Origin of the sequence: Kitasatospora sp. NPDC052868 (assembly GCF_044547105.1) — a bacterium.
Taxonomy (GTDB): Bacteria; Actinomycetota; Actinomycetes; order Streptomycetales; family Streptomycetaceae; genus Kitasatospora.
The window spans coordinates 1484-116826 of record NZ_JBITZW010000019.1 but is presented as its reverse complement, the minus strand read 5'-3'; the positions used below and the strand labels follow the sequence as shown (position 1 = coordinate 116826).

Below are 115343 nucleotides of genomic sequence, written 5' to 3'. Positions count from 1 at the left end.
TGTTGGCACCGCTCAGGGGCCGCCGGTGCCAACAGCAGGCATGCGGTCGCGGGAGGGGGAAGTAGCGCGCCCTGCCGTACGACGAAGGGCCGAGGGCGGTGGCGAGGTTGTTGTCGCTGTCCCAGCCCCCGGGTGCCTCCGGTCCGTCGGTGGCATCAGACAGGGACTGGGTGATGAGCTGCGAATGGCCCTGGCGGTTGCCGGGTCGGATCAGCCTCGGCTCCCCGCCCGGGGAGAGGAGCTCCGCGATGACTCTGCCGTGGCCGCGGTGTCGTCGTCGAAGGTCATCTCCGGTGCGGGCCGGCGGAAGCCCTTGGTCAGGACGGCCAGGTAGACGATGCCGATCGCCAGCCACACGCCGCCGATCTGGAGTGCGACGTGACCGAGCTTCGTGAGCAGGTAGAGGGAGACGACGGCGCCGATGGCCGGCATCACCAGGTACGAGAAGAGGCTGTGGGTGCGGCCGTGTCGGCGCTCTCGGACCAGGTGGGCGATCACGCAGACGTTCACCAGGGCGAAGCCGAGGAAGGCGCCGAAGTTGATGAACGAGGTGGCGGTGGTCAGGTCGAGGTTGATGGCGATGACACCGGCGGCCGCGGTCAGCAGCAGGTTCAGGACGGGCGTGCCGGTCTTCCCTGACAGTTTGCCGAAGACGGCCTTGGGCAGTGCGCCGTCGCGTCCCATGACGTACATGAGACGGGCGGCGGAGGCTTGCAGGGCGATACAGGAGGCGATGGATCCGGCGATGGTAACGAAGTTGATGGTCTTGGCGTAGGCCTGGCCGCCGACCTGGATCTTCAGGTGGTAGGCGGCCGCGTCGACGTCGGCGAACTTCGCGCCGGGGTGGACCAGTTGCATCACGAAGGACAGCACGATGAAGATCGCTCCGGCCGCGATGACGCAGCCGATGATGCCGCGGCCGATCGTCCTCGCCCCGCCCCTGGCCTCCTCGCCGAGCGTGGAGACGGCGTCGAAGCCGAGGAAGGAGTATGCGGCGATGGCGGCGGCCGCGGTGACCGCGCCGACCGAGGTGCCGGAGTTCCACAGGGCGTCCGTGGCGGGGGCGGAGGAGCCGTGCTTGCCGAGGAAGACGACGCACAGGGTGGCGAAGAGGACCAGCGACCCGAGGGCGATGAACATCAGGACCTTGTTGACGCGGTCCGCGAGCTTCATGCCGAAGACGTTGATGGCGGTGGTGATGCCCACCGAGACGATCAGCCAGGCCCACTTGGGGATCTCGGGGAACTGGGCGTGGAAGTAGATCGCCGTGATCAGCCAGCCGACCATCGGGATGAAGAAGTAGTCGAGCAGCATCGCCCAGCCGGAGAGGAAACCGATGCGGCTGTCGAGCATCTTGCGGGCGTAGGTGTAGACCGACCCCGCGCCGGGCACGGCTCGCGCCATCTTCGCGTAGCTCAGCCCGGTGAGCAGCATCGCGAGGGTTGCGACGGCGAACGCGGTCGGGGCCACGCCGCCGCTGGTGGCGGCGACCACGCCGAAGACCGTGACGACGATGCCCGGGGAGATGTAGGCCAGGCCGAAGAGGACGACTGAGAGCAGGCTCAGGTCGCCCTTCAGTCTCATGGTGTTCGCAGTCGTGTCGCTGTTCATCGTGGGGGCTCCTGGGTGGGGCAGGCGGGGTGCCAGGTGGCGGGGTCGATGCGGCCCCCGTAGAGCGGGAGTTCGAGGGCTGGGTCGCCGGGGCGGAATTGGTCCCAGATCCGGTTGAGGCCGGCGGTGCCGTAGCGGCGGACGTTGCTGACCTCGTCGAGGTCGATCACGTCGGTGAGGGTGGAGTCGCCGGCGTCGACGGTTTCGGCGCGCACCGTGCCCTGGGGGTCGATGACGAGGCTGCGGCCGGTACCGGAGGGGGCGGCGGAGTTGACGCTGGCGACGAAGACCTGGTTGGCGATGGCGTTGGCGCGGTTGAGGACGACTTCCTGCGCGCGGTCGCTCGTCGCCGTGCGGACCACGTTGACGATCAGCTCTGCGCCCATCCAGGCCAGGTGGCGGGAGATCTCCGGGAACCAGGTGTCGTAGCAGATGGAAAGCCCGATGCGGCCGACGCCGGCGAGGTCGACGACCTCGAACCGGGTGCCGGGCGTGGTCGTCTCGTACGGGCGCCACGGACAGATCTTGCGGTAAGCGGCCACGCGCTCGCCCTGCGGCGAGTAGACCGGTGTCGTGTTGTGGATGCGGTCGTCGGCGCCCTGTTCGTAGACGCTGCCGGGTATCAGCCAGATGCCCAGATCACCCGCGAGCTCGGCGAAGACCGCATCGCGTTTGCCGTCGAGCGGCTCGGCTCCCTCCTCGGGGGCGGCCGGGACGCCGGGGGCGTTCTCGCCGAGGTGAAGTTCGGGGTAGACGACGAGGGCGCCGGGTGCGTGGAGTTTCACGCGCCGCTCCACGTCGGTGGCAAAGCCCGCGAGGTCGTCGGCCGGGCGACCGGGCGCCTGGGCGAGGATCAGGGGCAGGGGGCGGGCCATGGGGGGGAACCAGCCAATCGAAAGGATTTGTACGACGAGAAGTCGACGGAGATTCGAGTGTCGATAACCGGATATTCCGGTGGGACCAGAATGCATCCAGCCAGCCATAGCCTCAAATACTTGGTAGGGTTTACTATCATGCCTTTGAGGCATGAAGGTGTCTGCCTCCTCCGTCTCCCGAGGGACCACCGCCATGGAAATCCGAGTGCTGCGCTACTTCCTGACCATCGTGGAGACCGGTTCCGTCACCAAGGCCGCCGAGGTGGTCCGCGTCGCCCAGCCCTCGCTCTCGCGCCAACTACGCTCCTTGGAAGGGTCGTTGGGGATGACGCTCTTCGACCGGGGCGGCAAGCAGATGGTCCTGACCGCGGCCGGCCGGCGCTTTCTTCCCCTGGCCCGCGACCTGGTCGCCCGCGCGGACACCGCCGAGGCCGCAGTCGGTGCGCTGGCCGCCGGGCGTGCCATGCGGATCACTGTGGCGGCGCCGCCCACCACCATCACCGACGTGATCGCACCGTTCCTCGCCACCTGGGGGCCGGAGGATCCGCTGGTCACCGTGCAGGCGGAGAGTCCGGCCCATGCGTACCAGGCCCTGGCGAGGGGTGCCGACGTCGCCATCTCCTCGGCACCTCCGCGGCGCCGTTTCGCCGGGCTCCCGGTGGCCCGCCTGCCGCTGTGGGCCTACGTCCGTGCCGACCACGTCTGGGCGGACCGGGACCGCGTCACCATCGGGGACCTTGCCGCGCAGCCTCTCATCGTCCTCACCTCGGCACACGGCACCCGCCGCATCCTGGACCATGCCGTGCAGGACGCGGAGGCCTCGTACGACATCGTGCTCGAATGCGACACCCCGCACGTCGCCCAGGCCATGGCGGCTTCGGGCCACGGTGTCGCGGTGGTCTCCGACGATCCCCGCTTCGACCTGCACCCCCTGCTGATCCTCGACAGCACGGGCGAACCGCTGCAGATCCACCTGCACGCGGCGTGGGACCCAGGTCACTACGCGTTGCGCAGCATCGAGGCATTCGCGGCCGGGTTGGCACGTTTCTGCGTCGAGCAGTACGGACCGCAGGTCGCCGCCCGCCATTGAACTGCAGCGACGACTACGGGCCCCCGACCTCACCAGGGCGCGAGGCGGCATGACCGCACGCCGGCCCGACGGCCGACAGACGGCGGAGAGGCGGATGCATGCCCGGCAGGCAGCAGTCCGGGCAGGCAGCGGACGGTGGCCCCGGTGCTCCCAACGCGGCAACCTCCCGCACGGCTGCCGGCTCCCGAAGACTGGACACCACGCCGCGGGCCGCGCGCAGGACGACCGCCAGCGGACGCGACGAGGTCCACCGGCGCGTCACCCGCCTCCTCTCGCCGGCCACAGCTGTATTGCGGAGGTAATCGATAACGATCCCGGCGCACACCTTGCGTCACGGCTCGCCTCCTCTAGCCTCCGTGCATGGCATTTCTCTCAAGCCGCCGCAGACGGGCACGTCTCGTCCTGGAGGTCGACGACCCTGCCCTCGGCCGGCTACTGAAGTCCCTCCAAGCGACGACAAGTACAGGAACGATCGGAGCGACGGACCTGTTCATGGGCCAGATATCCCGTCTTCTGGACCAGAGCAAGGCCGACTGGGACCGCCGCACACACCAGCTCTCCGTGCTGGCATGCTGCCTGTCCGAGTCGCACGGGCCCCGTGGCTGGGCCGCTCGTGAGCCTCGCAACGCGAGCGCGCTCGTCCTCTCCGCATGGGTGCAGCTCGAACGCGGACGCGCCCGGGGGCGTCTGGAGGACGCGGCCGGCATCGCCGACAGCTGTCTGCGCGCCGCCGAACTGGCGCCGGAGGACCCGACTCCCTGGGTGGTCCTCTTGGGACTGTCCCGGCTGGAGCGCCGCAGCCAGCGGGAGGCGTTCGGCGTCTGGAACGAGGTACTGGCCCGCGACCGCTGGAACCGCGAGGCGCACCTGAGCATGCTGCGCTACCTGGGGCCCGAGGAAATGGGATCGCGCGTCCAGGTACTGGACTTCCTCGATGCGGTCCGCGCCAGCACACCCGCGAACGCGCCCTGCGCGGCCACCGAGCTCACCGCCCACGTTCTGCAGTACCACTCCGTCCTCACCCGGGGCGGCGTCGAGGCGCTGCTGGCACGCCACCGCTGGTCCCACGCATCTGCCGCCCAGACCCTCGACCGTACGGCACACACCTGGGCCCGGCCCGGGTTCCTCCACCACGCGGCGGCCCTCGCCGACCTGAACCTGCTGGCCTACGCGCTGACAGCCGCCGACCGGCGCAGCGAGGCCCGTCCGGTCTTCGACGCGATCAACGGTACGGTCACGGCCTGGCCCTGGAGCGTCGGCGGCGACCCAGTGTCCGAGTTCGAGAAGGCGCGGGTCAGGAGCGGGACCGGCGAGTGAGTTACGGGGGCCCTGATCCCTGGGGCAAGGCGGGCGGACAGCTCGTCACATCATGAACGGGTGGCGCCGGCAGGTCGCCGTCCTCACCTGCTAGGCGGCCCCGGAGACGGTGGCCGCGTCGACCAACAAGCTCAACTCGCCGTTGTGGAAGCGATTCTGGTGACGACCAGCGCCGACGCCAGGGCGGCACGGGGCAAGGCGTCCACGGCGCCGGTGTCGCCGTTCCACGACCGGCAACCGCGGGTCCGGCGATGGGGTCGCGGGTCGAACCGCACTGCGTGTCAGCTCTGACGACCAGTCCAGGGACGGCGGGAATCAGGTGGCGGCCGATCTGGACCGGGTCGATGCTCGCCGGCGGCAGGAGCTTGCCGCACCCCGATCATCTCTGACGCTCTTGAGGCCGTGGCGGCGCCGGGCGTGACGAGTTGAAGCGCCACTCGAAGGCGGACTGCGGCGACGCGGCCGCCGCGCGCAACGCGAATGCCGCGTCATCGACGGGGTACGCCGGAATTCGCCCCGAACGTCAGCTGGCTGTAGGGAGAAGGGTGGGCTCAGGACACCACGAACGGGCCCCGGCCGGGCGGCGTGAGGTCGCGCGGCCGGACCGGCCAGGGCGCAGCGCACAGCCAACCTGCTTGTCTCCGTTCGCGCCGGCTGGTCCGGGTGGCCCCGTGTCGGAGGTCGCGGGGCCACCCCCGCTCTTGGGCAAGCCGAGGGCCCGGCGCTGCGGCCGGGTGCTCCAGGGCCCTTGAGTCGATGGTCGGCGGCGATGTCGTCGGGTCAGGTATCCGGTCAGGGCAGTGCGGGCAGGGAGTCGAGCACGGCGGTCGGTGGCGCCAGGGCCAGGTGGTGGAGATTCGCAGGCGGATTCAGCGGGTTCCGCGGCTGATTCCTGAGGCGGAGGTGCCGGGAGGGCAGACCGGGCGGTGCATGCCTTCGTCCTGGTCGAACAGAGCAGATGGGCACCCCGACGGGACCGTTCACGGCGGACGATGGTGCGGGGTGTCAGCCCTGCTCGGGAAGGACGAAGACGGTCCTGCGGCCATGGCCAATGACGGAGCGTCAGCCTGAGAGACCGGGTCCGGATCCCGCCTCGCCACACGCCGCGCACGCGGGCGACGAAGCGGGTGGGGTACGCGAAAGTGCCTTCCGGCTGGAACGATTGGGGCCTTGGACAAGCCTCATCGTTACAGCTCAGAAGGCACTTTCGCTTTCCGGTCGCGACCTAGGATGGAACGCGCAGGCGGGTCGCTGCTGCGGTCAGTGGGTTTCGACAGCCTCGATCGGGGTGTGGAGGGGGCCGAGGCCCCGCATGACGGCGCCGGCGTCGTAGCCGAGCAGGGCCGGGGGGAAGGGCGGGGCGGCGTCGCGCAGTTGCTTCCACAGGGCGTTGAGTCCTGCGGTGCCGTGCTCGCGGACGGTGGAGACCAGATCGAGGTCGAGGAAGAGCGTGAGGAACTCCTCTCCGCTGCCGCCCTCGGCCAACAGGCGGCCCTCGGGATCGGTGACGACGGATCGGCCGGTCCCGAACAGCGCGCCGATGTTGGGGTTGACGACGTAGACCTGGTTGGTGATCGCGTTGGCGCGGGCCAGGACGATTTCCTGCGCGCGGTCCGAGGTGCGGGTGTACGTGGGCTGGAGGATGACCTCCGCGCCCATCCAGGCCAGCGTCCTCATGATCTCCGGAACCCATCCGTCGTAGCAGACGGCCAGGCCGAACCGGCCGATGCCGGGAATGTCGAAGACCACGTGCTCGTCGCCGGGCACCGACCGCTCGTACGGCATCCAGGGGAAGAGCTTGCGGTAGCGCGCGGCGATCTCGCCCTCCGGCGAGATGGCCAGCGCGGTGTTGTGCAGTTGGTCGCCGTTGCGCTCGGGGATCGTGCCGGGGACGATCCACTTGCCGGTCTCGGCGGCCAGTGCGCACAGCCGGTCGGTGAGCGGCCCTGGAATCTCCTCGGCGACGCGCTCGATGTAGCCGGGCGGCGGCGGCGCGTCGAAGCTGCCCATCCCCGTCAGGTAGTACTCGGGGAAGACCAGCAGGTCCAGGGCCAGCATCGAGGAGGCCAGCGTGCGGACCTCGCGCTCGAACTTGGCGAAGGTGGCTTCGGGGTCGTTGGGCACGGGCGCCACCTGCGCGGCGGCGATCCCGACGATGCGGCTCACTGGCTGCTCCCTGTGCTATTCGGTGCGCTGGGTTCGGATGCGGGTGCGGCCGCCGCGCCGGATGCGGATACGAGTGCGGGCGTTGCTCCCGCCGGCAGGTCGGCAGAAGCGTCACTGGCCGACGCGCCGCCGCCGGGGCCCCCGGCAGCACCGCCCCCCGCCTCGTCGCCCGTCTCCGCGCCGCCCACCAGGGCGGCCCGCCCCCGGCCGGGAACGGCGGCGATCAGCGCCCGGGTGTAGTCCGCCGCAGGCGCGTTAAGCACCTCCTGCGCCGGCCCCTCCTCGACCAGCTGGCCTGCGTTCATGACGCCGATCCGATCGGCCAGGTGCCGGACGACGCCGAGGTCGTGGCTGATCAGCAGGTAGGCCAGACCCCGGCGTTGCCGCAGGTCGGCGAGCAGGTTGAGCACCTGCGCCTGGACGGACACGTCCAGCGCCGACGTCGGCTCGTCCAGCACCAGCAGCACGGGGTCCATCGCGAGCGCCCGGGCGATCGCGACGCGCTGGCACTGGCCGCCGGACAGCTCGTGCGGCCGCCGCGCGAGGAATCGGTCGGCCAGACCGACCGACGCCAGCAGCGCCGAGACGGCCTCGGCGCGGTCGGCGGCGGTCAGGCCGGGCTGCGCGAGCCGCAACGGCTCGTCGACCAGCCGGGCCACGGTCATCCGCGGGTTGAGCGCGGCGAACGGGTTCTGGAAGACGATCTGCACCCGCCGTCGCAGCGCCCGCAGGTCGCGGCCCCTGGCCCGGTCGAGCCTGACCCCTTCCAGCGCGACCTCGCCGGCCTCGGGCCTGAGCAGGCCGAGCACGGTCCTGGCGAGCGTCGTCTTCCCGCAGCCGGACTCGCCGACGACGGCGTACGACTCGCCGGGTGCGATGCGGAAGCCGACCCCGTCCACCGCGCGGTGCCGGCCGTACGTGACGACCAGGTCCTGCACGCGCAGGACGGCGGGGACGCCGGAGACGTCAGGGGTGTCGGTGGTGCGGGGGGTATCGGGGATCACGCCGCGACCTCCGGATCGGCGAAGTGACAAAGGGCCCTGCGGTCGCCGGGCAGCGATCGTGCCGGGGGCGGCGTGCTGCGGCACAGGTTGGCGGCCTGCGGGCAGCGGTTGGCGAAGACGCAGCCGGTGACGGCCAGCACGTCGGCCGGGACCTCGCCGGGCAGCGAGGCGAGCGGCGCGCCGTCGCCGTCCACGGTGGGCACCGCGCCCAGCAGCGCCTTGGTGTACGGGTGCGCGGGGGCGGTGAACACGTCCTCGACCGGCCCGGTCTCGACCACCTCGCCCGCATACAGCACGGCGACGCGGTCGCACAGGTCGCGGGCTTCGCCGAGGTTGTGGGTGATGAACAGCACCCCGAAGCCGTGCGCGTGCTGGAGCCGCAGTAGCAGCCGTCTGACCTGCTGGGCGACGGTCACGTCGAGCGCGCTGGTGGACTCGTCCGCGATGATCAGCCGCGGCTCGCAGGACAGCGCCAGGGCGATCATCGCGCGTTGCAGCATGCCGCCGGACAGCTGGTGCGGGTAGCTGCTAAGCACACGGTCGGTGTCGTGCAGTTCGACCTCGGCGAGCAGTTTCGCGGCGCGGGCCCTGGCCTGCTCGCGCGAGCCGCCGCGGTGGCGCCGGATGACGCGCTCGAACTGGGTGCGCAGGGGGCGGACCGGGTCGAAGGCGGTCGCCGGGTTCTGGAAGACCATGGCGATCGCGCTGCCGCGCACTGCGCGCAGCTGTGACGGCGGCGCGCCGAGCAGTTCGAGGCCGTCCAGCCGGATACTGCCGCGGGGCCGTGCGGCGGGCGGCAGCAGGCCGAGCACGGCGAGGCCCGTGAGGGTCTTGCCGCAGCCGGTCTCGCCGACGACGCCGAGGGTCTGCCCGGGTTCGACGGTCAGGGTGACGCCGCGCACCGGCCGGATCGCGCCGCCGGACCGGCCACCGGGCCGTGGGAATTCGATCGTCAGGTCTTCGACGGTCAGCAGTGTCATCGAGTCACCGCCCTGGGGTCGAGGATGTCGCGCAGCGCGTCGCCGAGGACGTTGAAGGCGAGCACGGCCAGGAAGATCGCCGCGCCGGGCAGCGCGGACAGCCACCACTGCGACAGCACGTAGCTGCGCCCGTCGGAGACCATCAGGCCCCAGTCCGGCGTGGGCGCCTGCGCGGCGAGGCCGAGGAAGGCCAGCGACCCGGAGGCGAGGATCACCGTGCCGATGTCGATGCTGGCCTGCACGACAATCGGCGCGGCGGCGTTCGGCAGCAGGTGGCGGGCCAGGATGACGGTGTCGGACAGGCCCAGTGCCCTCGCGCCGTCGACGAACGGACGGTCCCGCAGCCCGGCGGCGAGGCCGCGGGCGAGCCGGGTGTACCAGGGCCACCAGGCGATGGCGAGGGCGATGCCGGCGTGCATCAGGCTGGGCCCGAGCATCGCCGCGATCACCATGGCGAGCAGCAGCGGCGGGAACGCCAGGAACATGTCGGCGATCCGCATGACGGCCTCGTCCAGCCGCCCGCCGCGGTAGCCGGCGAGCAGGCCGAGCGGGACGCCGACGGCGACCGCGAGGGCCACTGTCAGCAGCGGCGTCAGCAGCGCGGGCCGGGCGCCGATGATGATCCGCGACAGCACGTCGCGGCCGAGCGGGTCGGTGCCGAGCAGGTGGCCGCCGGTGCCGGGCGCGAGGTTGCGGTGCGCCACGTCGGCGACGCCGCGGCCCTGGTCGGGGAAGGGCGCGAGCCAGGGGCCGAAGACGGCGACGACGAGCAGCGCGCCGACCAGGACCACGCCGACCAGCGCGAGCCGGTCGCGCAGCAGGGCGGTGACGATCCGGCGCAGGCGGGTGGGCGTGGGGGTGTCCGCGGTGCGGACGGCGTCGACCGGGCCGGTGGTTGCGGCGAGGAGCGTCATGCGAGCCTCACCCTCGGGTCGAGCCGGGCCTGCACGATGTCCACGGCCAGGTTGACCAGGATGTAGGCGGCGGCCCCGAGGACCGTGACGCCCATGATCGCCGGGTAGTCGGCGTTGAGCAGCGCGGTCGCCGCGAACTGCCCGAGGCCGGGCCAGTTGAAGACCACTTCCACGAAGAACGCTCCGGTCAGCGAGTAGGCCAGGGTCAGGCCCGCGACGGTGACGACCGGCGGCAGCGCGCCGCGCAGGGCGATCCGGCCGACCGTCATCCGCTCACGCAGCCCGTAGGCGCGGGCGGCGCGGATGTGGTCGGCGGCCAGCACCTCGATCATCGAAGCGCGGGTCATCCGGGCGATGACGCCGATGGGGTACGCGGCGAGCGTCAGCGCGGGCAGGACCAGGTGGGTGAGGGTGTCGGTGAACCCGGGGGCGTTGCCGGTGAGCAGCGCGTCGACCAGGTGGAAGCCGGTGATCTTCCGGATCGGGTCGGTGAATTCCAGGTCCGGGTCGTTGCGCCCGGTCAGCGCGAACAGGCCGAGCTGCCCGAACACGGTGACCTGGAGCAGCAGTCCGAGCCAGAAGGCCGGCATCGACACGCCGCCGATGGCCAGCATGCGGATGACGTGGTCGGCCAGCCGCTGCTGCCGCACCGCGGCGATCACGCCGAGCACGATGCCGAGCAGGAGCGCGACGGTCATGGCGGCGGTCAGCAGTTCGAGGGTGGCCGGGAGCCGTCCGAAGATCTCGGAGGTGATGGGCTGCTTGGTGCCGATCGAGATGCCCCAGTCGCCGCGGACCAGTCCACCGAGGTAACGGGCGTACTGCACCGGCAGTGACCGGTCCAGGCCCAGCTGGTGGTGGATCTCGGCGATCTGCTCGGGCCGGGCCTTCGGGCCGAGGTAGGCGAGGGCCGGGTCGGCGGGCACGACGCGGGCCAGCACGAAGGTGACGACGGTGGTCCCGAGCAGGACGGCGGCCGCCGCCGCAGCCCTGCGCAACAGGAAGCGCCCCATGCTCAGGCCCCCGCGCGGGTCAGGTCGTGGAAGAAGTAGTTGGAGGAGTAGTCCTGGTTACAGGCCACGCCCTTCACGTTCTTCGGCACGACCAGCGGGTTCGCCACGTCGTAGAGGAAGAAGCCGGGCGCCTGGTCGTACAGACGGTTCAGGGCCTGGCCGTACTCGCTCATGGCCTTGGCGTTGTCGGTCGCGGTGTCGGCCCCGGCGTCGTCGAGCAGCTTGTCGTACGTGCTGTCCTTCCAGTAGCTGAGGTTGAAGGACGGCTTGTCGCTGGAGTGGAACAGCGAGTACAGGTTGTCCGAGCCGGCGTCGGAGTAGGTCGGCCAGTACAGCAGCAGGAAGATGTCCTGCGCGGACTTCGGGTCGGCCTTCGCGCGGTCCCACTGCTGGTTGAACAGCAGCGCCTGGACGTTCGCGGTGACCCCGATCTTGGCGAAGGCGTCCTTGATCAGCGGTGTGAAGCGGGCCTGGGCCTGGTTCTCCGCGGCGTAGGTCACGTTCAGGGTCAGGCCCCCGCCGTCGGGGTAGCCGGCCGCCGCGAGCAGTTCCTTGGCCTTGGCGAGGTCCTGGTGGTACTGCGGGGTGCTGTCCGAGTAGGGGAAGACGCCCTGCGGGACCGGGCCGCGCGACTGCGTGCCGAAGCCGTGCGCGCCGACGGTGATGATGTCCTGGTACGGGATGGCGTACGACAGTGCCTGCCGGACCCGGACGTCGTCCAGCGGCTTGCGGGTGGTGTTGAAGAAGCCGACGTAGTCCGAGGCGGTCTGACAGGTGGTGACGGTGAAGCGCCCGTCGTTCTTGAACTGGTCGATGTTCTCCAGCGGCAGGCTGCTGGCCAGGTCCGTCTGGCCGCTGGTGAGCATCTGCTGCTGCACCACGGACTCCGGGGTGATGGTGTTGACGACGGTGGTGTAGGAGTCCTTCTTCCAGCCGTCCCAGTAGCTCGCGTAGTTCTTGAGCACGACGCGCTGGCCCGAGGTGTACTCCCCGATCGTGTAAGGTCCGGTGCCGCCGTCCTTGCCGGAGTCGAAGTACTTCGGGTCGGCCTTGGCAGCGGCCAGCGCCTTCGGGCTGACGATCCACGCCCCGTACATGCTGGAGGCGATCAGGTCCATCGGCGCGGCGTGGCTGAGCTTCATCACGACGGTCTGCTCGTCGGGCGTCTCGACGCTCTTCAGCGGCGCCCAGATGAAGCTGGCGCCGCCGTGGTCCGCGGCGGCCTCGACGGACGCCTTGACCGCGGCAGCGGTCAGCAGTTCGCCGTCGTGGAAGGTGACGCCGGCGCGCAGGTGGAAGGTCCAGGTCAGCTTGTCGGGGCTTGCCTCCCACGAGGTGGCGAGCGCCGGCCGGTAGGGCTGGGCGGAGCCGGCGGGGTTCTTCCACAGCAGCGGCTCGTAGACGTTGGCCAGGTAGAAGACCTCGGTGGAGAACGACTTCACCGGGTCCCAGGTGGTGACGTCGGCGGTGGTCGCAACCTTCAGGACGGCCGACGAGGCGGACTTCGATCCTGCGGAGCTGCTGCAGGCCGAGGCGGACACCAGGGCCAGGCTCAGGGTCAGGGTCAGCGCGCAGGTCGAGGCTCTGGCACGGCGCAGGGACATATCGGGCTCCTCGAAATCCAGCCGCTTGCGGCCGGTGCCGCCGCGCTGCTGTGGGGGTTGCGCTGAATCCTGCTGGCCTCTCACCATGTCGTCCAATGCCTGTTCGTGCTGCGTTGCATGCCTCGGAGGCATTGCGGAGATCAGGCACCGTGCACGGCACCGGACGCTGTTCGTTGCCCGGCCACCGCGCGAGATCCGCAGGCGGAGGGCCAGCTGGGGCTGCGAGCCGCCCGACCACACCGGGGGCCGGCCGCGGCTGACGGCGGCCGGGCGGCCGTTTCCTGCCGATCGCGCGGGACCGCGCGCCGCGACACCGCGCGGTAGAGCGGCGGGGAGGGGAGATCGAGCCGGCCACACCGGTGACCATGCCACCGACCTGAGCGCCCCGCTTGTCGCGCAGATGTGAGCGGACGTGGGGAAGCTCAGCGTCGAGGAGGTGCCGCCCTCCGGCGCCTACGCGGTGCCATGCAGCGAGGCTTGGCGAGCTCCACGGCACCGCTGCCGGAACAGCCGCGGGGTGACGAGGGAATCGCCAGGCTGTCGCTGAAATCGCCGCACAGCGATACCTGGCTGCACGGGGCCGACCAGTTGAACTGGTCGTTGTCGCTGAGGGCTTGGTACGTGGCGCCGTTGGGCAGCATCGCCGTGGTGATGCCGCCGCCAACGGGCCGCACCGGTACTGCCAGGTCTTGCCGGTCGTGTCGGCGGTCGCGGTGATGCCTCGGTTCGCCGGGTTCTACTGCATCGCGTCGGCGAGCATCGTCAGGTCGACCAGCTGGCACTCCGGCCGCCTGATCTGTCGTGAAAGCAACAGCTCGCCCACGAAGAGCGCCTCGGCTGCCTTCTTCGTGGAGCCACGGTCGTAGACCGCGATGACGTAGCGCCGCTGCCTGACCTGCAACTATGCCTCCAAGGCAGGCGCGGGTGCACACTTTTGGCATTGGACGGCACGGTGAGCGGCCAGCAAAATACCCGCAACCCCCACAGCAGCGCCGCGGCCCCCGCCGACGAGCGGCCTGCACATCCTCCTGGAGCCCTCCATGTCCCTGCGCTCCGCCCCGGCCCGACCTGCGACGTTTCCCAGCCGCTCGGATTGACCCCGTTGTCTGCTGCCTCGGTCTGCCGTGGGAGCGAAAAGGAACGGGATGCTGCGTCGGCCAGCCAGAAGGCGATGGTCACAGCAGACCTAACCCACCCACTGCCCTGAGCGATGCCGGCCGGCTGAGGAAGGGCAAGGCGAGCAGCTCGTCACCTTCCCCCTCGACGCTCGACCTTGCCCGGTTGGTGCCTACGACACCGTCAGCCTCAGCGCCGGGCGAAAGCGCCTGCGCGACGTAGCACTCCCGTTCCCGCCCGCCCTTCCAGGCCATGCGGCGGCAACATCGTGCGCCGCCTCGGCCCGCTCGGCGGCCCGACGGAACGACCACGGCGCACAAGAGCGACGACGACGCCACCCCGCCATCGCTACTCCGTACCCAACTGCCCCTGTTCGCACCCGACTCCTCAGCCCCCACCCAAGGAGGAACCATGAACCGAAGATCAGCCGACCGCAGCCGCTGGCGTCGCTCGCTCCTGCTGCTCAGCGCAGGAGCGCTGGCGGCCACCGGCCTGATCGCCCCGCTGCCCGCGGCAGCGGCCACCGCCAACCCGGTACCCGGTGACCCGCTGACCGGTAACGGCGCCGTCTCGCGCACCCTGCTGCCCTACAGTCAGCTGACGACCTCCCAGAACCCCAGCGCCCCGGTCGACGATGCCGCCTTCGCCCCGCCTGCCGCTGCCGCGCCGCCGCAGTTCACCTTCGAGGGCACCCTCACCCTCACCAACCCCGCCGGCAGCGGAGGGTTCAAGAGCATCAAGAGCTGCACCGGCTGCGGCAAGCACCTGCCGCCGATCAGCCTCGACCTCGTCCAGAACGGCAGCTACCTGATCCCAGCGGTCCAGGGTCTGACGATCACCGGCGACACGCAGTCGGGCTCGACGTACAACCTCATCGTGGGGCCGGGGCGCGCGTGGTCGGAGAACGGTGACACGGGCACAGCCGGGACGTTCTCCCGGGCGTCCCTGCCGTTCGCGCTCGTCGACCGCAACCAGAACTGCGCCCACAACGGCGAGCTCAGCTTCCTGTACAACGCGACCTCGGTCTCGAACGTCGCCTACCAGGTGACGGCCGAGACGTGCGCGCTGCACCAGTTCGACATGTGGGGCCAGCTCGCCGCGACCTACAACGCGCACACCGTGCCAAACGACATCGCACTGGAGAACGCCGAGGCGGCAGAGGTCGGAAACCGCATGCCGACCAAGCCGCTGTCCGCCCTCGCCACCGACTATCCGGCGGCTGGGCTCAATCTCGCCACCTTCGGCAGCGGCATCACACCCTCGGCGATGACCGCCTACGGAGTGGTCTACAACGGCGTGAACTACGTGGCGGACGGCGCGTCCGCGAACAAGGGCTGCCAGACCCGCTACGGCACCTACGCCTTCTGCAAGGACATGCGCCTGCCCTCCTACTCCACGGCCAAGTCGGCGTTCGCCGGACTGTCGATGGCCAGACTGGTGAAGGACTTCGGATCCGGTGTCCCGAACCTCAACCTCAAGGACTACATCCCCGAGATGGCGTCCAGCGGCAACTGGAACTCCGCGTCGGTCACGTTCAACAACGCCGCCGACATGGCCACCGGGAACTTCAACTCGGAGCTCTACGAGAGCGACGAGAACGGCGCCAACACGACCAACTTCCTCAATGCCGAGCCCTACGGGACCGCGACGACCGGGAAGATGGGCTACGCACTGGGTTACGCCCACCACCCGGGCGAACAGGGCTACACCTGGGCCTACCACAGCGTCGACCACTTCCTGCTGGCACAGGCCGAGACCGGATACCTGCAGTCGCAGCGCGGACCGAGCGCCGACCTGTTCAACCTCATGCGCGACGAGGTCTACACGCCTCTCCACCTCACCGCCGGCACCCTGACCACGGAGCGCACCGACAACGCCTCCGCAGCCGGAACCTCCCCGACGACCGGCCGCCCGTTCGGCTCTCACGGACTCTTCTGGACGGCCGACGACATCGCCAAGCTCGCGACCTTGTTCCAGAACAACGGTGCTGCCGGCGGGACACAGCTCGCGGACCGCGGACAGATGCTCGCCGCCATGCAGCGCAGCAGCACCGACACCGGCGTCGCCGCCGTCAGCACGGACCTGTCCGGTCACGGTGACGGGACGGCCGCGTCCGGCGGCTACCGCTACAGCAACGGTCTGTGGGCCTACCCCACGACCGGCCAGGTCCCCGGCTGCGGACTGCGCGTGCCGTTCATGTCGGGGTACGGAGGCATCACGATCGCGATGATGCCCAACGGCGCGACCTACTACTACGTCAGCGACAACAACGAGTTCGGCTGGGCCTCGACCATCGCGGAGCTCAACAAGCTCTCCCCGATGTGCGCGCCGACCACCACCACCGTCACCGCCTCACCCGCCACCGTCACCACGGGACAGCCGGTGACGCTGACCGCGACCGTCGGCGCGGCCACCCGCTCGTGGGCCGCGACGGGAACCGTCCAGTTCCGGGACAACGGCGTCAACCTGGGGACCCCGGTGGCGCTCGGCTCCACCGGCACCGCCTCCTACACGACCACCTCCCTGGGCTCGGGCCCGCATTCCATCGCTGCCGTCTACACCCCGGACCTGTCCAACGACACCGGCACCGCCTCGTCCCCGTTCCAGACCACACTGACCAGCTCCTGCTCCAGCACGGCCACCACCTGCAAGGTGGTCAGCACCGCCGGTCTCAAGGTCGGCGACGCGATCGGGATGGGCAGCGCCACGGCCACCGACGACACCCACGTGATCACCGCTCTCACCCCGACGTCGATCACCTGGGTCGGCGCCTACCAGCGGGCCAGCCACAGCAGCGGCCAGCCTGTCTGGCTGCAGAACACCGCCGGCGGCGGCTTCGCGGGCAGCACCAGTCCCGGCGTGGGGGTGACCGTGTCCTGACCCGGAAAGCGCACCTCCAACAAGGCTGCTGAGAAGTGGTCCCCGGTCTCCGCGACCGGGGACCGCTCCGGCGTAGGCCGACGCTGTCCCGGTGCGGCCTCGGACGGCCTGCGCGAACTGCCGGTCGCCCGTGACCATGCGGGCGTGCTCCAGGAGTCCGGCCTCGATTTCCACCGCCGTCGCCGTACCGACGACCAGGTCCATCGCGTAGCCGTCCTCCGGCGCGACGAGGCGGCCCACGCGCGCGCATCGCTGCCGGAGCGAACGTGCCGCTCTCCCGGCAAGTCCGAGCACGCACCCGTCGAGCTCGGTCTGCTGGCCGAAGAAGAGAGACGCCGCTGGAGGCGACCTCGACGACCCCGAGAACTGGGACGACGCATAGGCCGAAGAACACCAGAACCGCAGCCGCGAACGCTTCGCACAGCTCGTCCGCGAAACCGCCGCCCACCACCGCGACCGCCTCGTCTGACCCACCTCGCCCTCGGACGAGGGGCCGGCCCGACCAACCGACGCCAGTTACTCCGTGTAGCCGTACCGGTGTCGTGTCCTTACCCTCCCTTTGGTCACAGAAATGACCAAAGGGGCTGGAGGATGGGACCGCCGACGGCCAGCCGACGACCTGCGCCAGTCATTCTGCGGCTCACCCGGCGGCCCGCACGGGGCGCCGCCGGCCGACCCGGCTGCGACCACCGCGCGATCACCACCGGCAAATCATGCCTCTGACCTGCGGCCATCCCCTGGATCGGCGACAAGGCCCCCCCGACGAGCCGAACGAGACTGGAAGCAGCTCCCCGCCCGAGCCTTCGAGGTGATCATCATGCGACGCTCCGACGATCGCGGCCGGAGATACCGGCACTGCGGCTGCCGTGACCACAGCCGCCGACAGCTCGGCGCCCGCTGCCCGCGCCTGGCCGCCGACCCCGACCACGGCACCTGGACCTACGCCGTCGACGTTCCCTGGCCCGACGACCGGCGCCACACCGTACGCCGCGGCGGCTACGACAACGAGCACTCCGCCCGCGCCGACCTGCGCCGCTTCCTCGACGGCAAGGCCTTCGGCTACAACCCGGACCCGCGGCAGAGCACGGGCGAATACCTGCTCGCCTGGCTCGCCGTCCAGGAGCAGTGGCTCAAGCCCACGACACTGGCCCGCTACCGCGCCTATGTCCTCCAGGACCTCGTGCCCGCGCTCGGCCGCATCCCCTTCGACGACCTCGCCTACGAGCACATCGACCACTACGCGCGCACCCAGCTCAAGGCCGGCCGCGGTCGCGTCACCGTCCACCGGATCCTCGCCACGCTCTCCAGTGCACTCGGCGCGGCCGTCGTCCGCCACCGGCTCGGCCACAACCCCGCCAAGCCCGCCGTCATCCCCCGACCGCCCACGCCCGAACGCCGAATCTGGACCCCCGACGAGGCCGTCCGCTTCCTCGACTACGCAAGGGAGCACGACCCGCTGTTCGCCCACCTCGTCGAGCTCATCATCAACACCGGCATGCGCAAAGGCGAAGCCCTCGGACTCCACTGGGACGACGTCCACCTCGACGAGGGCGTCCTGTTCGTCCGCTACACCCTCTCCGCCGTCGACAACTCCTACACCGTCCTCACCCCGCCCAAGACATCGAGCAGCCTCAGCTGGATCGCCATCAACGACCGCGCACGCCGCGTCCTCGAGGGCCTCGCCGACCACCATTTCCTCGGTGTCGCGATCCCCGCCCACGGCTACGTCTTCCAGCGCCACGGCCGGCCGCTCAACCCCACGTCGGTCCTCAAGCGGTTCCAGAAGCTGTGCGACAAGGCCGGCGTCCCCCGCATCGCCGTCCACGACCTGCGCCACCTCGCCACCACGCTCGCGCTCAACGGCGGCGTCCCGTTCGTGATCGTCTCCAAGACCCTGCGCCATCGGACCCTGTCGACCACCGCGAACATCTACAGCCACCTCACCCGGCAGGCGGCCCGCGAGGCGGTCGACGCCATCGCCCGGCTCCTCGACTCCGCCGAACTCGCCCGGCATGCGACCGAAAACCCGGATCGGCCACGGAATCTGATCGACCAGTTCCGCGACCGCCTCGCGGAGCGTCAACGCCGAGCCCGCCACGAACGCCCAGCTCACGCACCCGTCCCACTGTGACCGGCGCGACCACCATGCGACCACCACGTGACAAAACGTCAGAAAGGCCGCTCCCGCCAGAAGCGGAAACGGCCTACGACCTGCTAATTCGCAAGTCGGGACGACAGGATTTGAACCTGCGACCCCTTGACCCCCAGTCAAGGGGTTCAACTATTGTCGGCAGCCGAGGCCTCAAGGCCTCGGCTTCTTTGTTGCTGAACTACCCTGGGGTACAAGTGGGTTGGGACTTCCCGATGGAAACGGCGACGCAGAGAGCTGACAGTTGCTCAGTGTTTACTTCGTGCAGAAGTATCCGTTTCGGACCATGGGCGCCCATAGGCGCTCATCGGGTGTGGTCCCAAAGTGGTCCCCAGGCCGAGCGCCCCGCCACAGTTACTGCCCGTGATCGAGACCTGTCGGCCCTTCAGCAAGCGGCGTCGCACCTGCCCGACTGCCCCTGCGTCGATGCCGTCGGCCGGCCCGCGGGGCCCGGTCCTGCGGGCGGATCATGGTCGCTTACCCACCGGTTGCGCATAGTGATCTTCCGGGCGGTGTGTCGTCTTGAGCGTGTCGTCGCCGTGTGGTTGTGACTACGTCGCGCACCGCCCTTCACGCTCTGCCGCCACGCCCGACCGGGCAGCGACTCTTGGTCCCGGATCACCCGATCGACAGAAGGGGAAGCTCATGGGACAGCGTGCGCGGCGGGGACGGGTCTACCGGCGGTGCGGGTGTACGGACGGGCACGGCAACCAGCTGGGTCCGTGGTGCGTGCGGCTGCTGGGGGAGGCGGGTCACGGGTCGTGGACGTACTGCGTCGACCTCGCCCCGGAAGACGGGAAGCGAAGGACCCGTCGACGGGGCGGGTTCACCAGCCGGGCCGAGGCGGCCCGCGAGATGGCCGCGGTGCTCGACGGTGAGCTGCGCGGGGTCTACGAGAACCGCCGTACCACCGTCGCGAGCTACCTGCGCGAATGGCTGATCACGAGGAAGCCGCACCTCGCGCCGAACACGTACGCCGGCTACGCCGCGTGCGTCGAGCGCGACCTCGTCCCCGCCTTCGGCCACCTCCGGCTCCTCGACCTGTGCCCGGAACACATCGACGACTGGGTCACCGCCCAGCTGGAGGCCCAGCGCGGGCGCGTCACCGTCTACCGGGCCGTGTCCACCCTGCGCAACGCGCTGAACGCCGCCGTGCGCTCGTGGCGGCTGCGCTACAACCCGGCCAAGCACTCCGCTCCGCCCAAGCCCCGCGCAGCCGAGCGAACCTGCTGGACCCCGGAGCAGGCCGCGACCTTCCTGCAGCACGGGGCGGAGCAGTACGCGGACCAGCTGACCGACCTGTTCGAGGTCATGCTCGGCACCGGCATGCGCCGCGGTGAGGTCCTCGCCCTGCACTGGTCCGACGTCCACCTCATGGACCGCAAGCTGTTCGTCCGCTGGACCCTCGCCGCCATCGACAACGGGAAGATCCACCTCCGAGAGCCGAAGACCGAGGCCAGCCGGGCCTGGATCAGCCTCTCCCCCAGGGTCATGGCCGCCCTCCACCGCCAGGCCGCCATCCAGATGACCGCCCACCCCGACGGCCGGCTCGAAGGCCTGGTCTTCGGCCGCCCGGGCGGAACGCCGCTGCGGCCCCAGTGGGTCCTCGACCAGCTCCGCAAACGCACCGCCGAGCTCGACCTGCCCAGGATCGGCCTGCACGACCTTCGCCACACCGCGGCCAGCATCATGATCGCCGAGAACATCCCCGTCGCCGTCATCTCCAAGACAACAACCAGCTCCTCGATGGTCAGCGGCTCGTCCTCGAAGAAGGCCTTGAGCTTGCCAAGCCGGTCGAAGCCGGGCGCTTCCTCACGCGTCAGCCGATCGACGATGCCACCGAGATCCACCTCCGGTCCCTCCTCGGCCCAGGTCTCCGTGAAACCCCCTTGCGGGAAGTCCTCGGCGGTGCAGCCGCTCGGATGATCCCGCACCACGCGCAGGACGAACTCCTCCACCGTCCGCGCGGCTTCCCTGTTCGGCACCACTCTCCGTTCTACCGGAACGCCGCCCTGCGCCGCGTGGGAGGCGAGCCGGTCGTGCCGCACCCCGGTACCGGTGATGCCCACCTTGTAGGCGCCAAGCCTTGGGAAGTGCACGACGTAGACGAGGTGCGAGGCATCCGGGTCGGTAGTCGCAGCGTCGCAGGTGAGGCAGGGCGAAACCCCGCTCGCCAGCTCGGAGACGGAGGTCCTGCGCGCCGCCCCGCAGTCGGTGCAGTGCGCCTCGACCCGCTCACTTAGCCGGGCATAGCCCACGTGATCGCGCACGAGCCCGTACGCGGCGAAGAACTCGACCTGCCAAGCGGTCAGGGGCATGGCAGAGCAGCTGGAGCACCGGCTGCGCCCGGGCATGACCCGGCTGCCGAGGCTCATCGACGCGCTCCACCTCTTGGCTGTCCCACAGACCGCGCACTCCACTTCCACGAGCGACCACACGTGCTCCATCCACTGGGCGAGTCCAGACTCATCTACCACGGCACCGGCAGTGTCACGTGCCAGGAACTCCTCCCCTAGCACGATCCGCGCGGCCTCCTCGTTCGTGATGTCCCATTTCGCCGGCTCGCGCACGAGGCCCTGTTCGTACATCTTCCGGGAGGCACACGAGTTGCAGTATCGGACCTGCTTGTTACGAATCTCGCTGTACGGGATCGCAGCGGGTTGGTCACAAGTGGTGCACAGGCAACGACGCTCGTGTTCCGTGCAGACATGGGGCTCGCAGGGGTTCCAGCCGAGCTTCAGGTAGTGCCCGTCGATGCAAGGCACACACCTGCCGGGCTTTCCCTTGCGGTTGGCACTCGCCCCCTTCCCGCACTCCCTGCACTTACGTTCCGCAGCCATACCGATCTCTCCCGCCCGAACCTCACCTCCGATCGGACGGTACCCGAGACCTCTAACACCGGCCGCCTCTGCCATGAGCTTGCCCGCATCCGGTACGCGACGTCCCGGAGCCCACCGGTGTGCTACGAGAGAGCAACGACGGCCTCGGTACTGGTGGGCTCGCGTATTCAACCGTCGCGAGTTGGCTCACCGGACTCCGGCAGCGGCTCCGGAACGATTCGATCTAGGTAGTGGGCACTGCCGCCTCGACAGCATCGTCCGATCCGAGTTGGCGCGGTACGGCGTGGAAGGACGGCGGCGTGCTGGCCTTTAGCAGTTCCTCGACGTTGGCGAGGAGTTGGACGAGCAGGGAGGGCGGACTGCCTTCCGCGCTGCTGGCGGCTTCCCGGTAGGTGGGGGCGTTCTTGCCAGGGAATCCCTCGCCGGAGTCGATCAGCTGCTTGAGTCTCCTGGACCACGCGGGCCAGGCACCCTTGAGGTACTCCTCCAGGTTGTCGTCGAAGATGGTGTAGGTCGAGGTGGACACCGACTCCGGCCAGGGGACCCTCCTCTGCGCGCCCAGATATCCGAGCAGGTCCGCGTTCATCCGGGCCGCGTCGTCGGAGGCTGCGGTGATCTTCTTCTTGGCTTGGAGGTAGTCGTCGCCCTCCCGTCCTTGGATCGAAGCCAGTTTCCGATCCTCCATGCCGCAGTCTCCGTCGAAGACGACGTAGCAGGGCACTCCGAGGGCAGTGAGGATGGCGTGGCATAGAATCAGGTTGTTCTTGCCGTTGACGTGAATCACGCTGACACCCTGGGCAGCGAGGCCCAGGTTCATGTTCTGGGCGCAGCCGGTGATCAGGCCGCCGTCGGTGTCTCCCTCCACGAGTACGGCGGCCAGGGCGAAGAAGCCTTCGGCGAGGGTGTCGGTGCAGCGGAGGCCGGCGTGGCGGCGCACGCTGCCCGGTTTCAGGTACCCGTCGAGTGCCTCGCAGAGGTCGTTCACGGTGACCTGGCTGGTATGGGTCGTGGGGTGGTTGTCGACGAAGTCCCGGCGAAGCCGGCGTACTTGGTGGAATGCGCGGTGGTCCACGAAGACGGTGCTGTGGGTGGCGTACGTGACCTGTACCCGGCTTCCCTCGGCGGTGGCGAGGTCGCGCAGGACGTCGGCGAAGATCCGTGCCTGCGCCGGGTGTTGGAAGAGTTCGGGCTCCTCGATGGCCAGACACAGGGTGCGGGTCTCCTGGCTGGGCCGCCGGGTCTCGGCGAGGAGCTTGAGGGCCGCGATGATCAGCGCACGCTGGAATCCGTGGCCCTGGCGGCTGACGGAGGTCTCGGCCGCGCCGTCCCGGATGCTGACCTTGAAGCTGGTCCTGGCCGGCTTCGGCGCGTGGACGACTGGTGCGAGCGCGATCCCGCGTCCCGTCGTGAACTGTGCGAGCTCCCGGGAGAGCGCACCCGAGATCCTCTCGAGGACCGGCTTGTACGCCTCGTTCTGGATCTTCAGGCGCTCCTCGTGGGCAGATTTCTCAAGTTCGCCGAGTGCTGCGATCTCCTGCGTCCGGTTCACCGCGTGGTCGAGGATGCGGCCCAGCGCGGAGGCCTTCTGGTCGTCGGCCTCCTCTGCGGCGCGCAGGTCGGCGGAGACAAAGACGAAGTCGATCAGCTCGGCGAGTTTGCTCTGACCGGCGAAGCCGAAGAAGTGGGTGCCGTTGCGCTCGGTGGGGACGAGCCGGTCGCGGTGCTCGCGCTCCCAGGTCAAGAGCGCCTCCAGGACGGCGGCCTCGGAGCCCGCGGACGGCAGCTCCAGGTCCGGCTGCTGGTCGCGCAGCTCGCCGTACGCCTTCCGTTTGGCCATCGCGGTCGGCACGGCCCTGACGGCTTCGAACGGCAGGAAGGCAAGCGCCCTTCCGCTGATCTTGTCCTCGCCGTCCTCCCAAGTGCGCCACACGATCACCGTGTCGCTCTCGGGCGGGGCGTAGCTGCCCAGCACGCCCCGGTCGTACTCGGTGAGGTCGTTGAACTCGACCTCGACGGTGATCCGGCGGCCGTCGGCCGCGGAGTGGAGATCGTGCTCGTCCAGGGAGAGCGTCTTCTCCCCGTTGAAGAACCAGTCGAGCGCACGCAGGACAGTGGACTTCCCCGCACCGGTCGGCCCGATGAAGCACGTCGTCGCATCGAATTCGATGTCCACATCCCGCAAGCTGCGGAAGTTCTGAATGCGTACTCGCTTGATCTTCATCGTTACCTTGTGGCGTGCGAGGGCGGTGGGACGGCCGGCGGTCTGCGACGTATGGGAATGGTAGTGGCCGACGTGACTCGAGGTCAGCGAAATAGCAGTTGGTGCGGTGACACTGGCGCGCCTGGGCTTGGGCTGGCCACGAGCCGGTGGTTTCAAGAGAGCTGTGGGACACGAGCGTCGCGTCGCCGATCGGTCGCTCCTGTCCACAGGTTCACAGCCGTCCGGCACCGCCGGTTCGGTGCGGGCGCTGGTGGTGGGTAGGGCGCGCGGAGGTCGGGTGGGTGCCGTCGTCGGACGGCCAAGTCGGGGAGGGTCGTTGGCGCGGCGCAAGACGGTGCCGGAACTGCTCGCGGAAGCGCTCCTGGCCAAGCAGCAGGCCAAGCTCGCACAGGCTGGCGCAGGGCAGGCGGCCGCATCGAGGCCCGCTCCGGCGAGACGGCCGCGCACGCCCGGCTGCTCGCCGCCGGGGAGAAGCTCCTCGCCAGGGAGGACGCCGCGAAGGCCAAGGAGGCCGCCCGGATCGAGGGCGACCTCGCCAATCGCCAGAACGCACGCGAACGCGAAGCTCCACAGCGGCAGCGGGAGCAAGAACGTGCGGTCCGGGAGCGGGACCGTACCGAACGCGAGCTGGCGAAGCAGCAGTTGAAGGAGGAGGCCGAGCAGCGCAGCAGTGAGGTAGCGGTCGTACTCGACGAGCTGGAGGCGGTGTTGCGCCACCGACCGGACGGGTTGGAGGAGTGGCACCCTCGCTTACACGCCCGGCCAGGCGGCGTGAGCTAGCCGGAGCTCACCGCCGTGCACCTGGCAGCATCGATGTGGGTCGCGGTGGTGGGCTCGAGGCGCGTTTCACCGGCTCCCGTCGCCTAACAGGTCAGAGGCAGTTGCACGGGGTTTTCGGCGGATGTCTCCGCTCGCGCGGCCAAGTCGGCCGAGATCGGTATATAGAGCCGGGTCTGCCGGATAAACGGTGTGGCTCGGGTTTGTGCGCAGGGTCGGTCAGCCGACGGGCAAGGCCGGCGTGTGCGGGTCCGGTCGTGCGCTCCTCGTGGTCACGCCGGAGCGGCACCGGGAAGCGCGAGGGGGTCATGCATGCGCGCGGGCAGTTCGCTCCAGTCGTGGAGTGCGCCGTAGAGCAGGTTCTCGAACTGGGCTCTGCCCTCGTTGACGAGAAGGTCGTTCAGGCAGGCGCAGTCCTGCATCGGGCCGCCGTTGGTGAAGCAGATGAGGATGCCGGCTGCCTGGAGGCCGCGTGCTGCGGCGGCGACCTCTTGCCCGAACGGCAGGGGTATGCGGGCGGCCAGTTCCCGCGCGAAGACCTGCTCGATCCGGGGTCGGCCCAGGGCTGCCCACAGTCGGCCGATGACGGCGCCGACCATGCCGTGCAACGACTTCTTGCCGTCGAGCAGCGCCCGGGCAAACGCGGCGAGGGCCTCGCAACCTCTCCCCCGCTGCTGTTCGAGGAGGGCGTTCCAGGTGGACTCAGTCGCATACCGCAGCGCCTGGGAAGCGATCGCGTCGCTGCCGCCACCGGAAACGATCTGGACGCAGACCTGGGCCGCACCGTCCGACTCCGCCCGGCTCACCACCCGCGATGCGGGCCGCTCGGGCCCCTGCGGGCGGCGTTGGGTCGGGATCACAAGGGTTCTCGGTACTGGGGCGGGAGCGGGTCGCGCGCTGCGGGAGGGACGGTTCACCATGGGGGCGGGACGGCGGGCCCTCGCGCCGGTGGGGCGCGGTTGGGAGGAGTTCGCGGCCCGTCGGGGCGACGGGTCGAGAGGGCGCCTGCCGCCCGGGAGTCCCTGGTGCTGGTGGCAGCGCAGGCCTTGCTGCCGCACGCGGTTCCTGCAGAGCTTCCCGTCCTTCTTCATGGCGCGACACCTGTTGACCATTCACAGAGAGTGGCTGGTCGAACACCTTCGGGCAAGACGTCGAAGGCCCCACCAGATCGATTGAGTCATCCCCGACGACCCTGCGGCCAGTGGATCAGGACGTGGTCGCACGAAGCCGCAGCGCACAGCCCTACGGTTGCCGGCATAGGCCGCCCTGAACTGATCGCTCGCCCGTTCGCAAGGGCGCTGCTGTGCGGGAAACCGACAAGGCAGGAGGCCGGTCGGACCCGGGAGCCGTCTCGGGCGCGGCCTGTGCGCCGCAAACAATGCGGCTGTCACTCCCGCCGTTCTCAGTGCCTCACGGCCCCGCTGGATGGCAACGGCCGGCCTTCCGGCCAGGACCCACAGCGCCATTGGTTCGGGGAGGAACGCTCGCTTCAGTAGGTGGCCGCACTGGTGGCGTGCCATGTACTGCGGTCGCTGCGGCCTACCAGGCTTGTGGGCGGCGCTTCCCTTCCCCGGCCTGATCCCTCGAAGCTACGATGACGACCTTGATATGAGGGGGATGGGTGAATTTCGAGCAGCGCATGTACGCCCGTCTGAAGTTCCTCGACCTCATGGCCGAACTCGACGGCGCCGCGTTCGAGACCTTCTTCCAGAAGGTCATGCAGGCGCGGCACCCGGGCTTCCTGGCCGTGCGGACGCACGGCAACCTGGGCGATCAAGGTTCAGACGGGCTGATGCTGAACAGCAACCGGCTCTACGCCTGCTACGGCCCGCAGACGGTGAGCGCGAAGGACATCAGGAAAAAGTTCAAGGACGACCTCGCAAGCGCGCGCAGCCAGCGCCCCGGCCAGTTCACCACGTTCGTCTTCGTACACAACGACCGGCGTGGCGTGCATCCGGAGGTGGTGACTCTTCTCGCTACCGCCCGCAACGACCACTCCGACTTGCGTTTCGAGGAGTTGGGCAGCCGGGTGCTGTGGCAGGAGCTGATGCAGCTCGACGTCGTCGTGGCCGAGGACCTGCTCGGGTGCGAGATCCCGGTCAGGCCGATGGCCTACAGCGTCGGGCTGGAGGACCTCGTCCCCCTGCTGAACCACCTCACCCAGCTGCGTGCCCAGGCCGATCCGCTCATGGAACTTCCACAAGTACACACCGACAAACTCAGCTACAACCAGCTCGACTCGGAATCACGCGAGAGCCTCAAGCTCGGCCTGCGAAGCGTCCACCTGGTCGAGGCCTTCTACGCCGGCGGGATCCGCGAGCTGGAACAGGACGAGGTCGCACGCGGCTTCCGCATCTACTACGAGCAAGTCCGCCAGGAGTGCGCCGACCCGGAGGACGTGCTGTGGCAGCTTGAGATGTACGTGATCGGCAACGCCGCCCAGCCACCCAGCCGCCATCGCGCGGCATGGGTCGTGCTGGCGCACTTCTTCTTCCGCTGCGACATCTTCGAGGCGCCACCGGCAGGCTGGAGTCCGGCCGAACTAGCACGGGCACTCCAGTGATCACTCCGACCAAGGGCATTGCACCGGAACGGAGTTTGCTGGCCGTCGGTGCCCAGATCCTCCTGCAGCTCAACGAACCGAGGACCGTCAGCCAGACATGGGCACGGCTCAAGGCCTGGCGCGAGGAGAAGGATCACAACTCGCCGCTATCGTTCAGCTGGTTCGTCCTGGCCCTGGACGTGCTGTACGGAATGGGCGCGGTCGAGCTGCGCCACGACCTGCTCGTCGCGAGGAGTGCACATGCTGCGCCGGCTGACCGCTGACGACGCCCGGTTCAAGGCGGTGGTGTTCACCCCGGGCCTGAACCTCGTACTCGCGGACAAGACCAACACGTCGGCGACGACCGACAGCCGTAACAGAGCTGGCAAGTCGAGCATCATCGAGCTCATCCACTTCCTGCTCGGTGCGCGCGCTGATGCCCGCAGCCCCTTCGCCAAGCGTCCCCTGAAGTCGATCACGTTCCAGCTGGACCTCGACTGGCCTGGCGTTACCGAGCCGTTGACGGTACGGCGAAGCGGCGAGCGGCAGGGCACCGTGATGCTGGACCCGCCTCTGACTCCCGCGTCACCGGACACCCTCTTCGCCGCCGAGGGGGAGGCCACCACGGCCCTCGCAGAGTGGAACCAGCTCATCGACCGGAACCTGTTCGGCATGGGGCCGGACCACCCCGGCGTCAGCGGCCGCACCCTCCTCTCGTACCTGGCGCGCCGGGTGTCGTCGCATGGCTTCAACGAGGCTGGCCGGACCCATTCCAAGCAATCCGCGGCCGACGCCACGACCAACCTCGCCTACTTGCTCGGGCTCGACTGGCGCCTGGCCGACGGCTACCGACAGCTGGCCGCACGCGAGGCGACCCGCAGGCAGCTTCGCCAGGCCGTGAACGACCCGGTGTGGGGACGGCTAGTCGGCTCCACCGCCGAACTCCGCGGGCAGATCGCCCTCGCCGAGGCGCAAGTCGCCCGGCTACAGGAACAGGTACGACGGTTCCAGGTGGTTCCCGAGTACGAACACCTCAAGGAGCAGGCCGACGAGCTGACCAGGCGCATCAAGCAGCTCTCGCAAGACGACGTGATCGACCAGCGCAACCTCGAGGAGCTCCAGCAGGCGGTCACTGAGACCGCTGAGGTCGATCTGGACTACCTGGAACGCCCCTACGGCGAGCTCGGAATCGTCCTGCCCGACCAGGTGCTCCGTCGCTACGACGAGGTCGAGGCGTTCCACCTGTCCATCGTCCGTAACCGGCGCCGGTTCCTCGACGCGGAGATCGACCAGCTGTCCCAACGCCTCGAAAGCCGGCGTGCCGAACGAGCGCGCCTTGGCGGCCAGCAGTCCCCCTACTCCTCCAGCTGAGTGAAGGCGGAGCGCTGGAGGCTCTGACAGCCCTTCAGCAGGCTGTCGCTCGAGAGGAGGCCGCACTCGAGGCGCTGCGTCACCGCTACGAGGCCGCGCAGACCCTGGAGGCCAGCTCCCGGCAGATCACCGCCAAGCGGATCGAACTCCAGCAGGCCATGGACGTGGACATCGAAGACCTAAGCGAGCAGACCCGAGAGGCCATCCTCTTGTTCTCCCGCTTCGCCCACGCGCTCTACGGCACCCGCGACGCCTTCCTCGCCATCGAAGCAACCCGTAACCAGATCAGCGTCACACCGCGCATTGACAGCGACGGAAGCCGCGGTATCGGCAACATGGTGATCTTCTGCTTCGACCTCACCCTGGCCGTCATCGCCCACCGCCACGGACGAGGACCCGACTTCCTCATCCACGACAGCCACCTCTACGACGGCGTCGACGCGCGCCAGGTAAAGGCCGCCTTCGAACTCGCCATCCAGGTCGCCGGCGAAGAGAACATGCAGTACATCGTCACCCTCAACACCGACGACCTCGATAAGGCGACCAGGCTCGGATTCGACGCCGCCCCTTTCGTGAACAACACGGTCCTCACGGACGAGCACGCGGCCGGCGGCCTGTTCGGTTTCCGCTTCTGACCGCCCGAACACGCCTCTCACGCGGTCGTCGCGAGCGCGGCAAGGGCACCCAAAGGCTCCTCGCCCGACCATTGCCGTGTCCATAGGCATTCAAGCGATGATGGAGGTGCCGCTCCCTTGTTCCTGAAGGTGATCGTCATACGTGCCACCTCGCGGTGGGACGTGTCTACCGTCTCCGTGCCTGCCGCGACGACCAGCACCACCAGCTCGGCCCTCACTGCCCCCGCCTGAGCTCCGAGCCCGACCACGGAACGTGGACGTTCGCCGTCGAGACCCCGCCGTCATCCCCGGCGGTCACAACCAGACCGTTCACCGCGGCGGCTTCCCCACCAAGGCCAAGCCCGAACCGCCCTGGACCGCTTCCTCGTCAGCCAGCGCATCGGAGTCATCGCTGGCCCGCGCCAGACCCTCGCCGACTACCTCACCATGCTCGCGGCGAACAGCGGCTTCCTGGAACGACCTGTCCGGGCTGTGTGGGGAGAAGCTCCGGAACGACACCTCCGAAGTCCGCTGCTCAGTCATGCCAGGCACCTGGCGGGGCGCGGTGCCGGAGACGGTGCCGCACGCTACATCAGCCGTCGGGTGGATCCGGGAGAACGAGACCGGCCACCAGTGCTGCCCCTCTCAGCCGCCGGGGAGTTCACCGCGGCGCAACAGAGCACGGCCAGCGGCTCGGCCGCGCCCTCCGCAACCCCTTGGGGGCCTCCAGCGGCCCGGCGACAGCCCACCGCTTTGTGTAGCACCCGTCCGCTGACGTTGCCGTCAACTACTGCCGTCACGATGGCCAGAAGCCCCACCGGAGCGGAATTCCGGTGGGGCTTCTGGCCAATTATTGGGCGCTCCTGATAGCCGTGAAGACGAATCCTGCAACGAACACCAAAACCAACCCACGAGGCTAAAGTCCGTCAAGCCAGCGACGTGCCGCAGCGCTCTCGACTGGGTGTCCGATTTCGCCTGTCGCCACCCATTCAGCGAACTTTCGGAGGACTTGCGAGCCGCCTAGTTCCTTCAGCACGAACGCACTGATCGCGGACTCCCAGGTGGTACCACAGGAAAGAACTGACCCATCAAGCGAGAGCATGCGAAATTCGGGGTGACAGTACCCGCTTCCGAGTGGACCTGAAGCACCTCTGCCCATAATGTCCCACGAGTCCTGCAATTCCACGCAGATCCACTGCGAAGGACCGTCCTCCTCAGGAGTAAGCGCAACCAGGAACCGGCGATCGGCCTCACCGAAAAGGCCTGCTTCGACCGACAGGCGGTACCATTCTGCGTTCGCCTTTTCGAGCAGCAGTGGGTCCCCGATCTCGACCAGGGACTCGATCCGACCGTCCTCAGGAGGACAGCTGGGTGCCTGACCGATGACGAGCGGAGGAACGAGCCCACCCAAGTCGCCACATTCATCCAGCACCAGGAGACCCGCTGCGGCAAGAGATTCCTTCAGTTCCATTTCATCCATCTCGGGATCACTACGGTCTCGGCACGTATTGGCTGAGAAGTTTGGCATAGCCGTACTCGATCACGTCGTTGTAGTTATGTCCGAGCACGTACCCAACGACCCCATCGCTTCGCACGAGCACGCGGGTCAAGGTCGTGGGCGATGCCACACCAATGAAGATGGTCGCATTGCACCGTTGGTATTCCCATTCGCTTTGAACCAGTCGGGCCCATTTTTGTTGATCCGCTGGGTGACCCGACCGCTTTCAATGCCGTTCACAGTGTTGTGCACCTCCCTCGGAATCTGCGCCCACGCCTGGCGTCCGGCATCGATCCGCTTCTGCACCTCGTCTGGGTGGTATGGATCGCCCTTGAATGCGGGAGATACCGGATCGCCACACGTATTGTGCACCAGAACCGGCGTGACCCCCGCCAGCATATAGTACGTGTACAGGTCGGCGATGGTGAGATTGTGGCCATCGGCTTCACTCGGGGCGACTGATGTTCGTGCCAGCGCCGGGTTTGGTGGGAGTGGCGGAGTCGGCAGGCATGGTGCCGGGAGTCACCGTTTTGGCCGCCCAAGCCATGGCCGTAGTCGAGTTGCAAGGCGTCGTGGTGATCGTCCGTCCATGGAACTGCTAGGCGGCCCGATCGCCCCGCGATGGCATGTGAAGGCAGCCGCCGCATCGGCCGTTAGCCCCATCGGAAACAAACCCGATGGGGCTAACTTTTCAGTGACCTAGATTATCGAAGATCCCACCGCAGAAACTCTCCAGCCGCGATTCGGACATGCTCAAGCCGATCGGCGTCATCCTCAATTAGCGTGAGGGCCTCGTAGGCATAGCTTGCCGCATCAATGGAACGTCCAGAAAACACTTCGGAATAAAGTAGCCAAATGCCGCTCTTCGCAACGGAGACACATTCGATGACCAGATCCCTTCCTTGAAGGGCAAGCTCGGTTGCCTGGCCCTCGCCGGCAACCAGTAGCAGCAGGAGCTCCAAAAACTTCCCCCTTGCAGAAGGGGAAATATCGTCGGCCAATGCGGCGAGGGCAACGGAGACGGTCGGTACAGACGGTTCAAAAAGAACTGATGGCATTAGTACATGACCGTCAAGCATTTCGATATCGAATCCACTTTCCTTGTCAGATCTGGCCAACTTCACAAGGTCTGTCGCGACATGAGCGGCTGACATTCCGCAGCCACAGCGCAGTTTGGTCCAGTCATGTCGTTTAATCTCAAGCTCTACGAGTTTCACGAGGCCATCCTAGTCTCCCCAGGATCCGCCTGGGGCGCCAACGGCGCCGGGTACGAAACTTGATCTGTTGGGATAGTCAATCTGACAGTAGATGCATACCGGCTTCGGCGTGGCTGTCAAGATGCCGTCGACGCTTTTGGTCACCTGGTAGGCGTCAGTGAAAATGATCTTGCTTAGATCGCCACCAAGGGCAAGCAGCGCATTGCCCTCCGCGCAATAGGAGCTGCACCCGACGCGTCCTCCTGATGACGCCAGGACGAAATCGCCAGTCTCAGTATTCAGTGCTCCTACATACGTGCGACTAGATGTGGCGGCACTGCGACTGAATACTGCGAAAGCGGGAAGTCTCCGCTCCAGCTGTGCCAGCCTTTCCGCTTGCGACCAACCAGGTTGTGCTTGATCTACCTCTATAGCCGGGGGCTTGCCTCCGCCAGTTCCACGACTGCTTGGTACATCGCACGAATTATGCACGAGGACCGACGTCGTGCCCGCCAGCACATAGTACGTGTGGAAGTCGTCGACAGTCAGGTTGTGCATCGATGCCCGGCCCGACACCGGGCGCACGGCTGCGACCTCGACGAGTTCGCCGGATTCGCTCTTGAGCGCATGTCCCTGGATGAGCTCGCCCGCTGGAGTCCAGGATCGGGTGGTGTCATCCCAGAACGGATGGTTGGACGTGGTGTGGACTGTCTCTTCGACGGCTCCTGCGGTTTTGATCGTCAGGTCGACGAGGTCCTCGTCGTCGTCGACCAGGGTGGCCAGGACCGCCCGATCTCCGCTATCCTCGCCCGCTGGTCGTTCCGGGTCGCCTGACTTGACCTTGTCGCCGGTCTGGATGTCGCCGATGGCCTTGCTGGTGCCGTCGGCCATCAGGACCGGGGTTTCCGGTGTGAAGCTGCAGGAACCAAAGACCTTTTTGAGTGCCTTCTTGACACCACCCGAGTCCTTGACAAAGGTTTTGACAAGCTTTGCGCCCTTGACTGCTCCCTTGACTATTCCGACGCCATCTGCCGCGATTTCTACTACCGCCTCGGTGACCCTTCCTGCAATGTAGGCGGGATCGCTTTGGGAGATTCCGAAGGTGTCTGCCATCGGGGTGGCGGTCGGCGTCATGTAGGGAACTGGCGGTGGAATTCCCGCTGCCTGGTAGGAGCCGTGGATGATGTTGTTGCCGGCGGTGTAGGGGCTGTTTTCCGCAACCCAGCCAACAGCTTCATCCACAACGCCTGCGGCGAACTTACCGACCGTCTGCGCTACCTTTTTGCACCAGCTGCACTTCGGCCAGAGGCCGTCCTGGTCGCTGAGGTTGACGGGGTTGTTGTTGCTGTAGGTATAGCCGTTGATCTGCTGGGGGTCGGTGAGATTCAGGACGGGGTCGACGGAGATGAAGCGGCCGTTGGCGGGGTCGTATTCGCGGGCGCCGAGGTGGGTGAGGCCGGTGGTGGAGTCTGCGATGCCGCCGACGAATCCGCGTTCGGTAGGCCAGGCAGCCGGCTTCTTGCCGCGCGGGGTGCCGAAGGGTGTGGTGTCGGCCCGGGTGTAGGCCATGTTGTCGGAGCGGACGGTGATCTGGGCGGTGCCCTGCTGGTCGGGCAGGAGGTAGTTGAGGGTGCCGTCGGAGCTCTTGACGATGGTGACGTTGCCGGCGGTGATGTAGCGGGTGCCGGTGACCTGGTTGGTGGCCTTGGTGAGCTTCAGCTCCTGGCCGCCCAGGTACAGGGTGACGGCGTCAGGCTCACGGCGCAGGAGGCGGTTGCCATCGGCGTCGTAGAGGAAGGTGGTGCTGGATCCTGCTGTGGTGGACTTGGCGAGGTGTCCTTCGGTGTCCCATTCGAGGGTCTGGTCGCCGTCGGCGGTGACACGGCGGGTGGTGTTGCCGGCGTTGTCGTAGGTGAAGGTGTCGGTTCGGGCGCCGGGGCCGGTGGTGTCGACGCGGCTGAGGGCGTGGGGCTGAAATCCTCCGGGGGTGGGGTAGGTGGAGGTGCGCTGGGTCTGCTCGGATTGCTGGTTCTCGGTGGTCTGTGCGAGCTGGGTCCAGGTGAGCCAGCTTCCGGTGGCCGAACTGCGCTTGGTGTAGTTGACGGCTCCTGCGGCCGCTACCAGCAGCTTGAGGTCGCCGGCCGAGTTGACGACTGCGGCCGAGACCGGCTGGGTGAGTGCTCCCACGGCCTGGCTGACGTTGCCCCAGCCCTGCCAACTGGCGTCAGGGCGCCGGACGGTGTGCCAGATGCTGCCCCCGGCGAGGGTGACGACCTCCAGGCCCGCGTTGGTGGCCGTCGCGCTGACGGTGCCCGGTGAGCCGAGGGTGCCGGTGACGCTGAAGACGTCGCCCCAGGCCTGCCAGTTGCCGCCACCGTTGCGGATGGTGTGCCACAGCCTTCCTCCGGCCGTCACGACGACCTCGAGGCCCGCACCGGTGGCCGCGCTGGTGACACGGGTGGGAGTGCCGAGCGTCCCGGCCTCACCGAAGACGTTGCCCCAGGTGGACCAGGCGCCGTTGGGCCTGCGCAGGGTGTGCTTGAGGACTCCGTCGGAGAAGGTGAGGACCTCCAGGCCGGAGGCCGTGGCGGACAGGGCGAGCTGGTTCGGGTTGCTGATGGACCCGGCGACCGGGGTGACGTCACCCCACTTCTGCCAGGATCCGTCGGCGTTGCGCAGGGTGTGCCAGACCCTGCCGCCGGCGACGGCCATGATCTGCAGAGTGTTGTCGGCCCAGGAGGCGGCCACGTGCTCGACCGGGGGCAGTGCGCCCGCGGTGGTGGACTGCAGGTCCTCGTAGTTCTTCCAGGTGCCGTTGGGGCGCTGCTGGGCGAGCCAGACCTTGCCGTCGGCGAGTGCGACCGAGGAGGTCTGGTTGTCGCCCGCGACGGCGATCGCGTTCACCTTGGAGGTGTCCACGAGCGGGCCCGGCAGGGCTCCGCTGGTGCGGGTGGTCTCCTGGGTGCGATTGCCTGCCGCGTCGTAGGTGTAGCTGGTCCAGTACGGGTCGATGCCACCGACCTTGGGCTGGGTTCCTCCGCCCGGCTTTGCGACGCAGTCGTCGGTTCCGGTCCAGGCGTTGGTCATGCGCTGGGCGAAGTCGTAGGTGAAGCACTGCGTGTCCGTGACGCTGCTGTCGTCGCGGTCGTTGCGGATGCGGGTGATGTTCCCGACCGGGTTGTAGGTGTAGGTCTTGCTGTCGAGGGTCTGCGGTCCGGCCTTCTCGCGGTCCGACATGACCTGGGCGAGGCGCTGGGTCGCGTTCTCGTAGACGTAGGTCTGCACCGTCCGGGAGCCGATGTTCCCGATGACGCTCTGCAGGACCTGTCCGGTCGGCGAGTACAGGTTGCCGAGGGAGTAGACGCGGGTGGCGTTGCTGATCGAGGTGGGCAGGCCGAGCGGGGTGTAGTTGCGGCTGAGGATCTCCTCGGGGAGCCCTCCGCCGGCCGGGTAGGAGGTGGTGGCGACCAGGCCGGTGTCGGGTGTGTAGGACTGGGAGGTGGTGTAGGTGGCGGCGAGCGCCTCCTCACCGGTCACCGTGGGAATGGTGACGGAGGCGCTGGTGGGCCTGCCCGCGGCGTCGTAGGCGGCGACGGCGGTGGTGTAGGCCTTGCCGTTGTCGTAGCGGGTGCTGTCGACCGGCAGGCCCTTGCCGCCGTTGAGCGAGTCGTAGGTCCAGGCGGCGAGCTTGGTCCCGGTGGTGGAGCCGTCGAACATGGCGGTCTTGCGGCCGAGTTCGTCGTAGGTGTAGGCGAGCGTCTTGCTGCGGGAGTCGGTGACCGTGGCGAGGGTGCCGTCAGCGTTGTAGGTGCTGGTAGTGGTGCCCTTGTCCGGGTCGACGGCCTTGGTCTGACGGCCGAGGAGGTCGTACTCCCAGCTCCAGTTGTTGCCGGCGGCGTCCACTGCCCTGGCGAGTTTGCCGGACAGGTTGTAGCTGTACTTCAGTGCCTCGTAGGCGGATGCCGGGGCGTTGTAGTCGGGGCTGCCGTCGCTCTTGTAGTGCCGCAGCTCGGTGGTGCGGCCGTGGGCGTCGATGACGGTGAGGGTGGGGGTGCCGCCCTCAGGCGGCGTGATGGCGGTCCAGTTCGCGCCGTAGCGGGTCGTGGTGCGCCACTTCTCCACGTTCTGGGACTTGAAGATGCTGGCGGTGGGCCGGTCGAGGCCGTCGAACTCGGTGTCGGTCTGGGAGGGGACCTTGTTGTCGAGGCCGATCCACAGGGACGACTCGGGGGACGTGTTGTTCCAGTACGGGGCGTTGGACCGGTAGACGCGGCCGTGGCTGTCGTAGAAGCTGTCGGTGATGTTGCGGCCGCCGTTGTGCGCGGTGGTGCCGCCGTGGGCGTCCTCCTGGACCTGGCGGGGCCGCAGGAGACCGTCGAACAGGGCGATGCTGGTGCGGTAGTCGCCGCCCTCCAGCAGGGTCCTGGTCGTGACGGCCGGTGGCCTGCCCGCCTCGATGGTGTACGTGTAGGTCTCGTTGGCCGAGGAGGTCTTCGCCCGCCCGGGCTTCCACATGGCGGTGGTGCGGCCGAGTGCGTCGTAGTCGACGTACGTGGTGCGGTCGTTGGCGTCGACGGCCTTGACCGGAAGGGCCCGCAGGCCGTCGTAGGTGGTGGTGGTCGTGAACTTCTTGGGGTTGACGGCCTGGATGGTGGTCGGCTGGCTGCCGGAGGCCGGGGTGTAGGCGGTGGTGGTCTCGGCGTTGTTGACGTCCTTGACCGAGGTCACGCGCCCGTACTGGTCGGACACCGTGGTGGTGGCGGTCAGGTAGCGGGCGTTGGCGCCGTCGTAGCGTTCGAGCGCCTCGGTCTTGGTGGCGTTGCCCTTGCCCGGCTCCGGCGCGGCGCCCAGGGGCTTGCCGTCGTAGTAGGTGCGGGTCTCGCTCGTGACGTTCGCGGGCGAGGCACCGGTGGAGCAGACCGCGGATGTGGTCTGGACGGACTGGGGGTAGGAGATGAGCCAGTTGGCGGTGTCCGCGGCGACGTAGGTGGTGCGGGAGCACTGCTCGTCGCCGGCGACGGCCGTGTCGCCCTCGTCGGAGACGGTCGTGGCCTGCCCGTAGTCGTCGAATTCACGGGTAAGGCGGTTGGACCGGGCTGCGCTGCCGTCCGCGTTGAGGGAGGTGGCGCTCTCGCTCTTGGTGCGGACCATGGTCGCGGTCAGCGGCGGCAGTGCGGTGGCCTCGGGCCGCCCGGATTCGGCGGGCTTCACGGCGGTGGGCGTGCCGTCCTTGGTCGGCAGCGCCTTGACCGCCCGGCTTGCGGTGCTCCGTGTCCAGGGCGTGCTCACCGTACTGGTGAGGGGCCTGCCGCCGTCCTGGTCGTAGACGATGGTCTCGCGCGCGTATCCGGCGAGTTCGTTGCTGTCCGTGATTCCCTGGAGTTGGCCGACCGGTCGGGGCTGGCCGTTGGCGAGGGTGTCGCCGTCCATTCCCCGGAAGTAGACCGTCTCGGTGAGGCTCTTGTTGGAGTCACCGACGCGGACCTGGACCCGCTGGTAGCCGCGGAAGTCGCTCCAGGTGCGCTGCTTGTCCGGGGTGAACTCGGAGTTGTCGCGCCGCCAGGCGGCGTCGCCGATGTAGTCGTACTTGGTGACCTTGTCGGCGGATCCGGATCCCGCGACGAGGTCGTCCTCGGTCACCTTGTCGACGAGGTACTTGTGGAACCAGTCGAGAACGGGGTCGACCGCGCCGTCCGGGGTCCACCAGGTCGGGTAGCAGCGCCGGGTGTTGCTGTCCGGCGCAGGAAGCGCGCCGGCCACGCAGTCGGCCTTGGTGTACTCGATGTTGGTGTTGGATCCGGTCTCGGAGCCGACCCGGTTGATGCGGTAGCGGTTCATCGGGGGCCGGCCCTCGGCGGCGTCCACCCGGTTCGGCATCGGGTCCCCGTGGCCGAACGTCACCGGCTGCAGCGCCAATTGGGTGGCGCCGGCCTTGGCCGTGCGGCTGATCGACTGCAGCCACAAGGCCCGACCGCCGCTGTCGCCGACAGCGGGGAAGTCCTGGAAGAGGCTCCAGGAGTCGATGTCCCGGTAGGTGCCGTTGCCCTGCAGGGCCTGTGTGGCGATACCGGTCAGGCGCTTCTTGGACCAGAAGGTCGGGGCGCCGTTACGGCAGTCCTGGCCGATGTCGCAGGCCTGGTCGGCAGGGGTGTCGTACCAGACGGCTGCGTTGGCCTTGGTGAACGAGCAGTCGGCTGCGAAGCAGCGGTCGGCCGTGCTGAAGGCGACCTTGCCGGCGGGCGAGGCGTTGTAGACCTGGCCGGCGCGGTGTCCGTACTCGATGCGGTTGAGCGTGGCGGCCCGGGTGTAGGAGGCGTTCGCCTTCGGGGTGCCGGTGGTGGCGCCGATGTTCTTCGTGTAGGCGTTCTTCTCCTGGTCGTAGAAGTACGCCAGCGCGTTGCCGTGCGGGTCGACGACGTAGTCGAGCTGCCAGCGCCAGGCCCTGTCCCGGGCGGAGTCCTGGAACGCGGGTGCGTAGCCGGGCTCACCGGGCTGGTTGCCGAAGACCGGTACGGTCAGCGCGGACCCGGTCTCGGGCTTTCCCGCGCTCCAACCCGGCAGGCGGTTCTTGCCGAAGAAGTACTGGGTGCCGTCGGGCGTGGTCACCTTCCAGTACTCGTTGTCGGTGTCACCGTTCGCGGTGTCGGTGGCGTTACCGTTGAGCTTCTCGACGCGGGAGCCATCGTCGTTCGACAGCTTCCAGGTCCCCGTGGCGTCGTCGCGGACCAGCGAGGAGGTGTTGCCGTTCAGGGAGACCGTGGCGTTGTCCGACTTCCAGCAGAGGTCACCGGAGGTGGACGGGGCGGTGCTGCCCTGTCCCTTGTCGCCCGCGCAGCCGGTGTAGCTGCGCTCGATGAACCCGGGGTCGTAGTCCCAGCCGTCGCCGATCCACGAGGACTGGTTGTTGGTGGTGGAGGTTCGCCCGTCGATGCTGGAGGAGGAGTAGCCGAGTGCGACCTTGGGTGCCAGGCCGCCTGGGACTGGCGGTACCTCCAGCGGGTAGGACCAGTTGAACGACCCGCTGTTGCCGCTGACGGACCACGAGCTCGAGGGCGCGAGCGAGGTGGCCTTGAAGTCGCCTTCCGGGCCTGCGGCTCCTGCGGTGGCGGCGAGTACCGTCGCGCCCGACTGCACTGCTGTGAAAGCAGCGGCGCTCTCGGAACGAGCGACACTGCCCGCAGGAGTCCCGCTCGTGGCGCCGCTGGGCGCCGTGACCTCTACGTCGGCTGCGAGCTTGGCCGCCTTCGTGTCGTTGGCGGCTTCGACGGGGGTCGCCGTTCGGCATTCGGGCCTGTCGGGCTCCGTCAGTGCGCAGGCGGGGAGCTGAACGAATGTGAGGCGGGAGGCCCAGTCGGCGCCGAACGCCTCACGGAACTTGCTGTAGTCGAGCTGGACCCGCGTCCTGCCGGGCTGAGCGCTGCCGTCCGCGGGCTGAAGGCTCACCAGGACACCGTCGATGCCCAGCTTTGCCGCCGCGGCGCGATCGGACAGTTGGACGCGGACCTTCGCGGGTGATGCGTCCGCCTGGCCGTCGACTGCCACAGGTGCGACCGCGATGGGAAGGTCTGCGGCCTTGACCTGTTCGGTCGGCTTCGGCGACTGGGCGCCGGGAAGCTGGACATCGCTCTGCCCGGCCTTCGGCCAAGAGGCGACGGGAGCCGCAGCCTTGGCGGCCGCAGACTTGGTGACGGGCTGTAGCGGCACGGCCGCGACAGGCACTGACTGGGTCTGTTGTACGGGTGGCAGCTTGAATTCGAAGTCCGCCGCGAGGGCTACTGCGGGCATCTGAAGGACGCCGGCTATGAGGGCCACTGCGGTGATCGGCGCCAGCCTGCGCTGGACCGGGCGGCCTACCGCCTCGGACCGCCGCTTGCGCGGCCGCGGCAGCTGAGCGCCCCTATCGGATGGAGGCATCCGTTAAATCCTCCGTCTCGGTCTGGTGCGGGTGCGATCGCACCCGGGCGGGACGCTACCAAGGCCGACGGACAATCAATCTTTGATCTGTGGACAGATCACTTCGACCGGCTGACTTTATCTCACTTTTATAACTCCTTCCTCGATTTACTGACGAGTCATCACTAATTGGGCGTGCCCAATTAGCTCGAATTGTCCACGGATGTCCGCCTGAAACGCCGGACTCCATCCCCGGTCATCACGATTTCGCATCTGATCGGGCATCTGATCGCTGGCACCGCTCCGTTGCAGGTCAGAGGGATGTCACTCCCTCCTTGCATGATGGGGCCGCTCCCGTCGGACGAGGAAAGAGAAGGGGATGCACCGTCATAATCCGGGCCACAAGGCCTCAGAGCGGCGTCGGCCCACCATGGCAATCGGGGTCGTTGCCGCGCTTTCGCTGGCAGTTCTGGCCCCTCTGCCCGCCTATGCGGCCGGCACCGGTACCACGCCCCCCACGCCGCCCGTTCCGGCATCCGCCGGCACCCCCGAGCAGTCCGCGATCGCGAAGGCGCGGCAGTCGGGAAAGCCGGTGGATGTCACGGAACGCCAGGACGAGTCGACCGAGCTGGTCGCCAACCCCGACGGCACGCTGACCTGGCGCCAGCACGCGCGGCCCGTCCGCGCCAAGGCCGCCGACGGCACATGGCACCCGGTGGACGCGGCCCTCGAGCGCCGCGCCGACGGCAGCATCGCGCAGCGGGCCTCCGTCTTCCCGATGACCTTCTCCAGCGGCGGGTCCGGCCCGCTCGCCACCATGGTCAAGGACGGCAAGTCGCTGTCCCTGTCCTGGCCTGCGCCGCTGCCGCAACCCGAACTGGACGGTACGACGGCGCTGTACCGGGACGTCCTGCCCGGCGTCGATCTGAAGATCCTGGCCGAGAGCGACGGCTTCAGCCACCACCTGGTTGTCAACACCCGTCAGGCCGCGGCCGATCCGCGCCTGGCGCAGATCACCTACGGCCTGAAGACCAGCGGTATATCGCTGGCCAGGGGCCAGGGCGGCGACCTCGCAGCCACGGACAGTGCGGGTCGAACCGTGTTCACCGCGCCGGCCCCCCGGATGTGGGACTCCCACGCCCCGGCCGAGGCCACCGCGGCCGCATCCCCGTCGAGCGGCGTTCCGCAGTCCAAGTCGCTGAAGTCGGCCGCGGCCCCCTTGGCGGCCGGCGATGCCGGCAGCGCTGCGCCGTCGGCAGCCGAGCACCCTCCGGCCGTGATGGCCGCCGAGGTCGGCGCCGACACCCTCCGGCTGACCCCCGACGCGGACCTGCTGCACGGCCAGGACACCGTCTTCCCCGTGGTCATCGACCCGACGTTCACCGACGGCTGGCGCAACCGCTGGGCCGTCGTCTACTCCGCCACCCCCAACGCCGCCTACCCCAACGGTGACGGCTGGCACTCCGACAATCCCGCAGACGAGCCCCGGGTGGGCTACAACGGCAGCGGCAACACCCGCTCGTTCTTCGAGATGAACACCGCCCCCCTGGTCGGCTCGACCGTCCTCTCCGCCACCTTCCACGTGGACGAGACCCACTCGTGGGGCTGTGACCCCGGCGTCGCCGGCAACACCGAACTGTGGTCCACCGGGCCCATCAGCCAGAACACCCCGACGTGGAACAACCAGGCGAGCTGGAACCAGCTGCTGGACGCCGACGCCTTCGCGCACGGCAACCCCACTTACTGCCCCGGCGTCGAGGGCCACGACTTCACCACCGACGCCCTGCGCAACGTCGTCCAGGACGTCGCGAACCGGGGTGAGAACCTCACCCTCGGCCTGAAGACACCGGACAACTACCTCGGCAACCGCAACAGCTTCAAGCGGTTCAAGAACAACCCCTACCTTGAGGTCACCTTCAACCGGGCGCCGTGGCTCCACGACTACGCCGCCTGGGAAGGCCAGTGGGCGCCGGGCAGCAGCAGCAACGTCAACGTGCCCTGCATCAGCGACCCGGCCGCCTGGCCGACGATCGGCCGCAACGACGTCGTTCTCACGGCGCAGATCTCCGACCCCGACGGCTACGTCCAGGCGAAGTTCGAAGCCTGGGACCACGGCAACGGGCAGATGTTCTTCTCCACCCGAGCGGGTGCCCCGAGCGGCTCCTGGGCAAGCACGACCCTGCCCGTGACGAGCCTGCGCGACGGCAGCCAGGTCAAGTGGCACGTCCAGGCCGAGGACGGCCTGGTGGGATCCGGCTTCGGCCGCGACTGCGGTTTCAACGTCGACCGCACACCCCCCACCAAGCCGACCGTCAGCTCCGCGGACGGCCACCGCATCGACATCGCCGAGGTCCCTCCGCGTGTCGAGCGCAGGATCAAGTTCGCCTCCAGCGACCAGTTCGGCCTCACCGGGTTCTGCTACGCCCTGAACAAGCCCCTGCCCGTGGTCAACCGCGGCTGCGGCGGCACCTGGGTGGCCGCCGGGCCGGACGGCACCGCCACCGTGTCCGTCACCCCGACCCTGTGGCCCACCAACCGGATCACCGTCCAGGCCATGGACAAGGGCGGCAACCTCTCGCCGTTCGACGGCTCCGACGGCGGACCCGACTCCAGCTACACCATCCTTAAGACCGCCGAAACCCCGTGGGTGCGCGACGCCACGGACCCGGCCCTGGTCGGCGACCGGCCCGGAGACCTCACCGGTGACGGCCATGCCGACCTGGTGGCCGCCAACAGCAGCGGCGGCCTCGTCCTGTACGCCGGCCGAGGCGACGGCACCTTCGACACGCCCCGCGGTGTCGCCGAGCCCGGCTGGTCCGGCGCGCTCATCACCCACCACAGTGACCTGGCCAGCCAGACGCCCGGCGTCACCAAGGACGGCTACGAGGACTTCCTCGTCAAGCTCGGCACCCGCCTCTACCTCTACCCGGGCACCGGCATGGGCGGCCCCGACGAGAGCAAGCGCACCGAACTGCTCCACCCCGGCGGCGGCGACTGGTCCGGCGCCACACAGATCACCGCAGCCGAAGGCCTGGACAACACGGCAGGCGGCGACCTGCTCGTCAAGGACGGCGACAAGCTGATCCTCTACACCGGCACCCCCGAGGGCCCACTGGCCACCGAGACCGGCACCACCATGCTCAAGCCCGGCACCACCGTCTCAACGAACGGCTGGAGCGACTACGACGTGCTCGCCCCCGGCGACGTCACCGGCGACGGCGTCCCCGACCTGCTCGCGCGCCGCAACACCTCCGACCCCGGCGACGGCGAGTACGGCCGCATCCGCCTGGTCACCGGCACCCGCAACGCCTCCGGCTACCAGGTCGGCGCCCCCGCCTCAGGCAGCGTCTACGCCACCGGGTTCGACCCGCAGCACCGACCGATGATCACCACACCCGGCAACACGCACGGCAGCGTCGCCCCCGGCAGCGACGGCCACCCGCTGTTCACCCCGACCCCGGGTCAGCAGGTCGGCGACGTCCTCGCCACCACCCCGCCCGACACCAACATCCCCGTCACCTACTACACCGCCGATGGCAACGCCCAGACCATTACCTGCCCCACCGGATGCCTGCTGCTCTACCCCGGCGCTCCCACCGGACTCGGCCTTCCCAGGCTCGTCTCCCTCGGCGGCCTGAACACCGTCACCGCCCTCGACGGCGGCCAGAGCCTCAAGGCACCGGTGACCGCGATGACCCGGGCCGCCGACGGCACCCTCGTCGCCTCCAAGACCCTCGCGGACGGAAGCCTGTGGGCCACCAACCAGACCAGCACCAACTCCTCGTTCCGGTCCTGGTACCAGCTCGGCCCGGCAGGCCGGCACACCGGTGACCCGGCGCTGACCCTCTCCTCCGCCGCCGGCGGCACCGTCCACGTCTTCGCCCGCACCCGCGCCGGCGCGATCGTCGACTACGCCCAGGCCGACCCGGCCTCCGGGTTCAGTCTGGCCGTCCCGGTCGGCTCCGCGCCACCGGTCTTCGCCGCGGACCCGGCCGTGACCCTCGCGGCCAACGGAACCATGATCGTCACCGCGCTCGACAGCGTCGGCGACATGTGGGCCGCCAACCAGAGCAGCCCCGGCTCGCAGTTCGGCACCTGGTACAAGATCAGCCTCTCCGGCGGCCTCACCGGGCGCACCGCCTCGGTCCTGTCCTCCGGAGCCGGCGGCACCGTCAACATCTTCTCCCGCACCACCAACGGCCACATCGCCTACTTCGGCCAGACCGGCCCCACCTCCGGCATCGGAAGCGGCGCCTACCTCGGCAGCTGGTCCCCCGCCTTCGCGGGCGACCCCAGCGTCACCATCGCCGCCAGCGGCGCCATGATCGTGGCCGCGATCGACGTCAACGGCGACATCTGGGCCATCGACCAGCTCCAGCCCGGTGGCGAGTTCCGCTCCTGGTACAGGATCAGCCTCAACGGCGGCACCGGAGGAGCCACCAGCATCGTGCTGTCCCCCGGCGCGGGCGGCACCCTCAACATCGTCGCCCGCACCGCCAACGGCCACATCGCCGTCTTCGGCCAGAGCGGGCCCACCTCCGGCTTCGGCACCGGCACCTACCTCGGCGACCCGAGCATGATCTTCGCCAGCGACCCCCGCGTCACCCTGGCCGCCAACGGCGCCATGATCGTCTCAACCGCCGACACCACCGGCACCACCTGGGCCATCGACCAGCCCCAACCCGGCTCTGCATTCCGAGCCTGGTACCAGGTCTGACCAACCAGCAGACAAAGGGGGGCGGCCCGCACAGGGCCGCCCCCTTCGCCGTCCAGAAGTCCGTCCGGCCAGCAAGGCGCGCGCCTGCAAGAAGCGCCACCACCACGCCACCCGAATCCTCGCCCGCGCCTGGCTCCGCGTGATCTGAGCCCGCCAGCGCGCCGGCACGCCCTCCGGCCCCGGCACCCGCCGAGCCAACGGCAAGATCAAAAATGCTCCCGGCCCACTCTGGCGGCATAGGGGTTGGCTCATGAAGCTCGTCGAGCGACCTCCTCGGCGGCATCAGCGTCAGCGCGGTCCAGGTCGCCCAGTGGCTGCAAGGCTTTCGCAACTTCCTTGCAGGAAACTGCCATTACGGGTGGAAAGACCGTGCCATGACCGGGCTGTGACCCGGCTGCAGGCACGATGGGGGGTAAGGTCGTGAACAGTCCACTCAGAGAGTGCATCCCGGCCGTGCAGGGGAACACGCGCTGGGCAACGATGGCAGAGTGCAAGCGGGTGCTGGTTGCCGTCCACACCTTGGTCTACGCGCAACGGCTCCGAGACATCTTCGCGCTCCTCGGTTCGGATTTGAGGATCCAGGTTGTCTTCACCGTGGCACCGCACGCCTTCAACGACGGTGTGGCCGGCTATCTGTCGGCGCTGGGGGGCACAGTGCTGCCGTGGGAGACGGCGACCGCCATGGAGTTCGACTTGGTGCTGGCCGCCGGATCCCAGGGGATCGACCAGCTGCGCGGGCCAGTCGTCAGACTTCCGCACGGTGCCGGCCACCAGAAGCTGTCACCCGCCGGAGAAGACGGTCAGCGGAGCGTGTCCGGACTGGGCCGGGAGTTCCTCACCTGGGAAGGAGAGCTCACCTGCGCTTCGTACGCCCTCGCGCACCAGGACGACCTGACGGAGCTTTCGTCGTCATGCCCCGACGCGCTAGGGGTCGCGGAGGTCGTCGGCGACGTCGACCACGACCGGCTGGCGGCCAGCATCCCGTACCGATCCGAGTACCGGCAGGCTCTCGGGCTGCGGGACGGCGAGCGATTCGTCCTCGTCTGCTCCACGTGGGGTACCGGCTCGATGTTCGGTCAGCCGGACAACCTGTTCCCCCGCCTCGCCACCGAATTGGCCCCCGATCTCTTTCGGACGGCCATGCTCGTGCACCCGAACGTGTGGTCAGGGCATGGAGGTTGGCAGGTCCGATCGTGGGTTGCGGGGACCACGAGAGGCGCGGTCACGCTGATCGCCCCGGATGCGGATTGGCGCCCGCTTCTGGCCGCGGCGGACTTCGTCATCGGTGACCACGGATCGCTCACGCTCTACGCCACCATGACCGCGGCGCCCATCCTCCTGGCCCGCTTTCCCTTCCAGGATGTCAACCTGCGTTCGCCCGGCGCGGTCCTGGCACGGACGGCTCCTTCGCTGTCGTTGACGCACTCGCTCGACCGGCAGCTCGACTATGCCGAGCGGCGGTACCGGCGGGAGGAGTACGAGCCGATCGCCGCTCGAATCTCCTCTGAGCCCGGCCGGTTCGGTCGCAACATGCGGCGGCTGCTGTACCGCGTGTTGAAGCTGGGTGAGCCGGCATACGAGCCCGAAGCAGGGCGGGTAACCCTGCCCTGCCCGCTTTCGGGGGTGCCGCGGTGGCGATGACTATCCAGGTCGGACTGTCATGGGAGCCGCACAGGAGCCCTGCGGTCTCATGGGTGGCACACGTCGCATCGGCTATCGGATCCGTCCCTTTGTTCCGGCTCACAGCCTGCGAGGAGAACCATCGGGTCGACACCGTCCGGTCGCTGGTGGACGAGCACCTCTCCATAGGACTCTCCGCTCACCGCGACGAGAGAATCCGGCCGCTCGCCGATGTCCTGCACGAGCATCGGCTGTGCGGACGCCTCGAGGCCGCGTCACGGGCGACCGACATGATCAGGCGCTTTCCGGGATGCGCAGTGACGGCTGTGGGCTATCGCGGCGGACTCGTCGTTGCGACCAGGACTGGCGAGCGTGTACAGGTCTCGAGAACGGGGGGCCACCGTTTGGGAGCCGCCGTGATCGGCTCTCTGATGCATGCCTGGCTTGCTGCCGGGGGGAGTGTGGCCGACCTCCGCGGCGTGGCAGCGGTCGCGGGTAGCTATGTCGACGGGAGGTTGTCGATCCTGTCGACCAGGCGGCCGACGTCCAAGGCGCCCAGTGATTGATAGATAACGAGGGACTGCCCGTACCGCGTCAGTGCGTCGGTCGGGCAGTCCCTCTGTTCCGCAAGCTCCCCCATCAGTTCCAGCGTGCGCGCTTCCCAGTGCCGGGAGCCGAGCTGCCTGAACTCGGCGAGCGCGTTGCCGAAGCATTCCTCGGCGGACGAATTCTCGTGCGCTGCGGCATGGGCTCGGCCGAGCCACGCCATCGCCCGGGCGGCCTCGTACCGGTCGGGAAGTGCGTAGAGCTGTTGATGTGTCTGCCTGAACAGGTGCACCGCATCGTCGTGCCGGTCTCCGGCCAGCATCACTTCGCCCAGCGAGAGCCGAGCGAGCGCCGCGCCGCGAAGGTAGCCGAGCGATTCCCTCAGCTCCAGCGCATGCCGGAACGCGTCGGCCGCCTGGTCGAGTCGGCCCGAGGCCTGGCGGGCATGACCGAGACCGTGATGGGCATCTGCCTCGGCCCGCAGGTCGCCGATGTCCTGAGCCAGCACCAACGCTTCGGAAAACCAATCGGCGGCATCGGTTGGCCGGCTTGCGTTCCGCAACCCATGGCCTCCCGAGGTGAGCATTCGAAGTTCCCCCTGCCGATCCCCGGCACGGCGTGCCGCCGCGATCCCGATCTCATGCGCCTCGATCCACAGGTCGTGCGGGCGGAGTCGAAGGAAGAGTGGCCACATCGCGTCAACGAGCTGCCATACCCCGCTTGGGAATTCAGTGGCGGCCCCACCTCGTAGCATCGCCATCAGGTGACCGCGCTCCGAATCGAGCCAGGCCAGAGCCTGAGACTCGTCGGCGAAGTCAGGTAGCCCGGTGGGTGGTTCCTGGTAGTCGCGAGCAAGATTTCGATGGCTGGGGCTGATCAAAGCCTCGGCCTGGGTCGCCGCTGCGAGGTACCACTCGAGAACACGGCGCAACGCCGCATGTCGGAGCTCAGGAGGATCCGTCTCCAGCGCCCACGTACGAGCGTGCAAGCGCACCAAGTCGTGAAATCCGTATCGGCCGCTTCCCAGGTCTTGGAGCAGGTGCACCTCGGCAAGGGAGTCGAGCAGTCGATCGGCATCACCGATTCCTACACCGGCAGCAGCACCGGCCGTTGCTGAGCAGATGTCCGGAAGCGGGAGCAACCCGAGTAGCCGATACAGGCGGGCGGGCCCGTCGGCAAGGTCACGACAGGAAGCGTCGAGAACGCTCCTCACGGCTGTCTCGCCGTCGATCCGAAGAGCGTCCAACCGGTCGCTCTCACGCGCAAGCGCATCGGCGGTGACTGCGAGGGCCTGGTTCGGCCTGGCAGCCATGCGCGCCCCGGCCAGGCAGACGGCGAGCGGCAGACCGGCGCAGCGTGCGATCACTTGGTCAGCGGCGGTTTGCTCGGCAGCCACTCTGTCAGCCCCGATGCGGGCTGAGAGGATGGCTGTGGCCGACTCACGGTCGAGCAGGCCCACCGGGTGGAAGCTGGCCCCGTCGATACCAAGGCCCGTGAGCCGGGCTCGGCTGGTGACCACTGCCAGCGAGGAATCCGACCCAGGGAGCAGCGGGCGCACCTGAGCAGCGCTGAGGGCGCTGTCGAGAAGAAGTGCGATGTGGCGCTTCGAGGCCGTGGAGCGCCACAGAGCGACGATCTCGGCAAGCGGCAAGGGCACTGAGGCCACACCCATCGCGCGCAGGAATCCGCCAAGGACTTCGGTCAACTGAGCGGGCTCGTCCAGGGTGTGGGCTCGAAGGTCGGCGTAGAGAAGACCATCGGGGAATCGTGAGGCCAGCCTGCGCATCCAGCTTGTAGCTAGCGCGCTCTTGCCTACTCCTGCCGGCCCCGAGAGCACGATCGTCAGTCCCCCTTCCCAGGGGGGCACTCCGAGAAGGGCGTCAAGCCCTTGCATTTCGCGTGTGCGTCCAAGGAGGCGCACAGGGGCGGGCGGAAGCTGTTGAGGGATCGGAAGCTGCGCGGGCGCAGAAATCTGGAAGTGCACGCCCCCGTGAACGTCCCGTGCCTGGACCACGCCCCCGGCAACATCGGCCGAACCCGAGATCGTATTGCGGTGGTCGCTGTGTGAGCCTGCCCGGCCATGACCGCTGTCAGCCAGCCACCGCAACAGCTCCACGGCGAGCTCGGCGCTCTGTTGCGACCGTTCGACCAGCAGCAAAGCAAGGTCGGCCAACGCGGATTCGCGATCAGGCCCGGCAAGTCCGCGAAGCCACAGTTCGGTGAGGCCACCTGAGTCGCCGGGGGCCAGGTGAAGCCAGGACCCGATGACTGCCAACGATGACGGCGTAGCCCTGCACAGTGCCGCTTCGACCATGTCCGTGTTCAGTGGTCCCATTTCGCCCCCGGCTCATACCACATAGCACGCAAACCTACGAAGAGTATGCGAGAGCACACCGGTATGCGAAACCTGACGTGGTATGGCTGGTCGGCCAGGCACATGCGATGCTCTCTTGCGGTGAAGACTGGGGACCGACCGGCGGGGGTATCCGGATGGAATTCCATCTCCTAGGAACAGTCGAACTGTCAGCCCAGGGACGGGCGGTGAAGCTCGAATCCGACAAGGTGCGATGCTTGGCGGCGGTTCTCGCGGTCGACGCCGGCCGACCGGTTTCACTGGAATCGTTGATCGCGAAGCTGTGGGACGACGACCCCCCGGCCAAAGCTCGCGCCACGGCTCACTCCTACCTGTCACGCTTCCGCGCCGCGCTTCGTCTCGCTCAGCCCGCTGATGCCGACACCCCCTTGGCAGCCGTGAGTCGCAAAGCACACACCTACACCCTGAACATCGAACCGCAGCGGATCGACTGGGTGAGATACGTCCAACTGTCGCGCCGTGCGAGATCGCTGGCAGAGATCGGCGACGATCACGAGGCCCTATCGGTGTTCGGTCACGCAGAAGACATCTGGCAGGGCGAGCCGCTGGCCGGCCTTCCCGGCCAATGGGCGCACGCCACCAGAAGCACTATGCACGACCAATGGCTGGCTACCACGCTTGCCCGCTTCGAGGTCGAGTTGAGGTTCGGACGGTTCATCAGCCTCGTTCCCGAGTTGGCTGCGTTGGCCGACCAGCGCCCGACGGACGAACGGGTCGCCGGCCACTTGATCACCGCTTTGTACGGATGCGGCCGGCAGGCCGAGGCACTCGGCGTCTTTCAGCGAACCCGACAAGAGCTGCGCAGCCAGCTCGGCACTGAACCGGGCGAGCAGCTCAGCCTCCTCCAGCAGCGCGTCCTCCGTCGCATCCCCGTCAACGAACTCCTACCCCGTCCGAGGGGGGCCGTTCAACGCGGGCAGGCACGCGCACAGCCCAAACCACAGCGCAGTTACCTGCCCGTACATCGTGAGCTGGTGGGTCGGCAGCGGGAACTGGAGGAGGTTCTTTCCACTGCCGGACCCGACTCTTCCGGTGGTGCCATTGCTGTCGTCTCCGGCATGGCAGGCTCAGGAAAGTCACACCTCGCAGTCACCGCCGCACATCTGTCCCAGCATCGCTTCTCAGAAGGGCAGTTCTACGTCGACCTCCGAGCGAACGCCGGCGCACAGCAACCACTTCAACCCGAGCTGGCCGCGACGACGATCCTTCGACAGGCAGGCTTTGCAGCCGCAACCATTCCATCGGACCGCGATGAGCTCCTGTCCAGATGCCGGGAACTGCTCGCCGAACGCCGAGCGGTGGTCGTCCTCGATGATGCGCGCGGGCCGGACCAAGTCCGCCCGCTGCTCCCCGGAACTCCGACAGCCCTGATCCTCATCACCAGCCGTCACCGGCTCGCCGAGCTCCCCTGCCACCCGATCTTCCTCGATGACCTGCCGATGGATGACGCAGTCGATCTCTTCACCCGGCTGGTCGGATCTGGCCGCACTGGTAGTAGGGAGGAGGTCGAATCCATCGTCGGACTCTGCGCAGGGCTACCGTTGGCCATCGGTCTGGCGGCCAGTAGGCTCAGGTCCCGTCCCTCGTGGTCGCTTCACCACTACATCAACCGGCTCTCCCGCAAGGGCGGCCGCCTGGACGAGCTTCGCCATGGCCTCGACAGTGTGGCCCTCACCTTCGACGTCTCATACCAGGCCTTGCCCAGCGCGCAGCAGGAAGCCTTCCGCCGACTCGGCCTCTATTCCGGGCCTGACATCGGCCCGAATTCTGCAGCCGCCTTGATCGGACGGCCACTGAGCGAAACGGATCGGATTCTTGAGGATCTGCACAACCTGCACCTGATCCAGGAGCACTCGCCGGAGCGATACGTGCTGCATGACCTCCTTCGCGAGTATGCAGTGGATCTCGTAACAGCCGAGGAACGTCAGAGCTCGATTCGACGACTCGTCAGTCATGCTATACAAGGCGCGTATCGGTCAGACCACATCGTCAACCCGAGGCGTCTACGCCTGCCACTGCCGACCGATTCCGAGCACTCAGCCACGACAGCCACAGTCGACCCGATCGACTGGCCTGACGAAAAGGCCATCAAGTCGTGGCTGATCACAGAGTTGCCCGGCCTGGCGGCCGTTGAAGAACATGCCCGAACCACCGGCATGGCGGAGGAAGCGGCTTGGCTCGCCCACTCCCTCGCCGGGCATCTCGAATCCGAAGGACTGTGGCGCGAAGCCATCGAGATGCACTGCGCCGCGTCCACCCACTGGCGCACCCATGGAGTACGGCCCTCCGAATCACATGCCCTCCTCGCGCTCGCGTCAGTCCAGGTTCGAGCCGGACAGTACCTCGACGCCGCACGGGCAGCCGAGCGAGCTCTGTCCCTCGCCCGGTCCGAGGGCGACACCAGGTGCACCGCCGAGGCACTCGAGAAGCTCGCGGCGATTCACTGGCATCAGAGCGACCTCGCAACAGCCCTGTCGATCCAATGCGAGGTCATCGGCATTCACCGATCAACACACGACGATTGGAACCACGCCCGCTGCCTGAACAACATCGGAGCAATCTTTCTGCATCTCGGAGACAACAAGTCTGCGCTCGAATCATTCACCGAAGCGCAGGCTCTGATCGCTCATCTCAAGGACGCCCGGCTCGAGCTGCAAATTCTGAGCAATATCGGGGGAATTCACTTGAGCTCCCGAAGGCCGGAACCGGCTCGGATCGCCTTCGAGAGGATTCTCTCCATCGGAATGAGTGTACTTTCATCCGATGACCTGGCGACTGTCCGAGTAAATCTCGCAGCTTCCCTTCCCTTGCCGAAGGAAACCGTCCGAGCCACCGAGCTCTATCAGTCTGCCCTGCACACCTTCCGCGAGTCCGGAAACCGGCGGACCGAGGCCGACGCGATGAACGGGCTCGGATCCGTCCATCGACAGTCGGGGCGGTTTGACGCTGCGGCCGAGCAGCACTCCCTCGCTCTCGAACTCGCCCAAGCCATAGGCGCACAGCGCGAACAGGCCGCAGCCCTGCGCGGACTCGGCCAGGCCGCATACTCGGCCGGCAATGCCCTTGCCGCCTGCGACTACCTCGGCCGGGCCGCAGCTCTGGCTCGACAGATCGGCGCGATGGAAGAGGAGACCTACGCCTGCGAGACATTGGCTGAATTGCATCTGAGATTCGAGCACCACGACCGGTCTCGCGAGGCCGCCGAACGCGCTGTCGAGTTGCTCGCATCAATCAATGCGCCAGAATCGATCAAACTCAGAGAGGTCTTGACAGTACTTGATCAACTTACCGGCAGGAATTAGCCGCGGAGACAGCTGCTGCACTCACTCTTGACCCTGCGTGCGATTTGATGGAATGGCGTTCCCATGGTGGACTAATCAGCTAACACCATTACCACGACCATTGGAACGCACCACGTGAAGCTCATCCCGCGCTACTCCGCTGCGATCGCCTGTCTGGCTCTCGCAGCCTCGCTCCTGCTCGCCCCGGCCGACGACCCTGCGGAGGCCTCCCAGCCGGACTCGACTGTCCAGGCCTGGATGCCCATCTGGGCGGACCAGAGCCAGTAGGCCCACAGGCTGGGCCACGCCCACGCGTGGCCCAGCCCCGCACGGCCCTTCCGCGTACAGAAGCGCCACGGCCCTCCGCAGCGTCCCTTTCGGCGACAGATCGGCGGCCCAGGCCCATCTCGCCTCCGCCGCCCAGTTGACCCGCCCAGGAACCTGTCGGTGCCTGCCACGAGGTCGGCACCGTCGAAGGCTTCTCCCGCGACTCCGTTCGGCCCGGTAGGCATGCCTCCGCGTGAGGCGGGCCGAGCCTGTTGCACACCGAGCTCCAAGACCTCGGTCGCGGCAGCCTGCGCGAACCGGCCCCGGGCTGCAGAAGGTGGTGGGGTTGCCCAGTTCGTCCGCGGGCGCCAGAAGTTACCCGTACCGTGTCAACTGAGGGCCGGGCAAGTAACAAAGGCTGGGGGCATGATGGAACCGGTTTCAATGGCCTTGCTGGCAGCGCTGGCAAGTGGCGCCGGCGGTGAGGCAGGGAGGCAGGTCTGGGCTGGCTTGAGCGCTTTGGTTCGCCGCCCGTTCCAAAGTGCCGAGGACGCACCTGTGGTGTCTTCGGGGGATGTTGAACTGGCAGCGCTCGAACAAACACCAGGTCCGGAACAGGCTAGCGCGCTCAGCACCGCTCTCGCTGTACGGGCAGCGCTGGACTCCCAGTTCCGCGCCGACCTTCAGCAGTGGCACGAGCAGGCCAGAACAGTCCGCACCGGAGACGGCGACGTAACCATCACAGTCAGCGGTGGCACCTTCCAGGCCCCTGTCCTACAGGGCCGGGACATCTCTGGTGTCTCCTTCTCGGTCCCGCCGCCACCGCCCTTCCTCTCCGGCGCCGACAGGACGGCCACAGGAGACTGACCGGCGTCCGGTCCTCCGGAGGACAGCCCGATCCCGGCAGTGCGGAGAGCAGCCAGCCGTACGCACCCTGCCCGGAGGTACGACTTCATGACCCGCTACAGCATCGACCCCGAACGGCACGAGCTGATCGCGACCTGGGGAACCGGCGAGGCCGATCTCGCCACCCGCATCGCCACCGTCCCGACCGGCACGGACACCGCCGCGCTCATGCGGCTGGCCCGCGCCCTCACCCACCTGTCCGAGGCCGCGTGGCGCACCTACACCCACCCGGCGAGCGCCGCTTCCTCCCAGGACCCCAACTCCGAGGGCTCGCGCCGCGCGGAGGAACGCAAGGCGTTCGACGAGGTCCCCGGCGCCATCACCCGGCCCAACCTCCCCCAGGACGGCATGCTCGACGTCGAATACAGCCCCCTGGTCGAGTCCGCCCACCGCGCCGGCCGCGCCCTGCGCGCCCTCGGCAACGCGGACCTCACCGCCGCCGTCCTCGCCTAAGTCGGCTCCGAGCTCGCCGCAGTGGAGAGCGCCGATCTCGGCGACCTCGCCAGCCGTGCCCGCCAGGCCGAACCGGGACGTGCAGGCGACCGGACATCAGGTTGATGTGACTGGTGACGATGACGTTGGCGGTATCGAGCGCCGTCTGGTGGCGGTGATTGCCGCAGTGGACGAACCACGCGCAGCGGTAGCGCCGCATCTCGCCGGTCTCGGGGTCGGTACCCTCGAAGTCTTTACACCGTTCCTGGCCGGGCTGCCAGAGGTCGACGTCCTGGGTGTTGGTGGACTTCGCCTGCATCGCGCATCCGTAGGCGAATTCGCTGTACGCCGCTTCTGCTTCTTCGGTTCGCCCTTCCTCGGTGAGGCTGAGGGCAGTCTTCTCGGCTTCGTCCTGCATGCTGTTCGGCGAGATCAGCGGCACGACCGCGTTCGGAAGACCGAGATCAGCCAACTCCCCACGGAGCGCGCGGGTGAAGGAGAACACTCCGTCGTTGCGTGGAACGACGATTCCGGTCACCAGGTCGTTCTTGACGCCCCATTCGGCACGCAGTTTGGCCAGGACGCTCTTGCCCGAACCGGTGCACGCGCTCAGCACGCGGATCAGGCCGGCGTCGAGAGTCAGGAAGCCGTCCGTGAGTAAGGAGCCGTCGGCTCGTCGGATGTGTTTGAAGAGGCGGTCCAGGCTTTTGCGACGGTGGCTCTGCCCGAACTTCCCGTCCACGGCGTCGGCGTTCCGCTCTATTGATCGGCGCGGCAAACGGAATCGTCGCCTTCTTCTCGGGCCTTGGCCGCCAGGTCCACTGATGCAGAATCGTGCCTTCACCCGTGAAGGCGTGTCCGGCGGCGCATCGCGCGTTCGCCGCCGGGCGCTGCTCGGCCTCGTGGTCCTGGTGGTCCTCGTCGTCCTGGCCGGAGCCCTCGCCTACTTCACCCGCGACACCCGAACCGCATCCAACCGTGTTTCCCCGGCCGCCAGTTCGCCCTCGTCCGCCAGCGCTTCCGCGTCGGCATCGCCTACGGGTGGTGCCGGGTCGGTTCCGCGCCGCCGTCGACGCACCATTCGATCGGCTACGCGAAGGCTGCGGCGGTGGCGCTGTGGTCGTACGACACCCGCTCGTACTCGCAGCCGGAGCTGGTGGCGGGCCTCCACCGGTGGCTGACCACCGAGGCCAACTACGCAGACGCCGACTCGGTGGACCGCCTGGTGCCCTCGCCGCTGCTGTGGGGACGGATGGCCGACTCCGGCCAGTTCGCCACCGCGACCGCGGACGAGGCGCACTTCCCGGACACGTTCACCAGGGTGCTGCAGGCCGATCCGGGAGCGATCAAGCAGGCGTACATCTACGCCGTCACCGTCATCGGCAAGCAGTCGATCGCCTGGAACGGCGCCCCGCAGGGCGGGGCCGAGGACCGCTCGTCCACCCTCGCCGTCCAGTGCCGCCCCGACCGTCCCTGCGCTCTGGTCGGCGTGCTGCCGACCGTCTCGCCCTAACCCCAGGAAGGAGGTTCCCCCATGGGTGTCTGCGACGTCCCCATGATCAGCCAGGTCTGCGACGCAGTCGACGCGATCAACTGCGTCTCCGGTCCGGGCAAGAGCATCACCGACGGCATCGGTGCGTGGATCACCAAGTCAATGCCGGAGCTGGCGACCAGCGCCGTCAACCTCGCCTCGCAGGCCGTCAACCAGACCACCGGCATCGACCTCAACGCCGGGTGGTTCAGGCAGAACTACGAACTGATCCTGCCGATCGGCCTGATCCTCACGGTCGGAACGTTCTGCGCGCAGCTGATCCTCGCCGCCTGGCGCCGCGAAGCACGCGCGCGGTAATTGGGTCACGGGGTGCCGCGGCCAACTGCGTCGACCTTCGCATGCGGTGGCAGAGACCATCATTCTCGCCGAGCGAGTTCGTTGAGCCATTGATGCAACTGGGGAAGTACCTGCTCGTGGAGCCCCTCCTGCTCGCAGCGCATTCCCCCGTGAGCGATGATCGCTGCGAGGAGCCCTTGAAAGTGCGCCGGCACGGACTCGGTCATCGTCTGGGCAGCGGCTCGCCAGCGTTCCAGCTCGGCCGGTTCTTCGTCGAGCTTGCTTCCGTTGTGGTAGAGGACCGCATCCATGCCGATTGGCCGGATGGCCCGATCGCTCTTCTCCGCGAGGTTGAGGATGATCCCGACACCAGGCGGGTCGAGGTCTCCCCAGGCCGCGATCGGGAGCGAAGGCGGCACGCGACTGCGCAGGAAGAGCGCCAGTGCGTCGGAGGCGAAGCCTCCGGTCCAGATGCACAGCCATTCGGTGGGGACGGTCGTGCGCGAGGAAACGGCCTCGAAGGTCTCCTGGTTCTCGATCAGGAGAACCCCCACGGCCTGGAGGTCGAGGTGGCCGTCCTGGGCCGCAGCTCTTCCGGGCAGCTCGATGAACGGCTCGGCCCGAGAGAGATCGGCCACGAGGCCCTGGCGGTGCCATTCGGCAGGGCCGGTCATTCGCAGGCCGGTGTCCGCCGTATGGACCGCATCGCCGAACGGCCGCCCTATCAACTTGGAGAAGGCAGCCTTGGACGCATCGGTCCACTGCTTGCTTCCACCGAGGGCTTGCGTCGCAAGTTCGCGCTCGCCGTACTTCCAACCACGGCTCGATCCTCGGTACCACTCTGCCGCAGCTCGTACGGCGGCATAGTAGGTGGCCCAATGGCTGGTTCCGGTGCGTGTTCCGGCTGGGGCAAGCCTGCGGTTGTCGTCCGGGAGTGCCGCCAGCAGGGAGCGTTCCGATGTGAGCTCCCGCACACCAGCCATCGCGGCCATGGCCTCCGCACGTTCTCTGAGTACCTTCTGGCGCTTGACGATCGAGCGATAGCGGGCTTGGCCGCGTTTGGTCCTGATAGGTCCGTCCGCACCGATGAGAAGTTGCCGTAGGGGCAACGCATGGCGGCTGCCGCGCAGTACGGCGTCAGCGTGCCCGAGGTGGATACCTTGACCGGTCACGGCATTGGTGCCGAAGAGGTCGACCAGATCGCCACGTTCACGTGCGGTCAGGCGCATACGCATGGGGCGGTCCAGCTTCCCCCCGTTGGCGATGCGCTCGCGCGCCAGGGTGCAGAAGAGCCGGCCGCCCGGGGTGGCCGTCCATTCCGCGAGGTCGGGGTGGAGCACGACGTGGGCGCGCATGTCAGTCCAGGTCCGCTTCGCTGATCAGGTCGCCCGTCCGGCTGTAGAGGTCGTCGTCGCCCTCGGCGTCGAAGACGTCCTCCTCGTCGTCCGGGTAGAGCTCATCCTCGTCCTGGTCGAGGTCGTCGCCGAGGTCGTCGTCCGTGCCGAAGTCCAGTGCCGCGCCGCCGATGAGTGCCGGATCGACCATGACGTGACGCCGGGTGCCGTCCCAGATGATCGGTGTGGTCAGCACGCCTTCGGTCTGAGGATCACGGAAGAGTTGGTAGGTCGCGACGCCGGGGACCTCCTCGTAGAAGCCCCACTCGTCGTGGCTCGCCATGACGAAGTCCAAGTCGAGTTCGACGAGCAGGCCCATGCACTCTCCCCGCATTTCGGCATCGATTCCGGCGAACGCCTCATCCAGGTAAACGGGGCGGGGGGCAGTGGGTGCTGCGCCGGTGTAGTGGGCGGCGGCAGCGGCGAAGAGAGGGAGCTGCAGCATCACGGCCTTCTCTCCACCCGAGCCCTTTCCGTGCATGCCGGCGTCGATGTCGATCCACTTCTGCTGTGGTCCGGTCTTGTACTGGACGCGGATACGGCTCCAGGTCCTGTAGTCGAGAGCGGCGCGCAGATGGGCCTTCCAGTCGGTTCCGCCCTCGGCCTCGCGAGCCGTCGCGATCTGTTGGCCCAGGAATGTGATGAGGTGCTCGCGCGCGCTGTCTGGGAGAAACCGGCTCGCCTGCTTGTCCAGCGTGTCCAAGGCCTCCCGGGTCTCCCTGCCCTTTTCGGGGTCCGGCTCCCAGACCAGCCGCATGACCTGTCCGGAGGCGGTGCGGCGCAGCCCGAGCAGCCGGTTCATCTCCCCAACCAGGGCCTTGGCTCCTGCCCGGCGACGGCGCAGGTGGTCGCCGACCTGTCCGAGGAGAACCTCGGTGAAGAGGTCGTGCTCGCTCGCGTCGAGGAGGCGGCGGCGTTCGCGGACCTCCGTCTCAACAACCGCCAACGCCTGGGTGATGGTGTGGCTGCGACCGTTGTGGATCAGCCTGACAGTGACCAGCCGGTCGTCGTTTCCGCTGCGGACGGTCCAGTCCTGGCCGGCGAGCTCCCGTTCGAGCTGGTGCCTGGCCTGGTCGACATCGTCGCGCGCCTGGTCGAGCGCGCCTTGGTCTCCCGGGTCGTTCGCGAGTTCGAGCAACACGGCCCGGGCCCGAACAGCAGCGCTCGTCTCAGGGCTCGGCACGGAACCCGTGGCGGACACCAACTCCATGAAACCGAGTTGCTGGAGCCTGTCGTAGTCGCCGGACCGGTCGTTCAGCAACTCTTGGCGCTGTTCGACCAAGGCGATCGACTGCTCGTGTGCCGCCTTGCGACGGACGGCCTGTTCCGTCGACCGTTCGACCATTCGGTCATTGTTCTCCTGATGCTTCGCCGTATCCGCGAGCGCCTTCTGGGCGATGGCCAACTCGGCCAGCACTGAATCAACGTCCGCACCGACCACACGCCGCCGCACGTCGTACTGCTCGCGCCTCTGGCTGGCATCCCGGATCGCCGTCTTCTGATCCTTGTCCACCACGACCAGGTGGGTCTGACAAATACTCAGGAGATTGTTGGCATCCTCGTACTGCTGTTCCCGGTGTGCCCATGCCTCGACCTTGCGGAACAGTTCATCAAGGCTTGTGCGGTACTCCTGCAGTGCGTGCTGTTCGGAAGCCAGCAGGTCGAGTCGGGTGGTGGTCACTCGTTCCCGCGCATAGAGATCGAGGGCGGCTCCGGCGTCCTCCAGCTCCCGTTTCCGCCCGACCGCGGCAGCCTCGTCGAGTTCGCGTTGCTTGTCGTGTGCTTCGAAGACCTTCCGAGCGGTGGCCAATTCCTGCTGGCAGCTGCGCAGTGACACGTCAAGGCTGGCCGCATCCTCGTACTCGGAAGCGAGGTCGTTCTGACGCCCGCGAGTGGTTTCGAGCCGCTCGTCCAGATCGAGGAGCATGGCATCCAGCTCGGCGATCTGCTCGTCGAGCACACGCAGGCGCCGCTGTCGCTCCGCCTCGCGGGCTGCGGCGCCGATGTATGCGGGCTCCGAGACGGCAGTCCGGCCGTGAGCAGGCCCGATTCGCCAGGACCCGTCGGTGGCGATCCAGTCACCGGAGGGCGGTGGGGTGCCAGGCCGGACGAGGGCCAAGCCGGCGAGGACACGGGCGGTCACCTCGACGGGGACAATCGGGTTGTCGACAGGCTGCAGGACAATCGTCAGCGAGGGCCCCGGAACCGGCGCACGGTCGGTTGGCAGAACAGTATCGAGCGTGCTGCTGTCGAGGACTGCCCCCGAGGAGGTGACCCAGGCGTCAAGGACGCCCGAGCCGAGGAGCGAGGACTCCAGCCCGGTCCTCTCCGAGGCGGTGAGGTGTGGGGCGAACTCCAAGAGTCTCCACAGCGGCGCTCCGTCAGCAGCTTCAGCGCGGTCCCGGCGCCGGTGGGGCGGTGGCGCCGGGAGCGGGTCGGCCTCCTGAGCCACTCGCAGACGAGTCCGTGTAAGCGCCTTCTGATCGTTCGCGACGCGGCGCCATTCGCTCGCCAATCCGGCTGCTTCGATGGCCAGTTGCTCATAGAGGCGCTTGGCCAGGCGGGTGAGCTCCTGGGCCAGGGTGGAAGCGCCAGACAGACCGAACGTCGGTACAGCGGTGTTCAGTTCGGTGAGCTCGTCGTCGGTGAGCAGGAACTCGCGGCAACGGTCGCCCCAGTCGGACAGGCCTTCCCGGAGTAGGGCGACCTGGTTGGCCACATCGGTCTCGTGGTCGCCCATGGCCTTCTTGGAGGCGCTGCAGAGCGTCCTGCTCTTCTGGAACGCCTCGTTGGCATGGTCGAAGGCAGCCTGGGCTTTCTGAACCGATGTCGCGAGCTCCACGGCTCGTTCAAGCACCCTGGCGCGGGCCTGTACATGGCCAAGAAGTGTGTCCTCCGCTTCCTGCGGTGTCGTGCGGATCACTGGAACGCACTGGGTGTGCGTGTCTTCGATCCGGGTTTGGGCCGCGCGGACCGCCGACAATTCCTCGGCCTTGCCAAGTGCCGCTGCCGCCACGATGAGGCGCTGTCTCTTCCGGTCAGCGGCTGACGCGGCGTCGGTGACTGCAGCCTCGGCCTTCTTGTACCGCTCCTCAAGTTCGGGGAGCTTTGCCTCGGCTTCTTCGGCTTGCTCCTGCAGCCGGGAGAGAAGCTCGTGCTGCTCCATCAGGGGATTGGAGCGCAACTCCCCGAGAGCGGTCTGGAGCTTCTCGTGCCGCTCCTTGAGCTGCCGCCGTTCCCCAGTGGCCTGATCAAGTGCCTTCTCGGCCTCCGCGAGCTCGTCCGATGCCTTGTCGCGGCCATGGGTGGCCTCGTCGAGTGACTGTTCGGCTTTGAGCACGTGGTCGGCCAGGCTCCGAGTCCAGCGGCGTGCATACCTGGTGTACACGGATTGGAATGCCTGCATGCCTAGGAGGTGCCGCTCCTGCTGCGCGAGGTCCTTCCGGTCGCGGGCCAACTGGTCGAAGCGGACTGCGAGGTCATCCAGGAGCACGGTGCTGACCGGCGGGAGGCCATTGCTGAGCATCCGGCTGAGCTTCTCGCCGTTGAAGTTCTCGCTAAGCTTGGGCTTGCGAAGGACGAGAAGCAGCTCAACCAGGGACGCCAGGCTCCCGGAGCTGAATCCGAAGAGGCGTTCGGCAACTGCGGCCCGATACTCGCGACGGTCCTCGAAGACGCTCTGGGGGCCGAGCCGGACCTCCAGTTGCTTCCGCAGATGTGGCTGCCGGTGCTCGTTGAACAGGTCGAAGTCCTGGCCGACGCGCTTCTCGGTGACGAAGAACCAGGGTTTGTGCAGCCCGCCCTTCACAGACGTGCTGGCCCGCATGCCGATGCCGATGGTGACGTACTCGTGGCTGCCGTCCTCGGCGACACGCCCGTACTCGCACCAGCTGTATCCGACGCGCTGTGTGCGCCCGCGGTGCAAGAGATTGTCCCGCATCGGACGAGCAGTGGAGCCGAACGGGTCCAGCCGGCGGGCGCTGAGAACCGCGTCCAGCAGGAGTGGGCTGGTGACTTCCATCACCTTCGTCTTGCCGGCCCCGTTCCGGCCGCGCAGGATCAGGCCGTGGCCGTATGAGACGAACTCCTGCTCCTCGTACTCCCAGATGCCGATCAGTCCCAAGCGGAGCTGCTGGAACCGCTTTCGTTCCGGCACGGGGAATGCGCCGTCGAGAATGCGCTGCAGTGCCGCGCTCGGCGCTCCGTCAGTCGGTTCCGTCACCGTAGAGGTCTTCCGTTTTCGAAGGGCGAACAGTCGATGGCGTGCCTGGCCTGGTCCCGGCTCCGGCCTGCTCCGGGCCGAACAGCAGGAGCGCTTCTCCCTGGACGCGGGCACCACGCCCGGTGGGATCGCGGTACCGGGCGGCAGCGGCACGGACCCGGACACCGTCATCGTGGGGGTCCACGAGGCCGAATTGAACCAGCACAGGCAGTGCGTACCGGAGTGTGGTGGCGGCATCGACAGGCCTGCCGTCGATCTTCGCCACGACGCGGCTGATCTTCGCGGCCACCAGATCAGCCAGTTCGAGGAGACGGTCGTCCCGGACCATGAAGCTCGTTCCGGTAGTCAGGTTCGCCTCACCGGCGAGCAGATCGACCAGCGCGAGGGCGGCGACGGAAGCGGCGCTCGCGGCAGGGAAGTCCAGGTCAGAGAAGTCCTGGTCCACAACGGCCACGCCGTCGGCGCGAACTTCCACGCGGGTGTCCAGACTCAGGCGGAGGTCGGCAACGAGCTCGTCCCGGTGCTCGGCGAGGTAGGCCCGCTGGGCGACTGGAAGGTCCTCGACGTACACGACGGGATGGTCGACGAGCCGACGCATGACGGCTTGCCGCAGGTCGCCGTCAGTGGGTCCGCTACCTGCAAGGTCGCCGTCCTGCACATGCAGCAAGGCGTCCGGCCCCTCTGCCAGGCTGGGCGGCACCGGGCAGGCTATCGCGAAGGCGGCCGTGCGATGGTCTATGTCGTAGAGGGCGTTGCCTCCGCCGGTAACGTATGCCTGCTCGTGGTCCGCCGTGATCCCAACATCCCGGGTGGGCACCAGGACGCCGTCCTCCGTGAGGCGGCGAATTGCGGCGACCAGGTCGCGGCGTTCGCGGGTCGTCGTGGCGTCGAACCGCCGAATCGAACTGCTTGCTGTGGTGAGCGCGGTGACACGGTCGGCGAGCTCGGTGATGACGGTCTGCTGCCCGCAATCCACTAGTACGGCCAGGACTGTGCAGTACAGGGTGCACTGCCGCGCCGTCGGAATCGAGGGATCGGGGAATCGACCGGGGTCCTCGGGGACCTTCAGCAGCCGAACGCGGTCTCGTTCCACCAGCAGTGGCCAGCCCAGCCGGTGGTCGAACCAGGTTCGCAGCTCCTCCTCGTGCAGACGGGCCTGATCGATCAGCCGTCCGCGCCGGCCCTGCCGTCGGAGGGTCGGATTCCGCAGCAGTGCGCGGATCACTTCACGACGCTCGTGGCCGTCCTGTCCAACCCAGTCGCTCATCTTCTGCCTCGCCCATTCAACGACAGAGTCAGCTGGAAATCCTTCGTGCTCAGCCGCCCGCCGCGAAGCCTCACTCCTGCTCCAGTACGTTCGGTCGGCGCGACGCCCAGAGTGACCAGAAGCCGCCCGTCCGGTGTCCGGGCACGTCGAATGCCCCCAGCGCTCTCACGAACGGACAGCGCCAGAGACAGGCAGGCGAGGAAGACTTCGGCCTCGGAGCTGTCGAGCTGGCCCAGTTCCGACAACCGAATCGGCCCTCTGGCGGCAAGCGACCTCTCGGCGGCCTCCACGGTCGCGTGCTCCTGCTGCTGCCGGGCCGCTAGAAGGCTCTTCGCACGCCGCGGGTTGCGGATGCGGGGCAACGGCCCGGAGTTCGCTCGCGGCCCCCTGGCCCGGAGCTCGGCGGAGACCGGTGCGGGATCGCTGTGCCACCAGCTGGTCTCGGGCTGCAGATCGGTGCCGGCCTCCGGCGCTGCGGGATGACCGAGATGGCGAGCGGAGTAGTTCCCGAAGGCCGTACGCCAGAGGGCAGTGGTTTCGCGCACACTGCCTGCCCGGTCGAAGCGGTCGAACCAGCCGGCCAGGGCCACCAGGTCGGCCGTTCGGCTCGCTCTGCGGAACCGCTGGTCGTTGATGTGGCCAATGGTGAGGATGATGAAGTTGATCGCGTCGGAAGCACGATCGAGCAGCAACTCGGCAACCGGCGGCCGTTCGGTGGCGGGCACGAACCATCGGCGCAGGCCGTTCCACCTCTCGCGCATCCGTTCCACCTCCCGGTCAACGGCTTCCTCATGACTCAGGCCGAGGACCGGTGCGGTCTCCAGGGCTGCGAGCTCCTGGAGCCTCGACAGCAGGTGCACCCTTTCAGCCTGTGTGATCAGCTTGGCGATCAAAGGGGAATTCTGATGCAGCACCACGGTGAACGAACGCAGGTACCGGACCACGACGTTCTTGTAGGCGATGAATGTCTCTGGGTCGCGGATCTCCTCCGAGGCCAGGGAGCCGTTGAGGCTTTGAACGAAGAGCTTGGCGTCCTCCGAAAGCCGTGCGAACCCATTGGTCGTCGTCCGGAAAGCACCTAGTGCCGCCTCCAAGTCCTCCTCGTCGGAACCCAGGGCACGCACCAGTGTGGCAAGAGAGGTGAGGATCTCCGGCAACATCGAGGACTGCAGAGCGCCAGCATCAGCCATGTCCTGGTCGATCCGGGTCATCTCGCGGTGGACCCGCGCGCCGGCCGACGTCAGCTGGTACAGGAAATCTCGTTGGAGGTACTCCTCAGGCGTGGTGATCCGCCGGGTGTTATGGATACGGTCCACATTGCCCCAGCGGTACAAGTCCTCCAGCAGGGCATCAACGGAGGGGAGTTGCGCCAAGAGTTCCGGCTCGACCGACAGTGCTTCCCGGACACGCTGCGCAACCTCCTTCGTGCTGAGGTGGATTCCCAGCCGGGATTCCTCGTCCAGCAGTACATCCAGGACCACCCGGTAGAAGAGCGCTTTGTCGTGGTTCAGATACGCAACGACCTTCATGCGCCCGCCGAACACGGGTACCCCTGACATCGCACCTCATCAAGATCAGTTGGCCTCACAACACTGCGCCTGTGGCCGGAGAATCGATCATTCAGAGATGACGCCGCTCGCGTGCCGGGCGAGGCGGGTTCGGCCAATCTCCAGCGCTCAGCTTATACGCATGAAACAAAGCTGGGGCCGGGTTCGATCAACGGGAAAATCACTCCCGCGGTCCCCCTTGCATTGAACCGACGACCATATGGTCGCCCTACACGGCTGTACCGAACCAGACCCGGGACTCGCCCCACCACCGAAGCGCCGACTCCTCTCTTGTCGTCAGCAACGCCTATGCGTACGGGTCGCGCAGCGGTCGAGGCTCGCGCACCCGTTGCATGATCTTCTCGGGCAGATCCGAGCCTGCAGTGTAGTAGCGCCCCTGCGCCTCGCCCCGGGCAGCAAGCCAGTCGGCGCGGACGAGCTCGCGGATGTCACGTTGAGCCTGCTGCTCGCTGAGTTCGGCGTCGGCTTGGTAGGTGGCGCGACGCAGGCGGTTGCCCATGGCCGCGGGATAGAGGGCGTAGAGCATCCGGTCGGGCCAGCCGCGTTGCTCGACGGCTTCGTCGAGGGCGGTCCAGACCTCGCGGGTGGTGTTCACCTGACGCTCGACGCTCTGGGCCTGCTGGTGGTGGGCACGCAGGCAGAACCGGATCCAGGGCAGGGTGTCGCGGTCGGGAGTCCAGACCGGGCCGCCGACCTCGGCGAGGGTGTCGTAGTAGCGGTAGGTGTTGCGGGCCCGTCCAAGCCATTCCTCGATGCTGGAGAACTCCGGTGCCATGATCCCTTCGCGGGCCAGGACCAGGGTGTGCAGGGCGCGGGACATCCGCCCGTTGCCATCCGACCACGGGTGGATCGACACCAGATTCTGGTGCGCCATCGATGCGCGCACCAGCCCCGGTGCGTCGAGGTCTCCCTCGTTCAGCCACTCCACCAGTTCGCCGGTCAGGCCCGCCAGCTGTTGGGCATCAGGGGCGGTGTAGGCAGCGATGGTCGGATCCTCGGCGGAAGTGACGTAGACCGGCCCGGTACGCCACCAGCCGGCCCGCTTGAGCAGGTGGTGGCCCTGCATCATGAAGTGCAGCGAGTTGAGCAGGCCCTTGCTATAGGCGAAGTCGTCGCCCGCCTCGGCGAGGCGTTGGATGTAGGTCATCGCCTGCCGATAACCCTCGATCTCGGCCGTGACGGTGTCGTTCGCATCAATCGGCGCTTCGCCGACCATAATGTCCTCGACGTCCGACACGCTCGCGACGTAGCCCTCGATCGTGTTCGATCCGGCGATAGCCCGCGCCGTGAGGTTACGCCGCAGCTGCCCTTCCCAGCGACGTGAAGTGCGCAGATGGAGACGCAGCCGGTCGCGCATCTCGTCGATCTCCGCGAGGACGGATTGGTCGATGTCCTGCAGCAATGGCACACCATAGAGCATAAAGCAATGACACCATGACGGCATCAAACAAGCAAGGTGAATCGGCGCAACCATGGTGCATGAGTACTTCAACGCACCCCTGGAAATCAGCCGCCCCGGACCCGTTCAGCGAGATCACCGCTGCCGACCCTCCCGCTCCGCCGAGCGCCCTGCGCTCGCATTACCGCACTTCGCCGCTCACCAGCCGCCGCCCGCCGGCCTCCCAGGCCACCCCGACCCAAACGCAGGCCTGGGCCAGCTTCCTGGCAGGGGCCGTCCACAATGGGCTCGACCCAACGCTGGTCACCCAATGGCTGACCATCCTGGCCGACGCCACCGGCAGCCCTGTCCTTCCATCCCTGGCCTCCGTGCCGTTGGGCGACTACGTCAACCTCCGCCTCCCGGCCATCCTGACCGGCCTGGAAACCACCACGCACGCCCCGTACCTCGCCGGCTGGCACCTGCGGATCGAGCCCGAGCTCGGGCGACTCCCCCTCCGCCTGATCACCACCGCTCTCATCACTGCAGCAGTTTTCGGCTGGATCGCCGATGGCTGCAGCCGCTCCACGATCAAGAACACCCTCGCCATGCTCTCCCGCATCTTCGAACAGGCCATAGTGGACGGCATCCTCGAACGTAACCCCGCCCACATCACCGGCTGGCAACACGAATTCCAGCAAGCCGAGGACGAACTGCGAGACCCCCGCACCCTGGCACTGCGCGACTGGGATGCCCTTATCGAACTCGCCGACGCCCTGGTCGAAGCCTCGTACAACCGCTACCGCGGCTGGGGCGACGTCGTCGTCCACAGCGCTTGCACCGCCACCCGCATCGGGGAAGTCTCTGGAGTTCGGGCCCGCGACGTCGACACCGACAAGTGGCTCCTGACCTGCCGCCGACAGACCACTCCCGCACCCGGCGGTCTGGTCGACAAGCACACCAAAGGCCGGATCGCCCGCTTCATCCCGATCATCGAGCCGCTGCGCCCGCTCATCGCCCGCCGACTGCAGGCCACCCGCGGCGACCCCGACGCTCGCCTCTACACCGGCCCGCGCGGCGGCCGCATCAGCACCGCCGTCCTACGCGACGCCACGCACTGGGACGAGGTCATTAGCGACCTCGGCTACGAGCACCTACGACGCCACGATCTGCGCCACACCGGGCTCACGTGGATGGCGGACGCTGGATTCCTTCCGCACATCCTCATGGAAATCGCGGGACACCGGCTCATCACCACCACCCAGCGCTACTTCCACCCTGACGTGCTCCGGATCCTGGAAGCCGGCCAAGCCCTCACTCATCACCTCGAGAAGCTCCAATGCGACGGCCAGATCACGCGCCGCTGGTGACACACCGTGACCACCATTGCCTCGAAATGGCCACTGCCAAGCCGCTTCGAGGCGGCCCGAGTCACTTCACAGCAAGCAGCAGGCATCAGAAAGGCCTTAGAAATACCCCGATATGAACCAGTTTGACCCACTTGACCGATGCCCGGCGCACTTGACCGAAGGTCAAGTGCGCCACCACGCCTCGCTCCAGCAAAACGGCAAGGAGGTCTCGCACTTCACCTTGAGATCGAAGAACAATCCGCAAACCAGCCACTGGAGCAACGGGTGGCGACGGACCCATGGCCAAACCTGGTGACCATTTTGGGACCACCCGGGACCAAAAACGGGCCCTGAAAACCAGCAAGAGCGGGCACCTGGTTTCCCAAGTACCCGCTCTCACAACCGACTTCACAGTCGGGACGACAGGATTTGAACCTGCGACCCCTTGACCCCCAGTCAAGTGCGCTACCAAGCTGCGCCACGTCCCGTGGTCTCGCTGCCTGCAGTGGAGCCTGGGGGGCTCTGCTGTTCGGCTTCTCGACCTTGTCTCCGGTGTCCCGGCGACGTGGAAAACAATACAGCACGTCGGGGGGTGCTCGCTGCCAGGTATTGCGGGTGGTGGGGGTCGGGGTGGCGGGGGTCAGGGGGTGGGGTGGCGGGCGTCGTAGCGGAGGAAGGCGGGGCGGCGGGCGGCGAGGAGGAGGATGGCGGCGACGCAGGCGAGGCCGCCGCTGATGACGGAGGTGGCGGGGCTGGTGAGCGAGGCGACGGCGCCGGACTCGAAGTCGCCGAGGCGGGGGCCGCCGGCGACGACCACGATGAAGATGCCCTGGAGGCGGCCGCGCATCTCGTCGGGGGCTGCGACCTGCATCATCGTGTTGCGGAAGATCATGCTGACGGTGTCGGCGCAGCCGGCCACGGCGAGCAGGAGGAGTCCGGGCCAGAGGCTGCGGACCAGGCCGAAGGCGGCGATGGCGAGGCCCCAGGCGGCGACGGAGACGAGGACCGCGGCGCCCTGGCGGTTGACCCGGCCGACCCAGCCGGAGAAGAGGGCGCCGACCAGGGCGCCGACCGCGGGGGCCGAGACCAGCAGGCCGACGGTGCGGGCGTCGCCGCCGTAGAAGGTGACCGCGATGGCGGGGAAGAGGGCGCGCGGCATGCCGAAGATCATGGCGGCGAGGTCGGCGAGGAAGCTGGTGCGCAGATTGGGCTGCTCGCGCAGGAAGCGCAGGCCGTCGAGGACGGAGGCGCGGCCGCGGCGGTCGCCGAGCGGGCGCATGGAGGGCAGGCGCCACATCGCGTACAGGGTGGCGCCGAAGGCGACGGTGTCGACCAGGTAGGCGGCCTGTGCGCCGTAGGCGCCGATGAGGACGCCGCCGACCATGGGGCCGACGGTGAGGCCGAGGTTCATGCTGACCGTGTTCAGGGCGTTCGCGGCCGGGAGCTGATGGCTCGGGACCAGGCGCGGGATCATCGCCGAGCGGGCCGGGGAGCTGAGCGCGAAGAAGCCGGCCTGGACGGCGACGGCCGCGTAGAGCAGTGCGACGAGCCCGAGTCCGGCCAGCGCCTGGGCGGCCAGGACGGCGGAGACGGCGGCAAGGCCGGCGGATCCGATCAGCCCCAGGCGTCGGCGGTCGACGGTGTCGGCGATCGCGCCGCCGTAGAGGCCGAAGGCGATCAGCGGGAAGAGCGAGAAGAGGCCGACCAGGCCGGTGGCGAAGCTGGATCCGGTGAGGTCGTAGACCTGGACGGAGACCGCCACCGCCGTCATCTGCTGGCCGATGGAGGAGACCGCCTGGCCGAACCAGACCCGCCGGTAGTCCGCGTTCTCGCGCAGCGGGCTGAGGTCGGCGAAGGCCCCGCGGGTGACGCGCCGGAACCACGGCGGGGAGGGAGTGTCGGGGACGGAAGAGGGAACGGGGTCGGCGGCCGGGGCGGCGGGGGGCGGCGAGGCCGGCGAGTCGGCGGAGGAATTCGCAGGATGATTGGTCGACACAGCCACCCATAGTCGTCCTGCCCGCTCTGGCGCCGCCCACCGGGGTCCGGCCGACGGCACCAGAGCGGGCGGCACCAGGGCACACGGCGCCACGGCGAGCGCGCAGGCGGGTCAGGCGGGCCAGGCAGGCCAGCCGGGCCGTGCGCGCACGCAGGACGCCTACCGGGTCAGGACCTGCTTCTCCCCCGCCTCGACCGCGAAGTCCAGCCGGTTGCCGGGCGGCGGGAATGGGCAGATGAAGTGGTCGGCGAACGCGCAGGGCGGCAGGTACGCGCGGTTGAGGTCGAGCACCGTGTGACCGTCCGCGTCGGGCACGGGGAGGGTAATGAAGCGGAAGCGGTAGGTGTCCCTGCCACTGGTCGCGTCCGCGATGACGCCGCTGAGGCCGGCGGCCGAGCCACTGACCGTCAACGTCCGGTGCTCCCCCGCGACGGTGAAGGCGATCCGGCCGGCGACGGTCAGCGGGCGCTCCTTGCCGTCCGCGTTGGGGACGACGACAGCCTGGTCGACGCCGCCCTCGAAGGGCGTGAAGACTGCCGGAACCGCCCACTCCGGTGAGTAGGGATACGCGGAGATACCGGCGAAGGACTCCCGGCGGGGCGCTGCCGGATCGAAGACCCGCAGGGCCAGCTCGCCCTCGCGCTCGATCGGGACGAGCCGCAGCTCGCCCAGGGAGGCGGTGTCGGCGGCCGGGGCGGTGTCCGGCCGGAGCAGCACCTCGCCGTCGACCGGGGCCGTCGCACCCGCCACGGTGATGCCCTCGGCAGCGGCCGCCCGGAGCCGGACGCCCTCCGCGTCGGCCCACCAGAGACCGGGAAGGCCGGGGATCCCGGCGGGCTCGGGCTCCAGCCAGTGCGTGCCGACGAGCGCCAGCTGGCCGTGCAGCGTGCTCACCGCCGCCGCCCTGCTGTCGCTCCAGTGCTTCCATTCCTCCGCGGCTGTCGCCGTCATCGAAAGGCCCTCCCACTCCGGTCTCTGACCTCTTCGGTCATCCGTTGTCTGCGCCTGTGCCTGTGTCCGTGTCCATATCCATGTCCGCTACCAACTCAACACCGGCCCCGGGGGCGGATCATTCCCGGGACGGCACCGGCTGGGGAAGCTGCCATGTTCCCGCAACAACCCGGCCGCGCGCCCCGACCCGGCCGCCGCCCCGGTCACCAAAACGGTCACCGATCAGGTCACCGATCAGGTCACCGAACCGGTCGCGAAAACGGTCACCGACCCGGCCGCTACGAGCTCCGGAGCGGACGGAACAGGCCCTCCTGGACCACCGACACCACCAGCTGCCCGCTGCGGTCGAAGATCTCCCCTCGGGCCAGACCGCGTGCACCGTGGGCGATCGGCGCCTCCTGCTGGTACAGCAGCCAGTCGTCGGTACGGAACGGCCGGTGGAACCACATCGCGTGGTCGAGCGAGGCCATGTCGAAGTGCCGCTCGCCCCAGAGCGGCTCGACGGGGGCGCGGACGGCGTCCAGCAGCGTCATGTCGCTCGCGTACGTGAGGGCGCAGACGTGGATCAGCGGGTCGTCGGGAAGGGCGCCGTTGGTGCGCAGCCAGACGCCGCTGCGCGCCTCGACCCCGGCCAGCTCCTCCTTGGTCCAGCGCAGCCGGTCGACGTAGCGGATGTCGAAGGGCTGTCGCCGGCTGATGAACGGGGGCAGCTCGCCGAGCCGGGAGCCGACCTCGTCCAGCGCGCTGGGCAGGTCCTCGGGGTCGGACACCTCCGGCATCGCCAGCTGGTGCTCGATGCCGCCCTGCTCGGGGAGGTGGAAGTCCGCGGTGAGGGCGAAGATCGACCGGCCGCCCTGGATGGCGAGCACCCGGCGGGTGGTGAAGGAGCGGCCGTCGCGGATCCGGTCGACCTGGTAGACGATCGGCACGCCGGGTACACCGGGGCGCAGGAAGTAGGCGTGCAGCGAGTGGACCGGGCGGTCGCCGTCCACCGTGCGCCCCGCCGCGACCAGCGCCTGGCCGGCCACCTGGCCGCCGAACGTCCGCTGCAGCGCCTCCTCGGGGCTGCGCCCGCGGAAGATGTTCAGTTCGATCTGCTCAAGGTCCAGCAGTTCGACGAGTTCGTCGACGGGGGTACCCATGCGTGCGCTTCCTCTCCGGGCGGCCCGGCCCGACCGGAGGTCCTCCGCCCGGCTGCCGACGCCCGTTCTATCGAATTGTTCAGCCCACTCGAATTCTCCAGCGGGCCCGGGAATTCCCGCACACCAGGGCCACCGCTGTCGATTCACTCGAACGGGGACGCCTCCGGCCTCCTCGGCCCGCTCGAACCGCCCCCACTCGAACTGCTCCCGCTCGAACCTCCCCCGCCCGCACCCGGGCCGGGCCCACCGTCACCCGTCCCGCCGACACTGCCCGCAGCGCCCGGACCGCCCCCACCCCCACCGAGCCCGGACTGGCGGACGGTGATGTTGAGCCGCCCGGTCAGACCGAGCGCCGGGTCCGCGGTGCCGGGCAGTGTCCGGACCACGCCGTGGTACGCGAACCGGGCCGGACCGCCGAACACCAGCAGGTCGCCGCTGCGCAGCTCCAGGTCGGCCCAAGGCCGGGTACGGGTCTCGGTGTTGCCGAGCCGGAACACGCAGGTGTCGCCGATCGACAGCGAGACCACCGGGGCGTCCGTCCGTTCGTCGCGGTCCTGGTGCAGGCCCATCTTCGCGCCGTGCGGGTAGTGGTTGACGATCGCGATGTCCGGTTCGTACCGGTCCGCGCCCGCGATGTCGGCGCACGCGTCGCCGTACGCATCGGCGACGGCCCGGCGGGCGAGGCGGCCGAGCTCGGCGGGGAACGGCTTCACGGGGGTGCCGTCGGCGGCGGTTCGCCGGTAGCCGTACGGATACCAGTGCAGGCCCAGGCTCACCATCTGTACGGACATCACACCGCCGGTCGGCATCCGGACGGTGTGCATCCCGGCCGGCGGGCGTGCCCACTCCCGGCAGTCGGCGACCAGGCTCACCTGCGCTTCCGCGTCCAGCCAACCCGGTACGAGCACCGCGCCGGGTGCGGGCTCGGACCGGGCACGCGGGAAGAGTCCGCCGGTGAGGTTGCCGGAAGGTCCGCCGGTGGGGTTGCCGGAAGGTCCGCCGAAGAGTTCACCCTGAGCCACACCCCCATCCTCGCGCAGCGGGGCCGCCCGGGCTCAACGCCGGGGCGAGCGGGCCCGGGCCGACCGGACGGCTCGGACGCCTACCACCCGGCACCCGGCAGATCGATCACCCGGCCGACACCCCGCTCGACCGATCGTCGATCATCCCGATCTCCCGCGCGCACACCGGCCAGGCCTCCCAGCCCTGTATCCGGAGGATCTCCTCGGCGACGGCGGTCTGCTGGCGCCGGCTCGCACGGTCGGGCCGGTTCGCGAAGCGCAGTCCGCCCGCCTCCTCCCAGGTGGGCGGCCAGATCTGCAGGCCGCCGAAGTAGCCGTTTCCGGTGTCGGCCCGCCAGTCGCCGCCGCTCTCGCACTCGGCGAGTTCGTCCCAGATCATGTCCGCGACGGTGGAGGACGCACTGGCCCGCGCACCGCCCGGCAGCCCTGCGGCAACCACCTGGACCGGCACCAGCACCGCCGGCACCACCATCAACACCGGCACCAACCGCACCACGCCCGGCGCCGCACCCAAGCGCGCACCCAAAGCACCCAAAACCGCATGAAAAGCACGCAAGCGCATCAAGAACGATTCCCGGCTGATCCTACGAACGCTGTGAAGGCACAGCAGCCGACCCTAGGCGCCGGACACGCCCGCCCGCCCCGACACGCCGGACACGCCGACGGCCGCTCCCCCGCACAGCGGAGAAGCGGCCGATCGAACCGGAGGTGCAACGCGCTCTGCGCGAGGACAGCCCCTACCAGGATCAGACGGTGAGGGTCTGGCCCGGGAGGATCAGGTCGGGGTTGGCACCGATGACCTTGGCGTTGTCGTTGTACAGGTCGTGCCAGTCCAGACCCTTGGCGGCGGCGATCGAGCTCAGGGTGTCACCGGACTTGACGGTGTAGTTGCCACCGGTGGCCGGCTGGGCGTCGTTCGAGGTCGGCTTCGCGGGCTGGGCGGCCTTGGCGGACTTCGCGGCGTTGTCGGACTTCCACGACTTGGCGGCGTCGGACGACTTCGGCGCGGCAGCGGCGGCCTTGGGGGCCTCGGCGGCCTTCGGCGCGGCGGTGGCGGCCGGAGCGGCGGGCTTCGGCGCGGCGGTGACAGCCGGCTTCGGGGCGGCGGTGGCGGCCGGAGCGGCCGGCTTCGGCGCAGCGGTGGCGGTCGAGCCCGCGGAGGTGTCGACCGCGGCCGGGGCGCCACCCTTGGTCAGACCGGCCTTGACGGAGCAGACCGGCCAGGCGCCGGGGCCCTGCGAGGCGAGGACCTTCTCGGCGACGGAGATCTGCTGCGCCTTGGTCGCCAGGTTGGCCTGCGCGGCGTAGGCGGTGCCACCGAAGGCGGCCCAGGTGCTGGAGGTGAACTGCAGACCGCCGTAGAACCCGTTGCCGGTGTTGATGGCCCAGTTGCCACCGCTCTCGCACTGGGCGACGGCGTCCCAGGTGGAGACGGACGCGGCGGAGGCCGAGGTGGCCGTGACGAGGCCGGCCACCGGCAGGGCCGCGACAGCGGCGCCCGCCACAACAGCCATCCGAACGCGGTTGCGCTTGGTGACGGTGGAGGTGGTGGCAGCGGCGGTCTCGTTACGGAAGGTCATGAGGTTCCTCTCGACAGCCCCGGGCGGGCATGCGGAACCAGACCCCCGAAGGGCCGATTTCGCTCGCCGCGTCCGCTGGGCGGCCGTGCACGTGTCCGACGTGCCGCGCCGCCCCGGCCACCCGCCACACACCGGCGACCTGTTCGAGCAGTCGCATCGGCGGGCACGGCCTGCGCCGGGGTGAGCCGGCGGGCTGTGCATCGGAGGTGAACCCGGGTGGTGCTCGTTGCACCGCCAATGAAGCTACGAGTTGGCCGCCAGGGATCCAAACAAGGGGCGGTCTCCCCAGCTCAGCCAGGCGTTACCGCCGGTAATGACCATGCAAACATGCCCGAATTGTCCGATTTAACCGTCATTTCCTAGATCGAACATCGACCACCCGTGACCCACCTCACGGTTTCATTCCGCCAGGCCTTCCACCGACATCGACACATTGTGACCACCGAAACACGCACTGCGGTCGGATCCGGGGCAATTCCCGTCACCCTCGACGGCCACCCGTGACCCCTGACACAGGGGCCCGTTGGTAAAGGCGGCCGGATGCAGACCCGGATCCCATCGGCCGCCGACCTGGCCCTGGGTCCGGCCGCACCCCCGTCCCGCCCGCCACCGTTCGTCCCCGCCCAACCTGCAGACCGTCCCGCCGAAGACCTGCCCCACGCACCGCCCAGCCCCACCCCGCGACACCCAAAACCACCAACACCAGCATCAACACCCACACCCACACCCAAGGAGTCTCAGTGCCGCGCATGCTCGATGTCAGCGACGAGGTCCGATCCGAGATCGGCGACGACGAGGCCGACCGCCTGCTGGGCGGCGCCCACGCACCCGACGGCTACGAGTGCACCTCCTGCCGCACACCCGGCGACTCGTTCCAGGAGCCCACCAGCACCGTCCTGTTCGTCGGCGAGGAGACGGCGGTGCTCGCCTTCGCCCATGCCCGCTGCATCCCGTCCCAGGTGGTGCCGGTCTCCGAGGAGCAGCTGCTCGGCGCGGTGCGCAGCATCAGCCAGGCCCAGGGCGACGCGCCCGCCGAGACGCCCACCGCGGCGGCGGTTCCGGCGCAGTCCGCCCAGGCCCAGCCCACCGCGTCCGGCGCGCAGCCGAGCGCGCCCGGCCAGGCCGCCATCCTCGGCATCACCTGCGGGCTCGTGCTGCACGCCGACACCGGTCACGCCGCTCTGGTGGTCGAGCCCACCGGGCCGGTCGGCAGGCCGGGCAACACCTCCGGCACGGACGAGTTCCTCGACCTGCTGCAGGACGCCGGCTTCCAGCCCGTCACCGACCTCAACAAGACGCCGGACCAACTGCCGGGCTGGTCCGTGCTGGTGGCCATGGGCAAGCTGCACGCGATCCTCCAGCCCGCGGCCGCCGGCGGCAGCACCGGCTGGTGGCAGGCGCACCAGCCGCTGCAGGTCACCGACGCCTGGCGGATCGCCGCGGGCCAGCTCTCCGAGGTGACCATGTACGCGGTGCCGGCCGGGATGGTCGGCCGCCAGCCGCGCGAGGACCTGCTCCGCCAGGCGCTGGAGCGGGCGGTGGCCAAGGGGCAGGTGGTGGCCGCTTCCCTCCCGCTCGCCGGCACCTGAGTCCCCCGGGCTGCAGGACGCACCCGGCCCGGTCGGCGGTCCCCCTGCCGACCGGCACCGCCCCACGGTCCGACGCCGACACCGACGCCGAGACCGACCCCGAACGCCGACGCCCCGAAAGCGCCCTCGGACCGCCCCGGAACCCTCCCGGCGCCCTCCCGGAGCCGGCCTCGGACCGGCATAGGCCACCTTCCGACCGGGCCGGTGCACCCCGCATCCCCCAGCGCTCTCGCTCGTTGGCCCCTACGTGTACAGCTACGACGTCTCCGCATCCCACCGTCGCTCCACCACCGGCACCCGTGCGATCCCGGGCATGCGCCCGTCGTTCGACGCGGAGCACCCGCACTCGACGACGCCGATCTACGACGAGCTGTACTCCGAGTACCGGCGGCTGTTCCGGGCCCTGCCGGGCGACCGCTCGGGCGAGGAGAACATGAAGTTCACCGGGTTCGCGGTCCGCGACGGCTACCCGGTGCTGGCCGACCCGCGCCCGTACCCGCAGCAGCAGGCGTTCCAGAGCTACGGCGGCCAGGCTCTCGGGCTCCCGCAGTTCATGCCGAACCAGCAGACCGGTCCGGGTGTGACAGGACCAGCCGGGCACACCAGCGACGGCACCGGCCACGCCCACACGACCGGCCAGGCAGCCCCGGCCGGGCACGCGGGCCACGGGGGCCAGGCCGGTCACACGGGCCAAGCCGCCCAATCCGCCCAGTCGGGCCAGTCGGGCCAGTCGGGCCAGTCGGGCCAGTCGGGCCAGCATCCGCAGTCCGGCCACGGCGGCCAGCCCGCCCCCGCCGCCCAGTTCGCCAACGGCCAGGGCTGGGTGGCCGCCGGCTACCTGGGCCCGGTCCCGCACCCGATGCCCACACCTCACCCCGGTCCCGGCGCCACCACCGGCGGACGGCACCGCAACCTGCTCTCCCTCCCCCCGGGCCGCAGCACCGACCAGCACTGACCAGCACCTCAGCCCCGACCAGCCCCACCCGCCACAGGGCGCACGACGCACGTCCGCCGCACCCAACGGCCGAGGGCCCCACCGCCGAAGCGATGGGGCCCTCGCCCTACAGCCGACCAGGCGGCCAGGTCCCCCAGACCCGGCCCCTACTCAGCCCTACTCCTCCTACTACTTGCGCTTGCGCTTCTCACGCACCCGCACCGAGATCGAGATCGGCGTCCCGACGAAGCCGAACTCCTCGCGCAGCCGGCGCTCGACGAACCGCCGGTAGCCCGCCTCCAGGAAGCCCGAGGCGAACAGCACGAACCGCGGCGGCCGCGCACCCGCCTGGGTGCCGAACAGGATGCGCGGCTGCTTGCCACCACGGATCGGGTGCGGGTGGGCCGCGACCAGCTCGCCGAGGAAGGCGTTCAGCCGCGCGGTCGAGATCCGGGTCTCCCAGCCCTCCAGCGCCGTCTCGATCGCCGGAACGAGCCGCTCCATGTGCCGCCCGGTCTTCGCCGAGACGTTGACCCGGGGGGCCCACTGCACCTGGACGAGATCACGCTCGATCTCCCGCTCCAGGTAGTAGCGGCGCTCCTCGTCCAGCTGGTCCCACTTGTTGTAGGCGATCACGACGGCGCGCCCGGCCTCGACGGCCATCGAGATGATCCGGGTGTCCTGCTCGGCCAGGGTCTCGCTGGCGTCGACCAGGACGACCGCGACCTCGGCCTTCTCCAGCGCGGCGGAGGTGCGCAGCGAGGCGTAGAAGTCGGCGCCCGCGGTGAGGTGGACGCGGCGGCGGATACCGGCGGTGTCCACGAACTTCCAGGTCTTGCCGCCGAGTTCGATCATCTCGTCGACCGGGTCACGGGTGGTGCCGGCCAGCTCGTTGACGACCACCCGCTCCTCGCCGGCGACCTTGTTGAGCAGGCTGGACTTGCCGACGTTCGGCCGGCCGATCAGCGCGACCCGGCGCGGGCCGCCGGGGGCGAGGTCGCCGAAGGTCTGCGGCGGGGCCTCGGGCAGCGCCTCCATCACGGCGTCGAGCAGGTCGCCGGAGCCGCGGCCGTGCAGGGCGGAGACGGGGTAGGGCTCGCCCAGGCCGAGCGACCAGAGGTAGGCCGCCTCGGCCTCGGTCGACTGGCCGTCGACCTTGTTGGCGCAGAGCACGGTCGGCTTGCCGGCCCGGCGGATGATCTTGATCAGGGCCTCGTCGGTGTCGGTGGCACCCACGGTGGCATCGACGACGAACAGCACCGCGTCGGCGGTCTCGATGCCCAGCTCGGCCTGCGCCGCCACCATGGCGTCGATGCCGAGGACGTCGATCTCCCAGCCGCCGGTGTCGACGACCTTGAAGCGGCGGCCGTTCCAGCTGGCCTCGTAGCTGACGCGGTCGCGGGTGACGCCCGGCTTGTCCTCGACGACCGCCTCACGGCGGCCGATGATGCGGTTCACCAGGGTCGACTTGCCGACGTTCGGCCGGCCGACGACGGCCAGTACCGGCATCGGGACGTGCTCGGCACCGTCGAGGCCGTCGACGCCGTCGAACTCGTACCCCTCCTCGGCGGCGAGCGCCATGAACTCGGCGTAGTCGGCGCTGTCCAGCTCACCGTTTCCGGTGGCGGCGTGCTCTGCGGTCATGTTCCGTTTTCCGTTTCCCGGCGCGGCCCTTCCCAGGGGCACGCCGTGCGTACCTGCCCGGTTCCGGGCAGCGCGGGTTACTGCATGAAATGCGGGTGGAGGACTCAGACCGCCGAAAGGCCGGCCCGCTCCTCCACCAGCGAGGTGATCGTGTCGATCACCTGGTCGAGAGTCAGCTCGCTGGTGTCCACCAGGACGGCGTCGGCCGCCTGGGTCAGCGGGGCGGTCTCCCGGGAGGAGTCGGCGGCGTCCCTGCGGGCGAGGTCGGCGGCCATCGCGGTGATGGTGGCCTCGTCCACGCCCTTGGCCCTCAGCTCGGCGGCGCGGCGCTCGGCGCGGGCGGCCTCCGAGGCGGTCAGGAAGACCTTGACGGTGGCGTTCGGGAACACCACGCTGCCCATGTCCCGGCCCTCGGCGACGATGCCGCGCTCGGCGACCCCGGCGCAGCCGCGCTGGAGCTCCACCAGCCGCGTGCGCACCGCCGGCACCGCGGCGACGGCACTGACCTGCCCGGTCACCTCGGGGCCCCGGATCGGGCCCGAGACGTCCTGTCCGTCGACGGTGATGGTCGGGCCGTCGGCGTCCGTCCCGGAGACGATCACCGGCTTTCCGCAGGCGACGGCCACGGCCTCGGCGTCCTCGATGTCCACGTCGTTGGCCAGCATCCACCAGGTCATCGCCCGGTACATGGCGCCGGTGTCCAGGAAGCTCAGCCCCAGCCGGGCGGCGACCGCCCGCGAGACGGTCGACTTGCCCGAGCCGGAGGGTCCGTCGATGGCGACGACGACCGGGGCGTTCGCTCGGTCGGCAGTGTCCACGGCAGAACCTCTCTCTGAATCCTGAAACCTGAAGCGTGAAACGTGAACGTGGGGCGGTGAAACCCGGTGATGGAACCCGGGTGGAGCCCGGACGGGGGCCCGGCGGTAAACCCGAAACCGAGGGATGCCCCCCTCAAGGTTAATGGACCGGTGCGGAACCCCGCCCCGCCCGGCCCCGCACCCCGTACGAAGCTCGTCCCGGCACCCCCGCCGGCCCTGCCGGCCCCTGCCGGCCCCCGCCGGCCCTGCCCAGCCCCAGCTCCCCCGCCGACCGGCCAGAGGCCCCGGATCAGTCCCGGACGCTCCACCCGGTCGCCCGCAGCGCCACCGTCAACGGCTTGACCGCGGCGGGGGCGACCGACAGCTGGACGAAGCCGACCTGCTGCCCGCTGGAGTGCTCGATGAGGACGTCCTCGATGTTGACCCCGGCCGCGCCGACCTCGCCGAAGAGGCGGCCCAGCTCACCGGGCTGGTCGCCGAGGACGACGGCGACGGTCTCGTACCGGGTGGGCGGCGCGCCGTGCTTACCGGGGATGCGGGCCTGGCCGGTGTTGCCGCGGCGCATCACGGCCTCGATGCCGACCGCGCCCGCCCGCCGCTCGCCGTCCTCGGCGGCCTGCAGGGCCCGCAGCGCGGTGACGGTGTCGACGAGGTCGACGGCGACCTCGTCCAGGATGTCGGCGACGGCGCCGGCGTTCGCGGAGAGGATGTCGACCCACATGCCGGGGTTGGAGGCCGCGATCCGTGTGACGTCCCGGACACCCTGGCCGGAGAGCCTTATGGCCGTCTCGTCGGCGTGCTCCAGTCGGGCGGCGACCAGCGAGGACAGCAGCTGCGGGGCGTGCGAGACGAGGGCGACGGCGCGGTCGTGCGCGGCCGCGTCCATCACGATCGGCATCGCGCCGCAGAGCGCGACCAGTTCCAGGGCCGCGTTGAGCGTCTCGGTGTCGGTGTCGGCCGTGGGGGTGAGCACCCAGGGGCGGCCCTCGAACAGGTCGGCGCGGGCGGCCAGCGGGCCGGAGCGCTCGCGGCCGGCCATCGGGTGGCTGCCGATGTAGTGGACGGTGTCGCAGCCGAGCGCCACCACCTCGGCGCGCGGCCCGGCCTTGACGCTGGCCACGTCGGTGTACCAGCGGGCCAGACCGCGCCGCTGGCAGTCGGCGAGGACGGTGCCCACCAGCGCCGGCGGTACCGCGATGATCGCCAGGTCCACCGGGCCGTCCGCGGGGTCGATGACACCGGCGCCGAGCGAGGCGGCGGTGCGGGCCGAGTCCGGGTCGGCGTCCTCCAGATGGACGGTCAGCCCGCGGCCGGTGAGGGCCAGCGCGGCGGAGGTGCCGATGAGTCCGGTACCGACGACGGCGGCAGTGCGCATGGCGGGGTGGCTCTCCTCACGGGGCTTACCTGGACGTGCTCGACCCATCCTCTCGCATCCCCGCCGTCCCCGCGGCCACACCCCGCCACCTCCCGCCCCCGCACGCACCCCTGACACCGCGACGGCCCGGCACGCACCCCGCCCCCGCACGCTCCCGCGCCTCACGCACGCCGCCCCCGCCGGACCGCAACCGCCTCCGCCCCCGACCCGTCCCACACCACGCGGGCCACCACACGGGCCGCACCCGCCACACGCGGGCGGCCCGGAGGCGGCAACACGCGGAAATCCGACGACGCCCGCGCCGGCTGGGGGCAGACTGGCCGCCCGAGCAGGGCGCGGCGCTAACGAAGGGGTTGGCTGGGTGGACGACCATCGCAGGACAGACGACCAGCGCATGGCAGCAGACGACCGGCACAGCACGGCGGACGGCCGACGCAGCACGGCGGACGGCCGGCCACCGGGCGGGCCGGAGGTACCGGCCCACACCTCGGTGCTCGACTCCGTCGTGGTCTACGCGGCCGGCGCGGTGTGCCGCCGCCGGGCCCGGGTCCCCGTGCCCCCGGACGGACGGCTCCGGCTGACCGGTCTACCCCAGGTGCTCGACGGGCGCTCGCTGCGCGCCCGGGTGCTCGACGGGCCGCCCGGCACCACCGTCACCGAGGCCCGTCTGGAGCCCGTCGCCGAGCTCCGCACCGAGGACGAACTCCCCGAACTTCAGCGGTTGTTGGACGAGGCCAGGGAGCGCGGGAGCGCCATTCGCGAGCGCCACCGCCTGGTCCTCTCGGCCATCGCCGAGACGGCCGGGCTGCGCGCCGTGCCGCCGCCGCGCCGCGATGACGAACCGCACCGCCGCACGCCCGCCGACGCCTGGCTGGAGTTGGCCGAGTTCGTCGACGAGCGGCTGTCCGGGCTGCACCTGCGCGCCGAGGGCCTCGCCCAGGAGCTCCGGCTCGCCGATCACGCGATCGAGGTGCTCACCGCCCGGCTGGAGCGCGCCTCCACCGCGGGGCCCACCCGGCCCGTGGAGACCTCCGCGACCGTCCTCCTCACCCTCGCCCACAGCGCCGAAGCCAGCGAGCCCACCCACAGCGCCGAACAGACCGAACCCGCCGAACTCGACCTCGAACTCGAATACGGCGTCCCGGCCGCCCGCTGGGTACCCGCCTACCGCCTGTCCTACCGCCAGGGCGAGGACTCCGGCCGCCTGGTCCTGCGCGCCTCGCTGGCGCAGCAGACCGGCGAGGACTGGACCGGCGTACGCCTCGCGCTGTCCACCGCCGACCTCGACCGGCGCACCGACCTGCCCCGGCTGCGCTCCCTGCGGATCGGCCGCAGCCAGCCCGCCCCGCCCCCCTCGGGATGGCGCGAGCCCCCGTCCGGCCTGGCCGACCTCTTCGCCGGCTACCAGGCCGCGGGCCCGGCCCCCGTGCCCGCCGGACGTGCGACCGCCGGACCAGTGCCCTCGGTCCGTGTGGGCGCCGCATCCATGGACGCCCTGCCCGTCGCGGCCTCCGCCCCGGCCCCCGCCGCGCAACCCGAGCTGTTCCGCCGTGCCGGCGGCAGCCTGGCAGCCGACGAGTTCCCCCTGCCGCCCCCCGCCTTCGGCGGCTACGGCGCCCCGCCGCCGCCCGGGATGCCCCAGCCTGGTGGCCCGGCCCCTCGCCCGTCCGGCCCTCGCCGGGCCCGCCGGCGCGGCGCCGAGGCCGCCCCCGAGTTCTCCGGGCCCCCGCCGGCTCCCGTGACGGCCCCGGCCCCGGCGGCCCCCGGCGGAGCGGGGCCGTTCGCCGGCTACGGACCCGCCGCCGGGTTCGCCCCCGACGCCCTGCCCGGCTACGACGCCCCGCCCGTCCCCGACGCCGCCCTCCTCGACTACCCGTCCCTCGTCCTGGCCGGCCCCGAGGAGCCCGCCGCCCGCCGGGGCACCCTGCAGCCGCCCGCGCCGAGGCCCTGGGTGGCCGCCGGCTCGGCGGTGGCGGCCCTCCCGCTGCCCCGCCACGCCGTCCTTCCCCGCATCTCGGCGGGCTCCTTCGACCACCGATTCGACGCCGCCGCCCCCGCCGACATCCCGTCCGACGGCGCCTGGCACACCGTCACGATCGGTGAGATCCCGGTGGCCGTCCGCTCCGAGTACGTCACCGTCCCCTCCGTCGAGGAGAAGGTCTACGGCACGCTGGTGCTCGCCAACCGGACCGCCCAGGCCGTCCTGGCCGGCCCGGTCGAGGTGACCGTCGACGACGAGTTCCTGCTCACCGCCGCCCTCCCCACCCTCGCCCCCGGCGGCGAGCGCCGGCTCGGCGTCGGCGTGACCGAGAGCGTCGAGGTGGCGCGCCGCACCGAGCTGCGCGAGTCCACCGCGGGCATGCTGAACAGCAGCACCGTGCTCGACCACCGGGTCCACGTCGAACTGGCGAACCGGCTCGGCCACCCGGTCACCGTGGAGGTCCGCGAACGCGTCCCGGTCACGTCGGACGCCGAGGTCCGGATCGAGGAGCGGGCCGACTGGCGGGCACCGGCCGAGTCCTCGCCGGACTGCCCGCCGAGCACCCGGCTCTGGCGGGTCGAACTGCCGCCCGGCGGCCGGGTCGAACTCGACGGCGGCTACGAGATCCGCATCCCGGCCGGCAAGGCCATCGTCGGCGGAAACCGGAGGAACTGAACGATGACCGGCACCACCACCCCCCTCCCCGTCCCCGGCGACTCCGGCCCCGCCCCCCAGGACCCCGGCCAACAGGGCACCATCCCCCTCCCGGTCACCGCCGTCACCTGTCTGGAGGACCGCAGCCAGGTCGAGCGCACCGCCACCGCCGAGCTGGCCGCCGGCGTGCAGCGGCTGCGGTTCGGCCCGGTCACCGCACTCGCCGTCGACCGCACCCTGCGCGCCGAGGCCGACCGGGCGGGCGTCCGCGTCCTGGACGCCCGGATCGTCCGCACCTGGACCCCGCGCGCCCCGCTGCCGCCCGGCCCGGGCGACTCCGAGCTCCGCCACCGGGTCCACCGGCTCGATGAGCAGGCCCGCCGCGAGGAGCAGTCGGGCGACCGCCTGGCGGCCCGGCTGGCACTGCTGGCCCAGCTCTCCGCCGACCTGCTCCGCGAGATCGGCGAGGGCGCCGGCGCGGGCGAGGTCGAACGGGCCCGCTGGACCCGTGAGCTGGACCGGGTGGACGCCGAGCGCGAGCGGTACGTCGAGGAGCTGCGCGCCGTCCGCTCCCGGCTGCGCCGGCTGGAGCAGGAACGCTCCGACGCCCAGCGGACCCTGGACGAGGCCGAGGAGGAGCCGGCCGAACTCGTCGCGCACCTGGATCTCACCGTCGAGGCGGCCACCGCCGGACCCGCCCTCCTCACCATCGGCCACCTGGTGCCCTGCGCGGTGTGGCGGCCGTCCTACCGGGCGACCCTCACCGCGGGCGGCCTGCAGCTGGAGTCGGAGGCGGTGGTCTGGCAGCGGACCGGGGAGGACTGGCACGGCGTCCGGCTCACCCTCTCCACCGCCCGGTCGGCCCTGGCCACCGCCCCGCCCGCGCTCGCCGAGGACGTGCTGATGCTGCGCGAGCGCAGCGCCGAGGAGCGCCGCACCGTCGAGGTCGAGCTGCGCGAGGAGGCGATCAGTACGGTGGGCCCGTCCGAGGAGGTGCCGGGCGTGGACGACGGCGGGGAGGTCCGGGTGCTGCGCGCGCCCGCACCGGCCACCGTGCCCTCGGACGGCCGGGCGCACCGGGTGCCGCTCGGCGGCTTCAGCGCGCCCGCGAGCAGCGAGTTCGCGTGCGCGCCGGAGCTGTCACCACTGGTCACCCAGGTGGTCCGGTTCCGCAACGCGGCCGGGCACGCGCTGCTGGCCGGCCCGGTCGAACTGGTCCGCGGCAGCGGCTTCACCGGCCGCGGCGAGATGCCGTTCACCGCGGCCGGCGCCGACGCCGAGCTGGCGTTCGGCAGCTCGGACGGCTACCGGGTGGTCCGCGAGACCGAGGAGCGGCAGGCCACCACCGGACTCAGCCAGCGCTCGGTGACCACCCGGACGGTCCGGCTGCACGTCTCCCGCTTCTCCGGACCGGAGGAGCACGACGAGCAGCTGGTCTCGGTGCGCGAGCGGGTCCCGGTCTCCGAGGTGTCGGCCGTGGAGGTACGGCTGCGCAAGGAGGAGTGCTCCCCCGCCCCGGACGCCTTCGACACCGAGGGGATCGTCCGCTGGGACCTGCCGCTCGGCCCGGGCGCCCGCCGGACGGTCACGCTGGTGTACGAGATCTCCGCCACCGCCAAGGTGGCCGGCCTGTGACACCGCGCCCGGTGTCGCGGGGATCTATGTCGCGGGGCCCTGTATCGCGGGGCCCTGTATCGCGGGGGCCGGTGCCACCGTCCCCGTGACCCCGGGCCCGGTGACACCCCGCCCGCGCGCGCTCGGCCGAACCCCGTCGTGACAACCGTTCAGGTACAACAGGAGCATGATCCTGCACCTCGCCCCCCTGGACGACTGGCTCGCCGACCCCGGCCGGCCGTACGCCACCGCCTCGCTGCTCACCGACGGGTTCATCCACTGCTCGGCGGACGAGCAGACGGCACTCGCGGTGGCCAACGCCTTCTTCGCCGACACGCCCGGTCCGCTGATGGTGCTGCTGATCGAGGAGGCGCTGGTGGAACCGATGGTCAAGTGGGAGGCCCCGAACGGCGCACCGCCGCCCGGGGCCACCCCCGGCGCGCTGTTCCCGCACATCTACGGGCGGCTGAACCGGACCGCCGTGGTCGGCCTGGAGAAGGTCGAACGCGGCCCGGACGGCCGCTGGGCAAGCCTCACCCCCTGGAGCTGAGCCCCCAGCCCAGCAGCCCCGAACCCCCGCGACCCCGGACCGCTCGGCCAAGGCCACGGGAACGCCAAGGCCACGGGAACAGGGACAGCGAGGGGCCTCACCGAGGCCTACAGCCAGCCGCGCTCCCGGGCCGCCATGCCCGCCTGGAAGCGGGTGGTGGCGCCGAGCTCGCGCATCAGGCTCTGGAGCCGGCGCTGGGTGGTCCGGGCGCTCCAGCCGAGCGAGCGCGCGATCGACTCGTCGGTGAGGCCGGCCGCCAGCAGGCCGAGCAGCTTGCGGTGGTCGGCCTCCGGCTCCAGCACGCCGTCCTCGGCCCCGATCGCGGACTGGAGCTGCACGGCGCGCTCCCACTCCGCCTCGAACAGCGTGTCCAGGGCCTGGAGCAGCGCGGACGGGTGGATCACGTACGCGGCGTCCAGGACGCTGTCGCCGACGCTGATCGGGATGATCGCCATCCGGTCGTCCGACATGACCATCTTCATCGGCAGCACCGGCCGGACCCGGGCCTCCTCGCCGTCCTCGACCCCGACCAGGATGTTCTTCTCCAGCCGACCCGGCCAGGCCACCGCCTCCCGGTCGTAGATGGTCCGGAACCGCAGCCCCTCCTTCATCCGCTTGCGCTGCAACGGGATGCCGGCCACCGGGTCCTGGATGTACGGGGGGCAGTCGAAGCCCCGGACCTGGTACTGGCTGGTCTCGGTGATGTGCTCCAGCCGTTGGGCGATCGCCTCGCCGCCGGTCAGCACCTCGACCGAGTGCGCCGGGTCGGTGTAGCGGGAGGCCTCCCGGAAGGCGTCCATCAGGCGGTGCATCTCGGCCCGGGCGTGCCGCAGCTCGGACTCACGGTGGCCGATCAGGGTGCCTATCGCGACATCCGGCGCGACCGGTAGGAAACGGTGGCGGTCCACCGGCGCCCTGGTCGCCATGCCCTGCTGCGCCAACCGGTCCAGCGCCCGCAGACTCTGCTGGAGCGTCAGCCCGCAGAGCCCGGCGAGGTCCTCCGCCGTGGACTGCGGATTGGCCACCAGCAACGCGTAAACCTGACCGTCCGGGTCGGCCAGCCCCAGTGCGCTGAGTGGTTCATCGGACACGGCGCCGCTCCCCCGGTTGTCTCTCCCCGCACCGCACCGAAGACGGCGTGGCGCAGTCCCGCCACTCGACGGGTCGTGGTCAGGTGGCAATCCTCGGCCACGGATCGTCGCGCTGACAAGGCGATGATCAGGCGATGCGTCCCGGCTCACAGCAACACCCGCCGAACGGCGTGAGGGCCTCCCTGCCACTCGGCGGGGAGGCCCTCACGGAAACAAAAATATGTAGACCGGTCTACAGGGGACCGTTTCTATGTAGACCGGTCCACAGACTGCTCTTTATGACGACCGGTCTACAGATAAGCGCCGTCCCTATGTAGACCGGTCTACAGAGTCGTTTTATGCAGACCGGTCTACATATCGCTCACCAGGCAGGACCCACCCGGCCGACCCCGCGGACCAACCCCGCAGACCGACCCCACGGACCGACCTACAGGCCGACCTCGTTCATCAGCTGCCCGACCTCCGGGTTGGTCAGCCGGCGCAGCCAGCCCGACTTCTGGTCGCCCAGCGCGATCGGACCGAAGTGCGTGCGCACCAGCTTCTCGACCGGGAAGCCGGCCTCGGACAGCATCCGGCGGACGATGTGCTTGCGGCCCTCGTGCAGCGTGACCTCGACGAGGTAGTTCTTGCCGACGTTCGAGACCACCTTGAAGCTGTCGGCCCGAGCGAAGCCGTCCTCCAGCTCGATGCCCTTGGCCAGCTGCTTGCCCAGGTCCCGCGGGATCGGGCCCTGGATGGCGGCCAGGTAGGTCTTGGTCACGCCGTACCGCGGGTGGGTGAGGCGGTGGGCCAGTTCACCGTGGTTGGTGAGCAGGATGATGCCCTCGGTCTCGGTGTCCAGGCGGCCGACGTGGAACAGCCGGGTCTCCCGGTTGGTCACGTAGTCGCCGAGGCACTGGCGGCCGTCCGGGTCCTCCATCGTGGAGACCACGCCGGCCGGCTTGTTCAGCGCGAAGAACAGGTACGACTGGGTGGCGACGGTCAGGCCGTCCACCTTGATCTCGTCGTTCTGCGGGTCGACCCGCTTGCCCTGCTCGGTGACCAGCTTGCCGTTGACCTGCACACGGCCCTGCTCGATCAGCTCCTCGCACGCCCGGCGGCTGCCGATGCCGGCCCGCGCCAGCACCTTCTGCAGGCGCTCGCCCTCGGGCTCCTCGAAGGTCTTGGGGAGCTTCACGGCCGGCTTGTCGTGGCGCGCCAGCACGGCGTCCTCGATCTTCGCCTGCAGCTCGCGCGAACGCTGCGGCTGGCGGCGCGGGTCGCCCGGGGCGCCCTGGCCGTCGCGGCGCGGACGCGGCGCGGGGCCGGGACGGCGCCCGCTGAAGCCGCCGCGCGCGGGGGTGGCGTTGGGACCGCCGCCGTACTCGGGGCGGTCGTAACGCCGCTCCTCGGGGCGCAGCGGGCGGTCGGGGTACCTGTTGTCGTCGCGACGGTCATCGCGACGGCTGTCGCGCCGGTCGTCCCGCCCGTACGAGCCGGACCCGCCGCTACGCGAGGACGAGCCGCCGCGCGAGCCGGAGCCGCCACCGTACGAACCGCCACGCGAGCCGGACCCGCCGCCGTAGGAGCCGCCACCCGAGGACGAGCCGCCGCGCGACGAGGAACCGCCGCCGTACGAACCCCCGCGCGAGGAGGAGCCGGAGCCCCCGCCGTACGAACCACCACGCGACGAGGAACCGCCGCCGTACGAACCGCCGCCCGAGGACGAACCCCCGCGCGACGAGGAGCCGGAGCCCCCGCCGTACGAACCACCACGCGACGAGGAACCGCCGCCGTACGAACCGCCACCCGAGGACGAACCCCCGCGCGACGAGGAGCCGGAGCCCCCGCCGTACGAACCACCACGCGAGCCGGAGCCACCCCCGTAGGAGCCGCCGCCGCTCCGGCCCCCGCCGTGTCCGCCCCGGCCGCTTCCGCCGCCGCTGTTCCTGTCGTTGCCACTGCTACGCATCAAAGTGTCCGTACGTCGTTTTCCGTCTGGGCTGTGCGGTCGTTTCGGCCGACCTCACCGCCCCCTACCGATCAGGCGCAGCCCGACCGGCCTCGCCACTGCCGTCCGCGGCCTGCACGGCAGCGGCGGCGACCGCCTCCGCGATCATCGTGCCCTCCAGGGACTCCGCTTCCACGTCGTCGACCTCGGGCAGGAAGGGAGCAAGCTCCGGCAGCTCATCCAGGCCGCGGAGCCCCATCCGTTCCAGGAAGTAGTTCGTCGTCCGATACAGGATCGCACCTGTTTCGGGCTCGGATCCGGCCTCTTCCACCAGTCCTCGCTGTACCAGGGTACGCATCACACCGTCGCAGTTCACACCACGGACTGCTGAGACCCGCGATCTGGACACCGGCTGCCGGTATGCGACGACCGCCAATGTCTCCAGTGCGGCCTGCGTCAACCGGGCCTGCCGGCCGTCCAGGACGAAGCGGTCGACGGCCGGAGCGCACTCGGCCCGGGTGTAGAACCGCCACCCGCCGGCGACCAGCCGCAGGTCGAAGCCTCGCCGCTGGGCGGTGTACTCGGCGGACAGCTCCCGCAGTGCCGCCGCCACCTCCGCCCGGGGCCGTTCCAGGACGGATGCCAGATGGTCCTCCCCGGCCGGTTCGTCGACGACCAGCAGGATCGCCTCCAGCCCGGCCTTCAACCCGAAACCGGCCGGTTCCCCGTCCTCCGCGCCAGCCTCAGCCCCCGCAGTCGCAGCCGCAGCGGCAGCGGCAGCCGCCTCACCGGACTCCCCGACACCGGAAGTCGGCGGGCCCGACTTCTGGTGCACCACCTGTACCACCGGCTCCCGCACCAACACAGGGTCCGCGACGCCCCCCGCCACTGCCCCCGCGTCCAGCTCCAGCTCCACCCCGGGCAACACGCCCGGCAACACCCCCGGCAGCAGCTCCGGCAGCAGCTCCGGCTCCAGCCACTCCTCCGCCCGCGGCCGTCCCGGCAGACCGAGCGGGCGCCGGGACACCGGCCGCCCTCCGGCATCGGCACCCGACGTCATCGCTCCTCCTTCTCTCCCACCGGTCGGCTCTCTCCCGCCGGCCGGTCGAACTCGTCCGTGACCTCGACCACTCCACGGTCCGCGTCGGCCACCCAGCGCACCAGTAGCTCCTCCAGCGCCTCCGGCTGCTCGAAGGCCACCACCCGCTCCCGGTAGAGCTCCAGCAGCGCCAGGAAGCGGGCGACCACCACCAGGTCGTCCGGCGCGTCCGCGACCAGCCGCTGGAACGTCGCCTCCCCCAGCTCCGTGAGCAGCCCGACCACCAGGCCCGCCTGCTCACGGACGCTGACCGGCGGGGCGTGGATGTGGTCGACGTAGACGACCGGCTTCGGCTTGGGCGTCATCGCCCTGGCCGCCAGTTCCGCGAACCGCTCCGGGCCGATGCCGATCACGACCTCGGGCAGCAGCTGCGCGTGGTGGGGCTCCAGTCCGACCGTCCGGGGCCGCCGGAGCAGCTCGGCGGCCCAGCGCTCGCCGAACAGGGCCGCCGCCCGCTTGTAGGCCCGGTACTGCAGCAGACGGGCGAACAGCAGGTCGCGCGCCTCCAGCAACGCGAGGTCCTCCTCGTCCTCGACGTCGGCGGCGGGCAGCAGCCGGGCGGCCTTGAGGTCGAGCAGCGTGGCGGCGACGACCAGGAACTCGGTCGTGGCGTCCAGGTCCCAGTCCGGACCCATGGCCCGGATGTGCGCCATGAACTCGTCGGTGACGGTCGCCAGCGCCACCTCGGTGACGTCCATCCGGTGCTTGGCGATCAGGCTGAGCAGCAGGTCGAACGGACCCTCGAAGTTGTCCAGCCGCACCCGGAACCCGCCCCGCGGCTCATCGGCCGTCCCGGCCGGCTCACCGGCCCGACCGCTCCCGGCGGCCCCACCCGGGGCAGGAACCGGGACAGCAGCCGCGGCGGCACCCGAAGCAACGACGGACACGGAAGCAGCAGATGAGGAGGGCGGGGACGAAGCAGAGGCAGCAGCGGACACACGCGCTGCAGACGGTTCGGAGGTGCTCGGCATGACGGTCCATCTTCACCCGCCCCCGCCGTCCGCCCCTCGCCGGGGCCGTCGACACGCCGTGGCGCATCGGGCACACCGCGGATCCCATCCGCCCCGGCCACGGGCCCGTCATGCCCAACGCGACGGCTCCCGGAGCCCGCGCCACCTCGCAGTGGCCTCCAGCGCCCCCTCACAACGGCCTCACTGCGGACTCACAACAGCTCGAGCGGCCCACCAGGCCCCGGCAGCGGCCCTTGACCACCCCACCGCGGCTACAACGGCCGCCGGCCCCTCTGGAACGCCCGGAGCCCCCCTCGGCCCGCAGGACCCGCCAACAGCGCCCACCGGGGCCTCAGACGCCCGCAACACCCTCCAGGGCCCACCAGGCCCCTCCAGGCATCCTCAGGCGCCTCTCAGCGCCCGCGCAGCCGCCGCACCAGGATGCTGGCCTCGCCGCGCTGCTCCAGGTCCGCCAGAACCACCGCGATGGCCTCCCGGACGATCCGGCCGCGGTCCACGGCCAGGCCGTGCTCGCCGCGCAGCACCAGACGGGTGTGCTCCAGGTCCATCAGTTCCTCGGCGGACACGTACACGGTGATCTTCTCGTCGTGCCGCTCCCGCCCGCTGGGACGGCGCGGAGCGCGGCCGCGCGGACGGGGGCGCCCGTTCCCGCCCGACTGCTCCTCGGCGGCGCCGGAGTGCTGCCGGGGCGCCGGAGCGGCCGCCCGACCGCCCGGCACGGCCTTCCCCGCCTGCGCGGCGGCCTGCGCACCACCCGACCCGACACCGGGCCCGACACCCTGCCCTGCGCCCTGCTGCAGCCCCGACGGCTGCGCCGGCCCCGGCACAGCGGCCCCGGGGGCCGACTGCCGGCGCTCGTACGGCTGCCCGGCCTCGTCGGCGCCCTCGGCACCCTCGGCGCCGTCCGCAGCACCGGCACCGTTGACGGCCCGCGCGGTCTCCGGTCTGGGCGCCTCGGCGGCCGGACGCGACGCGAGGGAGGGCGACAACGCCATCCCGCCGGTGGTCCGGAACAGCTCGTCGGCACCCGGGAGACTCACTCGGCGGGGCGGCACCGGTCGAGCACCTCCCTGGCGAGCTGACGATAGGCGGCGGCACCGACCGAGTTGGTCGCGTACGTCGTGATCGGCTCGCCGGCGACGGTGGTCTCCGGGAAGCGCACGGTCCGGCCGATGACGGTGTGGAAGACGTGGTCGCCGAACGCCTCGACGACCCGGGCCAGCACCTCGCGGCTGTGCACGGTGCGCGAGTCGTACATGGTGGCGAGGATGCCGTCCAGCCGCAGCTCGGGGTTGAGCCGCTCGCAGACCTTCTCGATGGTCTCGGTGAGCAGCGCGACACCGCGCAGCGCGAAGAACTCGCACTCCAGCGGGACGATGACGCTGTGAGCGGCCGTCAGGGCATTGACCGTCAGCAGGCCCAGCGAGGGCTGGCAGTCGATGATGACGTAGTCGTAGTCGGGCAGCAGCGGCTTCAGGGCGCGCGCCAGCGCGGACTCCCGGGCCACCTCGCTGACCAGCTGCACCTCGGCGGCCGACAGGTCGATGTTGGAGGGCAGCAGGTCCATGCCCGGCACCGCGGTCTTCAGCAGCACCTCATCGGCCGTCAGGCCCCGCTCCATGAGCAGGTTGTAGACGGTGACGTCGAGTTCCATCGGGTTGACCCCGAGGCCCACGGACAGCGCGCCCTGCGGGTCGAAGTCGACGAGCAGCACCCGGCGGCCGTACTCGGCCAGCGCGGCACCCAGGTTGATGGTCGACGTGGTCTTGCCGACGCCGCCCTTCTGGTTGCACATCGCGATGATCTGCGCGGGGCCGTGCTCGGCGACCGGCGCGGGGATCGGGAAGTACGGCAGCGGACGGCCCGTCGGACCGACCCGCTCGCGGCGCTGACGCGCGGCGTCGGGGGCCAGCGTGGCGGCGTACTCCGGGTCCGGCTCGTACTCGGCGTCCGGGTCGTCGTAGGCGCCGTAGGCGAACTCGCCGTAGGCCAGGCCGTGGGCCGGCAGATCGGCGTCGAAGTCCGTCACCGTGGTCACCTGGGTCACCTGTGCTGTGTTCTGGCGTGCTTCGAAAGTACGGAGAGCGACCGAGCCGACCTCGGCCGAGCCCACGGTGGCCTGCCGGGCCCCGGGCTCCTCACTCGGCAGTCCGGCGGCGTGCTCCGCCAGTCCTGGCTGACCACCCCCGGGAGCAAATGTCGACTCATTCACAAGTCGTCTTACCTCCTTGGGCATCCAGGACTCTATGTCGATTCGTCAGCGTGGCAGCATGCCGACGGTTTGCGACTCTAGGCTCTTCAAGGCGTTCGCAGCAACACAATCCACGGTAGTGGGCAGGATGTGTCGACTATCGGGCCACCCGCTGTCAAGGGATGGACCGGCCCTTGACCCTAACGTTTCTGCGGTCGGGTGACGCGACCCACAGAAATTGACGACAGAGCGACCCGCCCATGTCACCGGCCGTTCACGGGCATGGCGAAGCCCCCGGCCCGGGGGAGCGGGTCGGGGGCCTGGGGTCCGCCCCGCGGGGGTCGGACCGGGCCGGGAGGGCCCGCGCCGACCAGGCACGGGACCTCCCGAAGGGCACATCACGATCACAAGTGCCCGGCGGCCACCGGGACACGGCGCCGACCGGCGCACCCGGAGGCCGCCGGAACACGGTGGAACCCGGACGGCCACAAAGAACCAGGCGACCGCGGCGTCACGAGTCGCCTCGGGACGCCGCGGTCACCCGTCACGGTCACCGGCTACCGGTCACCGGACGCGAACGTCAGGCGAGCACGCTCTCCAGGGAGACGGACTCCAGGCCGAAGGCCTCGGCGACGGCGCCGAAGGTGATCTGGCCCTCGTGCACGTTCAGGCCCTTGGCCAGCGCCGGGTCGCGGCGCAGCGCGTCCTTCCAGCCACGGTTGGCCAGCTCCACGATGTAGGGCAGCGTGGCGTTGGTCAGCGCGTAGGTGGAGGTGTTCGGGACGGCGCCCGGCATGTTGGCCACGCAGTAGAAGACCGAGTTGTGGACCTGGAAGGTCGGCTCGGCGTGCGTGGTCGCGTGCGAGTCCTCGAAGCAGCCGCCCTGGTCGATGGCGATGTCGACGAGCACGGAGCCCGGCTTCATGCGGGAGACCAGCTCGTTGGTGACGAGCTTCGGGGCCTTGGCGCCCGGGATCAGCACGGCGCCGATCACCAGGTCGGCCTCCAGGACGGCCTTCTCCAGCTCGAAGGCGTTGGAGGCGATGGCCTTGATCTTGGTGCCGAAGACCTTGTCGGCCTCGCGCAGCTTGTTGATGTCGCGGTCCAGCAGGGTCACCTCGTAGCCCATGCCGATCGCGATGGTGGCCGCGTGCCAGCCGGAGACGCCACCGCCGATGACGACGGCCTTGGCCGGGTGGGTGCCGGGCACGCCACCGGGCAGCACGCCGCGGCCGCCGGCCGGGCGCATCAGGTGGTACGAGCCGACCTGCGGGGCCAGCCGGCCCGCGACCTCGGACATCGGGGCGAGCAGCGGCAGGGCGCCGTTGGCGAGCTGCACGGTCTCGTACGCGATCGCGGTGGTGCCGGACGCGACCAGCGCGTCGGTGCCGGCGCGGTCGGCCGCCAGGTGCAGGTACGTGAAGAGGGTCTGGCCCTTGCGCAGACGGTGGTACTCCTGCGCGATGGGCTCCTTGACCTTCAGCAGCAGGTCGGCGGTGGCCCACACCTCGTCGGCGGTGGGGAGGATGGTGGCGCCGGCGGCCACGTACTCCTCGTTCGGGATCGAGGAGCCGACACCGGCGTTGTCCTCGATGTAGACCTCGTGCCCGTTGCGGACGAGCTCATGCACGCCGGCGGGCGTGATGGCCACGCGGTACTCGTGGTTCTTGACCTCGCGGGGGATGCCGACCTTCACGGCTAAACACGTCCTCTTGCCATGGGGGTCCCTACCGGAGAAGACCGGCGGGCGACGCGCACGTGGGGAAGCCTCCGGAAGGCACCGGGGCACAGATCGCTGCGCGACTGAGTTCGAGTGTAATGAAGCCCAGGCGGCGTGTCAGCCTTCCAAAGTGAATAAATCCGCCGGACACATTGGCAGGTTCGTAGGCTTCCCCGGCGATCTTCCTGCCAAAATCTCACCAACCAGGCATCTTCGACAATACTCCCGAAGTGCCCTCTACCACCCGGCGTCGACGCGTTCCCGCAGGTCCGCCAGGGCCGCACCGACCGCCTGTCGGCCGCGTTCGTCCCCCAGGCGGCGCAGCAGCCCCAGGGCCGCCCGGTACTCCCGATCGGCCTCGTCGAAGCGGCGCTGCGCGATGTGCGCCTCCGCCACCCGGGTGAGCAGCCTGGCCTCGGCGGCCGGGTCTCCCATGGACTGCCGCAGGCCGAGCGCCCGCCCGTACCAGTCGGCGGCCCGGACGGCGTCGCCGAGCGCGCGGTGGCAGCCCGCCGCGCCCTCCAGGGCCCGGGCGCAGGCGGCCTCGTCGTCCGCCGCCCGGGCGTGCTCCAGGGCCGCCCGGTAGTGCCCGACGGCCGGCTCCCAGCGGCTGTCGGCGGCCTGGAGGTCGCCGAGGTTGAGCAGCGCGGCCGCCGCCCGGCGGGCCTTGCCGTGCCGCTCGGCCACCGTCAGCACCAGCTCGTGCAGCTGGTAGAGGTCGGCGGGGGCGGCGGCGCCGGTCAGCGGCAGGGCCCGGAGCAGGGCGGTGACCAGCCGGCCCGCCGAACCGTCCAGGTCGCCCTGGCCGATCGCGTCGGCGACCGCGCCGAGCAGCAGGTCGCGCTCGCCGAGCAGCCACTGCCGGGCCTGGACGGCCGAGCGCAGCCGCAGCGGCCCCGGCAGCGGGTCGGGGCCAGGTCCGCCGGCCGGGTCGAGCAGGGCGCGGGCCGAGTCGGTGAGCCGGACCAGGCGCTCCAGCAGGCGGGCCCGGGCGAGTTCGAGCTCGGCGGGCCGGTCCTCGCTCCCGCGCAGCCGGACCAGCCGCGGGTGGAGCCGGCCGGGCACCCGGTAGCGGAGGGTGCCGTCCTCCGCGGGCGGCTCCTCGCCGAGCAGCTCCCGCTCGGCGAGGGCGGCCAGCATCGCGGCGGCCTCCGGGGCCGGGCAGCCCACCAGGGCGGAGGCGGTGCGCAGATCCGCGGTCTGCGCGGGGGCGAGGGTGAGCGCACGCAGCATCCGCGCCTGGGCGGCCGGCAGCGCGCCGTACAGCAGGGTGAAGGCGCCGACCAGCGGGTCGTTGTCGGGGACGGGGACGGGTTCGGCGGGCTCGGGGCCGGGCTTCACCCAGGCCGCGGAGTCGGTCGCGGGATCCGCGGCGGGCTCCGCCGGGGCCTCGGGGGCCCCCTTGCGCTTCGCCGCGTCCGTACCGCCGGGAGGCGCGGACGCCCGCTTCCCGTCCTCCGGCCCCCCGGAAACCGCCGCCGGGGCCCCGGAGGCCGCCTGAGCCGCCTTCCGGTCGGCCCTGCCGCCCGCGCCGGGCCTCCCGGGCCGAGAAGCCGGCTCCGCCTTGACCGTGCCCGCCTTGACCGTGCCCGCCTTGACCGTGCCCGGCTTCGACCTCTCCCGCCTCGGCTCCCCTTCCTTCGCACCCTCCGAGCCGGCCGCCTTCCCCGAACCGCCCGCCCCCTTCGCCCCACCCGCATCCTCCGGCCCGCCAACCCCGTCCGAACCGCCGCCCTTCCCCGCCGTCCCCTGCGACTGGGCGCCCGCCGCCTCCGGCCGGGCCGCCCCCTCCCGCACCACCCGGGCGAGCTCCGCGGCCGCGTCCGTCACGGCCGCCTTGGGGTTGCCGCGCAGCCAGCCGGCCATCAGCCGCAGCGCCGCCGGCCCGGAGCCGCAGGCCTCCGCGAGGTCGGCCCCGCCGACCGGGTCGCAGCTGATCCGGGTGCCGCCGACGAGGTCGCCGAGCAGCTCGTCCGAGGCCTGCCGGTCCAGCCCGCCGAGGATCACCGGGTCGATGTCCTCGATCCCGGTCAGCGGACCGGCCGTGGTGGCGAGGACGAGGCAGCCGGGCTCGTCGGCGAGCAGCGGCCAGAGCTGCCCGGCGTCCCGCACGTCGTCCAGCACCAGCAGGACGCGTCGGCCGGCCAGCGCCCCGCGCAGCGCGACACAGGCCGGCTCGTCCCGGCCGTCCTCGACGGATCCGGGCAGCGGCACGGCGCCGACGTCCGCCCCGAGCTGCTCCAGCAGCCGGCGGGCGGCCCTGGCGGGCGGCACCCGGCCGCCGTCGGGCGCGGACAGCCGGGCGAACAGCACGCCGTCGGGGTAGTCGGCGGCGACGGTGACGGCGAAGCGCACCGCCAGCGCGGTACGGCCCGAGCCGGGGCGGCCGGCCAGTACCAGGACGGTGCTGCGGCCGTCGGCGGGGCGGGCGGCGGCGGCCCGCAGGGCGGCCAGCTCGGCGCGCCGTCCGACGAACAGCGCCGGCCCGGCGGGCAGCCGGTCCAGCGCGGGGGCGCCCTCGGCGGTCATCGCGGGCCGTGCGTCCATCGTCGCCGTTTTCCTCGCCACCCGTGCCACTCCCGACGGTCACCCAGCTCAGCGGAGGCGGCCCGCGACGGGCGCCCGTCTGCGAAGCGTAGTTCGACCGTCCGGCTCAGCGGGGGTGACATCCGGTCGTACGAACCGGCAAATCACCCCCGCGGATCAACCCGGGGGCCCGGAGCCGTTCGCCCACGCCCGGAACCGCCCACTCGGGCCCGGAACCACCCGCTCAGGCCCGAAGCGCCCGCTCAGGCCCGAAGCGCCCGCTCACCCCTGGAATGGCCTGGCCGGCCAGGGCGAGTCGCCCGGGCGCAGCGCGTCCAGGCCGCCGGGGCCGGTGAGCGCGGCGTGCAGGGCGAGGGTGCCGGTGATCAGCGTCGGGTTGTGCAGCTCCCCGGCGTGGATCAGCCGGACCAGCTCGGGGACGGGCACCCGGGCGACCTCGATCTCCAGCTCCTCGCCGTGCGCCTCGTAGCGGTCGCCCTCGGCCTCGGCGAGGTCGGTGGCGAGGAAGAGCCGCAGCGCCTCGTCGGTGCCGCCCGGGGAGGTGTAGAAGTCGACCAGCACCTGCCACCGGCCGGCCTTGCAGTGCGCCTCCTCGTACAGCTCGCGCTGGGCGGCGTGCAGCGGGTTCTCGCCGGGCACGTCGAGCAGGCCCGCGGGCAGCTCCCACAGGCGCTGGCGGACGGGGTGGCGGTACTGGCGCAGGATCAGCACCCGCTGCCGGTCGTCCAGGGCGAGCACGGAGACCGAGCCGGGGTGGGTCTGGTAGTCGCGGCGGGCCCAGCCGCCGTCGGGCATCCGGACCTCCTCGGAGCGCACCCCGGTGACCTTCCCCTGGAACGGGGTGCTGCTCCCCCGGATCTCCCACTCCTCGGCCACGTCGCGGATCTGCGGCTGCCGGTCGTCCATCGGTCTCCCCTTTTCGTCAGTACGACACAATCTAACGCCGAACGGCGGCCCCGCGGGAATCGCGGGGCCGCCGTTCGGTGATCGACACGTCCTTCAACAGGACGTCCGGGACGGCACGTCCTACTGGTCGGCCGTCTTGATCTCGATGGCCGCCTTCACCAGACCCGCGAAGAGCGGGTGCGGGCGGGTCGGACGGGACTTCAGCTCCGGGTGGGCCTGGGTGGCCACCAGGTAGGGGTGCACCTCGCGCGGGTACTCGACGTACTCGACCAGGTCGCCCTTCGGGGACAGGCCGGAGAACTGCAGGCCGGTCTTCTCGAGGTCCGCCCGGTAGGCGTTGTTGACCTCGTAGCGGTGGCGGTGGCGCTCCTCGACGTACTGCTCGCCGCCGTAGACCTCGCGGACGATCGAGCCCTCGGCGAGCTTCGCCGGGTAGAGGCCCAGGCGCATGGTGCCGCCCAGGTCGCCCTTGCCGTCGACGATCGCCAGCTGCTCGGCCATGGTGGAGATCACCGGGTACTTGGCGGCCGCGTCGAACTCGGTGGAGTTGGCGTCGGGCAGGCCGGCCAGGTTGCGGGCGGCCTCGATGACCACGCACTGCAGGCCGAGGCACAGGCCCAGCAGCGGCACCTTGTTCTCGCGGGCGTAGGTGATCGCCTGGACCTTGCCGTCCACACCGCGGTCGCCGAAGCCGCCGGGGATGCAGATCGCGTCCACGTCGCCCAGCTGCTCGCGCGCGCCCTCGGGCGTGGTGCAGTGGTCCGAGGTGACCCACTTGATCTCGACCCGGGCGTTGTTGGCGAAACCGCCGGCGCGCAGCGCCTCGGTCACCGACAGGTAGGCGTCCGGCAGGTCGATGTACTTGCCGACCAGGGCGACCTTGACGATGTGCTGCGGCTCGTGGACGCGGCGCAGCAGGTCGTCCCAGGTGGTCCAGTCCACGTCGCGGAACGGCAGGTCCAGGCGGCGCACCACGTACGCGTCCAGGCCCTCGCCGTGCAGCACCTTGGGGATGTCGTAGATCGACTTGGCGTCGATGGCCGCGACCACGGCCTCCTCGTCCACGTCGCACATCAGCGAGATCTTGCGCTTGATGCTCTGCGGGACCTCGCGGTCGGCGCGCAGCACGATGGCGTCCGGCTGGATGCCGATGTTGCGCAGGGCCGCGACGGAGTGCTGGGTGGGCTTGGTCTTCAGCTCGCCCGAGGGGCCGATGTACGGCAGCAGGGAGACGTGCACGAAGAAGACGTTGTCCCGGCCGACCTCGTGGCGGACCTGGCGGACGGCCTCCAGGAAGGGCAGCGACTCGATGTCGCCGACGGTGCCGCCGACCTCGGTGATCACCACGTCGACGTCCTCGGTCGCCATCCGGCGGATCCGGGCCTTGATCTCGTTGGTGATGTGCGGGATGACCTGGACGGTGTCGCCCAGGTACTCGCCGCGGCGCTCCTTGGCGATGACGGTCGAGTACACCTGGCCGGTGGTGACGTTCGCCGAGCCGTGCAGGTTGGTGTCGAGGAACCGCTCGTAGTGGCCAACGTCGAGGTCGGTCTCGGCGCCGTCGTCGGTGACGAAGACCTCACCGTGCTGGAACGGGTTCATGGTGCCCGGGTCCACGTTGAGGTACGGGTCGAGCTTCTGCATCGTCACGCGCAGTCCGCGGGCCTTGAGCAGGGCGCCCAGGCTGGAGGCGGTGAGGCCCTTGCCGAGCGAAGAGGCGACACCCCCGGTGACGAAGAGGTGCTTGGTCGTCACGGCGCGGCCGTTCGATGCCTTGCCGGAATGGGGCTGTGCCAAGAGGGGGCTCCCGTGGGTCGCGTGTCGAAGGTGACTTGGGCGGGGGGCTCTCGGCTCGCCTCGCGACGGGAGTGCGGTGCGGTGCACGGCACTCGGAGGGTCGTCGGTTCAGCTGGTCCGGGGCGTTTGATCCCACCAGTCCACGGGATACCAGGGTATCAGTGCCCCGGCCTGGGCGCGTTCCGGGCCGCTCGCGCCACCCCGGGGGCGCACTCCCGGCGCACCACCCGCGCACCATCCGGCGCATTCGCCACACCGGTCGCACCACCACCGGGGCGGGCCACTCCGGGCCGCATGGCCGGGCCATCACCGCCCCTCCGGACGGGCCATCCGGAGCTGATCCTTCCGAGCCATCCTGCACGGCTCCCCCGCGATGCACGGCATTTCCGCCGAATTGTGGCGCCACACGGAGCTGCGCCCGCGTGCTTCGCCCCTTTCGTCCGTCGTAAGCTTCACGGACGCATCGCCGACAGCAGAGCACGCGGAGGGCGTGGGAGGGTCAGGACTCTCTCGGTCCCCGATGCGCGACCGGACCTCCCCGTAATCCAGCTCCTCCCCACCCACTCCAGGGGCTCGATCGAACCCCACGCGGACACTCCAGCAAGGCCCGCCACCACCCTTCGGCGGGCCGGACGTCCCGGGGTGGCACCCCGGACCCGCAAACCGCTGGCTCAAACCGGATCGCCGATGCGTCGTGACCACATTGCGAACTGGAGATCCACGTGGCCGGCCGTATCGAGGACTACGCACTCATCGGGGACATGCAGACCGCCGCCCTGGTCAGCAGGGACGGGGCGGTCGACTGGCTGTGCCTGCCCCGATTCGACTCGCCGGCCGTCTTCGCCGGCCTGCTGGGCACCGATGAACACGGCTTCTGGCGGATCGGGCCGGCCGAGATGGCCGCCACCGACCTCCCCGCCCCGGCCGCCCCCGCCCCGGCCGAGGCGGCGGCCGCCGCCGCACGCGTCCGGCTCGCCGACACCGGCGACCTCCGGATCCCGCCGCCCACCGCCGCCGCGCCGGCCGTCCCCGCCGACCGGCGCCGCTACCGGGGCGACTCGCTCGTCCTGGAGCAGGAGTGGGACACCGCGGGCGGCAGCGTCCGGGTGATCGACTTCATGCCGCCGAGACCGCTGGCCGGCCGCGACTCCGTCCCCCAGATGATCCGGATCGTCGAGGGCGTGAGCGGCACCGTGCGGATGCGCTCGGCCCTGCGGATGCGCTTCAGCTACGGCCGGATCGTCCCCTGGGTGCACCGCGTCGAGCAGGCCGACGGCGGCCACCGCACCGTCGCCGTGGCCGGCCCCGACTCCGTCTGGCTGGACGGCGAGGCCGAGACGTACGGGCGCAACCTCACCACCTACGCCGACTTCACCGTCACCGCCGGTGAGCGGATCGCCTTCGCCCTCACCTGGCAGGCCTCCCACCTGGAGGCGCCGACCGCCCCGGACGCCGAGGAGATGCTCGACGCCACCACCGACTTCTGGCACGAGTGGGCCGGCCAGTGCACCTACCAGGGCCCCTACCGCGAGGCCGTGATCCGCTCGCTGATCACCCTCAAGGGCCTCACCTACGCCCCCACCGGCGGCATCGTCGCGGCCCCCACCACCTCACTGCCCGAGGACATCGGCGGCGAGCGCAACTGGGACTACCGCTACACCTGGCTGCGGGACGCCGCGATCACCCTCTCCTCGCTGCTGCGCACCGGCTACCGCGACGAGGCCAAGGCCTGGCGCGAGTGGCTGCTGCGCGCCGTCGCCGGCGACCCGGAGAACCTGCAGATCATGTACGGCATCGCCGGCGAGCGCGAGCTCACCGAGTCCTCGCTGGACTGGCTGCCCGGCTACGAGGGCTCCCAGCCCGTCCGGGTCGGCAACGGCGCGGCCGGGCAGCTCCAGCTGGACGTCTACGGCGAGGTGGTCGAGGCGCTGCACCTGGCGCACATGACCGGCCTGGTCCGCAACGACCACGCCCACCACCTCCAGCTGCGCCTGATCGAGTACCTGGAGGACCACTGGACCGAGCCGGACGAGGGCATCTGGGAGGTCCGCGGCCCGCGTCGGCACTTCGTCCACTCCAAGGTGATGGCCTGGGTCGCCGTCGACCGCACCATCAAGCTGCTGGAGCAGTCCCCCGAGGACGCCCCCTCCGACGGCCACCTGGAGCGCTGGCGCGAACTGCGCGAGACCATCCACCGGGACGTCTGCGACAAGGGCTACGACCCGGAGCGCAACACCTTCACCCAGTACTACGGCGGCAAGGAGCTGGACGCCTCACTGCTGCTGATCCCGCAGGTCGGGTTCCTGCCGCCGGACGACAAGCGGGTGATCGGCACCATCGAGGCGATCCAGCGCGAACTGTCCACCGAGGACGGCTTCGTCCTGCGCTACCCCACCCACGACGAGAGCGGCAACAACGTCGACGGCCTCTCCGGACACGAGGGCGCCTTCCTGGCCTGCTCGTTCTGGCTCGCCGACGACCTCGCGATGATCGGCCGGGTGCAGGAGGCCCGTGAGCTGTTCGACAAGCTGCTGTCGCTGCGCAACGACGTCGGCCTGCTCGCCGAGGAGTGGGACCCGCGCGAGAAGCGCCAGGTCGGGAACTTCCCGCAGGCCTTCAGCCACGTCCCGCTGATCGACACCGCGCTGCGGCTGACCGCCTGCGGCGGCGCCTACCTGTCCGCCCAGCCGGACGGGCGCACGGGAGACCGCACCGAGCAGGCCACCGTCTGACCGGCGGCCGGGCGACGGCCTACGGCGGGGGTCCGAAGACGGGCCCTACCCCCGCTGGACCAGCTCGTCGTAGGTGCTGAGCACCTGGGCGACGGTGGCGGCCTCGTCCGGCCAGGTCTGCGCCTGCTGCCGGCCGGCCTCCGCCAGCCGCTCGCGGCGGGCCGGGTCGGCCAGCAGCTCGCGCACGGCCCCGCCGAGGGCGCCCGGGTCTCCGGGCGCCACCAGCACGGCCGCGTCACCGACCAGTTCGGGGATCCCGCCGACCGCGGTGGCGACCACCGGCACACCGGCCCGCATCGCCTCCTGGACGACCAGCGAGCGGGCCTCCCAGCGGCTGCCGACCACCACCACGTCGGCGGCCGCCAGCAGGTCCGGGACGTCGGTGCGGTAGCCGAGCAGCCGCACCGGGAGCTTCTCCACGGCCACCCGCTCGCGCAGCGCGCCGCCCTCCGGGCCGTCCCCGGCGATCAGCAGCAGCGGCTGCGGATCCAGCGCGGACAGCTCGCCGGAGGCGTCCAGCAGCACCCCGAAGGCCTTCTGCGGGACGAGTCGGCCCACCGCCAGCACCAGCGGGCGGTCCGGTCCGTCGCCGAGCAGCGCCGCCCGGGCCGCGGTCCGCTCCAGCCGGCCCTCGGGCATCGGCGGGGCCGCGACCGGGCCGAGCCGGGCGTCGGTGGCGCCGAGCTCGCGGGCGCGGGCGACCAGGTCGGAGGAGGCGCCGAGCACCAGGTCGGCGGCGCGCGCCACCCGGCGCTCCATCAGTCGCTGGAGCCGGCGCTCCATACCGGTGGCCAGCAGCGCGTGGTGCGAGGTGACCACCAGCGGGGTCTCCGGGCGCAGCCCGGGGAAGCGGCCGGCGGTGCGCAGCGCCAGGTCGGAGAGGAGTCCGGCGCGCAGCCCGTGGGCGTGGACCACGTCGGCTCCGGTGAACGCCCGGCGCAGCTCGCCGATCGCGGTGGCGTCGCTGCGGGCGCCGGCGGTGGGGGTGATGTCGACCAGGTGGAACCTGGCGCCGGTCCGGGAGAAGCCGAACAGCGCGTCCGTACCGGCCGGCGCACAGACCGTGACGGTCACCCCGTGCGCGACCAGGCCCTGTGCCAGGGAGCGCACATGCGCACCGATGCCGCCGGTGCTGGCGGCCAGGACGAGTACCACCTGCAGCTGCCCCGGTTCCGGGGCGGCCGCGGTGGCCCGGGCGGCGGAATGGTCCACGTCGTCTCGCATCCGACTCGATCAGGTACTCACGCCGCGCTGCGAGGGTTGCCCGCCGGCGGCGCTCGGGACTGGAAAGCCAGTGTCCAGCCGCCACCTTGCCAGGTCGGCGGCCCTCTTGGACAGTCGGCGCCACGGGGGGCGCGTCGCCGTCGGTCGGCAGGCCGCCACCGTCGGCTACCGGTGGCGCGGGGCCCGGGCGGCGGCCAGGAGTTCCTCCGCGTGGGCGCGGCCCAGCTCGGAGTCCTCCAGGCCGGCCAGCATCCGGGAGAGTTCGCGCACCCGCTCCTCGTCGTTCAGCACCTTGACACCGCTGCGGGTCACGGTGCCGTCGTTGGTCTTCTCCACCACCAGGTGCCGGTCGGCGAACGCGGCGACCTGGGGAAGGTGGGTGACCACGACGACCTGGGCGCTCTCCGCCAGTTTGGCGAGGCGGCGGCCGATCTCGACCGCGGCCTTGCCGCCGACGCCCGCGTCCACCTCGTCGAAGAGGTAGGTGGGGACGGGGTCGGCGCCGGCGAAGACCACCTCGACGGCGAGCATCACCCGGGACAGCTCACCGCCGGAGGCGCCCTTGGCGATCGGGCGGGGCTGGGCGCCGGGGTGCGGGGCGAGCAGCACCTCGACCTCGTCCACGCCGTGCGGTCCGTAGGCGACCGTGCGGCCCTCGATCTCGATGCCGGCCAGGTCGTCCACCCAGCTGATGGCGAAGGTCACCCGGGCGTGCGGCATGGCGAGTTCGGCGAGCTCGGCGGAGACGGCCTCGGCGAAGCGGCCGGCGGCGGCCTGCCGGGCGGCCGAGACCTCCGCCGCGAGCTCGGCCAACTCGGCGCGCAGCGCGGTCTCCTGGGCGCCCAGCTCGTCGATCCGCTCGTCGTCGCCGTCGAGCTCGGTGAGCCGGGCGGAGCTGGCCTCGGCCCAGGCCAGTACCTCCGCGAGCGAGTTCTCCGGGCCGCCGTACTTGCGCAGCAGCTGGGACAGGACGGCCCGGCGGTCCTCGACCGCGGCCAGCCGGACCGGGTCGGCGTCCAGGTCGTCGGCGTACCCGGCCAGGTCGCCGGCCACGTCGGTGAGCAGGTAGCCGACCTCGTTGAGGCGGTCGCCGAGGGCGGCCAGCCGTTCGTCGTGGTGGCGGACGGCGTCCAGGGTGCGGCGGGACTGCGCGAGCAGGGTGCCGGCGTCCAGCGCCTCCGGGTCGGTCGGGTCGCCGGCCAGCGCGGCGTGCGCGAGGGTGGCGGCGGAGGAGAGCGCGTCGGCGTGGCCGAGGCGCTCGGCCTCGGCGGCCAGCTCCTCGTCCTCGCCGGCCACCGGCTCGGCGGCGGCGATCTCGTCCAGGCCGAAGCGCAGCAGGTCGGCCTCCTGGGCGCGCTCGCGGGCCCGGGTGGTCAGCTCCTCCAGAGTGGCCGAGACCTCGCGCAGACCGCGGTAGACCGTGCGGTAGCGGGCCAGCGGCTCGGCGACGGCCTCGCCCGCGTAGCGGTCCAGGGCGCCGCGCTGGCGGGCCGGGCGCAGCAGGCGCTGCTGGTCGGTCTGGCCGTGGACGGCGATCAGGTCCTCGCCGAGTTCGGTGAGCAGCCCGACCGGGACGGACCGGCCGCCGACGTGCGCCCGGGAGCGGCCCTCGGCGGAGACGGTCCGGCTGATCAGCAGCGCCCCGTCGTCCAGTTCGGCGCCGGCCTCGACGGCGCGGACGGCCGCCGGGGAGCCCTCGGGCAGCTGAAGGCGGCCCTCGACGACCGCGCGGGCGGCGCCGTTGCGCACCAGGCCCGGGTCCGCCCGGCCGCCGAGCAGCAGGCCGAGGCTGGTCACCACCATGGTCTTGCCTGCGCCGGTCTCACCGGTCACGGCGGTGAAGCCGGGGGCGAGTTCGACCACCGCGTCGTCGATTACCCCAAGATCCCGTATCCGCATCTCGTCCAACACGGTGACGACCTTACGAGGTTCCGGCCCCGGCGCGCGACGAGCGGCAACTCCGCGCCCTCAAGTTCATCCCTTCCGGGACGTTTGACCGGCGATGATCCCGACTTTTTTCCACCTGGGCGTCGGCCCGGTCACCCGCGGTCGAGACCCTGTCGCACCCGGCCCGATCCGGCCCGGTCCGGCCCAGCGGGTTGCCCGATCCGCCCGGGCTTCAGGCCGGAACGCCCTGGCCGACCGGGCCGACCGGCGCCTCGGGGACGGTGCACCAGCGCAGGAAGAACTGCGCGAGCGGTCCGATGGCCAGCGCGTACGCGACCGTGCCGACGCCCGCGGTGCCGCCCAGCAGCACGCCGACGGCGAGGACGGTCAGCTCGATGCCGGTGCGGATCAGCCGCAGGGAGCGGCCGGTGCGCCGGTGCAGGCCGGTCATCAGGCCGTCGCGCGGGCCGGGTCCGAACCGGGCGCCGATGTAGAGGCCGGTGGCCAGACCGTTGATCACGATTCCGGCGACCATCAGCGCGATCCGGGCGGGCAGCGGGCCTGGCGTGCCGACCACCCGCAGGGTGAGGTCCATGGCAACGCCGAGCACCAGCACGTTGGCGACCGTGCCGACCCCGGGCCGCTGGCGCATCGGGATCCAGAGCAGCAGCACGGCGGCGCCGCAGATGGTGACCCAGGCGCCCACGGAGAGGCCGAGGACGCGCTGCAGGCCCTGGTGGAAGACGTCCCAGGGGTCGAGGCCGAGCGAGGCGCGCAGCATCAGCGCCATGCTCGCCCCGTACAGGAACAGGCCGATCGCGAGCTGCGGCAGGCGGCGGCCCAGCGCATGGGTGCCGCCGAACAGCCGGGCGGCCAGGGAACGGCCGGCAGCGGTAGCGGGCGGGGCGGGAACGGACGTGGGCGTGGTCGTGGCGGCCATCGGATCTCCTGCGGGTGATGCTGCACCGCGCCGTTGACGGACGGCGGTGGCGGACTCGACGGCCGCCCTGCCATGATGGGCGGGCCAAAGCGGCCTCTTCCAGGGCCAATCCCGAGCAAGTGGACTGATCAGCCATGGCCGACTGGCACACCACCGTCACTCCCCCCGCGCTCGCCCGGCTGCTCGCCGCCACCCGGCTGCCCGAGCCGCCCGGCATCCGCCGCCCCGCCTACCGGACGCTCGCCGGGCAGATCCGGCTGCTGGTCTCCGAGGGCCGGCTGCCGGTCGGCGCCCGGCTGCCCGCCGAGCGCGAACTGGCCACCGCCCTGGAGCTGAGCCGCACCACCGTCGCCACCGCGTACGAGACCCTGCGCACCGAGGGCTATCTGCGCAGCCGGCGCGGATCGGGCAGCTGGACGGCCCTGCCGGAGGGCGCGCCGCCGCCCAGCGACGCCCTGCACCCGGTGCCGCCGGACGAGCAGGGCAACACCCTGGACCTCGGCGTGGCCGCCCTGCCCGCCCCGCAGCCCTACCTCGGCGAGGCCGCCGTCCGGGCGGTCGAGCAGCTGCCCGCCTACGCCGCCGGGCACGGCCACTTCCCCACCGGGGTGCCGGTCCTGCGCGAGGCGGTGGCCCGCCGCTACACCGAGCGCGGCCTGCCCACCACCCCCGACCAGATCCTGATCACCACCGGCGCGATGGGCGGCCTGCACCTCGTCCAGCGCGCCCTGGTCGGCCGCGGCGACCGGGTCGCCGTGGAGGCGCCCAGCTACGCGCACACCCTGCAGGCCCTGCGGATCGGCGGCGCCCGCCTGGTGCCCGTCCCGTACTCCTGGCCCGGCGGACCGCGCCGGCGGCCCGTCTGGGACCTCGCCGAGTGGGGCCGGGTCCTGCACGGTGCGGCGCCCAGGCTCGCCTACACGATCCCCGACTTCCACAACCCGACCGGCGCCCTGGTGGACGAGGAGCAGCGCCGCGCCCTGCTCGCCGCCGCCCGCGCGGCCGGCACCGTGGTGCTCGCCGACGAGACCACCGCCGAACTCGGCTGGGGCGTACCGGACGGCGCCGCACTCCCCCGTCCGATGGCCGCACTGGACCGGGCCGCCCAGGTGGTCACCGTCGGCTCGGCGAGCAAGCTGCTCTGGGGCGGCCTGCGGGTCGGCTGGGTGCGCGCGGCGCCGTCCCTGGTCCGGCGGCTGGCCACCGAGCGCGTCTACAGCGACGTCGGCACCCCCGTGCTGGACCAGCTGATCGCCGCCGAGCTGATGGACGAGGCGCTGCTCGACCGCGTCCGCGCCCACCAGCTGGACCGGCTGCGGGCCACCGCCGCCGCCTTCACGGCCGCGCTGCCGGCCCGGCTGCCCGACTGGGCGTACGCCGAACCGCCCGGCGGCCTCTCGCTCTGGGTCTCCACCGACGGCCTCTCCGGCGCCGCCCTCGCACTGGCCGGCGAGCGCGCCGGCGTCCGGATCGCGGCCGGCAACCGCTTCGGCTCCGACGGGGCCTTCGAGAACCACATCCGGCTCCCGCTCACGGTGCCGGCCCCGGCCGTCCAGGCAGCCGTCGAACGGCTGGCCGACATCGCCGCCCGGGCCACCTCAGGAGGCCGCTGGAGCGCCGACGACAGCCAGCCGCTGGCGGTCTGACGTCACGTCAGCAGTGCGTGTCCGCCCGCCCGCGCCAACCCGTCACCGGGAGCGCGAACTTGGCCACCAGCCGGTCGGTGAACGGCGCCCGGTGCAACCGCGCCAGCCGCACCGGGGTCTGCCCCCGGCGGACCTCCACCCGTGCCCCCGCGGGCAGTTCGACCGAGCGGCGGCCGTCGCACCAGAGCACCCCGTGCGGCGTCTTCGGCTGCACCTCCACCGCCAGCACCGAGTCCGGCGAGGTCACCAGCGGCCGGGCGAACAGCGCGTGCGCGCTGATCGGCACCATCAGCAGCGCCTCCACCTCCGGCCAGACCACCGGGCCGCCACCGGAGAACGCGTACGCCGTCGAGCCGGTCGGCGTCGCACAGACCACCCCGTCGCAGCCGAAGTTGGAGACCGGCCGGCCGTCCACCTCGGTCACCACCTCCAACATCCGCTCCCGGGAGGCCTTCTCGATCGACGCCTCGTTCAACGCCCAGTCGTGGTGCACCACATCGCCGTTGGTCCGGACGATGACGTCGAGCGTCATCCGCTCCTCGACCTCGTAGTCGGCGTCGACCACCCGCTCGACCACCACCGCGAGATCGTCCCGCTCGGCCTCGGCGAGGAAGCCCACCCGGCCCAGGTTGATCCCGAGCATCGGCAGCCCGTGCTCGCGCGCCAGCTCCGCCCCGCGCAGCAGTGTGCCGTCCCCGCCCGCGACCAGGATCAGCTCGCAGCCGTCCGCCGCACCCGGCCCCCCGGCCACCCGCTCGACCCCGTCCGGCAGATCCAGGTCCACCGCCTCGGCCGCGAGCAGCCTGATCCGGATCCCCGCCTTCAGCAGGCCGTGCACCAGGCCCTCGACGCTGCGCAGCGCGGCCTCCCGGCCGGTGTGCGCGATCAGGAAGACCGTACGTTCCTCACTCATGCCGATTGCCCTCTCCCTACGCCTGCCGGGTCGCCCTTGGCCCGGTGCGGTCGCGTCACCCAGCATGACGGACCGGACGTCCGCAGAGCAGCCTAGCGGGGGCCCTCCGCCACGGCCCGGTCCGCCTCCGCCGGGTCCAGTTCCGGGGCGTCCCGGCGCAGCCAGAGGAAGTACTCCACGTTCCCGGACGGACCCGGCAGGGGGCTCGCGGTGACCGCCCGCACGCCCAGCCCGAGCGCCCACGCCTGTCCGGCCACCTGGCGCACCATCTCGGCCCGCAGCTGCGGGCTGCGCACGACGCCGCCGCTGCCCAGCCGCTCCTTGCCGATCTCGAACTGCGGCTTGACCATCAGCACCAGGTCGGCGTCCTCGGCGGCGCAGCCGGCCAGCGCCGGCAGCACCAGGCCCAGCGAGATGAACGAGAGGTCGCCCACCACCAGGTCGACCGGCGTCCCGCCGATCAGCTCCAGGGTCAGCTCGCGCACGTTGGTGCGGTCCATCACCGTCACCCGGTCGTCGCTCTGCAGCGACCAGGCCAGCTGCCCGTAGCCGACGTCCACGGCCAGCACGTGCTGCGCGCCGGTGCGCAGCAGCACGTCCGTGAACCCGCCGGTGGACGCGCCCGCGTCCAGCGCCCGGCGCCCCTCCACCACCAGGCCCTGCGGCACGAAGGCGGCGAACGCCCCGGCGAGCTTGTGGCCGCCGCGCGAGACGTAGTCGGGGTCGTTCTCGTCGTTGGCCACCACGACCGCCGCCGCGGTCTCCACCTGGGTGGCCGGCTTGGTCGCGGTGGTGCCTGCGACGGTCACCCGGCCGGCCGCGATCAGCTCGGACGCGTGCTCGCGCGACCGGGCCAGCTTGCGGCGGACCAGCTCCGCGTCGAGACGGCGTCGTGCCACTGCCACTGGTGTTTCAGCTCCTACGGGTCATTCCGGGCGGGTCATTCCTGATCGAGCGCGGCCAGCGTGTCGGCGAGCCGCTGGTGAACATCTTCGTACACCGCGGCGTGCGCCTCGGTCGGCACCCCGTCCAGCGCCGCCAGCCGGGCCAGTCCCGCGTCGACGGCCGGGTGGCCGCTCGGGGTCAGCTCGACGCCCAGGGGCAGCGGTTCCCCGGTGTCCGGGTCAGGCATCGGGCTTCTTCGTGCTCGTGGTCTTCCGGACGGTGGTCCGCTTGGTCGCCGTCCGCTTGGCGGGGGCGTCGGCGGACTTGGCGGAGGACTTGGCGGGCGTCTCCTGCGACCCGGCGGCCGAGGTCCGCTGCGCGGTCGAGGTCCGCTTGACGGCGGTCTTCTTCACCGCCGTCTTGCGGGCGGCGGCCTTCGCCGGCGCCTTCTTGGCCGCGGTCTTCTTCGCGGCGGGCTTCGCGGCGGGCTTCGCGTCACCGTTCACGGCGGCCTTCGCCGCCGCCTTCCGCGCCGGCTTCCTCCCGCTCGGCCGGGCCGCCCCGGCCGCAGGCTCCGCGTCCGCAGGCTCCGCGTCCGCCGCCGGAACGTCCACCTCGACCCGCTCAGCCACTATCGGCTCGCCGGTGCGGACGGCCTCGGCCTCCGGCTCCTCCGCCTTCTCCCACCCGCGCCCGAACAGGTCGTCGGCCCGGGGAGCCGGCGCGGCGGCGGGCGCCGACGCGGCCGGGACCGGCTCCTCCTCGACCTCGCGCAGCTTGCTCTCCAGGTAGGCCAACACGACGCCGACCTTCGTCACCTGGTCGCCGACCTTCTCGAAGGCCTTCTCCACCTCGCCGCGCGCCACCCCGACCGCCAGGTCCACCCCGGCCCGCCCGGCGGTGACCGCCTCCTCCGCCAGCGTCTGCAGCGACTTCGCGGACGGTGGGAACTGCCCGCCCAGCCTGCGCTCCACCTCGGAGAGGTCGATGCCGCCCTTCTCCAGCAGCCCGGCCGCCCGGCCGACGACGCGCTTGCCGACCTCCTCGGCCAGCTCCGCGGCGACCTCCACCACTCCCCGCACCGTCTTCGGCAGCATCCGGGTGCCTCCTTAGCGCCTGCGCGCATCGCTCCGTAGCCGTCGGTGCCCGGACCGTTCCAGGCACCCCACAGACGACGCTACCGCCAAAACCCTCCTGCGGTACCGTGGCCCCGCAGTCACCGCCGCCACCCGCCGTACCCCGGCGCTACCAGGAGTGGATCCACCGCCATGGCCAACGCCGAGGAGTGCCGCGAGGCACTGGAGCAGCTCAGCCGGAACCTGGCCAGGTCCACCGGCGACGTCCGCAAGGCCGCCACCCTCGACCGCTCGCTCACCTGCCGGATCACCGACCTCGACCTGACCTTCACCGGGCGGCTGCGCGACGGCCGGATCCAGGACGTCACCGAGGCCCCCGGCGAGCCCGCCGAGAAGGCCGAGATCCGGCTCACCATGAGCAGCGACGACCTGGTCGCGATGGTCGGCGGCACGCTGCACTTCGCCTCCGCCTGGGCCGGCGGCCGGGTCCGCCTGGAGGCCGGCTTCCGCGACCTGCTGCGGCTGCGCACCCTCCTCTAAGGCCCGACCGGCCCGGACCATCCCGACCGGCCCGGACCAGGCCCGACTCCCCGCGGTCCGCCGCGGCCCGGTCGGTCACCGGGCCGCGGCCACCGCGGCGTCAGAACCCCAGCTCGGCCAGCGCCTTGCGCCCGTCCACCGGCGCGCCGCCCGCGTCCAGCGCCGTCCAGGCCGCCGCGCACAGCGCCCGCAGGCCGTCCCAGCGGTCCGCCCCGGTACCGGTCAGACGCAGCTCGCCGTCCTCGACCGCCGCCGTCCACCCGCCGCAGCCGAACGCCCCGCCGTCGAGCGCCGCCACCCCGGCATGGACCACCAGCAGCCCCCGCAGGTCCTCCGCCAGGAAGGTCGGCCGGTGCTCGGCCGGCGCCGACAGCAGCTGCGCCGGCGTGGTCACCCCGGTGAAGACCAGCAGGCTGTCCACCCCGCCGTTGAACGCGCCCTCGATGTCGGTGTCCAGCCGGTCCCCGACCACCAGCGGCCGCTTCGCCCCCGTCCGCAGCACCGTCTCCCGGTGCATCGGGGGCAGCGGCTTGCCCGCCACCTCCGGCTCCACGCCCGTCGCCGCCCGCACCGCCGCGACCAGCGTCCCGTTGCCCGGCGCGATCCCGCGCGCGGTCGGCACCGTGAGGTCGGTGTTGGACGCCACCCAGGGCAGCCCGCGCTGCACCGCGTACGCGGCCTCCGCCAGGTGCAGCCACCCCACCGAGGCGTCGTAGCCCTGGACGACCGCGAGCGGCTCCTCGTCCAGCGAGCGGACGGCCACCAGGCCGCGCTCGGCCAGCGCCTCCTCCAGGCCCAGTCCGCCCACCAGCAGCACCTTCGACCCGGCCGGCACCTTCTCGGCCACCACCCGGGCCGCCGCCTGCGCCGAGTTGATCACATCGGCCGGCTCGGCCGGGATGCCCAGCTCGGTCAGGTGCGCGGCCACCACCCGCGGCGGACGGGAGGCGTTGTTGGTCACGTACGCCAGCCGCATCCCGGCCGTCCGGGCCGTCTCCAGCGAGTCCACGGCGTGCCCGATCGCGTTCGGCCCCGCGTAGACCACGCCGTCGAGGTCCAGCAGCGCGGTGTCGTACGCCTCGGTGAGCGGGCGGTCGCTGCCGCCCGGAGCGGTCCGTCGCGCGGTGGTGGCCGTCTCGGTCATGCCTGCTCTACCTCATTCACTGCGTCGATGGTCACTTCGTCGGTCCCCGTCGTCCGTCTCGTCCCGGCCGCCCACCGGCCCGTCCCCGCGCGCGTCCGAACCCTCCGGCAGCGCACCGGTCGGCCAGCCGGGCTCCAGGTACCCCGGCGCCCCCGGCAGCAGCGGTCCGAACGCCCCGGCGCGGGCCGCCAGGGTCGCCCGGGTCTGCCGCAGCGCGGCCCGGTAGTGGTCGGTCTCCGGCCGCATCGCCACGGCCAGCGCCAGGTGCTCGGCGGACGTCTCGAAGTCGCCCAGCCGGGCCGCCGAGACCCCCCACCCGAACTGAGCGTAGTCGTCCGACGGATCGGCCAGGGCGACGGCCCTGAAGTTCTCCAGCGCCGCCGCGTACGAACCCGCGTCGAACTGCGCTCTGGCCAGCGTCTCCCGGATGCTGCGGGAGTGCGGTTCGGCCTCCGCCGCGCGCGCCAGCAGCTGCTCCGCCGCCGCCGGATGCCCCTGCGCCAGCAGCCTGCCGCCGCGGCGGAACCAGTCGTACACGTCCCCCGCGGGCTCCCCCGCCCGCCCCTGCTCCGGCACGCCCCCACCGGTGCCCGCGCCGCCGGCGGCCCCGTCCACATCACCGGTGCCTGCGCCGTCCACCCGCTCCTGCCCACCGCTCATGCGCCCACCTCGCCCTCGGTCGTGTCACCCGCCCCCGCAGATCCGGCACGGGTGTTCAGATCTCTGAACAACGCGTACCCGATTACGATGCCCAGAATGAGCACACCCAGTGCAGAAAGCGGAGCGGAGTCTCCGCAGGGCGGCCCCGGCAATCCCGGGCATGTCGCCACTGCAGGCCTGTCCCTGTCCCCCTTCCGAGGCCTGCGCTACGTCCCCGACCGGGTCGGCACGCTCGCCGCGGTCACCTCACCGCCGTACGACGTGGTCGACCCCGGCCGCCGGCTCGACCTGGAGACCGCCGACCCGCACAACGTGGTCCGGCTGATCCTGCCGCGCCCCGAACCGGACGACGCCGGTGACCGCCCCGACCGCGACACCCGGTACCGGCACGCCGCCCGGCTGCTGCGCGACTGGCAGCGCGAGGGCGTCCTGGCCGCCGATCCCGAGCCCTCCCTGTACGTCTACGAGCAGCGCGTCCCCGCCACCGCGGACTCCCCGGAGCTCCTGCAGCGCGGTCTGATCGGGGCACTCGCCGTCAGCGGCAGCGAGGCCGGTGTGGTGCTCCCGCACGAGGACGTCATGCCCCGGCCGGTCGCCGACCGGGTCGGCCTGATGCGCACCACCCGGGCCAACCTCGAACCGCTGCTGCTCACCTACCGGGGCAACGGCGGCGCGGCGGGCGTGGTCGAACGCGCCGTCCAGGGCGAGCCGATCCTCACCACGACCACCACCGACGGCACCCACCACCGCCTCTGGGCCGTCACCGACGCCGCCGAGATCACCGAGGTGGGCCGCGACCTGGCCACCTGCCGGGCGCTGATCGCCGACGGCCACCACCGCTGGGCGATGTACCTGCGGCTCCAGCGCGAGCACCGCCACCTGCCGCGCAGCGCCTGGGACCGGGGCCTGGTCCTGCTGGTGGACACCGCCCGCTACCCGCTACGGGTCCGGGCGATCCACCGGGTGCTGTACCGCCTGCCGGTCGCCGAGGCCCTGAAGCAGCTGGGCGACCACTGGCAGGTCAAGGAGGTGCCCGGACCGCTCGGAACCGCCCTCCAGGCCCTCGCCGAGCTGAAGCGGCACGGCGGCAGCGGCTTCGTGCTCACCGGCGGGGACGGCGTCTACTGGCTGATCGGCGAACCCGACGAGGCCCTGCTCGACGCCACCGTGCCGAAGGACCGGCCCGAGGAGTGGCGGCACCTGGACGCGACCGTCCTGCACGCCACCCTGCTCGACCACACCTGGCGGGTCCCCGACGGCCCCGACGACATCGGCTACCTGCACACCGCCGTGGCGGCCGAGCGCGAGGCCGCCCGCAGCGGCGGGACGGCCGTGCTGCTGCACCCCGTCCGGGAGAGCGTGGTCCGCCGGCTCGCCGAGCAGGGCGTCACCATGCCGCGCAAGTCCACGTCCTTCGGCCCCAAGCCGGCCACCGGGCTGGTCCTGCGCAATCTCGAACTGGGCTGACGGCCGGCCCGCACAGCGGGTCCCCAAGCAGTGAGGCCCTGCCGCACCCCGGAAACTTCCCGGGGCGCGGCAGGGCCTCACTCATTACCTGGACTGCTCAGTACCGGCCGCTCAGCGCTGGTCGGCGTCGGCGTCCCGGTCGGACTTCCCGGTGGCGCGCTCCGGTGCCTCTCCGTCGAAGTCCTCGTCGATCTCGAGGTCGTCCTCGTCGTAGTACTCCTCGACGTCTTCCTCGTCCTCGAAGATCTCCCGCTCGTCCGGCACGCCGGCGCCGGACTTGGCCGCCGGGGCCTCGCCCTGCTCGGTGTCCTCCACCAGCTCCGGGTCGAGCGCGTCCACGAACTCCAGGCCGTCGATCTCGGCCAGCCGCTCGGAGGCGTTGGTCGCAGCGTCGGTGTCGGCCTCGGCCGCCTTGGCGAACCACTCGCGGGCCTCGTCGGCACGGTCGGCCGCGATCAGCGCCTCGGCGTAGGCGTAACGCAGCCGCGCGGTCCACGGGTGGACGGCGCTGGAGGCCAGCTCCGGGCTCTGCAGGGTGACGACGGCGGCGTCGAACTGCTCCATGTCGCCACGGGCACCCGCCGCGACGAGGCGCATCTCGACCTGGCCGGCCTTGTCCAGCTGGTTCACCTCGGGCTCGCCGGCCATCGCCAGCGCGCGCTCCGGGCGGCCCAGACCACGCTCGCAGTCCGCCATCACGGGCCACAGGTCCGCGCGGCCGGTCATCCGGCGGGCGGCGCGGAATTCGGTCAGCGCCTCGGAGTAGCGCTGCGTCATGTAGGAGGCGAAGCCCGCCGCCTCACGGACGGCCGCCACGCGGGAGGCCAGCCGCAGCGCGACGCGCGAGTACTGGTAGGCCTCCTCCGGCTCGCTGTCCAGCAGGCGGGCGACCATCACCAGGTTGCGGGCGACATCGTCGGCGAGCGTCTTGGGAAGGCTCTTGAGCTCCTGGCGCACGTCCCCGTCCAGCTCGAAGCCGGTGACGTCCTCCGGGATCGGCAGCCGCTTGACGGGCTCGAAGTTCCCCCGGCGGTCGTCGTAGTCCCGGCCGCCGCGGTCGTCACGGTCGCGGTTGTAGCCGCCACCGGACGGGCGGTCACCGCGGTAGCCGCCACCGGAGGGGCGGTCGTCGCGACGGAAGCCGCCACGGTCGTCACGGTCCCGGTTGAACCCACCACCGGACGGGCGGTCGTCACGACGCGGACGGTCGTCACGGTCATCGCGGCGGAAGCCGCTCGGGCGGTCGTCGCGACGGAAGCCACCGCCACCGGAGGGGCGGTCACCGCGGTCACGGTTGAAGCCACCAC

General features: G+C 70.6%; 74 protein-coding genes, 1 tRNA gene and 3 pseudogenes. 26 read left to right on the top strand and 52 right to left on the bottom strand.

Annotated elements, in window-relative coordinates:
- Positions 1–210: 210 nt before the first annotated feature.
- Complete coding sequence (locus tag ACIGZJ_RS27340) at positions 211–1611, bottom strand: APC family permease (protein ID WP_396459710.1); 1401 nt, start codon at positions 1609–1611, stop codon at positions 211–213.
- On the bottom strand, positions 1608–2486 hold the full coding sequence (locus tag ACIGZJ_RS27335) for a carbon-nitrogen hydrolase family protein (protein ID WP_396459709.1): 879 nt from the start codon (positions 2484–2486) through the stop codon (positions 1608–1610). The genes ACIGZJ_RS27340 and ACIGZJ_RS27335 overlap by 4 nt, the downstream gene beginning before the upstream one ends.
- Positions 2487–2679: 193 nt before the next feature.
- Between ACIGZJ_RS27335 and ACIGZJ_RS27330 the strand changes: the two genes are divergently transcribed.
- Both ACIGZJ_RS27330 and ACIGZJ_RS27325 read left to right on the top strand, forming a co-directional pair.
- Entirely contained in the window at positions 2680–3576 is an 897-nt protein-coding gene (locus ACIGZJ_RS27330) for a LysR family transcriptional regulator (protein WP_396459708.1), read from the top strand.
- A gap of 492 nt (positions 3577–4068) precedes the next feature.
- Positions 4069–4893, top strand: a complete 825-nt coding sequence (locus ACIGZJ_RS27325; RefSeq protein ID WP_396459707.1) for a hypothetical protein — start codon at positions 4069–4071, stop codon at positions 4891–4893.
- 1260 nt (positions 4894–6153) lie between these two features.
- Here the strand turns inward: ACIGZJ_RS27325 and ACIGZJ_RS27320 are convergent.
- The 7 genes from ACIGZJ_RS27320 to ACIGZJ_RS27290 form a co-directional block, all read right to left on the bottom strand.
- A complete protein-coding gene (locus ACIGZJ_RS27320; RefSeq protein WP_396459706.1) occupies positions 6154–7059 on the bottom strand; it encodes a carbon-nitrogen hydrolase family protein in 906 nt (301 codons plus the stop codon).
- Complete coding sequence (locus ACIGZJ_RS27315; RefSeq protein ID WP_396459705.1) at positions 7056–8063, bottom strand: ATP-binding cassette domain-containing protein; 1008 nt, start codon at positions 8061–8063, stop codon at positions 7056–7058. Before ACIGZJ_RS27315 ends, ACIGZJ_RS27320 begins: the two co-directional genes overlap by 4 nt.
- A complete protein-coding gene (locus tag ACIGZJ_RS27310) occupies positions 8060–9043 on the bottom strand; it encodes an ABC transporter ATP-binding protein (RefSeq protein ID WP_396459704.1) in 984 nt (327 codons plus the stop codon). The genes ACIGZJ_RS27315 and ACIGZJ_RS27310 overlap by 4 nt, the downstream gene beginning before the upstream one ends.
- Positions 9040–9957: an ABC transporter permease gene (locus ACIGZJ_RS27305; protein ID WP_396459703.1), complete on the bottom strand. Its 918-nt coding sequence runs from the start codon at positions 9955–9957 to the stop codon at positions 9040–9042. The genes ACIGZJ_RS27310 and ACIGZJ_RS27305 overlap by 4 nt, the downstream gene beginning before the upstream one ends.
- Positions 9954–10970, bottom strand: coding sequence for an ABC transporter permease (locus ACIGZJ_RS27300; RefSeq protein ID WP_396459702.1), 1017 nt, complete (start codon positions 10968–10970; stop codon positions 9954–9956). The genes ACIGZJ_RS27305 and ACIGZJ_RS27300 overlap by 4 nt, the downstream gene beginning before the upstream one ends.
- Positions 10971–10972: 2 nt before the next feature.
- Positions 10973–12574 carry an ABC transporter substrate-binding protein gene (locus tag ACIGZJ_RS27295; RefSeq protein ID WP_396459701.1) on the bottom strand — a complete coding sequence of 534 codons (1602 nt, stop codon included), beginning with the start codon at positions 12572–12574 and terminating at the stop codon, positions 10973–10975.
- Positions 12575–13310: 736 nt separating this feature from the next.
- Positions 13311–13475 (bottom strand): hypothetical protein, encoded by a 165-nt coding sequence (locus tag ACIGZJ_RS27290; RefSeq protein ID WP_396459700.1) that lies wholly within the window; start codon positions 13473–13475, stop codon positions 13311–13313.
- A 626-nt stretch (positions 13476–14101) separates the two neighbouring features.
- Here ACIGZJ_RS27290 and ACIGZJ_RS27285 point away from each other — a divergent pair.
- The 3 genes from ACIGZJ_RS27285 (at position 14102) to ACIGZJ_RS27275 (ending at position 20645) form a co-directional block, all read left to right on the top strand.
- Positions 14102–16570 carry an Ig-like domain repeat protein gene (locus tag ACIGZJ_RS27285; RefSeq protein ID WP_396459699.1) on the top strand — a complete coding sequence of 823 codons (2469 nt, stop codon included), beginning with the start codon at positions 14102–14104 and terminating at the stop codon, positions 16568–16570.
- Between the two features lie 817 nt (positions 16571–17387).
- On the top strand, positions 17388–18701 hold the full coding sequence (locus ACIGZJ_RS27280; protein ID WP_396459698.1) for a tyrosine-type recombinase/integrase: 1314 nt from the start codon (positions 17388–17390) through the stop codon (positions 18699–18701).
- A gap of 663 nt (positions 18702–19364) precedes the next feature.
- The gene (locus ACIGZJ_RS27275) at positions 19365–20645 is read left to right on the top strand and encodes a tyrosine-type recombinase/integrase (RefSeq protein ID WP_396459697.1); all 1281 of its coding nucleotides are present in this window, start codon (positions 19365–19367) and stop codon (positions 20643–20645) included.
- Positions 20646–21782: 1137 nt separating this feature from the next.
- Here ACIGZJ_RS27275 and ACIGZJ_RS27270 read toward each other — a convergent pair.
- Both ACIGZJ_RS27270 and ACIGZJ_RS27265 read right to left on the bottom strand, forming a co-directional pair.
- A complete protein-coding gene (locus ACIGZJ_RS27270; protein ID WP_396459696.1) occupies positions 21783–23780 on the bottom strand; it encodes an ATP-dependent nuclease in 1998 nt (665 codons plus the stop codon).
- Between the two features lie 1049 nt (positions 23781–24829).
- Positions 24830–25417, bottom strand: a complete 588-nt coding sequence (locus tag ACIGZJ_RS27265; RefSeq protein ID WP_396459695.1) for a hypothetical protein — start codon at positions 25415–25417, stop codon at positions 24830–24832.
- Positions 25418–26178: 761 nt separating this feature from the next.
- Here ACIGZJ_RS27265 and ACIGZJ_RS27260 point away from each other — a divergent pair.
- From ACIGZJ_RS27260 to ACIGZJ_RS27245, 4 genes are all read left to right on the top strand, one after another.
- Positions 26179–27120, top strand: coding sequence for an ABC-three component system protein (locus tag ACIGZJ_RS27260; RefSeq protein WP_396459694.1), 942 nt, complete (start codon positions 26179–26181; stop codon positions 27118–27120).
- Complete coding sequence (locus ACIGZJ_RS27255; protein ID WP_396459693.1) at positions 27117–27383, top strand: ABC-three component system middle component 6; 267 nt, start codon at positions 27117–27119, stop codon at positions 27381–27383. The genes ACIGZJ_RS27260 and ACIGZJ_RS27255 overlap by 4 nt, the downstream gene beginning before the upstream one ends.
- Complete coding sequence (locus ACIGZJ_RS27250; protein ID WP_396459692.1) at positions 27361–28470, top strand: ABC-three component system protein; 1110 nt, start codon at positions 27361–27363, stop codon at positions 28468–28470. The genes ACIGZJ_RS27255 and ACIGZJ_RS27250 overlap by 23 nt, the downstream gene beginning before the upstream one ends.
- Positions 28471–28634: 164 nt before the next feature.
- The gene (locus tag ACIGZJ_RS27245) at positions 28635–29105 is read left to right on the top strand and encodes a DUF2326 domain-containing protein (protein WP_396459691.1); all 471 of its coding nucleotides are present in this window, start codon (positions 28635–28637) and stop codon (positions 29103–29105) included.
- A 309-nt stretch (positions 29106–29414) separates the two neighbouring features.
- Here ACIGZJ_RS27245 and ACIGZJ_RS27240 read toward each other — a convergent pair whose 3' ends face one another.
- The 4 genes from ACIGZJ_RS27240 to ACIGZJ_RS27225 form a co-directional block, all read right to left on the bottom strand.
- On the bottom strand, positions 29415–29627 hold the full coding sequence (locus tag ACIGZJ_RS27240; protein ID WP_396459690.1) for a hypothetical protein: 213 nt from the start codon (positions 29625–29627) through the stop codon (positions 29415–29417).
- Positions 29628–30000: 373 nt separating this feature from the next.
- Positions 30001–30555 carry a hypothetical protein gene (locus tag ACIGZJ_RS27235; protein ID WP_396459689.1) on the bottom strand — a complete coding sequence of 185 codons (555 nt, stop codon included), beginning with the start codon at positions 30553–30555 and terminating at the stop codon, positions 30001–30003.
- A gap of 731 nt (positions 30556–31286) precedes the next feature.
- Complete coding sequence (locus ACIGZJ_RS27230; protein WP_396459688.1) at positions 31287–31799, bottom strand: hypothetical protein; 513 nt, start codon at positions 31797–31799, stop codon at positions 31287–31289.
- A gap of 9 nt (positions 31800–31808) precedes the next feature.
- Entirely contained in the window at positions 31809–39221 is a 7413-nt protein-coding gene (locus tag ACIGZJ_RS27225; protein WP_396459687.1) for a polymorphic toxin-type HINT domain-containing protein, read from the bottom strand.
- Positions 39222–40263: 1042 nt separating this feature from the next.
- Between ACIGZJ_RS27225 and ACIGZJ_RS27220 the strand changes: the two genes are divergently transcribed.
- Together ACIGZJ_RS27220 and ACIGZJ_RS27215 are read left to right on the top strand one after the other, a co-directional pair.
- A complete protein-coding gene (locus tag ACIGZJ_RS27220) occupies positions 40264–44388 on the top strand; it encodes a hypothetical protein (protein ID WP_396459686.1) in 4125 nt (1374 codons plus the stop codon).
- 498 nt (positions 44389–44886) lie between these two features.
- Positions 44887–46029, top strand: coding sequence for a hypothetical protein (locus ACIGZJ_RS27215; protein WP_396459685.1), 1143 nt, complete (start codon positions 44887–44889; stop codon positions 46027–46029).
- 478 nt (positions 46030–46507) lie between these two features.
- On the opposite strand, the gene ACIGZJ_RS27210 is transcribed toward ACIGZJ_RS27215, so the two are convergent.
- Positions 46508–48829 carry a hypothetical protein gene (locus ACIGZJ_RS27210; protein WP_396459684.1) on the bottom strand — a complete coding sequence of 774 codons (2322 nt, stop codon included), beginning with the start codon at positions 48827–48829 and terminating at the stop codon, positions 46508–46510.
- Between the two features lie 266 nt (positions 48830–49095).
- On the opposite strand from ACIGZJ_RS27210, the gene ACIGZJ_RS27205 reads away from it, so the two are divergent.
- From ACIGZJ_RS27205 to ACIGZJ_RS27195, 3 genes are all read left to right on the top strand, one after another.
- A complete protein-coding gene (locus ACIGZJ_RS27205) occupies positions 49096–52230 on the top strand; it encodes a BTAD domain-containing putative transcriptional regulator (RefSeq protein WP_396459683.1) in 3135 nt (1044 codons plus the stop codon).
- Between the two features lie 114 nt (positions 52231–52344).
- Entirely contained in the window at positions 52345–52497 is a 153-nt protein-coding gene (locus ACIGZJ_RS27200) for a hypothetical protein (protein ID WP_396459682.1), read from the top strand.
- A gap of 933 nt (positions 52498–53430) precedes the next feature.
- Positions 53431–53835 carry a hypothetical protein gene (locus ACIGZJ_RS27195; protein ID WP_396459681.1) on the top strand — a complete coding sequence of 135 codons (405 nt, stop codon included), beginning with the start codon at positions 53431–53433 and terminating at the stop codon, positions 53833–53835.
- On the opposite strand, the gene ACIGZJ_RS27190 is transcribed toward ACIGZJ_RS27195, so the two are convergent.
- Positions 53813–54556: a hypothetical protein gene (locus tag ACIGZJ_RS27190; RefSeq protein ID WP_396459680.1), complete on the bottom strand. Its 744-nt coding sequence runs from the start codon at positions 54554–54556 to the stop codon at positions 53813–53815. The genes ACIGZJ_RS27195 and ACIGZJ_RS27190 overlap by 23 nt on opposite strands.
- 82 nt (positions 54557–54638) lie before the next feature.
- Between ACIGZJ_RS27190 and ACIGZJ_RS27185 the strand changes: the two are divergent.
- Together ACIGZJ_RS27185 and ACIGZJ_RS27180 are read left to right on the top strand one after the other, a co-directional pair.
- A pseudogene (locus tag ACIGZJ_RS27185) lies at positions 54639–55327 on the top strand (hypothetical protein).
- 21 nt (positions 55328–55348) lie between these two features.
- Positions 55349–55657, top strand: a pseudogene (locus ACIGZJ_RS27180) (ATP-binding protein); the annotation flags it as partial.
- 65 nt (positions 55658–55722) lie between these two features.
- Here the strand turns inward: ACIGZJ_RS27180 and ACIGZJ_RS27175 are convergent.
- From ACIGZJ_RS27175 to ACIGZJ_RS27155, 5 genes are all read right to left on the bottom strand, one after another.
- Positions 55723–56997 carry a Wadjet anti-phage system protein JetD domain-containing protein gene (locus ACIGZJ_RS27175; protein ID WP_396459679.1) on the bottom strand — a complete coding sequence of 425 codons (1275 nt, stop codon included), beginning with the start codon at positions 56995–56997 and terminating at the stop codon, positions 55723–55725.
- Between the two features lies 1 nt (position 56998).
- On the bottom strand, positions 56999–61258 hold the full coding sequence (locus ACIGZJ_RS27170; RefSeq protein WP_396459678.1) for a TIGR02680 family protein: 4260 nt from the start codon (positions 61256–61258) through the stop codon (positions 56999–57001).
- Positions 61242–62525, bottom strand: a complete 1284-nt coding sequence (locus ACIGZJ_RS27165) for a TIGR02678 family protein (RefSeq protein ID WP_396459677.1) — start codon at positions 62523–62525, stop codon at positions 61242–61244. Before ACIGZJ_RS27165 ends, ACIGZJ_RS27170 begins: the two co-directional genes overlap by 17 nt.
- Positions 62522–64084 (bottom strand): TIGR02677 family protein, encoded by a 1563-nt coding sequence (locus ACIGZJ_RS27160; RefSeq protein ID WP_396459676.1) that lies wholly within the window; start codon positions 64082–64084, stop codon positions 62522–62524. The genes ACIGZJ_RS27165 and ACIGZJ_RS27160 overlap by 4 nt, the downstream gene beginning before the upstream one ends.
- A 295-nt stretch (positions 64085–64379) precedes the next feature.
- Positions 64380–65501: a Fic family protein gene (locus ACIGZJ_RS27155; RefSeq protein WP_396459675.1), complete on the bottom strand. Its 1122-nt coding sequence runs from the start codon at positions 65499–65501 to the stop codon at positions 64380–64382.
- A gap of 71 nt (positions 65502–65572) precedes the next feature.
- On the opposite strand from ACIGZJ_RS27155, the gene ACIGZJ_RS27150 reads away from it, so the two are divergent.
- Positions 65573–66841, top strand: coding sequence for a tyrosine-type recombinase/integrase (locus ACIGZJ_RS27150; protein ID WP_396459674.1), 1269 nt, complete (start codon positions 65573–65575; stop codon positions 66839–66841).
- Positions 66842–67234: 393 nt separating this feature from the next.
- Here the strand turns inward: ACIGZJ_RS27150 and ACIGZJ_RS27145 are convergent.
- The 7 genes and pseudogenes from ACIGZJ_RS27145 to ACIGZJ_RS27115 form a co-directional block, all read right to left on the bottom strand.
- Positions 67235–67308 (bottom strand) — tRNA-Pro (locus ACIGZJ_RS27145).
- Positions 67309–67460: 152 nt separating this feature from the next.
- Positions 67461–68822, bottom strand: a complete 1362-nt coding sequence (locus tag ACIGZJ_RS27140) for an MFS transporter (RefSeq protein WP_396459673.1) — start codon at positions 68820–68822, stop codon at positions 67461–67463.
- 153 nt (positions 68823–68975) lie between these two features.
- On the bottom strand, positions 68976–69767 hold the full coding sequence (locus ACIGZJ_RS27135; protein ID WP_396459672.1) for a DUF1684 domain-containing protein: 792 nt from the start codon (positions 69765–69767) through the stop codon (positions 68976–68978).
- 278 nt (positions 69768–70045) lie between these two features.
- Complete coding sequence (locus ACIGZJ_RS27130) at positions 70046–70909, bottom strand: acyl-CoA thioesterase (protein WP_396459671.1); 864 nt, start codon at positions 70907–70909, stop codon at positions 70046–70048.
- Positions 70910–71211: 302 nt separating this feature from the next.
- Positions 71212–71817: pseudogene (locus tag ACIGZJ_RS27125) on the bottom strand (alpha-ketoglutarate-dependent dioxygenase AlkB); the annotation flags it as partial.
- 220 nt (positions 71818–72037) lie between these two features.
- Entirely contained in the window at positions 72038–72493 is a 456-nt protein-coding gene (locus ACIGZJ_RS27120) for a transglycosylase family protein (protein ID WP_396459670.1), read from the bottom strand.
- 184 nt (positions 72494–72677) lie between these two features.
- Positions 72678–73511 carry a transglycosylase family protein gene (locus tag ACIGZJ_RS27115; protein WP_396459669.1) on the bottom strand — a complete coding sequence of 278 codons (834 nt, stop codon included), beginning with the start codon at positions 73509–73511 and terminating at the stop codon, positions 72678–72680.
- A gap of 740 nt (positions 73512–74251) precedes the next feature.
- Here ACIGZJ_RS27115 and ACIGZJ_RS27110 point away from each other — a divergent pair.
- Together ACIGZJ_RS27110 and ACIGZJ_RS27105 are read left to right on the top strand one after the other, a co-directional pair.
- Positions 74252–75100, top strand: a complete 849-nt coding sequence (locus ACIGZJ_RS27110) for a hypothetical protein (RefSeq protein WP_396459668.1) — start codon at positions 74252–74254, stop codon at positions 75098–75100.
- A 313-nt stretch (positions 75101–75413) separates the two neighbouring features.
- The gene (locus ACIGZJ_RS27105) at positions 75414–76055 is read left to right on the top strand and encodes a hypothetical protein (RefSeq protein WP_396459667.1); all 642 of its coding nucleotides are present in this window, start codon (positions 75414–75416) and stop codon (positions 76053–76055) included.
- A gap of 168 nt (positions 76056–76223) precedes the next feature.
- Here the strand turns inward: ACIGZJ_RS27105 and der are convergent, their stop codons facing one another.
- The 3 genes from der to ACIGZJ_RS27090 form a co-directional block, all read right to left on the bottom strand.
- Complete coding sequence (der, locus tag ACIGZJ_RS27100) at positions 76224–77678, bottom strand: ribosome biogenesis GTPase Der (protein WP_396459666.1); 1455 nt, start codon at positions 77676–77678, stop codon at positions 76224–76226.
- A 104-nt stretch (positions 77679–77782) separates the two neighbouring features.
- Positions 77783–78496, bottom strand: a complete 714-nt coding sequence (cmk, locus tag ACIGZJ_RS27095) for a (d)CMP kinase (RefSeq protein ID WP_387949145.1) — start codon at positions 78494–78496, stop codon at positions 77783–77785.
- Positions 78497–78785: 289 nt separating this feature from the next.
- On the bottom strand, positions 78786–79871 hold the full coding sequence (locus ACIGZJ_RS27090; RefSeq protein ID WP_392940925.1) for a prephenate dehydrogenase: 1086 nt from the start codon (positions 79869–79871) through the stop codon (positions 78786–78788).
- A 394-nt stretch (positions 79872–80265) separates the two neighbouring features.
- Between ACIGZJ_RS27090 and ACIGZJ_RS27085 the strand changes: the two genes are divergently transcribed.
- The 3 genes from ACIGZJ_RS27085 to ACIGZJ_RS27075 all read left to right on the top strand — a co-directional run bounded on the left by ACIGZJ_RS27085 (position 80266) and on the right by ACIGZJ_RS27075 (position 84670).
- On the top strand, positions 80266–82527 hold the full coding sequence (locus ACIGZJ_RS27085) for a DUF4139 domain-containing protein (protein ID WP_396459665.1): 2262 nt from the start codon (positions 80266–80268) through the stop codon (positions 82525–82527).
- 3 nt (positions 82528–82530) lie between these two features.
- The gene (locus tag ACIGZJ_RS27080; RefSeq protein WP_396459664.1) at positions 82531–84141 is read left to right on the top strand and encodes a mucoidy inhibitor MuiA family protein; all 1611 of its coding nucleotides are present in this window, start codon (positions 82531–82533) and stop codon (positions 84139–84141) included.
- A 166-nt stretch (positions 84142–84307) separates the two neighbouring features.
- A complete protein-coding gene (locus ACIGZJ_RS27075; RefSeq protein WP_396459663.1) occupies positions 84308–84670 on the top strand; it encodes a DUF952 domain-containing protein in 363 nt (120 codons plus the stop codon).
- Between the two features lie 107 nt (positions 84671–84777).
- Here ACIGZJ_RS27075 and ACIGZJ_RS27070 read toward each other — a convergent pair whose 3' ends face one another.
- From ACIGZJ_RS27070 to ACIGZJ_RS27025, 10 genes are all read right to left on the bottom strand, one after another.
- Positions 84778–85761: a helix-turn-helix domain-containing protein gene (locus ACIGZJ_RS27070; protein WP_396459662.1), complete on the bottom strand. Its 984-nt coding sequence runs from the start codon at positions 85759–85761 to the stop codon at positions 84778–84780.
- A gap of 427 nt (positions 85762–86188) precedes the next feature.
- The gene (locus ACIGZJ_RS27065) at positions 86189–87712 is read right to left on the bottom strand and encodes a pseudouridine synthase (RefSeq protein WP_396459661.1); all 1524 of its coding nucleotides are present in this window, start codon (positions 87710–87712) and stop codon (positions 86189–86191) included.
- Between the two features lie 64 nt (positions 87713–87776).
- Positions 87777–88397 carry an SMC-Scp complex subunit ScpB gene (scpB, locus tag ACIGZJ_RS27060; protein WP_396459733.1) on the bottom strand — a complete coding sequence of 207 codons (621 nt, stop codon included), beginning with the start codon at positions 88395–88397 and terminating at the stop codon, positions 87777–87779.
- Between the two features lie 350 nt (positions 88398–88747).
- Positions 88748–89551 carry a segregation and condensation protein A gene (locus tag ACIGZJ_RS27055; RefSeq protein WP_396459660.1) on the bottom strand — a complete coding sequence of 268 codons (804 nt, stop codon included), beginning with the start codon at positions 89549–89551 and terminating at the stop codon, positions 88748–88750.
- Positions 89552–90153: 602 nt separating this feature from the next.
- Entirely contained in the window at positions 90154–90801 is a 648-nt protein-coding gene (locus ACIGZJ_RS27050) for a hypothetical protein (protein WP_396459659.1), read from the bottom strand.
- Entirely contained in the window at positions 90798–91874 is a 1077-nt protein-coding gene (locus ACIGZJ_RS27045) for a ParA family protein (RefSeq protein WP_392940971.1), read from the bottom strand. Before ACIGZJ_RS27045 ends, ACIGZJ_RS27050 begins: the two co-directional genes overlap by 4 nt.
- A gap of 658 nt (positions 91875–92532) precedes the next feature.
- Positions 92533–93648, bottom strand: a complete 1116-nt coding sequence (gene ald / locus ACIGZJ_RS27040) for an alanine dehydrogenase (protein ID WP_360626333.1) — start codon at positions 93646–93648, stop codon at positions 92533–92535.
- A 261-nt stretch (positions 93649–93909) separates the two neighbouring features.
- Positions 93910–96219, bottom strand: a complete 2310-nt coding sequence (locus ACIGZJ_RS27035) for an AAA family ATPase (protein ID WP_396459658.1) — start codon at positions 96217–96219, stop codon at positions 93910–93912.
- A 261-nt stretch (positions 96220–96480) separates the two neighbouring features.
- Positions 96481–97125 (bottom strand): NUDIX domain-containing protein, encoded by a 645-nt coding sequence (locus ACIGZJ_RS27030; protein ID WP_396459657.1) that lies wholly within the window; start codon positions 97123–97125, stop codon positions 96481–96483.
- 120 nt (positions 97126–97245) lie between these two features.
- Complete coding sequence (locus ACIGZJ_RS27025) at positions 97246–98922, bottom strand: CTP synthase (protein WP_396459656.1); 1677 nt, start codon at positions 98920–98922, stop codon at positions 97246–97248.
- A 722-nt stretch (positions 98923–99644) separates the two neighbouring features.
- Between ACIGZJ_RS27025 and ACIGZJ_RS27020 the strand changes: the two genes are divergently transcribed.
- Positions 99645–101654 (top strand): glycoside hydrolase family 15 protein, encoded by a 2010-nt coding sequence (locus ACIGZJ_RS27020; protein WP_396459655.1) that lies wholly within the window; start codon positions 99645–99647, stop codon positions 101652–101654.
- A gap of 45 nt (positions 101655–101699) precedes the next feature.
- On the opposite strand, the gene ACIGZJ_RS27015 is transcribed toward ACIGZJ_RS27020, so the two are convergent.
- The 3 genes from ACIGZJ_RS27015 to ACIGZJ_RS27005 form a co-directional block, all read right to left on the bottom strand.
- Positions 101700–102878 (bottom strand): glycosyltransferase family 4 protein, encoded by a 1179-nt coding sequence (locus ACIGZJ_RS27015; RefSeq protein WP_396459654.1) that lies wholly within the window; start codon positions 102876–102878, stop codon positions 101700–101702.
- 165 nt (positions 102879–103043) lie between these two features.
- Complete coding sequence (recN, locus tag ACIGZJ_RS27010; RefSeq protein WP_396459732.1) at positions 103044–104777, bottom strand: DNA repair protein RecN; 1734 nt, start codon at positions 104775–104777, stop codon at positions 103044–103046.
- A 220-nt stretch (positions 104778–104997) separates the two neighbouring features.
- On the bottom strand, positions 104998–105705 hold the full coding sequence (locus ACIGZJ_RS27005) for a YitT family protein (RefSeq protein WP_396459653.1): 708 nt from the start codon (positions 105703–105705) through the stop codon (positions 104998–105000).
- A 134-nt stretch (positions 105706–105839) separates the two neighbouring features.
- On the opposite strand from ACIGZJ_RS27005, the gene ACIGZJ_RS27000 reads away from it, so the two are divergent.
- A complete protein-coding gene (locus ACIGZJ_RS27000) occupies positions 105840–107351 on the top strand; it encodes a PLP-dependent aminotransferase family protein (protein WP_396459652.1) in 1512 nt (503 codons plus the stop codon).
- 7 nt (positions 107352–107358) lie between these two features.
- Here ACIGZJ_RS27000 and ACIGZJ_RS26995 read toward each other — a convergent pair whose 3' ends face one another.
- The 4 genes from ACIGZJ_RS26995 to ACIGZJ_RS26980 form a co-directional block, all read right to left on the bottom strand.
- Positions 107359–108264 carry an NAD kinase gene (locus ACIGZJ_RS26995; protein WP_392940952.1) on the bottom strand — a complete coding sequence of 302 codons (906 nt, stop codon included), beginning with the start codon at positions 108262–108264 and terminating at the stop codon, positions 107359–107361.
- Between the two features lie 92 nt (positions 108265–108356).
- Positions 108357–109163, bottom strand: a complete 807-nt coding sequence (locus tag ACIGZJ_RS26990; RefSeq protein WP_396459651.1) for a TlyA family RNA methyltransferase — start codon at positions 109161–109163, stop codon at positions 108357–108359.
- A gap of 41 nt (positions 109164–109204) precedes the next feature.
- Positions 109205–109396, bottom strand: a complete 192-nt coding sequence (locus tag ACIGZJ_RS26985; RefSeq protein WP_396459650.1) for a hypothetical protein — start codon at positions 109394–109396, stop codon at positions 109205–109207.
- Entirely contained in the window at positions 109389–110246 is an 858-nt protein-coding gene (locus ACIGZJ_RS26980; RefSeq protein ID WP_396459649.1) for a hypothetical protein, read from the bottom strand. The genes ACIGZJ_RS26985 and ACIGZJ_RS26980 overlap by 8 nt, the downstream gene beginning before the upstream one ends.
- 171 nt (positions 110247–110417) lie before the next feature.
- Between ACIGZJ_RS26980 and ACIGZJ_RS26975 the strand changes: the two genes are divergently transcribed.
- The gene (locus ACIGZJ_RS26975) at positions 110418–110765 is read left to right on the top strand and encodes a sterol-binding protein (protein ID WP_396459648.1); all 348 of its coding nucleotides are present in this window, start codon (positions 110418–110420) and stop codon (positions 110763–110765) included.
- A 100-nt stretch (positions 110766–110865) separates the two neighbouring features.
- On the opposite strand, the gene ACIGZJ_RS26970 is transcribed toward ACIGZJ_RS26975, so the two are convergent.
- Together ACIGZJ_RS26970 and ACIGZJ_RS26965 are read right to left on the bottom strand one after the other, a co-directional pair.
- Positions 110866–111909 (bottom strand): HAD-IIA family hydrolase, encoded by a 1044-nt coding sequence (locus ACIGZJ_RS26970; protein ID WP_396459647.1) that lies wholly within the window; start codon positions 111907–111909, stop codon positions 110866–110868.
- Between the two features lie 12 nt (positions 111910–111921).
- Complete coding sequence (locus ACIGZJ_RS26965; RefSeq protein ID WP_396459646.1) at positions 111922–112569, bottom strand: tetratricopeptide repeat protein; 648 nt, start codon at positions 112567–112569, stop codon at positions 111922–111924.
- A 96-nt stretch (positions 112570–112665) separates the two neighbouring features.
- Here ACIGZJ_RS26965 and ACIGZJ_RS26960 point away from each other — a divergent pair, with 96 nt between their 5' ends.
- Entirely contained in the window at positions 112666–114036 is a 1371-nt protein-coding gene (locus tag ACIGZJ_RS26960; protein ID WP_396459645.1) for a DUF1015 family protein, read from the top strand.
- 111 nt (positions 114037–114147) lie between these two features.
- Here ACIGZJ_RS26960 and ACIGZJ_RS26955 read toward each other — a convergent pair whose 3' ends face one another.
- Complete coding sequence (locus ACIGZJ_RS26955; protein WP_396459731.1) at positions 114148–114993, bottom strand: hypothetical protein; 846 nt, start codon at positions 114991–114993, stop codon at positions 114148–114150.
- Between the last annotated feature and the right edge of the window lie 350 nt (positions 114994–115343).

What these genes read in the sequence shown, in the direction of transcription:
- ACIGZJ_RS27340 (WP_396459710.1), bottom strand. Translation starts at nt 1,611, where the DNA reads ATGAACAGCGACACGACTGCGAACACCATGAGACTGAAGGGCGACCTG.
- ACIGZJ_RS27335 (WP_396459709.1), bottom strand. Translation starts at nt 2,486, where the DNA reads ATGGCCCGCCCCCTGCCCCTGATCCTCGCCCAGGCGCCCGGTCGCCCG.
- ACIGZJ_RS27330 (WP_396459708.1), top strand. Translation starts at nt 2,680, where the DNA reads ATGGAAATCCGAGTGCTGCGCTACTTCCTGACCATCGTGGAGACCGGT.
- ACIGZJ_RS27325 (WP_396459707.1), top strand. Translation starts at nt 4,069, where the DNA reads ATGGGCCAGATATCCCGTCTTCTGGACCAGAGCAAGGCCGACTGGGAC.
- ACIGZJ_RS27310 (WP_396459704.1), bottom strand. Translation starts at nt 9,043, where the DNA reads ATGACACTGCTGACCGTCGAAGACCTGACGATCGAATTCCCACGGCCC.
- ACIGZJ_RS27305 (WP_396459703.1), bottom strand. Translation starts at nt 9,957, where the DNA reads ATGACGCTCCTCGCCGCAACCACCGGCCCGGTCGACGCCGTCCGCACC.
- ACIGZJ_RS27300 (WP_396459702.1), bottom strand. Translation starts at nt 10,970, where the DNA reads ATGGGGCGCTTCCTGTTGCGCAGGGCTGCGGCGGCGGCCGCCGTCCTG.
- ACIGZJ_RS27295 (WP_396459701.1), bottom strand. Translation starts at nt 12,574, where the DNA reads ATGTCCCTGCGCCGTGCCAGAGCCTCGACCTGCGCGCTGACCCTGACC.
- ACIGZJ_RS27285 (WP_396459699.1), top strand. Translation starts at nt 14,102, where the DNA reads ATGAACCGAAGATCAGCCGACCGCAGCCGCTGGCGTCGCTCGCTCCTG.
- ACIGZJ_RS27280 (WP_396459698.1), top strand. Translation starts at nt 17,388, where the DNA reads ATGCGACGCTCCGACGATCGCGGCCGGAGATACCGGCACTGCGGCTGC.
- ACIGZJ_RS27275 (WP_396459697.1), top strand. Translation starts at nt 19,365, where the DNA reads ATGGGACAGCGTGCGCGGCGGGGACGGGTCTACCGGCGGTGCGGGTGT.
- ACIGZJ_RS27270 (WP_396459696.1), bottom strand. Translation starts at nt 23,780, where the DNA reads ATGAAGATCAAGCGAGTACGCATTCAGAACTTCCGCAGCTTGCGGGAT.
- ACIGZJ_RS27250 (WP_396459692.1), top strand. Translation starts at nt 27,361, where the DNA reads ATGCTGCGCCGGCTGACCGCTGACGACGCCCGGTTCAAGGCGGTGGTG.
- ACIGZJ_RS27240 (WP_396459690.1), bottom strand. Translation starts at nt 29,627, where the DNA reads ATGACTGAGCAGCGGACTTCGGAGGTGTCGTTCCGGAGCTTCTCCCCA.
- ACIGZJ_RS27235 (WP_396459689.1), bottom strand. Translation starts at nt 30,555, where the DNA reads ATGGAACTGAAGGAATCTCTTGCCGCAGCGGGTCTCCTGGTGCTGGAT.
- ACIGZJ_RS27195 (WP_396459681.1), top strand. Translation starts at nt 53,431, where the DNA reads ATGACCCGCTACAGCATCGACCCCGAACGGCACGAGCTGATCGCGACC.
- ACIGZJ_RS27175 (WP_396459679.1), bottom strand. Translation starts at nt 56,997, where the DNA reads ATGCGCGCCCACGTCGTGCTCCACCCCGACCTCGCGGAATGGACGGCC.
- ACIGZJ_RS27165 (WP_396459677.1), bottom strand. Translation starts at nt 62,525, where the DNA reads ATGAGCGACTGGGTTGGACAGGACGGCCACGAGCGTCGTGAAGTGATC.
- ACIGZJ_RS27160 (WP_396459676.1), bottom strand. Translation starts at nt 64,084, where the DNA reads ATGTCAGGGGTACCCGTGTTCGGCGGGCGCATGAAGGTCGTTGCGTAT.
- ACIGZJ_RS27150 (WP_396459674.1), top strand. Translation starts at nt 65,573, where the DNA reads ATGAGTACTTCAACGCACCCCTGGAAATCAGCCGCCCCGGACCCGTTC.
- ACIGZJ_RS27135 (WP_396459672.1), bottom strand. Translation starts at nt 69,767, where the DNA reads ATGACGGCGACAGCCGCGGAGGAATGGAAGCACTGGAGCGACAGCAGG.
- ACIGZJ_RS27130 (WP_396459671.1), bottom strand. Translation starts at nt 70,909, where the DNA reads ATGGGTACCCCCGTCGACGAACTCGTCGAACTGCTGGACCTTGAGCAG.
- ACIGZJ_RS27120 (WP_396459670.1), bottom strand. Translation starts at nt 72,493, where the DNA reads ATGCGCTTGCGTGCTTTTCATGCGGTTTTGGGTGCTTTGGGTGCGCGC.
- ACIGZJ_RS27115 (WP_396459669.1), bottom strand. Translation starts at nt 73,511, where the DNA reads ATGACCTTCCGTAACGAGACCGCCGCTGCCACCACCTCCACCGTCACC.
- ACIGZJ_RS27105 (WP_396459667.1), top strand. Translation starts at nt 75,414, where the DNA reads ATGCGCCCGTCGTTCGACGCGGAGCACCCGCACTCGACGACGCCGATC.
- der (WP_396459666.1), bottom strand. Translation starts at nt 77,678, where the DNA reads ATGACCGCAGAGCACGCCGCCACCGGAAACGGTGAGCTGGACAGCGCC.
- ACIGZJ_RS27090 (WP_392940925.1), bottom strand. Translation starts at nt 79,871, where the DNA reads ATGCGCACTGCCGCCGTCGTCGGTACCGGACTCATCGGCACCTCCGCC.
- ACIGZJ_RS27085 (WP_396459665.1), top strand. Translation starts at nt 80,266, where the DNA reads ATGGCAGCAGACGACCGGCACAGCACGGCGGACGGCCGACGCAGCACG.
- ACIGZJ_RS27080 (WP_396459664.1), top strand. Translation starts at nt 82,531, where the DNA reads ATGACCGGCACCACCACCCCCCTCCCCGTCCCCGGCGACTCCGGCCCC.
- ACIGZJ_RS27075 (WP_396459663.1), top strand. Translation starts at nt 84,308, where the DNA reads ATGATCCTGCACCTCGCCCCCCTGGACGACTGGCTCGCCGACCCCGGC.
- ACIGZJ_RS27065 (WP_396459661.1), bottom strand. Translation starts at nt 87,712, where the DNA reads ATGCGTAGCAGTGGCAACGACAGGAACAGCGGCGGCGGAAGCGGCCGG.
- ACIGZJ_RS27035 (WP_396459658.1), bottom strand. Translation starts at nt 96,219, where the DNA reads ATGGACGCACGGCCCGCGATGACCGCCGAGGGCGCCCCCGCGCTGGAC.
- ACIGZJ_RS27030 (WP_396459657.1), bottom strand. Translation starts at nt 97,125, where the DNA reads ATGGACGACCGGCAGCCGCAGATCCGCGACGTGGCCGAGGAGTGGGAG.
- ACIGZJ_RS27015 (WP_396459654.1), bottom strand. Translation starts at nt 102,878, where the DNA reads ATGCGAGACGACGTGGACCATTCCGCCGCCCGGGCCACCGCGGCCGCC.
- recN (WP_396459732.1), bottom strand. Translation starts at nt 104,777, where the DNA reads ATGCGGATACGGGATCTTGGGGTAATCGACGACGCGGTGGTCGAACTC.
- ACIGZJ_RS27005 (WP_396459653.1), bottom strand. Translation starts at nt 105,705, where the DNA reads ATGGCCGCCACGACCACGCCCACGTCCGTTCCCGCCCCGCCCGCTACC.
- ACIGZJ_RS27000 (WP_396459652.1), top strand. Translation starts at nt 105,840, where the DNA reads ATGGCCGACTGGCACACCACCGTCACTCCCCCCGCGCTCGCCCGGCTG.
- ACIGZJ_RS26995 (WP_392940952.1), bottom strand. Translation starts at nt 108,264, where the DNA reads ATGAGTGAGGAACGTACGGTCTTCCTGATCGCGCACACCGGCCGGGAG.
- ACIGZJ_RS26985 (WP_396459650.1), bottom strand. Translation starts at nt 109,396, where the DNA reads ATGCCTGACCCGGACACCGGGGAACCGCTGCCCCTGGGCGTCGAGCTG.
- ACIGZJ_RS26980 (WP_396459649.1), bottom strand. Translation starts at nt 110,246, where the DNA reads ATGCTGCCGAAGACGGTGCGGGGAGTGGTGGAGGTCGCCGCGGAGCTG.
- ACIGZJ_RS26975 (WP_396459648.1), top strand. Translation starts at nt 110,418, where the DNA reads ATGGCCAACGCCGAGGAGTGCCGCGAGGCACTGGAGCAGCTCAGCCGG.
- ACIGZJ_RS26970 (WP_396459647.1), bottom strand. Translation starts at nt 111,909, where the DNA reads ATGACCGAGACGGCCACCACCGCGCGACGGACCGCTCCGGGCGGCAGC.
- ACIGZJ_RS26965 (WP_396459646.1), bottom strand. Translation starts at nt 112,569, where the DNA reads ATGAGCGGTGGGCAGGAGCGGGTGGACGGCGCAGGCACCGGTGATGTG.
- ACIGZJ_RS26960 (WP_396459645.1), top strand. Translation starts at nt 112,666, where the DNA reads ATGAGCACACCCAGTGCAGAAAGCGGAGCGGAGTCTCCGCAGGGCGGC.